This window comes from Mycobacterium sp. NPDC004974, from assembly GCF_053600815.1.
Genome location: NZ_JBSGAQ010000005.1, coordinates 171,838 through 284,237, shown reverse-complemented (window position 1 = coordinate 284,237; position 112,400 = coordinate 171,838). Strand labels below are relative to the sequence as shown.

At 67.2% G+C, this 112,400-nt stretch carries 106 protein-coding genes, 1 tRNA gene and 3 pseudogenes (2 of these 110 only partly in view); 69 read left to right on the top strand and 41 right to left on the bottom strand.

Annotated features, from left to right (window positions below; translation table 11 throughout):
- The 4 genes in view from qcrB to ctaE are tightly spaced (at most 11 nt apart) and all read right to left on the bottom strand, a layout consistent with a single transcriptional unit that may run on beyond the window.
- Window positions 1–1,624, bottom strand: partial view of a cytochrome bc1 complex cytochrome b subunit gene (gene qcrB, locus ACWEFV_RS14710; protein WP_135455765.1) — the 5' portion only. Its footprint begins 14 nt before the window's first position; 1,624 of the gene's 1,638 nt are visible here — the first part of the coding sequence; its start codon is at window positions 1,622–1,624; the stop codon falls past the left edge of the window.
- On the bottom strand, window positions 1,621–2,787 hold the full coding sequence (gene qcrA, locus ACWEFV_RS14705; protein WP_167857881.1) for a cytochrome bc1 complex Rieske iron-sulfur subunit: 1,167 nt from the start codon (window positions 2,785–2,787) through the stop codon (window positions 1,621–1,623). The genes qcrB and qcrA overlap by 4 nt, the downstream gene beginning before the upstream one ends.
- Entirely contained in the window at window positions 2,784–3,617 is an 834-nt protein-coding gene (gene qcrC / locus ACWEFV_RS14700) for a cytochrome bc1 complex diheme cytochrome c subunit (RefSeq protein ID WP_450070794.1), read from the bottom strand. Before qcrC ends, qcrA begins: the two co-directional genes overlap by 4 nt.
- 11 nt (window positions 3,618–3,628) lie before the next feature.
- A complete protein-coding gene (gene ctaE / locus ACWEFV_RS14695) occupies window positions 3,629–4,240 on the bottom strand; it encodes an aa3-type cytochrome oxidase subunit III (RefSeq protein ID WP_135460124.1) in 612 nt (203 codons plus the stop codon).
- Between the two features lie 135 nt (window positions 4,241–4,375).
- Here ctaE and trpD point away from each other — a divergent pair, with 135 nt between their 5' ends.
- Window positions 4,376–5,470, top strand: coding sequence for an anthranilate phosphoribosyltransferase (gene trpD, locus ACWEFV_RS14690; RefSeq protein ID WP_286175062.1), 1,095 nt, complete (start codon window positions 4,376–4,378; stop codon window positions 5,468–5,470).
- On the opposite strand, the pseudogene ACWEFV_RS14685 reads toward trpD, so the two are convergent.
- Together ACWEFV_RS14685 and ACWEFV_RS14680 are read right to left on the bottom strand one after the other, a co-directional pair.
- Window positions 5,408–7,225: pseudogene (locus ACWEFV_RS14685) on the bottom strand (DEDD exonuclease domain-containing protein); the annotation flags it as partial. The gene trpD and the pseudogene ACWEFV_RS14685 overlap by 63 nt on opposite strands.
- A 32-nt stretch (window positions 7,226–7,257) precedes the next feature.
- The gene (locus tag ACWEFV_RS14680; protein ID WP_167857645.1) at window positions 7,258–7,488 is read right to left on the bottom strand and encodes a hypothetical protein; all 231 of its coding nucleotides are present in this window, start codon (window positions 7,486–7,488) and stop codon (window positions 7,258–7,260) included.
- On the opposite strand from ACWEFV_RS14680, the gene ACWEFV_RS14675 reads away from it, so the two are divergent.
- From ACWEFV_RS14675 to pimB, 4 genes are all read left to right on the top strand, one after another.
- The gene (locus ACWEFV_RS14675) at window positions 7,409–7,675 is read left to right on the top strand and encodes a hypothetical protein (protein ID WP_286175061.1); all 267 of its coding nucleotides are present in this window, start codon (window positions 7,409–7,411) and stop codon (window positions 7,673–7,675) included. The genes ACWEFV_RS14680 and ACWEFV_RS14675 overlap by 80 nt on opposite strands.
- A 152-nt stretch (window positions 7,676–7,827) precedes the next feature.
- Window positions 7,828–8,961 carry a peptidoglycan hydrolase RipC gene (gene ripC / locus ACWEFV_RS14670; RefSeq protein WP_450070664.1) on the top strand — a complete coding sequence of 378 codons (1,134 nt, stop codon included), beginning with the start codon at window positions 7,828–7,830 and terminating at the stop codon, window positions 8,959–8,961.
- A complete protein-coding gene (locus ACWEFV_RS14665; protein ID WP_450070663.1) occupies window positions 8,930–9,805 on the top strand; it encodes a peptidase in 876 nt (291 codons plus the stop codon). The genes ripC and ACWEFV_RS14665 overlap by 32 nt, the downstream gene beginning before the upstream one ends.
- Window positions 9,806–9,865: 60 nt before the next feature.
- Window positions 9,866–10,999: a GDP-mannose-dependent alpha-(1-6)-phosphatidylinositol monomannoside mannosyltransferase gene (gene pimB / locus ACWEFV_RS14660; RefSeq protein ID WP_450070662.1), complete on the top strand. Its 1,134-nt coding sequence runs from the start codon at window positions 9,866–9,868 to the stop codon at window positions 10,997–10,999.
- 10 nt (window positions 11,000–11,009) lie between these two features.
- Here pimB and ACWEFV_RS14655 read toward each other — a convergent pair whose 3' ends face one another.
- On the bottom strand, window positions 11,010–12,806 hold the full coding sequence (locus tag ACWEFV_RS14655) for an AMP-dependent synthetase/ligase (RefSeq protein ID WP_450070661.1): 1,797 nt from the start codon (window positions 12,804–12,806) through the stop codon (window positions 11,010–11,012).
- A 241-nt stretch (window positions 12,807–13,047) separates the two neighbouring features.
- Here ACWEFV_RS14655 and ACWEFV_RS14650 point away from each other — a divergent pair, with 241 nt between their 5' ends.
- The 5 genes from ACWEFV_RS14650 (at window position 13,048) to ACWEFV_RS14630 (ending at window position 16,511) form a co-directional block, all read left to right on the top strand.
- On the top strand, window positions 13,048–13,437 hold the full coding sequence (locus tag ACWEFV_RS14650; protein ID WP_135455749.1) for a polyketide cyclase / dehydrase and lipid transport: 390 nt from the start codon (window positions 13,048–13,050) through the stop codon (window positions 13,435–13,437).
- Between the two features lie 103 nt (window positions 13,438–13,540).
- Window positions 13,541–13,978 (top strand): SRPBCC family protein, encoded by a 438-nt coding sequence (locus ACWEFV_RS14645; RefSeq protein WP_135455747.1) that lies wholly within the window; start codon window positions 13,541–13,543, stop codon window positions 13,976–13,978.
- On the top strand, window positions 13,975–15,249 hold the full coding sequence (locus ACWEFV_RS14640; RefSeq protein ID WP_135455745.1) for an ArsA family ATPase: 1,275 nt from the start codon (window positions 13,975–13,977) through the stop codon (window positions 15,247–15,249). The genes ACWEFV_RS14645 and ACWEFV_RS14640 overlap by 4 nt, the downstream gene beginning before the upstream one ends.
- Window positions 15,246–15,659 carry a hypothetical protein gene (locus ACWEFV_RS14635; RefSeq protein WP_135455742.1) on the top strand — a complete coding sequence of 138 codons (414 nt, stop codon included), beginning with the start codon at window positions 15,246–15,248 and terminating at the stop codon, window positions 15,657–15,659. Before ACWEFV_RS14640 ends, ACWEFV_RS14635 begins: the two co-directional genes overlap by 4 nt.
- Window positions 15,660–15,767: 108 nt before the next feature.
- A complete protein-coding gene (locus ACWEFV_RS14630; protein ID WP_135455740.1) occupies window positions 15,768–16,511 on the top strand; it encodes a lysophospholipid acyltransferase family protein in 744 nt (247 codons plus the stop codon).
- Here the strand turns inward: ACWEFV_RS14630 and ACWEFV_RS14625 are convergent.
- Window positions 16,508–17,821 carry a glycosyltransferase family 87 protein gene (locus ACWEFV_RS14625; protein WP_450070660.1) on the bottom strand — a complete coding sequence of 438 codons (1,314 nt, stop codon included), beginning with the start codon at window positions 17,819–17,821 and terminating at the stop codon, window positions 16,508–16,510. The two genes, ACWEFV_RS14630 and ACWEFV_RS14625, sit on opposite strands and share 4 nt — an antisense overlap.
- 83 nt (window positions 17,822–17,904) lie before the next feature.
- On the opposite strand from ACWEFV_RS14625, the gene ACWEFV_RS14620 reads away from it, so the two are divergent.
- From ACWEFV_RS14620 to ACWEFV_RS14610, 3 genes are read left to right on the top strand one after another with little or no spacing between them, the layout of a single operon-like run.
- Window positions 17,905–18,780, top strand: coding sequence for a hypothetical protein (locus tag ACWEFV_RS14620; RefSeq protein WP_135455736.1), 876 nt, complete (start codon window positions 17,905–17,907; stop codon window positions 18,778–18,780).
- Window positions 18,780–19,328, top strand: coding sequence for a polyadenylate-specific 3'-exoribonuclease AS (locus ACWEFV_RS14615; RefSeq protein ID WP_135455734.1), 549 nt, complete (start codon window positions 18,780–18,782; stop codon window positions 19,326–19,328). The genes ACWEFV_RS14620 and ACWEFV_RS14615 overlap by 1 nt, the downstream gene beginning before the upstream one ends.
- A 4-nt stretch (window positions 19,329–19,332) precedes the next feature.
- A complete protein-coding gene (locus ACWEFV_RS14610) occupies window positions 19,333–20,730 on the top strand; it encodes a class II 3-deoxy-7-phosphoheptulonate synthase (RefSeq protein ID WP_135455732.1) in 1,398 nt (465 codons plus the stop codon).
- On the opposite strand, the gene ACWEFV_RS14605 is transcribed toward ACWEFV_RS14610, so the two are convergent.
- Window positions 20,727–21,998, bottom strand: coding sequence for a protein kinase domain-containing protein (locus ACWEFV_RS14605; RefSeq protein WP_450070659.1), 1,272 nt, complete (start codon window positions 21,996–21,998; stop codon window positions 20,727–20,729). The two genes, ACWEFV_RS14610 and ACWEFV_RS14605, sit on opposite strands and share 4 nt — an antisense overlap.
- 36 nt (window positions 21,999–22,034) lie before the next feature.
- Between ACWEFV_RS14605 and ACWEFV_RS14600 the strand changes: the two genes are divergently transcribed.
- A complete protein-coding gene (locus tag ACWEFV_RS14600; RefSeq protein ID WP_450070658.1) occupies window positions 22,035–22,439 on the top strand; it encodes an Rv2175c family DNA-binding protein in 405 nt (134 codons plus the stop codon).
- Here ACWEFV_RS14600 and ACWEFV_RS14595 read toward each other — a convergent pair.
- The 4 genes from ACWEFV_RS14595 to ACWEFV_RS14580 form a co-directional block, all read right to left on the bottom strand.
- Entirely contained in the window at window positions 22,428–23,954 is a 1,527-nt protein-coding gene (locus tag ACWEFV_RS14595; protein ID WP_450070657.1) for an alpha-(1->6)-mannopyranosyltransferase A, read from the bottom strand. The two genes, ACWEFV_RS14600 and ACWEFV_RS14595, sit on opposite strands and share 12 nt — an antisense overlap.
- Before the next feature lie 31 nt (window positions 23,955–23,985).
- Window positions 23,986–25,074 carry a bifunctional (2E,6E)-farnesyl/geranyl diphosphate synthase gene (gene idsA2, locus ACWEFV_RS14590; RefSeq protein ID WP_135455725.1) on the bottom strand — a complete coding sequence of 363 codons (1,089 nt, stop codon included), beginning with the start codon at window positions 25,072–25,074 and terminating at the stop codon, window positions 23,986–23,988.
- A 122-nt stretch (window positions 25,075–25,196) separates the two neighbouring features.
- A complete protein-coding gene (locus tag ACWEFV_RS14585) occupies window positions 25,197–25,913 on the bottom strand; it encodes an LppM family (lipo)protein (RefSeq protein WP_135455723.1) in 717 nt (238 codons plus the stop codon).
- A gap of 11 nt (window positions 25,914–25,924) precedes the next feature.
- Window positions 25,925–26,521: a GNAT family N-acetyltransferase gene (locus ACWEFV_RS14580; RefSeq protein WP_167857880.1), complete on the bottom strand. Its 597-nt coding sequence runs from the start codon at window positions 26,519–26,521 to the stop codon at window positions 25,925–25,927.
- Window positions 26,522–26,749: 228 nt separating this feature from the next.
- Between ACWEFV_RS14580 and ACWEFV_RS14575 the strand changes: the two genes are divergently transcribed.
- From ACWEFV_RS14575 to ACWEFV_RS14480, 20 genes are all read left to right on the top strand, one after another.
- Window positions 26,750–27,151 carry a DUF3040 domain-containing protein gene (locus tag ACWEFV_RS14575; RefSeq protein WP_135455721.1) on the top strand — a complete coding sequence of 134 codons (402 nt, stop codon included), beginning with the start codon at window positions 26,750–26,752 and terminating at the stop codon, window positions 27,149–27,151.
- Window positions 27,152–27,571: 420 nt separating this feature from the next.
- Window positions 27,572–28,003 (top strand): division/cell wall cluster transcriptional repressor MraZ, encoded by a 432-nt coding sequence (gene mraZ / locus ACWEFV_RS14570; RefSeq protein ID WP_135455719.1) that lies wholly within the window; start codon window positions 27,572–27,574, stop codon window positions 28,001–28,003.
- A complete protein-coding gene (rsmH, locus tag ACWEFV_RS14565; RefSeq protein WP_450070656.1) occupies window positions 27,978–29,156 on the top strand; it encodes a 16S rRNA (cytosine(1402)-N(4))-methyltransferase RsmH in 1,179 nt (392 codons plus the stop codon). The genes mraZ and rsmH overlap by 26 nt, the downstream gene beginning before the upstream one ends.
- Complete coding sequence (locus ACWEFV_RS14560; RefSeq protein WP_450070655.1) at window positions 29,153–30,295, top strand: hypothetical protein; 1,143 nt, start codon at window positions 29,153–29,155, stop codon at window positions 30,293–30,295. The genes rsmH and ACWEFV_RS14560 overlap by 4 nt, the downstream gene beginning before the upstream one ends.
- The gene (locus tag ACWEFV_RS14555; RefSeq protein WP_450070654.1) at window positions 30,292–32,220 is read left to right on the top strand and encodes a peptidoglycan D,D-transpeptidase FtsI family protein; all 1,929 of its coding nucleotides are present in this window, start codon (window positions 30,292–30,294) and stop codon (window positions 32,218–32,220) included. Before ACWEFV_RS14560 ends, ACWEFV_RS14555 begins: the two co-directional genes overlap by 4 nt.
- 52 nt (window positions 32,221–32,272) lie before the next feature.
- Entirely contained in the window at window positions 32,273–33,814 is a 1,542-nt protein-coding gene (locus ACWEFV_RS14550) for a UDP-N-acetylmuramoyl-L-alanyl-D-glutamate--2,6-diaminopimelate ligase (RefSeq protein ID WP_450070653.1), read from the top strand.
- Complete coding sequence (locus ACWEFV_RS14545; RefSeq protein ID WP_135455710.1) at window positions 33,811–35,373, top strand: UDP-N-acetylmuramoyl-tripeptide--D-alanyl-D-alanine ligase; 1,563 nt, start codon at window positions 33,811–33,813, stop codon at window positions 35,371–35,373. The genes ACWEFV_RS14550 and ACWEFV_RS14545 overlap by 4 nt, the downstream gene beginning before the upstream one ends.
- Window positions 35,370–36,449 carry a phospho-N-acetylmuramoyl-pentapeptide-transferase gene (gene mraY, locus ACWEFV_RS14540; RefSeq protein WP_135455708.1) on the top strand — a complete coding sequence of 360 codons (1,080 nt, stop codon included), beginning with the start codon at window positions 35,370–35,372 and terminating at the stop codon, window positions 36,447–36,449. Before ACWEFV_RS14545 ends, mraY begins: the two co-directional genes overlap by 4 nt.
- 1 nt (window position 36,450) lies before the next feature.
- Window positions 36,451–37,992, top strand: coding sequence for a UDP-N-acetylmuramoyl-L-alanine--D-glutamate ligase (gene murD, locus ACWEFV_RS14535; RefSeq protein WP_450070652.1), 1,542 nt, complete (start codon window positions 36,451–36,453; stop codon window positions 37,990–37,992).
- Window positions 37,993–38,006: 14 nt separating this feature from the next.
- Entirely contained in the window at window positions 38,007–39,626 is a 1,620-nt protein-coding gene (gene ftsW, locus ACWEFV_RS14530) for a putative lipid II flippase FtsW (protein WP_450070793.1), read from the top strand.
- 23 nt (window positions 39,627–39,649) lie between these two features.
- Entirely contained in the window at window positions 39,650–40,852 is a 1,203-nt protein-coding gene (murG, locus tag ACWEFV_RS14525; RefSeq protein ID WP_450070792.1) for an undecaprenyldiphospho-muramoylpentapeptide beta-N-acetylglucosaminyltransferase, read from the top strand.
- Window positions 40,853–40,890: 38 nt separating this feature from the next.
- The gene (gene murC, locus ACWEFV_RS14520) at window positions 40,891–42,309 is read left to right on the top strand and encodes a UDP-N-acetylmuramate--L-alanine ligase (RefSeq protein WP_450070791.1); all 1,419 of its coding nucleotides are present in this window, start codon (window positions 40,891–40,893) and stop codon (window positions 42,307–42,309) included.
- A complete protein-coding gene (locus tag ACWEFV_RS14515; RefSeq protein WP_450070651.1) occupies window positions 42,306–43,265 on the top strand; it encodes a cell division protein FtsQ/DivIB in 960 nt (319 codons plus the stop codon). Before murC ends, ACWEFV_RS14515 begins: the two co-directional genes overlap by 4 nt.
- Before the next feature lie 180 nt (window positions 43,266–43,445).
- Window positions 43,446–44,606: a cell division protein FtsZ gene (gene ftsZ, locus ACWEFV_RS14510; protein ID WP_039321525.1), complete on the top strand. Its 1,161-nt coding sequence runs from the start codon at window positions 43,446–43,448 to the stop codon at window positions 44,604–44,606.
- A 34-nt stretch (window positions 44,607–44,640) separates the two neighbouring features.
- Window positions 44,641–45,351: a peptidoglycan editing factor PgeF gene (pgeF, locus tag ACWEFV_RS14505; RefSeq protein ID WP_135455702.1), complete on the top strand. Its 711-nt coding sequence runs from the start codon at window positions 44,641–44,643 to the stop codon at window positions 45,349–45,351.
- A gap of 33 nt (window positions 45,352–45,384) precedes the next feature.
- Entirely contained in the window at window positions 45,385–46,218 is an 834-nt protein-coding gene (locus tag ACWEFV_RS14500) for a YggS family pyridoxal phosphate-dependent enzyme (protein WP_135455700.1), read from the top strand.
- Window positions 46,215–46,856, top strand: coding sequence for a cell division protein SepF (locus tag ACWEFV_RS14495; RefSeq protein ID WP_450070650.1), 642 nt, complete (start codon window positions 46,215–46,217; stop codon window positions 46,854–46,856). The genes ACWEFV_RS14500 and ACWEFV_RS14495 overlap by 4 nt, the downstream gene beginning before the upstream one ends.
- A 178-nt stretch (window positions 46,857–47,034) precedes the next feature.
- Window positions 47,035–47,325: a YggT family protein gene (locus ACWEFV_RS14490; RefSeq protein ID WP_036449468.1), complete on the top strand. Its 291-nt coding sequence runs from the start codon at window positions 47,035–47,037 to the stop codon at window positions 47,323–47,325.
- A gap of 207 nt (window positions 47,326–47,532) precedes the next feature.
- A complete protein-coding gene (gene wag31, locus ACWEFV_RS14485; RefSeq protein WP_450070649.1) occupies window positions 47,533–48,354 on the top strand; it encodes a DivIVA-like cell division protein Wag31 in 822 nt (273 codons plus the stop codon).
- Window positions 48,355–48,426: 72 nt separating this feature from the next.
- Window positions 48,427–48,792, top strand: a complete 366-nt coding sequence (locus ACWEFV_RS14480; RefSeq protein WP_450070648.1) for a hypothetical protein — start codon at window positions 48,427–48,429, stop codon at window positions 48,790–48,792.
- On the opposite strand, the pseudogene ACWEFV_RS14475 reads toward ACWEFV_RS14480, so the two are convergent.
- Window positions 48,789–49,355, bottom strand: a pseudogene (locus ACWEFV_RS14475) (phosphoribosyltransferase); the annotation flags it as partial. The gene ACWEFV_RS14480 and the pseudogene ACWEFV_RS14475 sit on opposite strands and share 4 nt — an antisense overlap.
- Between ACWEFV_RS14475 and ACWEFV_RS14470 the strand changes: the two are divergent.
- Window positions 49,331–49,432, top strand: a pseudogene (locus ACWEFV_RS14470) (hypothetical protein); the annotation flags it as partial. The pseudogenes ACWEFV_RS14475 and ACWEFV_RS14470 overlap by 25 nt on opposite strands.
- An 84-nt stretch (window positions 49,433–49,516) precedes the next feature.
- Here ACWEFV_RS14470 and ACWEFV_RS14465 read toward each other — a convergent pair.
- From ACWEFV_RS14465 to ACWEFV_RS14450, 4 genes are all read right to left on the bottom strand, one after another.
- Window positions 49,517–50,239, bottom strand: coding sequence for a type 1 glutamine amidotransferase (locus ACWEFV_RS14465; protein ID WP_450070647.1), 723 nt, complete (start codon window positions 50,237–50,239; stop codon window positions 49,517–49,519).
- A 58-nt stretch (window positions 50,240–50,297) separates the two neighbouring features.
- Window positions 50,298–51,506, bottom strand: a complete 1,209-nt coding sequence (locus ACWEFV_RS14460) for a cytochrome P450 (RefSeq protein WP_450070646.1) — start codon at window positions 51,504–51,506, stop codon at window positions 50,298–50,300.
- A 107-nt stretch (window positions 51,507–51,613) separates the two neighbouring features.
- Entirely contained in the window at window positions 51,614–52,264 is a 651-nt protein-coding gene (locus ACWEFV_RS14455; RefSeq protein WP_450070645.1) for a response regulator, read from the bottom strand.
- Window positions 52,257–53,879: an ATP-binding protein gene (locus ACWEFV_RS14450; protein ID WP_450070644.1), complete on the bottom strand. Its 1,623-nt coding sequence runs from the start codon at window positions 53,877–53,879 to the stop codon at window positions 52,257–52,259. The genes ACWEFV_RS14455 and ACWEFV_RS14450 overlap by 8 nt, the downstream gene beginning before the upstream one ends.
- Window positions 53,880–53,946: 67 nt before the next feature.
- On the opposite strand from ACWEFV_RS14450, the gene ACWEFV_RS14445 reads away from it, so the two are divergent.
- The 5 genes from ACWEFV_RS14445 (at window position 53,947) to ACWEFV_RS14425 (ending at window position 61,559) form a co-directional block, all read left to right on the top strand.
- Window positions 53,947–54,930 (top strand): Bug family tripartite tricarboxylate transporter substrate binding protein, encoded by a 984-nt coding sequence (locus ACWEFV_RS14445; protein ID WP_450070643.1) that lies wholly within the window; start codon window positions 53,947–53,949, stop codon window positions 54,928–54,930.
- A complete protein-coding gene (locus ACWEFV_RS14440; RefSeq protein WP_450070642.1) occupies window positions 54,927–55,412 on the top strand; it encodes a tripartite tricarboxylate transporter TctB family protein in 486 nt (161 codons plus the stop codon). Before ACWEFV_RS14445 ends, ACWEFV_RS14440 begins: the two co-directional genes overlap by 4 nt.
- Window positions 55,413–56,954, top strand: a complete 1,542-nt coding sequence (locus ACWEFV_RS14435) for a tripartite tricarboxylate transporter permease (protein WP_450070641.1) — start codon at window positions 55,413–55,415, stop codon at window positions 56,952–56,954.
- Between the two features lie 31 nt (window positions 56,955–56,985).
- The gene (locus tag ACWEFV_RS14430) at window positions 56,986–57,378 is read left to right on the top strand and encodes a universal stress protein (RefSeq protein ID WP_135455675.1); all 393 of its coding nucleotides are present in this window, start codon (window positions 56,986–56,988) and stop codon (window positions 57,376–57,378) included.
- Between the two features lie 119 nt (window positions 57,379–57,497).
- Window positions 57,498–61,559, top strand: coding sequence for a molybdopterin-dependent oxidoreductase (locus ACWEFV_RS14425; RefSeq protein ID WP_450070640.1), 4,062 nt, complete (start codon window positions 57,498–57,500; stop codon window positions 61,557–61,559).
- A 21-nt stretch (window positions 61,560–61,580) separates the two neighbouring features.
- Here ACWEFV_RS14425 and ACWEFV_RS14420 read toward each other — a convergent pair whose 3' ends face one another.
- The 3 genes from ACWEFV_RS14420 to ACWEFV_RS14410 form a co-directional block, all read right to left on the bottom strand.
- On the bottom strand, window positions 61,581–64,181 hold the full coding sequence (locus ACWEFV_RS14420; protein ID WP_450070639.1) for a LuxR C-terminal-related transcriptional regulator: 2,601 nt from the start codon (window positions 64,179–64,181) through the stop codon (window positions 61,581–61,583).
- A 122-nt stretch (window positions 64,182–64,303) separates the two neighbouring features.
- The gene (locus tag ACWEFV_RS14415) at window positions 64,304–65,410 is read right to left on the bottom strand and encodes a catalase family protein (RefSeq protein ID WP_450070790.1); all 1,107 of its coding nucleotides are present in this window, start codon (window positions 65,408–65,410) and stop codon (window positions 64,304–64,306) included.
- Between the two features lie 8 nt (window positions 65,411–65,418).
- The gene (locus tag ACWEFV_RS14410) at window positions 65,419–67,281 is read right to left on the bottom strand and encodes a peroxidase family protein (protein ID WP_450070638.1); all 1,863 of its coding nucleotides are present in this window, start codon (window positions 67,279–67,281) and stop codon (window positions 65,419–65,421) included.
- 212 nt (window positions 67,282–67,493) lie between these two features.
- On the opposite strand from ACWEFV_RS14410, the gene ACWEFV_RS14405 reads away from it, so the two are divergent.
- Together ACWEFV_RS14405 and ACWEFV_RS14400 are read left to right on the top strand one after the other, a co-directional pair.
- Complete coding sequence (locus ACWEFV_RS14405) at window positions 67,494–69,332, top strand: S8 family serine peptidase (RefSeq protein WP_450070637.1); 1,839 nt, start codon at window positions 67,494–67,496, stop codon at window positions 69,330–69,332.
- 15 nt (window positions 69,333–69,347) lie between these two features.
- Window positions 69,348–70,697, top strand: coding sequence for a serine-threonine protein kinase (locus tag ACWEFV_RS14400; protein WP_450070636.1), 1,350 nt, complete (start codon window positions 69,348–69,350; stop codon window positions 70,695–70,697).
- Between the two features lie 76 nt (window positions 70,698–70,773).
- Here ACWEFV_RS14400 and ACWEFV_RS14395 read toward each other — a convergent pair.
- Window positions 70,774–70,859: transfer RNA gene (locus ACWEFV_RS14395), tRNA-Leu, on the bottom strand.
- 88 nt (window positions 70,860–70,947) lie between these two features.
- Between ACWEFV_RS14395 and ACWEFV_RS14390 the strand changes: the two genes are divergently transcribed.
- Together ACWEFV_RS14390 and ACWEFV_RS14385 are read left to right on the top strand one after the other, a co-directional pair.
- Window positions 70,948–72,291, top strand: a complete 1,344-nt coding sequence (locus ACWEFV_RS14390; protein WP_450070635.1) for a M20/M25/M40 family metallo-hydrolase — start codon at window positions 70,948–70,950, stop codon at window positions 72,289–72,291.
- A gap of 40 nt (window positions 72,292–72,331) precedes the next feature.
- Window positions 72,332–72,856, top strand: a complete 525-nt coding sequence (locus tag ACWEFV_RS14385) for a YbhB/YbcL family Raf kinase inhibitor-like protein (protein ID WP_135455663.1) — start codon at window positions 72,332–72,334, stop codon at window positions 72,854–72,856.
- An 18-nt stretch (window positions 72,857–72,874) separates the two neighbouring features.
- Here ACWEFV_RS14385 and ACWEFV_RS14380 read toward each other — a convergent pair whose 3' ends face one another.
- From ACWEFV_RS14380 to ACWEFV_RS14370, 3 genes are read right to left on the bottom strand one after another with little or no spacing between them, the layout of a single operon-like run.
- A complete protein-coding gene (locus ACWEFV_RS14380) occupies window positions 72,875–73,936 on the bottom strand; it encodes a quinone-dependent dihydroorotate dehydrogenase (RefSeq protein ID WP_450070789.1) in 1,062 nt (353 codons plus the stop codon).
- Window positions 73,936–74,205, bottom strand: coding sequence for a DUF5703 family protein (locus tag ACWEFV_RS14375; RefSeq protein ID WP_077741092.1), 270 nt, complete (start codon window positions 74,203–74,205; stop codon window positions 73,936–73,938). The genes ACWEFV_RS14380 and ACWEFV_RS14375 overlap by 1 nt, the downstream gene beginning before the upstream one ends.
- Entirely contained in the window at window positions 74,202–75,230 is a 1,029-nt protein-coding gene (locus tag ACWEFV_RS14370) for a YncE family protein (protein WP_450070634.1), read from the bottom strand. The genes ACWEFV_RS14375 and ACWEFV_RS14370 overlap by 4 nt, the downstream gene beginning before the upstream one ends.
- A gap of 123 nt (window positions 75,231–75,353) precedes the next feature.
- On the opposite strand from ACWEFV_RS14370, the gene ACWEFV_RS14365 reads away from it, so the two are divergent.
- The 5 genes from ACWEFV_RS14365 to ACWEFV_RS14345 are packed head-to-tail and all read left to right on the top strand — an operon-like array spanning window position 75,354 to window position 78,721.
- On the top strand, window positions 75,354–75,665 hold the full coding sequence (locus ACWEFV_RS14365) for a hypothetical protein (RefSeq protein ID WP_135455657.1): 312 nt from the start codon (window positions 75,354–75,356) through the stop codon (window positions 75,663–75,665).
- Between the two features lie 55 nt (window positions 75,666–75,720).
- Window positions 75,721–76,551, top strand: a complete 831-nt coding sequence (locus ACWEFV_RS14360; RefSeq protein ID WP_135460115.1) for an undecaprenyl-diphosphate phosphatase — start codon at window positions 75,721–75,723, stop codon at window positions 76,549–76,551.
- Between the two features lie 55 nt (window positions 76,552–76,606).
- A complete protein-coding gene (locus tag ACWEFV_RS14355) occupies window positions 76,607–77,278 on the top strand; it encodes a histidine phosphatase family protein (protein ID WP_135455655.1) in 672 nt (223 codons plus the stop codon).
- 35 nt (window positions 77,279–77,313) lie between these two features.
- Complete coding sequence (locus ACWEFV_RS14350) at window positions 77,314–77,901, top strand: DUF3090 domain-containing protein (RefSeq protein ID WP_135455653.1); 588 nt, start codon at window positions 77,314–77,316, stop codon at window positions 77,899–77,901.
- Window positions 77,885–78,721 (top strand): SCO1664 family protein, encoded by an 837-nt coding sequence (locus tag ACWEFV_RS14345; protein ID WP_450070633.1) that lies wholly within the window; start codon window positions 77,885–77,887, stop codon window positions 78,719–78,721. The genes ACWEFV_RS14350 and ACWEFV_RS14345 overlap by 17 nt, the downstream gene beginning before the upstream one ends.
- A gap of 126 nt (window positions 78,722–78,847) precedes the next feature.
- Here ACWEFV_RS14345 and ACWEFV_RS14340 read toward each other — a convergent pair whose 3' ends face one another.
- Window positions 78,848–79,879: an alpha/beta fold hydrolase gene (locus tag ACWEFV_RS14340; RefSeq protein ID WP_450070632.1), complete on the bottom strand. Its 1,032-nt coding sequence runs from the start codon at window positions 79,877–79,879 to the stop codon at window positions 78,848–78,850.
- A gap of 78 nt (window positions 79,880–79,957) precedes the next feature.
- On the opposite strand from ACWEFV_RS14340, the gene ACWEFV_RS14335 reads away from it, so the two are divergent.
- The 3 genes from ACWEFV_RS14335 (at window position 79,958) to ACWEFV_RS14325 (ending at window position 82,997) form a co-directional block, all read left to right on the top strand.
- The gene (locus tag ACWEFV_RS14335) at window positions 79,958–80,719 is read left to right on the top strand and encodes a 3'(2'),5'-bisphosphate nucleotidase CysQ (protein ID WP_450070631.1); all 762 of its coding nucleotides are present in this window, start codon (window positions 79,958–79,960) and stop codon (window positions 80,717–80,719) included.
- A gap of 116 nt (window positions 80,720–80,835) precedes the next feature.
- Window positions 80,836–82,074 (top strand): cysteine--1-D-myo-inosityl 2-amino-2-deoxy-alpha-D-glucopyranoside ligase, encoded by a 1,239-nt coding sequence (gene mshC, locus ACWEFV_RS14330; protein ID WP_450070630.1) that lies wholly within the window; start codon window positions 80,836–80,838, stop codon window positions 82,072–82,074.
- Between the two features lie 38 nt (window positions 82,075–82,112).
- Complete coding sequence (locus tag ACWEFV_RS14325) at window positions 82,113–82,997, top strand: SDR family oxidoreductase (protein ID WP_450070629.1); 885 nt, start codon at window positions 82,113–82,115, stop codon at window positions 82,995–82,997.
- Window positions 82,998–83,082: 85 nt separating this feature from the next.
- Here ACWEFV_RS14325 and ACWEFV_RS14320 read toward each other — a convergent pair whose 3' ends face one another.
- Window positions 83,083–83,961 carry a PAC2 family protein gene (locus tag ACWEFV_RS14320; protein ID WP_135455640.1) on the bottom strand — a complete coding sequence of 293 codons (879 nt, stop codon included), beginning with the start codon at window positions 83,959–83,961 and terminating at the stop codon, window positions 83,083–83,085.
- Between the two features lie 432 nt (window positions 83,962–84,393).
- Here ACWEFV_RS14320 and metH point away from each other — a divergent pair, with 432 nt between their 5' ends.
- Window positions 84,394–88,149, top strand: a complete 3,756-nt coding sequence (metH, locus tag ACWEFV_RS14315) for a methionine synthase (protein WP_450070628.1) — start codon at window positions 84,394–84,396, stop codon at window positions 88,147–88,149.
- Window positions 88,150–88,203: 54 nt separating this feature from the next.
- Here metH and ACWEFV_RS14310 read toward each other — a convergent pair whose 3' ends face one another.
- Window positions 88,204–89,001, bottom strand: coding sequence for an SDR family oxidoreductase (locus ACWEFV_RS14310; RefSeq protein WP_450070627.1), 798 nt, complete (start codon window positions 88,999–89,001; stop codon window positions 88,204–88,206).
- A gap of 45 nt (window positions 89,002–89,046) precedes the next feature.
- On the opposite strand from ACWEFV_RS14310, the gene ACWEFV_RS14305 reads away from it, so the two are divergent.
- Window positions 89,047–89,730 (top strand): HAD family hydrolase, encoded by a 684-nt coding sequence (locus ACWEFV_RS14305; RefSeq protein WP_135460113.1) that lies wholly within the window; start codon window positions 89,047–89,049, stop codon window positions 89,728–89,730.
- A 98-nt stretch (window positions 89,731–89,828) separates the two neighbouring features.
- Window positions 89,829–91,304: a sugar porter family MFS transporter gene (locus ACWEFV_RS14300; protein ID WP_167857877.1), complete on the top strand. Its 1,476-nt coding sequence runs from the start codon at window positions 89,829–89,831 to the stop codon at window positions 91,302–91,304.
- Here the strand turns inward: ACWEFV_RS14300 and ACWEFV_RS14295 are convergent.
- Window positions 91,301–91,777 (bottom strand): hypothetical protein, encoded by a 477-nt coding sequence (locus ACWEFV_RS14295; RefSeq protein WP_450070626.1) that lies wholly within the window; start codon window positions 91,775–91,777, stop codon window positions 91,301–91,303. The two genes, ACWEFV_RS14300 and ACWEFV_RS14295, sit on opposite strands and share 4 nt — an antisense overlap.
- 37 nt (window positions 91,778–91,814) lie before the next feature.
- Here ACWEFV_RS14295 and ACWEFV_RS14290 point away from each other — a divergent pair, with 37 nt between their 5' ends.
- From ACWEFV_RS14290 to ACWEFV_RS14275, 4 genes are all read left to right on the top strand, one after another.
- The gene (locus ACWEFV_RS14290; protein WP_070188706.1) at window positions 91,815–92,096 is read left to right on the top strand and encodes a phosphoribosyl-ATP diphosphatase; all 282 of its coding nucleotides are present in this window, start codon (window positions 91,815–91,817) and stop codon (window positions 92,094–92,096) included.
- A gap of 15 nt (window positions 92,097–92,111) precedes the next feature.
- Window positions 92,112–92,966 (top strand): ATP phosphoribosyltransferase, encoded by an 855-nt coding sequence (gene hisG / locus ACWEFV_RS14285; protein WP_450070788.1) that lies wholly within the window; start codon window positions 92,112–92,114, stop codon window positions 92,964–92,966.
- 89 nt (window positions 92,967–93,055) lie between these two features.
- Window positions 93,056–93,538, top strand: a complete 483-nt coding sequence (locus ACWEFV_RS14280; protein WP_450070625.1) for a DUF4126 family protein — start codon at window positions 93,056–93,058, stop codon at window positions 93,536–93,538.
- A 3-nt stretch (window positions 93,539–93,541) separates the two neighbouring features.
- Window positions 93,542–94,918 (top strand): FAD-containing oxidoreductase, encoded by a 1,377-nt coding sequence (locus ACWEFV_RS14275; RefSeq protein ID WP_450070624.1) that lies wholly within the window; start codon window positions 93,542–93,544, stop codon window positions 94,916–94,918.
- Here the strand turns inward: ACWEFV_RS14275 and ACWEFV_RS14270 are convergent.
- From ACWEFV_RS14270 to ACWEFV_RS14255, 4 genes are all read right to left on the bottom strand, one after another.
- Entirely contained in the window at window positions 94,884–95,516 is a 633-nt protein-coding gene (locus ACWEFV_RS14270) for a flavodoxin family protein (protein ID WP_450070623.1), read from the bottom strand. The genes ACWEFV_RS14275 and ACWEFV_RS14270 overlap by 35 nt on opposite strands.
- A complete protein-coding gene (locus ACWEFV_RS14265) occupies window positions 95,497–96,045 on the bottom strand; it encodes an SRPBCC family protein (protein WP_450070622.1) in 549 nt (182 codons plus the stop codon). Before ACWEFV_RS14265 ends, ACWEFV_RS14270 begins: the two co-directional genes overlap by 20 nt.
- Entirely contained in the window at window positions 96,042–96,359 is a 318-nt protein-coding gene (locus ACWEFV_RS14260; RefSeq protein WP_054602559.1) for an ArsR/SmtB family transcription factor, read from the bottom strand. The genes ACWEFV_RS14265 and ACWEFV_RS14260 overlap by 4 nt, the downstream gene beginning before the upstream one ends.
- Before the next feature lie 124 nt (window positions 96,360–96,483).
- Entirely contained in the window at window positions 96,484–97,074 is a 591-nt protein-coding gene (locus ACWEFV_RS14255) for a TetR/AcrR family transcriptional regulator (protein ID WP_450070621.1), read from the bottom strand.
- A 97-nt stretch (window positions 97,075–97,171) separates the two neighbouring features.
- Here ACWEFV_RS14255 and ACWEFV_RS14250 point away from each other — a divergent pair, with 97 nt between their 5' ends.
- The 3 genes from ACWEFV_RS14250 to ACWEFV_RS14240 all read left to right on the top strand — a co-directional run bounded on the left by ACWEFV_RS14250 (window position 97,172) and on the right by ACWEFV_RS14240 (window position 99,432).
- Window positions 97,172–98,008, top strand: a complete 837-nt coding sequence (locus tag ACWEFV_RS14250; protein ID WP_450070620.1) for a class I SAM-dependent methyltransferase — start codon at window positions 97,172–97,174, stop codon at window positions 98,006–98,008.
- 513 nt (window positions 98,009–98,521) lie between these two features.
- A complete protein-coding gene (locus ACWEFV_RS14245; protein WP_135455621.1) occupies window positions 98,522–98,770 on the top strand; it encodes a DUF3297 family protein in 249 nt (82 codons plus the stop codon).
- Between the two features lie 416 nt (window positions 98,771–99,186).
- On the top strand, window positions 99,187–99,432 hold the full coding sequence (locus ACWEFV_RS14240) for a hypothetical protein (protein ID WP_450070619.1): 246 nt from the start codon (window positions 99,187–99,189) through the stop codon (window positions 99,430–99,432).
- Here ACWEFV_RS14240 and ACWEFV_RS14235 read toward each other — a convergent pair.
- Genes ACWEFV_RS14235 through ACWEFV_RS14225 form a run of 3 tightly spaced genes read right to left on the bottom strand, consistent with a single transcriptional unit; the run spans window position 99,429 to window position 101,565 of the window.
- Entirely contained in the window at window positions 99,429–99,947 is a 519-nt protein-coding gene (locus ACWEFV_RS14235) for a DinB family protein (RefSeq protein ID WP_450070618.1), read from the bottom strand. The genes ACWEFV_RS14240 and ACWEFV_RS14235 overlap by 4 nt on opposite strands.
- A complete protein-coding gene (locus ACWEFV_RS14230; RefSeq protein WP_135455614.1) occupies window positions 99,944–100,741 on the bottom strand; it encodes a thioesterase family protein in 798 nt (265 codons plus the stop codon). The genes ACWEFV_RS14235 and ACWEFV_RS14230 overlap by 4 nt, the downstream gene beginning before the upstream one ends.
- The gene (locus tag ACWEFV_RS14225) at window positions 100,738–101,565 is read right to left on the bottom strand and encodes a RecB family exonuclease (protein ID WP_450070617.1); all 828 of its coding nucleotides are present in this window, start codon (window positions 101,563–101,565) and stop codon (window positions 100,738–100,740) included. The genes ACWEFV_RS14230 and ACWEFV_RS14225 overlap by 4 nt, the downstream gene beginning before the upstream one ends.
- A gap of 85 nt (window positions 101,566–101,650) precedes the next feature.
- Between ACWEFV_RS14225 and ACWEFV_RS14220 the strand changes: the two genes are divergently transcribed.
- The gene (locus ACWEFV_RS14220) at window positions 101,651–102,523 is read left to right on the top strand and encodes a tRNA (adenine-N1)-methyltransferase (RefSeq protein WP_135455608.1); all 873 of its coding nucleotides are present in this window, start codon (window positions 101,651–101,653) and stop codon (window positions 102,521–102,523) included.
- Between the two features lie 88 nt (window positions 102,524–102,611).
- Here ACWEFV_RS14220 and ACWEFV_RS14215 read toward each other — a convergent pair whose 3' ends face one another.
- Genes ACWEFV_RS14215 through ACWEFV_RS14205 form a run of 3 tightly spaced genes read right to left on the bottom strand, consistent with a single transcriptional unit; the run spans window position 102,612 to window position 103,966 of the window.
- Window positions 102,612–102,905: a DUF503 domain-containing protein gene (locus tag ACWEFV_RS14215; RefSeq protein ID WP_135455606.1), complete on the bottom strand. Its 294-nt coding sequence runs from the start codon at window positions 102,903–102,905 to the stop codon at window positions 102,612–102,614.
- Window positions 102,906–102,911: 6 nt separating this feature from the next.
- On the bottom strand, window positions 102,912–103,454 hold the full coding sequence (locus tag ACWEFV_RS14210) for a hypothetical protein (RefSeq protein ID WP_450070616.1): 543 nt from the start codon (window positions 103,452–103,454) through the stop codon (window positions 102,912–102,914).
- 8 nt (window positions 103,455–103,462) lie between these two features.
- On the bottom strand, window positions 103,463–103,966 hold the full coding sequence (locus ACWEFV_RS14205; RefSeq protein WP_135455602.1) for a hypothetical protein: 504 nt from the start codon (window positions 103,964–103,966) through the stop codon (window positions 103,463–103,465).
- Window positions 103,967–104,111: 145 nt separating this feature from the next.
- On the opposite strand from ACWEFV_RS14205, the gene arc reads away from it, so the two are divergent.
- Window positions 104,112–105,953 carry a proteasome ATPase gene (gene arc, locus ACWEFV_RS14200; protein WP_135455600.1) on the top strand — a complete coding sequence of 614 codons (1,842 nt, stop codon included), beginning with the start codon at window positions 104,112–104,114 and terminating at the stop codon, window positions 105,951–105,953.
- Window positions 105,954–106,006: 53 nt separating this feature from the next.
- The gene (locus ACWEFV_RS14195; RefSeq protein WP_450070615.1) at window positions 106,007–106,504 is read left to right on the top strand and encodes an adenosine-specific kinase; all 498 of its coding nucleotides are present in this window, start codon (window positions 106,007–106,009) and stop codon (window positions 106,502–106,504) included.
- 4 nt (window positions 106,505–106,508) lie between these two features.
- On the opposite strand, the gene ACWEFV_RS14190 is transcribed toward ACWEFV_RS14195, so the two are convergent.
- Window positions 106,509–107,657: a hypothetical protein gene (locus tag ACWEFV_RS14190; RefSeq protein WP_450070614.1), complete on the bottom strand. Its 1,149-nt coding sequence runs from the start codon at window positions 107,655–107,657 to the stop codon at window positions 106,509–106,511.
- Between the two features lie 151 nt (window positions 107,658–107,808).
- A complete protein-coding gene (locus ACWEFV_RS14185) occupies window positions 107,809–108,711 on the bottom strand; it encodes a LysR family transcriptional regulator (RefSeq protein WP_450070613.1) in 903 nt (300 codons plus the stop codon).
- Window positions 108,712–108,784: 73 nt separating this feature from the next.
- Here ACWEFV_RS14185 and ACWEFV_RS14180 point away from each other — a divergent pair, with 73 nt between their 5' ends.
- From ACWEFV_RS14180 to ACWEFV_RS14165, 4 genes are all read left to right on the top strand, one after another.
- Window positions 108,785–109,735 carry a DMT family transporter gene (locus ACWEFV_RS14180; protein ID WP_450070612.1) on the top strand — a complete coding sequence of 317 codons (951 nt, stop codon included), beginning with the start codon at window positions 108,785–108,787 and terminating at the stop codon, window positions 109,733–109,735.
- 516 nt (window positions 109,736–110,251) lie between these two features.
- Window positions 110,252–110,797 (top strand): diaminobutyrate acetyltransferase, encoded by a 546-nt coding sequence (gene ectA, locus ACWEFV_RS14175; RefSeq protein WP_135455587.1) that lies wholly within the window; start codon window positions 110,252–110,254, stop codon window positions 110,795–110,797.
- A gap of 47 nt (window positions 110,798–110,844) precedes the next feature.
- A complete protein-coding gene (gene ectB, locus ACWEFV_RS14170; RefSeq protein WP_135455584.1) occupies window positions 110,845–112,131 on the top strand; it encodes a diaminobutyrate--2-oxoglutarate transaminase in 1,287 nt (428 codons plus the stop codon).
- A gap of 13 nt (window positions 112,132–112,144) precedes the next feature.
- A protein-coding gene (locus ACWEFV_RS14165) for an ectoine synthase (protein WP_450070611.1) crosses the window boundary here: on the top strand, window positions 112,145–112,400 show its 5' portion. It continues 137 nt past the right edge of the window; 256 of the gene's 393 nt are visible here — the first part of the coding sequence; the start codon lies at window positions 112,145–112,147; the stop codon falls past the right edge of the window.

The following is a 112,400-nucleotide window of genomic DNA, read 5'->3' as shown; positions in this document are numbered from 1 at the left end:
TGGTCTCCCCGTTGCCATTTCGCTCCTGCTGTTCGCGCAGAGCGGTCAGGGCCTTGTGCTCGGAGGCGTGTGCAGCCTCGGTGAGCGCGTCGTGCTCGACCGCCGGATCGGCGAACAAGAAGCTGCCGGTGCCGGGTGAGCCGGCCGAACCGAGCTTGTTCATCCGTTTCGGCAGGGCGGCACCCTGGTACTCCAGCGGGATCGGGTGACCATGGTCGTCGACCGGTCCCAGCGGCTGGTGCAGCTCGACGTAGGCACCGTGCGGCAGGCGCTTGATGATGCCGGTCTCGATGCCGTGCTCCAGAACCGCACGGTCGCTGCGCTGCAACGAGATTGCCCACCGGTAAGCGATGAAGTACACGATGCCCGGCAGCACCACCATGCCGATACGGCCGATCCACGTGGTCGCGTTCAGCGAGATGTGGAACTTGAGCGCGATGATGTCGTTCATCGCGGCCAGGGTCAGCACCATGTAGAACGCGATCGCCATGGAACCGATCGCGGTACGTACCGGCACGTCGCGCGGACGCTGCAACAGGTTGTGGTGTGCGTCGTCGCCGGTGACCTTCCTCTCGATGAAGGGGTAGGCGATCAGCAGACCGAAGACACCGCCCATGATCAACGCGACCCAGACCACCGCGGGGATGGTGTGGCCGAAGGGGTAGAACTCCCAGGCCGGCCAGATACGCGCCAGGCCTTCGGTCCACATCATGTAGAAGTCGGGCTGGCTACCCGCCGAGATCTGAGACGGCTTGTACGGGCCCAGATTCCAGATCGGGTTGATCGTCAGCAGTCCGCCCATGAGGCCGAGCACACCGGTGATCATCGCGAAGAACGCGCCGGACTTCACCGCGAACACCGGCATGACGCGCACGCCGACCACGTTGTGCTCGGTGCGGCCAGGGCCGGGGAACTGGGTGTGCTTCTGGAACCACACCAGCGCCATGTGTGCGCCGATGAGGGCCAGGATGATGCCCGGGATCAGCAGGATGTGCAGTGCGTACAGACGCGGGATCAGGATCTCGCCGGGGAAGTCCCCACCGAACAGCGCCCAGTGCAGCCAGGTTCCGATGATCGGCATGCCCAGGGTGATCGAGGACAGCGCGGCGCGCAGGCCGATGCCGGACAGCAGGTCGTCGGGCAGCGAGTAGCCGAAGTAACCCTCGAACATCGCCAGGATGAGCAGCAGCGAGCCGATCACCCAGTTGGCCTCACGCGGGCGGCGGAACGCACCGGTGAAGAAGATGCGCGCCATGTGCACCATGATCGACGCGGCGAACATCAGTGCGGCCCAGTGGTGGATCTGGCGGACGAACAACCCGCCGCGCACCTCGAAGCTGATCTGCAGCGCGGACTCGTAGGCCCGCGACATCTGAACGCCCCGAAGCGGTTGGTACACACCGTCGTAGGTGACGTGTGCCATCGACGGATCGAAGAACAACGTCAACCAGACACCGGTGATCAGCAGCACGATGAAGCTGTACAGCGCGATCTCACCCAGCAGGAAGGACCAGTGGGTGGGGAACACCTTGTTCAGCTGGCGGCGTACCGCGGCCGAGGGGTGGTAACGGGAATCGATCGCATCGCCTTGTGCCGCTGCGATCTTGGCAAGGTCAGGGCTCATGATTTGCGCTCCCAGAATGCCGGTCCGACGGGCTCTACGAAGTCGCCGTTGGCGACCAGGTAGCCGTCTTTGTCGATGGTGATGGGCAGCTGCGCCAACGCGCGCGCAGCCGGACCGAATATGGGCTTTGCGAAGTGCAACGCGTCGAACTGCGACTGGTGGCACGGGCAAAGGATGCGGTAGGTCTGCTGCTCGTACAGCGACGAGGGGCAGCCCAGGTGCGAGCAGACCTTGGTGTAGGCGAACAGCTCACCAAAGTTGAAGCTCTCCTGGCCCTTCCGCTTGACCACGCGGGGCATGTCGGCCGGCTTGATGCGGATCAACATGACCGGGTTGCGGACACCCATCGAGATCGTGGTCAGGTGATGCTCGGACTCGACGGTGGTGCCGTCGCCGTCCGACTCCCGCCATGGGAAGACGGTTTCCATGCCACCGGCGTCGAGATCCTCGGGCCGCATCTTCACGAACGGAGATGAGCCGGGCCGACCGGTCGCGCGGGCCAGGTAGATGGTCTCGCCGTGGAACCGGGGCGTCCACCCCGAGGTCCACAACACGGCCTTCTTGCCGTCGGCGGTGGGCACCACGGGCTTCCACGGGTTCTTGATCAACCCGCCGATGAAGGCCACCAGGGTGCCGGCCCCGAAGGCGCCGAGGCCGATGCCCAGCGACAAGCCGATCAGCTTGCGGCGCTTGACGGTCGAGCCTTCGAGAGCGTCGGTCAGGTTGGCTGCGATGGTCTTGCGGTGCAGCTCGGGGGAGCGCCCGTCATGGCGGTCCTGGACCGAGATCTCCTCGGGGATGAACTTCTTCTGGAACAGCACCGCGCCGATGCCGATCGCCAGGATCGACAGGCCGAAGGTGAGGCCGTACAGCGGGGTGGCCAGCGAGTAGAGGAACTCGCCCTCCGAACCGAAGGGCTGGTACTCCCACGGCCAGAACAGGAAGACCAGCAGCAGCGCCAGGCCCGAGAGCCCGCCGAGGAGGAGCCAGTACGCGACCAGCCGCTCGGTGCGCTTCTCGGCCTTGGTGCCGGGGACCGGCCAGCGCGGCTCCTTGAAGATGGTCTCGACGCCGTCGATCTTGCCGCCGAGCTCAACGAGGTCCTCACGCGACATCGAAGCCAGCTCGTCATCGCTGGGAATCTTCGGTGCGTTGTCGGTCATGCTCGTGCCCCGATCCACATTGCCACGCCGATAGCGGCGACCATTCCGATTATCCACATCGCCATGCCCTCGGGAGCGGGGCCGAAGCCGCCGAGCCCGTAGCCGCCGTAGCTGGGAGTCTCAGCCGACTCGCGGACGTAGGCGACGATGTCGCGCTTCTCTTCCGGCGACAGCTGACGGTCCGAGAACTTGGGCATGTTCTGCGGGCCGGTCTGCATCGCGGTGTAGATCTGGGCCGGCTTGGTTTCACCGAGGTCCGGCGCGTACTTACCGGAGGACAGGGCGCCGCCCTTGCCGGTGAAGTTGTGGCAGGACGCGCAGTTCAGCCGGAACAGGTCGGCGCCGCGGGCCACGTCGGACCCGATCAGCGACTCCTGGGCAATGGCGCCGTTCTCGTCGCGGATCACCGTCGGGCCGCCGCCGTTGGCCTGAACGAACGCGCCGAGCGCGTCGATCTGGTTCTCGTCGAAGTGCTCGGGCTTGGACGGTGCCTGGGCCTCACCGCGCATCGCGGGCATGCGACCGGTCGAGACCTGGAAGTACACCGCGGCCTCGCCGGTGCCGATCAGGCTGGGCCCGCGGTCGGGCACACCCTGCAGGTTGGCGCCGTGGCATGACACGCACGACGTCTCGAACAGTTGCTTACCCGTGCGCAGCAGTGCCGACTGAGATTCGTCGGCGACTGCGACCTGCGGTGTGGGTGTCAGCGTGGCCGCAACACCACCTGCGACTGACAGGCCGACCAACAGCAGGAGACCTGCTGACAGTCGTCGGCGCAGTCGTCGGCGCGACTTGCTGGTCATCGAACCCCTTCTCATCGAGTCGATCATCGGCCAGCCGATCATCGGACAAAGTAGATGGTGGCGAACAGCGCAATCCAGACGATGTCGACGAAGTGCCAGTAGTACGAGACGACGATCGCTGCGGTGGCCTGCGCGGGCGTGAACTTACTCATCTTGGTGCGGGCCAGCAGCAAGATGAACGCAACTAGTCCGCCGATCACGTGCAGGCCGTGGAAACCGGTCGTCAGATAGAAGACCGATCCGTAGGCACTGCCCGGGATGGTGGTGCCCTCCTTCACCAGGTGGATGTACTCGTACCCCTGGCCCATTACGAAGAACAGGCCCATCAGGAACGTGATCACATACCACCGGCGCAAGCCGAACACGTCGCCGCGCTCGGCGGCGAACACGCCCATCTGGCAGGTGAAGGATGACGCGATCAGAACCAGCGTCACCGGAACAGCAAGGGCCAAATTGAGTTCGGTCGGCTCGGGCGGCCAGTTGCCACCGGCTTGCGCGCGCGCGGTGAAATACATCGCGAAGAGTCCAGCAAAGAACATGAGTTCACTGGAAAGCCACACGATGGTGCCGACACTGACCATATTTGGTCTGTTCAGCGAATGAACGCGCGACGTGATTGCCGTTCCCGAGGTACCTACAGCGCTCGTCACATCCGCAAGTATGACGCTTTGTAGTTGTCGAACTCCACCCGGGTCGAGCAATTGATCTTCAAACGCGTCGCCCTCGGGTCGGCTGCACGGCGCCGGGGCGCCGGTGTCATGGCCGCGCAGCGATAACATTCGGCGGTGGCTCCTGCATCTTCTTCTCAGTTCTCATCCGCGTCCGCCTCGGTGGCGGCGCCGTCGTGGCCGCTCATTCTCGGGCGCCTGACCACTGAGCAGAGCCTGCCCAACGGCTACGCGGGATGGGCCATGGACCAGATCATGACCGGCGTGGCGACCCCGGCTCAGATCGCCGGCTTCGCGGTGGCGATGAAGATGAAACGGCCGACCTCGACCGAAGTTGGGGAGCTGGCCGACATCATGCTGTCGCACGCCCGCCGGGTGCCCACCGATCAGATCGGTCACGAGACCGTCGACATCGTCGGTACCGGCGGCGACGGGGCCAACACGGTGAACCTGTCGACCATGGCGGCCATCGTGGTGGCGGCCTGCGGAGTCCCGGTGATCAAGCACGGCAACCGCGCGGCGTCGTCGCTGTCGGGCGGTGCGGACACCCTGGAGGCGCTCGGGGTGCGGATCGACCTGGGTCCCGACGAGGTGGCCCGCAGTGTCGCCGAGGTCGGCATCGGGTTCGCCTTCGCTCCGCAGTTCCACCCGTCGTACCGGCACGCCTCGGTGGTGCGTCGGGAGATCGGGGTTCCCACGGTCTTCAATCTGCTTGGACCGCTGACCAATCCGGCCGCACCCCGGGCCGGCCTGATCGGCTGTGCGTTCGACGACCTGGCCGAGGTGATGGCCGGGGTGTACGCCGCCCGCGGTTCCAGCGTGTTGGTCGTGCACGGCGACGACGGACTCGACGAACTCACCACCACGACCACCAGCACCATCTGGCGAGTGCAGGCCGGCACGGTGGACCGGTTGAAGTTCGACCCCGCAGCCTTCGGCTTCAAGCGTGCCGACATCAGTGAGTTGGTCGGCGGTGACGCCACGGCCAACGCGGCATCGGCGCGCGCCGTGCTGGGCGGGGCCAAGGGGCCGGTGCGGGACGCGGTGGTGCTCAACGCGGCAGGCGCGATGGTGGCCCATGCCGGTCTAGCCAGCGACGCCAAGTGGGTGCCGGCGTGGGAGGCCGGTCTGGCGCGGGCCACCGAGGCCATCGACTCTGGTGCGGCCGAACAACTGCTCGCGCGTTGGGTGCGGTTCAGCCTGCAGTTCTGAGTTCTGCTGCTGGGCTGCGGCCAATCGGGCCGAGCGGGCCGTGGCCGCCCACTGTGCGTAGCGGCCTGCCGCCCCGATCGGTGTCGTGTATCCGCCGTCGGCGCGCACGATGCGCACTCCGGGTGCTGCCAGCCAGCGGGCGATGAGCGCGGTCTCCTCCACCAGTGCGCCGCCCAATGGTGTTGCGGTGGGCAGGATTACCTGCGCGGCCGCGCAGATCGCCTCGACCACCGGCATCGGCGGCACGCCGCGCCGGGCGGTGCCTGCCCCGGCCAATTGGCCGTAGCGGACCACCGCGAAATGCCAGCCGCCGTTACCGTCGCCGCGTGCGGCCACGAGTTCGGGCAGATCGGCCAGGGCGCGTAACCGCTGGCCCCGCCACAGCGCCTCGATGGCCACCGCGGTGTGATCGCGCAACCGGGCGGCGGTCTCGTACCGGCGGGCCGCGGCAAGTTCTCCGATGTGGGCCAGTGTCGCCGCCAGCGCGGTGTGGTCGGTGCCGTTGATCAGCGCGGTGGCACGTTGGACCGCGGCCGCGTACTGTCCGGCATCGACGTCTTGGGGGGCCGGGCACGGTGAGAGTTCGACTTCGGGGCAGTGGTGGGTCGCCGCCGCGCCGAAGCGGGCCGTGCAGGTGCGCACCCCGGTGAACCGGGCCAGCAGGATTGCCGACTGCACGGCGTCGGACCGGGCCGAGAACGGCCCGAAAGCGGTGCGGCGCCCGGGGTTTCGCACCGCCGACAACCTCGGGAAGGCCTCCTCGGTCAGGGCCACCCACCACCATCGTTGCGGGAACTTGGAACGCCGGTTGTACGGCGGTGCGTGGGCCGCGAGCAGTCGCAGCTCGCGCACCCCGGCCTCCAGATCGTGGGCGCATTCGACATGGTCGACAACCCGCGCCAGCGAGGCCATCTCCTTCATCCGGGCCCGCGGATCGGCGCCGGTGAAGTACTGCCGGACCCGCCGCCGCAGATCGACCGCGGTGCCCACATAGAGCACTTCGTCAGAGGGGCCGCGGAACAGGTAGACGCCAGGGCTGTTGGGCAGCCGGTCGGCCAGTGAGCGGTTGCGGCGCTGGGCGGGCGTGACGTCGGGCAGGTAGTTCTTGAGGTCGGCGAAGGTGTGGATGCCCTGGTTGCCGACTCGCTCGATCAGTCCGTGTAGGACGTCGACCGTGGCGCGGGCGTCGTCGAGGGCACGGTGGGTGGGCGTGGTGGACGCACCGAACAGCCGGGCCAGTGCCGACAGCTTCACGCTGGGCGCCTCGTCCCGGGTCAGTACGCGGCGCGCGAGTTTCACCGTGCACAGCACCGGGGGCCGCGGCCAGCCGAGCTCCGCCCGCTGAGCGGCCGCGCGCAGGAAGCCGATGTCGAACCCGGCGTTGTGGGCGACGAGCACCGCGCCCCGACAGAACTCCAGGAATGCCGGCAGCACCGACTCGATACGCGGCGCGTCGCGCACCATCGCCGTGGTGATCCCGGTGAGCTCGACGATCTGCGGTGGGATGGCGCGGCCCGGATCGACGAGGGTGGCCAATTCGCCGAGCACTTCGCCGCCACGGATCTTCACCGCACCGATCTCGGTGATGGCGTCGTAACCGTCGCCGGGTGCCTTCGCGGTGGCTCGCCCCCCGGTGGTCTCCAGGTCCACCACGACGAAGGTGGTCTCGGCGAGGGAGAGGGCGACATCGGGGTCGACGCCTGTGCCCAAGCTCAAGGCCAGCTGCCCGGCGTCGGGGATGTTGCGCTGGCCCATGGTGATGACGGTAGGCACTGCCACTGACAACATCAGGCAAGCTCGCCGCCGCTGCGCCCGGGTTTGTCGGGTCGTCGCTCCAATCCACTGCGCTCCTTGTCGGGTCGTCGCTCCAATCCGCTGCGCTCCTTGTCGGTGCCCGGCGTTACGGTGCGCGCAACACCGATCGAGAGGACGGTCAAGATGAGCGGAGTGCGGCAGGACACCTGGTCCTGGGCCGACGAGCCTTGCCCCGACCAGCCGGACACCGGCAGCGTGACCATCGACTGCGACGATTGCGCGGTACGCGGGCCCGGATGTCAGGACTGTGTAGTGAGTGTGTTGCTCGGGGTTCCCGAAACTTTGCTGGATGACGAGCGTCAGGCATTGGAAGTGCTCGCTGACGTGGGCCTTGCGCCGCGGCTGCGACTCGTTCCGATTCACCGGGACGGTAGATCGGGAGTCGCCTGACGACACGCAGCGGTTCGTGCACAGGAAAATATTCAGGGACGGCTGTTAAATTTGCAGCTTCCGTTGGACAAGCCCGATGCCGTTTCGTAACCTATCTGAGACCTAAGAGCAGTTCGAGGCGGCTCGCCATCGCCAGTTGTGAGGACGAATACTTGAGGCACGACCGCGCGCACCGGCCCACAAGTCGTGTCAAGCGACCCATTGCAGGTGCAATAGCGGGCTTGACCTTGATATCCGGACTCCTGGCTACGAGTTCGCACGCCGATCCCGGTGATGATGCCCTGGCAAAGCTCAATGAGCTGTCCCGTCAGGCTGAGCAGACCACCGAGGCGATGCACTCCGCGCAGCTCGACCTGAACAATAAGCTTGTCGCACAGGAGACTGCGGAAAAGAAGCATGCCGACGACACCGCGGCGATCGATCAGGCCAAGTCGCAGCTGGCAATCTTTCAGACTTCGGTCAACAAGGTAGCTGCGGCCCAGTACATGGGGGGCCGCACCTCCGGTGTCGACGCGATCCTGACGGCCAGCTCGCCGCAGCAGTTGATCGAACAACTCGCGGTGCAGCGGGTGATGGCGACCGAGATGTCGGCACAGATGAAGAGCTTCCGCTCGGTGGGCGAGAAGGCTGCTCGGGCTGAGCAGGAGTCGGCGAAATCGGCCGCCGAAGCCAAGACCGCCGCCGAGCAGGCCGCCGCGGTGCGCGCCGATCTGCAATCCAAGCAAAGTCAGCTTCAGGTGCAGATTGCGGTCGTCAAGTCGCAGTACCAGGCCCTGAGCCCGGCCCAGCGGGAAGCGATGACGGCCCTGCCCCCGACGCCGCCGGTGCCTGCGCCCGAGGCGTTGCCGCCGCAGGATCCCGCCGTATTGGCCGACCCGCCGAACGGGATTCCGCCCGGTGATGTCGCCCCGCCGGAAGGCGCCCTCGCGGGTGGGGGCAGCGGCCACTCCGGCGCTGTCATCCAGGCGGCGCTGAGCCGCATCGGCTCGCCCTACTCCTGGGGCGCGGCAGGCCCCAGCTCCTTCGACTGCTCGGGCCTGGTGATGTGGGCGTTCCAGCAGGCGGGCATCTCGCTGCCGCATTCGAGCCAGGCGCTGGCCCGCGGTGGTCAGCCGGTCTCTTCGGATTCGATGCAGCCGGGTGATCTGGTGACCTACTACTCCGACGCCTCCCATGTGGGCATCTATATCGGTGACGGAATGATGGTGCACGCGTCGACCTACGGCACCCCGGTTCGGGTCGCCCCGGTCAACAATGCGCCGATCTACAACGTCCGTCGGTACTGAGCGTCCCGATAGGGCGGCCAGTTTCACGCTGACCGCCGGCCGGCGGCTGCTGACAGCGGTCTTGCTGGTCGAACTGATTCTGGCGGCGGCCCTGTTGTGGAAGTCGCCGCCGACCCCACCTCCGGATGCGTCGTCCGGCGCCACCGTCGCCTCGACGCTGCGCAAACCCGAACCCGTCACCACGATGGTGTTGCCGGACGGGCGCACCGCCCGGCTGCTGGCCCTGGGTGGATCGCAGTCGCAGGCCCTGTTGGGCCGCCTGGGATCCGAACTCGGTGCGGCGGCCGCCACGGTGACCGCATTCTGGGGTCCGGACTGGCCGAGAGACATCGAGATCGCGGTCGCGGGGTCCGATCAGCAGTTCCGGGTACTGGCCGGCGGAGCCCCCGACATTGCCGCGACCACCACCGCGGCGCGGATCATGTTCGCTCTGGGCGCCGCCGACATGAGTCCTGCCGCGTTACGAATCGTGCTGCGCCACGAGCTGTTCCATTACGCGGCCCGGTCGGCGACCGCGGCCGATGCACCGCGTTGGCTGACCGAGGGCGTGGCCGACTATGTCGGTCGGCCGCCCACCGCGGCACCGGCGCAGGCGGCGGAGCTGGCCCAGCTGCCCACCGATGCGGACCTCGACACACCCGGCGCCGCCCGCAGTCTGGCCTATGACCGGGCGTGGTGGTTCAGCCGCTACGTTGCCGACGCCTACGGGGTTCCGAAGCTGCGTGAGCTGTACCTGCGCGCATGTGGCCCCGGTCATCCGGATGTGGCCACTGCAGTGCGGGAGACGCTGGGCGCCGACCTCGACGGCGTGGTTGCCGGTTGGCGCCGCTGGCTGACCGGATAGCCTGTCGCCGATGGGGAGCAGACGGAGCGCAGACGGGTCGCGCCAGAGCGGTCAACCGCGATGACGCGGGTTTTGTTGGTCACCAACGACTTTCCGCCGCGCCGCGGCGGTATCCAGTCGTACCTGGAGGCGTTCGTCGGTGAGTTGGTGCGCGACGGCTCGCACGAGCTCACGGTGTATGCACCGAAATGGAAGGGCAGCGCAGACTTCGACGACGCGGCCGGGTACCGCGTCGTGCGGCATCCCACCACGCTGATGGTGCCGGAGCCGACCGTGGCGTCCCGCATGCAGCGGTTGATCGCCGAGAACGACATCGAGACGGTGTGGTTCGGGGCGGCCGCGCCGCTGGCGCTGCTGGGCCCGCTGGCCCGGCGAGCCGGAGCCAGGCGGGTGGTGGCGAGCACCCACGGCCACGAGGTCGGCTGGTCGATGCTGCCGGTGGCACGGAGCGCACTGCGCCGCATCGGAGACGACGCCGACGTCGTGACGTTCATCAGCCGCTACACCCGCGGCAGGTTCGCCTCGGCGTTCGGTCCCCGTGCGGCGCTGGAACATCTGCCGCCCGGCGTCGACACCGACCGCTTCGTGCCCGACTCGGTGGCCCGGGCGGAGTTGCGGGCCCGCTACGGGCTGGGGCAGCGCCCGGTGGTGGTGTGCCTGTCCCGACTGGTGCCGCGCAAGGGGCAGGACATGCTCATCCGGGCGTGGCCGGCCATCCGGCGCCGCGTCCCCGATGCGGCGTTGGTCATCGTCGGTGGGGGACCGTATCTGCAGAGCTTGCAACAACTCGCACACACCCACGATGTGGCCGCCGACGTCCACTTCACAGGTGCGGTGCCGGGTGCGGAACTGCCCGCCCACCATGCGATGGCCGACGTGTTCGCCATGCCGTGCCGTACCCGGGGGGCGGGCCTGGATGTCGAGGGACTGGGCATCGTCTACCTGGAGGCGTCGGCCTGCGGCGTACCTGTGATCGCCGGAACCTCTGGCGGGGCACCGGAAACCGTGCTCGACGGTCAGACCGGCACCGTGGTGGACGGCACCGATGTGGCTGCGGTCGCGACGGCCGTGGGCGACGTGCTGGCCGATCCCGGCCGCGCTGCCGCGATGGGCGTGGCAGGACGGCACTGGGCGGTCGACAACTGGCAGTGGCGCTCTCAGGGCGCCCGGCTGACCGGGCTGCTCTCCGGCTGAGCCCGCGGGATCAGCCGTACAGCGCCGCGATGTCGGTGGCGAACTTCTCGGCCACCACCTTGCGCTTGACCTTCAGCGTCGGGGTGAGTTCACCGGTGTCCTCGGTGAAGTCGACGGGCAGGATCCGGAACTTGCGGATCGACTCAGCATGCGACACAGCCTGATTGGCCTCCTTGACCGCCAGGTCGATCTCGGTCAGCAGGTCCGGGTCGTCGGCCAGATCAGCCACCGAGGCGCCCGCGTCCTTCCCGTTGCGCTGCTTCCATCCCGGGAACGCCTCGGGGTCGATGGTGATGAGCGCGGCGATGAACGGCTGCTTATCGCCGACGGCCATCGCCTGGCTGATCAACGGGTGGGCCCGCAGCCGATCCTCGAGCAGTGCGGGTGCGACGTTCTTGCCGCCCGCGGTCACGATGATCTCTTTCTTGCGGCCGACGATGGTCAGGAAGCCGTCGTCGTCGATGGCGCCCAGATCGCCGGTGTGGAACCAGTCGTCGGTGAAGACCGCGTTGGTCTCGGTCTCATTGCCCCAGTAGCCGCTGAACACCACGCCGCCCTTGACGAGCAACTCGCCGTCCTCGGCGAGGCGCATGCTGTTGCCGGGCATCAGCTTGCCGACCGAGCCGACCTTGAGGTCGTTGACCCGGTTCACGGTGATCGCCGCGCTGGTCTCGGTGAGGCCGTAGCCCTCGTAGATGCTCAGTCCCACACCGCGATAGAAGTGGCCGAGCCGCGCGCCCAGTGGTGCGCCGCCGGAGATTGCCGCCCGGCATTCACCGCCCAGGGCCGCCCGGAGCTTGCCGTAGACCAGCTTGTCGAACAGCGCATGCTTGGCCCGCAGCAGCAGCCCGGCGCCGCCCGTGTCCTGGGCCTTGCTCCACTCGATCGCGGTGTCGGCGGCGATCGCGAAGATCTTGCCCTTGCCGTCGTTTCGGGCGTTCTGCTCGGCGGTGTTGTAGACCTTCTCGAACACGCGGGGCACCGAGACCACCAGGGTCGGCTTGAACACGCCGAAGGTCGGGACCAGGCTCTTGATGTCGCTGGTGAAGCCGAGGGTGACCTTGTTGGTGAAGGCGGCGATGGTGATGGCCCGGGCCAGCACGTGGGCCAGCGGCAGGAACACCAGCATCCGTTCGCCCGCGGCCAGCTCAGTGGGGAAGCAGGCCTTGGCTCCCCGGATCTCGTAGAGCAGGTTCGAGTGGGTCAGCTGGCAGCCCTTGGGCTGTCCGGTGGTTCCGGAGGTGTAGATCAGGGTGGCCGGGTCGGCCGAACGGATCCCGGCCAGGCGCGTGTCGATCTCGGCGGCGTCGACCGCTTTACCGGCTTCGGCCATGGCCTCCAGCGCGGGTGTGCCGGTGCCTTCGATCCGCAGCACCTTCTGCAATTCGGGCAACTGGCCGCGGAGCTGTTCCACGGTCTCGGCGTGCGTGTCGGTCTCGGCGAAGACGATCCGCGCCGCGGAGTTGTCGAGGACAAACCGCACCTGTTCGGCCGAGGAGGTCTCGTAGATCGGCACGGTCACCGCGCCGACCGACAGGATCGCGAAGTCGATGATCGGCCACTCGTAGCGGGTGGCCGACAGGATCGCCACGCGGTCACCGGGCTGGATGCCCTCGGCGATCAGGCCCAGGGCGACCGCACGAATCTGGTCGGCTGCTTCGGCGCAGGTCACGTCGGTCCAGGTGCCGTTGACCAGGCGCCGGAAGATGACGTGGTCAGGGCTCTCGGCCGCGTGCGCGGCTACCGAACTGACGATGTTGTCGTGCTCGTCGACGGTGAACGACGCGGCAACACTGAACTCACGCACGATCTTGCCCTCCCAGGCTTGTGGTACCGACTTTGCGGGTCAGCCTAGTCCGCGTCAGGCGCTCACCCAGAGCACGGGTTTGGATTCTGTCGTCGTCGATCCGGCCACACCGCCCGGTGCGGTAGCACCCTGATGGCCGGCGCAGCGGCCACGAGCGGGGTGGCCGTGCGAGGGGTGATGGTCATCGTTGCTTCTCCCGGCTGTGTGCGGTGGTCATCACACATATGTGAAGCTAGTCCGCATGAACAGCATTCAGATCGCAGACGAGACATTCGTCTGCGCCGATCCTGTCGCGGTCGGCGCCGCGGTTGCCGATCCCGCCAGCTGGCGGCGGTGGTGGCCCGACCTGGTGCTCAACGTCGTCGAGGACCGCGCCGAGAAGGGCCACCGCTGGAACGTGACCGGTGCGTTGACCGGCACGATGGAGGTCTGGCTCGAGGAGGTGATGGACGGTGTGGTGCTGCACTACTTCCTGCATGCCGAACCGTCCGGCGCCACGGCCAAACAGTTGGCCGAGATGGATCTGGCAAAAATGAACCACCAACGCCGCGTGGCGGGCAAGGTGATGTCCTTCGGGATCAAGCAGCGGTTGGAGTCGGCTCGCCCGGTCGGGGTGTCTCGACTGGCCTGACCACGTTTGTTCACGGGAGGGTAGATTTCTCGGCGAGAGCCAGGGCATCCCCGCGGGGCAGGGGAGCACGGCAGCCCCGTGGGGCGGGGAGAAGGGCGACGCGGTGGCCGACAAGACGACACAGACCATCTATATCGACGCTGATCCGGTGACGGTGATGGATGTCATCGCCGATATCGGCTCGTACCCGCAGTGGGTCGCCGAATACAAGGAAGCCGAGGTCCTCGAGACCGACGCGCAGGGCAATCCCAAGACCGCCAGGATGGTGCTCGACGCCGCGGTGCTCAAGGACACCATGGTGCTGACCTACGTGTGGCCCGCCGATCGCACCTCGGTGACCTGGTCATTGGTATCCAGTTCGCTGCTGCGGTCGCTGGAGGGGGCATACCGCTTGGCGCCCAAGGGATCCGGTACCGAGGTGACCTATGAGCTGTCGGTCGATCTCATCATCCCGATGATCGGTCTGCTCAAGCGGAAGGCTGAGCGGCGGCTGACTGACACCGCGCTCAAAGACCTGAAGAAGCGAGCAGAGGCTGAGTGACTTCGCCGGACGGGAGCGCACGGACCCCTGCGAGGATCAGCCTGTTCGTCGGCAAGGGCGGCGTAGGTAAGTCGACGCTGGCGACGGCCACCGCGGTTCGTGACGCCGCGTCCGGTCAGCGGGTGCTGATCGTGTCCACCGATCAGGCTCATTCCACGGGCGATGTTCTCGGGATCGCGCTCGCCCCAACCGGTCAACGTGCCCCCACCCGGGTGCTCAGCGATCTGGACGCCGGACTGACGGAAGCGGGCGGGGTGCTGGACGCCCTCGCGCTCGACACGCTGGCCCTACTCGGTGCGCGCTGGGTCGAGACGGCCGGGCCGCTGGCGGCCCGCTTCCCCGAATCGGATCTGGGAGACGTTGCCCCCGAAGAACTTTCGGCGCTTCCGGGGATCCAGGAAGTGCTCGGGCTGCACGAGGTCGGGGAGCTCGCCGATTCCGGACGCTGGGATCACGTGGTGGTGGACTGTGCCTCGACCGCCGATGCCTTGCGGATGCTCACGCTGCCCGAGACCTTCGGCCTGTATCTGGAGCGGGCCTGGCCACGGCACCGCAGGCTGTCGGGCTCACCGGATGCGGTCAGCGCGGCCATCGTCGCCCTGATCGAACGCGTGGATTCGGGCATCCGCAGGCTGGGGACCTTGCTCACCGACGGGTCCCGGGTGAGCGCCCATCTGGTGCTCACCCCCGAACGGGTGGTGGCGGCCGAAGCCTCGCGGACGCTGGGATCGCTTGCCCTGATGGGCGTCGAGGTGACCGAGATCATCGTGAATCAGATTTTGGTGCAGGATGATTCGTTCGAGTACCACAACCTTCCGGCCCATCCCGCGTTCGACTGGTACACGGAGCGGATCGCCGAGCAGCAGTCGGTGCTCGACGATCTCGATGCCACCATCGGCGATGTGCAGCTGGTGCTCGTACCGCACGTGCCGGGGGAGCCGATCGGCGCCAAGGCGCTGGGGGAGCTGATCGACAGCGCGCGACGCCGTGACGGGTCGCCGCCACCGGGCCCATTGCGGCCCGTCGTCGACCGGGAGTCGGGATCTGGACTCGAAGCCGTGTACCGGTTGAGGTTAGAGTTACCGCAGATCGATTCGGCCGGCCTCACGCTGGGGCGTGTCGATGACGACTTGATCATCGGTGTCGCGGGTATGCGGCGCCGGGTGCGGTTGGCCTCTGTCCTGCGTCGGTGCACCGTGGCAGATGCGCAATTGCGGGGTAGCGAACTGACGGTACGTTTTCGTCCGAATCCGGAGGTGTGGCCGGCATGACGGGGTCTCATCCCGAGTTGGGTTCGGAGTTGCGGCAGTTGGCGCAGGAAATCCTGGACCGGCTGGATCCGGCGGTGCGGTTGGTAGCGGCCAATTTCGCGGCGTCGGCCGATGACAGCCCGGGTAAGTGCCAGCAGGTGTGGTGCCCGGTGTGTGCGTTGGCCGCGGTCGTCAACGGTGAGCAGCATCCGCTGTTGTCGGTGATCGCCGAGCACAGTGTGGCCCTGCTGACGGTGATTCGCGCGATCCTCGATGAGGGGGCCGATGGGTCCGGCGGTGGTGGGGATAGCGGTCCCGGCGGAGGTAGCCCGACGCCGGACGGGGGACCGGATGCACCGCCGCCCGACGATTACCCGCCCCCGCCGCCTCCGGGGCGCTACCAGCACATCCCGGTCACGGTCGAAGACTGAGGCATTGCTGAGACTCAGCAGGCATCCAGGGCTTGCTGTGGTAGCCACAACATGGCCTGGGTACAGTTGTCGCAGAGCATTGCGCGGTGCGCACAAGGTGGAGGGTCCATGTGGTATTGGCTGTTCAAGTACGTCCTGTTGGGCCCCTTGCTGGCCGTCCTCGGCCGGCCCAAAATCACTGGGCTGGAACATCTTCCGACCGACGGTCCGGCCATCCTGGCCAGTAATCACCTGGCGGTGATGGACAGCTTCTACCTGCCGCTGGCGGTCAGCCGCCGAATCACGTTCCTGGCCAAACAGGAATACTTCACCGGTACCGGGATCAAGGGCCGGTTCCTGGCCTGGTTCTACACCGTCGTCGGACAGGTGCCGATCGACCGCACCGATGCGGATTCGGCGCAGGCCGCTCTGACCACCGCCAAGCGCATCCTGGGTGAGGGCAAGCTGCTCGGTATGTATCCCGAGGGCACCCGATCCCCGGACGGCCGCCTCTACAAGGGCAAGACCGGGTTGGCCAGGTTGGCCCTGGAGACCGGTGTGCCGGTGATCCCGGTGGCCATGGTCGGCACCGATGTGGTCAACCCGCCGGGGTCGAAGGGGCTGCGGTTCGGCCGGGTCGAGGTCAGGTTCGGCAAGCCCATGGACTTCAGCCGGTTCGACGGTCTGGCCGGTAACCGCTTCATCGAGCGCGCGGTGATCGACGAGGTGATGTACGACCTGATGGACCTGTCCGGTCAGGAGTACGTCGACATCTATGCCGCCGCCATCAAGGAGAGCGCGCAGCAGACCAACGGCCAGCCGGTCGACGCGAGCAAGCCCGCGTCCCGGCTGCCGCACGCCGCAGCGGGCTAGGACGTTTCGCCGCCGGTCAACCGGACCAGTGGGGCGGCGGGCTCAGCGGTGGTCTGACCCGCCCGGGCGGCGCACGCGAAGCCGATGACCGCGATGACTGCGAGTCCCCACCACAGGTAGGCGTCACCGGCCAGCTGCCGCATCAGCGACGCGGCGGTCTCGTGGTGGGGCGTCAACAATGCGATGGGCGTCCACACCATCAGGGCGAGTCCGATCAGGGTCACCAGGGCCAGCGACAGCGCGGCCAGGGGGATCTTGCGCATCCGGTAGGCGAGCACACCGGTCACCACCAGGGTCGGCAGGGTCCAGACCCAGTGATGTGACCACGACACCGGTGACACCACCAGGCCGAACATCGCCACACAGATCAGTGCGACCACAGGGGCCTCATCGGTGCCGGAGCGCAGGGCCCGCCGGGCTGCCCAAACCGTGAGGGCCAGCACCGCGAAGCAGAGGGCCACCCACAACAGGAACCGCGGCCCCTCGGACAGGCCGAGCCGGGCCAGCGTGCCCGCGATGTTCTGGTTGGTGTTGAGCGTGGCCGTACCGATCCGGTCGGTGTTGCGCACCGTCTCGGTCCAGTACTCGATCGAATCCGTCCAGGCCAGCACGAATCCGGCGATCGTCGCCACCACTGCGGCCGCGGCGGTCCGTAGCAGGGTGCGGACGTCGGGGCGCAGCAGGAAATACAGAAGGAAGACCGCGGGAGTCAGCTTGAGGGCGATCGCCAGGCCCAGCAGCACACCGCGTGGCCACGGCGTCCGGCGCGGTACGCAATCGGCGACCACCAGCGTCATCAGCACCACGTTGATCTGGCCGAACTCGAAGTTCGACCGGATCGGCTCCAGCCAGAAGACCGCAGGCACCACCAGCGCGGTCGCCAGCCAGCAGCGGCGCAGCCAGACCGGCTCCGAGGTGATCGTGGTCTCCGGCCAGACGTTCAGCCGGGTGAGCACGATGACCAGCGAGACGATCAGGAGCACCAGAGTGGTGGCGGTGATCGCCACACTGGCCGCAGGCAGAGAGAGCCAGGCGAACGGCGCGAACATGATCGCCGCGAGCGGCGGATACGTGAACGGGAGGTCGAGGCCGCCCTGGGTGTGGAAGATGGCGCCGTCGGCGTACAGCGGTTGGTTGTCCAACCAGGCCCGTCCGCCCATCCGGTACACGTCGATGTCGATGCGATAGGGCACGTGGCCCAGCAGCCGCCAGCCGACCAGGATCAACCCGGCCACTGTGAGCAACTGAAAAAGCCGCCACCCGATCGTCGGTGCCCAACCAACTCCGCCGGGCGACTGCCGCTTACTCATGTTCTCAACAGACTATCGGGGGTAACCCGCCGACGGCGCATCCGCTCTCGCGCCGCGCGCCGGTCGGCGTAAGTTCTCTGTGCGTGCACGCGACCGTTCATCTCGATTTCCTCACCCAGGATCGTCTGCCTTTGCTGTGCTGCCTGGTGGCGTTCATTCTCACGTTCTTCGTGACCCGCATCGTGGTGCGTTACATCCGCCGGAATGCCGACAGCGAACGCCCGCCCAAGTGGTGGCAGCCCCGCAACATGGGACACGGTTCCGTGCACATTCACCACATGGTGATCGGGGTCGTGCTCGTGATGGTGTCGGGCGTGACGATGGTGACGTTGGCAGTCAACGGCGGTGTAGCGGAGTTCACCGTTGCCGCGGTGTTCTTCGGCATCGGTGCGGCCCTGGTGCTCGACGAGTTCGCGCTGATCCTGCACCTTTCGGATGTGTACTGGGCCGAGGACGGCCGCACCTCGGTGGACGCGGTGTTCGCGGCCGTGGCGGTCGCGGGGCTGTTGATCCTGGGTTTCAACCCGCTGTCATTCTTTGATATCGGTATCTGGCGCGAGGACCAGTCGTTGGCCATCCGCGTACTCGTGGTCATGGTGGCGGTACTGACCCTGCTGCTGGCGGTGGTGGTCCTGCTCAAAGGCAAGGTGTGGACTGGATTGGTGGGCATGTTCATAACCCCGTTGTTGTTCGTCGGGGCGGTTCGGCTGTCGCGGCCGCACGCACCGTGGGCACGCTGGCGCTACACGAGTCGTCCCCGCAAGATGCACCGCGCGCTGGAACGGGAGCGCTGGCTGCGCCGGCCCGTGGTGCAGGCCAAACTGTGGTTGCAGGACGCGATCACCGGCATGCCGAAGTTCCCCGACGACGCCGCCGTCGACGCGGAGCTCGATCGGGAGATCCACGCGGCCCCCGCCCCGGTCACAGTGCCGGACACGAAGACGGAGCAGATCGCCTGATGCGCTATTTCTACGACACCGAGTTCATCGACGACGGTCGCACCATCGAGTTGATCTCGATCGGCGTGGCCGCCGAGGACGGACGCGAGTACTACGCGATCTCGACCGAGTTCAATCCGGACCGCGCGGGTCGGTGGGTACGCAAGCACGTGCTGCCCAAGCTGCCGTCCCCGTCCTCGCAACTCTGGCGGTCGCGGCGGCAGATCCGGTCGGAACTGGAGGATTTCTTCGACATCGACGGTGACGAGCCGATCGAGTTGTGGGCCTGGGTGGGCGCCTATGACCACGTCGTGCTCTGCCAGCTGTGGGGCCCGATGACCGATCTGCCTCCGGCGATGCCGCGATTCACCCGCGAGCTGCGGCAGTTCTGGGAGGACCGCGGATCACCGCGGATGCCACCGCGGCCGACCGAAGCGCATGACGCGCTGGTCGACGCACGGCACAACCTGCACCGGTTCCAGCTGATGACGGGCCTTGGGCCGGCGCCGGCGCGGGAATCCGACACCACGCAACCGGCGAAAACGGCCGTTCACCGGCGGCTACCATGAATGGGTGAACTGGACCGTTGACATCCCCATCGACGAGCTGCCGCCGCTACCTCCGCTGAGCGACGAGCTGCGTCAGCGGCTCGAGTCAGCGCTGGCCAAGCCGGCCGTGCAGCAGCCCAGCTGGGACGCGGACGAGGCGAAAGCCATGCGCACCGTGCTGGAGAGCGTGCCGCCGGTCACCGTGCCGTCGGAAATCGAGAAGCTCAAGAGCCTGCTGGCCGACGTCGCGCGGGGCGAGGCGTTCCTGCTGCAGGGTGGCGACTGCGCCGAGACGTTCGTCGACAACACCGAGCCGCACATCCGGGCCAACATCCGCACCCTGCTGCAGATGGCGGTCGTGCTGACCTACGGCGCGAGCATGCCGGTGGTCAAGGTGGCCCGGATCGCGGGCCAGTACGCGAAGCCGCGGTCGGCCGATCTGGATTCGCTGGGCCTGAAGTCCTACCGCGGTGACATGATCAACGGGTTCGCCCCGGATGCTGCTGTGCGCGACCATGATCCGTCGCGGCTGGTGCGGGCCTACGCGAATGCCAGCGCCGCCATGAACCTGGTGCGCGCGCTGACCTCGTCAGGGCTGGCGTCGTTGCACCTGGTGCACGACTGGAACCGCGAGTTCGTCCGGACCTCGCCCGCCGGGGCCCGCTACGAGGCGTTGGCCGGGGAGATCGACCGCGGCCTGAAGTTCATGTCCGCCTGCGGGGTGGCCGACCGCAATCTGCAGACCGCCGATATCTTCGCCAGCCACGAAGCGCTGGTCATCGACTATGAACGCGCGATGCTGCGCCTGTCCGACCCGGCGGAGAACCCGGACGGACCACCCAAGCTGTACGACCAGTCCGCGCACTACCTGTGGATCGGTGAGCGCACGCGTCAGCTCGACGGTGCCCACGTCGCGCTGGCCGAGGTGATCGCCAACCCGATCGGGATCAAGCTGGGGCCGACCACGACCCCGGAGCAGGCGGTCGAATATGTCGAGCGGCTGGACCCGAACAACGAGCCCGGCCGGCTGACCCTGGTGACGCGGATGGGCAACAACAAGGTGCGCGATCTGCTGCCTGCGATCATCCAGAAGGTCGAGGCCACTGGCCACAAGGTGATCTGGCAGTGCGACCCGATGCACGGCAACACCCACGAGTCGTCGACGGGCTACAAGACCCGGCACTTCGACCGCATCGTCGACGAGGTGCAGGGGTTCTTCGAGGTGCACAACGCTCTGGGCACCCACCCCGGTGGCATCCATGTCGAGATCACCGGCGAGAACGTGACCGAATGTCTCGGTGGGGCACAGGACATCTCGGATTCGGACCTGTCCGGCCGCTACGAGACCGCCTGCGATCCACGGCTCAACACCCAGCAGAGCCTGGAGTTGGCGTTCCTCGTCGCCGAGATGCTGCGCAGCTAGAGCAAAGCGCCGACGTTGCTGCCGATCGTCCAGGCCGCGGCGGCGACAAGGCCGGTCAGCGTGATGATCGCGATCAACCAGAACGCGAGTACCCGTTTGGCGCGGTGGCGGGCCCAGTAGAACTCACTCATCTCGATACCGGCGAATTGTCCTGCGCCGAAAGAGTATTCACTGGTGTCGGGATCAGCCGGGATCGGCGCCCAGTCATGTCGGTCCCGGGTGATCTCGCGGGTGGGCTGGCGCGGCGCGGGTGCCGGGGGCGGGGGCGGCGGTGCGGCTGTCACGACGGTGGTGGCCCCGACGCGGGGATCGTCGGGCTCGGCGAGATCATGGACGCGGGTCGCGGCCAGGTGCTGTGCTGACTGCTGCGGAGCGGGCACCCGGAACGCCGGCAGGCCGAGGTCGTCGACGATCGCGTGGAGTTCGGCCCGCATGTCATCGGCGTCGGCGAATCGCTGCGCGGCGTCGCGGGCGGTGGCCCGGCGCACGAACTGGTCGAATTGTGTTGGTACCCCTGCGATTACCGCGCTGGGTGCGGGCACGTCATTGTCCATCCGCTGGTAGGCGACCGTGAGTGCGGAGTCTCCGGTGAACGGTGTGACGCCGGTGAGAAGTTCGTAGGTGAGGATGCCGACCGCGTACACATCGCTGCGCGGGTCGGCGTCACCGGTGCTGACCTGCTCGGGGGACAGGTAGGCCGCGGTGCCCAGGATCACGCTGGTCGATGTGATCTTGGCCTCGGCCACGGCACGTACCAGACCGAAGTCGGCGATCTTGACCTCGCCGTCGTCGGAGATCAGCACGTTCTCGGGCTTGATGTCGCGGTGTACGAGTCCGGCGCGGTGTGCCACCGCCAGCCCGCCGAGCACCGGCTCCAGCACCGCGGCGACCGCATGCGGCGGCATCGGACCACGTTCGGCCAGTAGTTCGCGCAGCGTTCCGCCCTCGACCAGTTCCATCACCAGGAAGGGTGGCTGCCCGTCTGGGCCTTTTCCTGAGCCTCCGCCGCCCTGGTCGTACACCGCGACCAACCCGGGATCCTTCAGCCGGGCCACGGCCTTGGCCTCACGGCCGAACCTGGTCAGGAAATGGCTGTCGCCGCTGTAGCGGGAGTCCATCACCTTCAGGGCCACAGGACGGTCCAGGCGGACGTCAAGGCCGCGGTAGACCGTGGACATGCCGCCGGTGGCGATGGGCGTGTCCACGCGATAACGCCCGTCGAGCATCGTGCCGACGAGTGGATCCGATTGCTGCCCCACCGGACACATGTTACGAGTTTCGGACGAGGTCCTAGAATCGATGCGGTGAGCAGCATTCCAGCGGCCGATGACGTTCTGGCCCCCGACGAGGCCGTCTATGACCTACCCACAGTGTCGGATTTGCTCGGCATCCCGGTCACCAAGGTGCACCAACAGTTGCGTGACGGGCAGCTGATCGCCGTGCGCCGCAACCGCGCCCTGGTGGTGCCGAAGATCTTCTTCGACGGCGACGGTCACGTGGTCAAGCACCTGCCCGGTCTGCTGGTCGTGCTGCGCGATGGCGGCTACCGCGACACCGAGATCGTGCGCTGGTTGTTCACCCCGGACGAGTCGCTGACGATCACCGCCGACGGCCGCACCGAGCAGGTGTCCAATGCCCGCCCGGTCGACGCGCTGCATTCCCACCAGGCACGCGAGGTCCTGCGCCGCGCGCAGGCGCTAGGTTACTGACGGCTGGCCCTGCGCCTCGGGCGTCGTCTCGGGTGTGCGGTAGAGCGAGTACCACGCCACCACTGCGCATGCCGTGGTCAGCAGGACATGTGCCCACGAGTACATGCCGTGTGCCCCATCGGGTTTCCACATCACCATGATCCAGGTGGAGAATCCGGCGACCGCGGCGATGGCGGGCCGGGTCTGGATCAGGGCGGCAGCCACCGCCAGCGGCCAGGTGTAGTACCAGGGCAGGGCGGCCGGAACGAACAGCACGACGACCACCATGGCCAGGGCGATGCCGGTGAGGGCTTCGCGGTCGGTGTGGCGGTAGCGCCACCACAACAGTGGCAGGGCGATCACGATGGTGAGGATGCCGATGATCCGGGCGACCTCGAGCACTGCGTAGAAATTGACCGGAAAGATCAGGCCGCCAATGGCATTGATCAGGTTGGCGGCCGCCGTGGGCACGGTGAGCCAGTTGATGATCTTGACCGACCCGGCCAGCGCCGTCAGCCAGCCGAGGCCGACGCCGGCCAACAACGACGTCACCGCGAACACCGCCACGAAGATCAGCACCGAGGCGGCCGTGGCGAGGGCGAACGCCCGCAGGGCGGGCATGCTTCGCTTGTCCCGCAGTTGGCGCATCCATACCCAGACCAGGAACGGCAACGCAAGCCCGGCGGTCGCTTTGACCGCGACGGCGATCGCGATGAGGCTGACCCCGATCACCGGCCGGCCCGCGAAGGTCAGTGCGATCGCCGCCATCATCAGGCCGACCATCAGCATCTCGTTGTGTACGCCGCCCATCAGGTGCACGATCACCAGCGGATTGAGCACGCAGATCCACAGCGACGCAGCCCCGTTGGCACCGACGTGGCGGGCCACCCGTGGCGCCGCCCAGATCAGCAACAGGAGGCCGGGCAGCATGCACAACCGCAGCAGCATGGTGCCGGCCACCACGTCGTCGCCCACCAGGATCGTGACGAACTTCGCGACCAGGATGAACGCCGGTCCGTACGGTGCGGTGGTCGTCGTCCAGATCGGACTCACGTTGTCCAGCAACGAGTTCGGATTCTCGACCGGGCCCACCACATAGGGGTCGAAGCCGTCGCGCAGCAGGGCGCCCTGGGCGAGGTATGAGTACGTGTCGCGGCTGAACAGCGGCACGCTCAGCAGCAGCGGAGCCAACCAGAACCCGGTGGTGGCCACCATGGTGTATTCGGTGGCGGTGCCGTCGATCACGCGCCGGCCCAGCCACAGCCAGGCGATCAACATCACAGCGACGCCGACCCACAGCAGGATCGAGGACAGCACCAGACCGTGCCCGAACCGCAACCACGACAGGTGCAGGGACTCCAGCAACGGGTCGTGCAGTCGGGTGCTGCCCGCGCCCAGACCACCGATCGTCAGCAGGGCTGCGCCCAGGCACCCCAGCCGGGCCGGCCGGGCCTCGGCGGACACCGCGAATGCGGCAAAGCGCGAGATATGTTGTGCGACCCCGGTGCTCGGGGTCTCGGTAGGCAAGGGCGTCATGAGGGAGCTGTCATGTCGTGGTGACGGCGTTCTACGCCGACCGGTTCGCCGCGAACCGGGCGATTTCGGCCAGGCCGGTCTTCGCCTGGTCGTGGATCGGTGCGGCCGCCAGCGTATCCAGGGCGCGGTGGGTGAGCAGTTCGATGTGCGCTTCGACCGCGGCCAGCGCGCCGACCGATTCGATGGCCCGGCACAGGTCGCCGACCTGTTCATCGGACAGCTCCGTGCCCACCGAGGTGCGCAGCAGCTCGGCGGCGCCGGGATCGGATTTGTCGGCCAGCTCGAGTGCCTCGGCCAGCAACACGGTGCGCTTGCCGGATCGCAGATCGTCACCGGACGGCTTGCCGGTCACCGCCGGGTCTCCGAACACCCCGAGGACGTCGTCGCGAAGCTGGAAGGCGACGCCGAGATCGTTACCGACCTGGTGGAAGATCTGCTGCACGTCGGGCCGGTCGGCGGCGGCCGCCGCGCCCAGCTGTAGTGGCCGGGCAACCGTGTAGGACGCGGTCTTGTAGGTGTTGACGTTCATCGCCGAGGCCACCGATTCGGCACCGCTGGCTTCGGCGACGATGTCGAGGTACTGGCCACCGAGCACCTCGGTGCGGATGTGCCGCCAGACCTGCTGGACGCGGCGCTGCGCGTCAGCCGGGATGTCGGCCGCGGCGACGATGTCGTCGGCCCAGGACAGGGCCAGGTCGCCGGCCAGGATGGCCGCCGACAGGCCGAACTGCTTGGACGAGCCGTGCCAGTTGCGGTCGCGGTGCCGGTCGGCGAACAGCCGGTGCACGGTGGGCAGGCCACGCCGGGTGGCTGAATCGTCGATGACGTCGTCGTGAACCAGGGCGCAGGCCTGCAGCATTTCCAGCGCGGCGAACAGCCTCAGCACGTCGGGACCGGCCGGGCGGTCGGCCGGATCGATCACCGCGCGCCAGCCCCAGTAGGCGAAGGCCGGGCGCATCCGCTTGCCGCCACGGAGCACGAACTCCTCGAGGGCCTCGGTCAGCTCGGCGTAGTCGGTTCCGATGTATTCGCAGTCGCGGCGGCGCTCACGCAGGTAGTCGCGCAATTGGTCGGTGACGGCTCCCGCCAGCTCGACGGTTGACGGAGCCGATGTTTGCACGCTCAGCGCCCGCCCCTTTCTGTGTCAACGATGTGTCCCCGAGTGCACTCAGCGTAGAGCGTGCCACGCGTTTTGTACCAAGCGAGTGCGGCGTAGCTGTGAGCTCGGCCGGGACGGTCCGCTCAGTCGCTGCCGGCGACGGGGTCACCCGGCTTGGGCGAGGTGTCGCGGCTCATCCAGGCCAGGGCACCGATCACTCCGGCCACCAGGAACGCGCCGATGACGAGCCAGATGGTCGCGGTGGTGAACGACCGGGCACTCGGGTCGGTGTAGCGCGCCTGGGCGTTCATCGTGCTGACGACGCCCGGCCGCAGTTTCCATTCCACGATCGAGGAGCTCACCTGATCGCCGTTGGTCGAGGTCACTTCGCCGGGGAACGACACGGTCAGCAGGACATCGGCTTGTGGATCGGACAGTGAGGTGAGGTCGACCCGGCCCTCCAGGATCACCAGGTCACCGGCGCGGCGCAGGGAGATGTCGACTCCGGCGGCGTCGCGGCTCATGCCGGCCAGCTGGGGCAGCTCGGCGAAGGTGAGGTCGGAGAACACCGCCTGGGAGCCGACGAAATCGTCGCGGCTGTATTCCGAGACCGCGACCTTCGTGGCGAACGGGAGGTTGTTCAGCAGCTGGGGGCCCTTGTCGTCGGCGTCCCGGGGTTTTGCCGCGGCGATGATCTGGCCGGACACCCGGTCGTCGGGGGACACCGTGATCGAGGTGCGGACCCGGACACAGCCCACCGCCATGGGCAGGATCAGCAGCAACATCACCAGGGTGAGGACGCGGGTCCGTCGGCTACGTCTGGGAAGGCGGCTCGGTGGTCGGACGTGCACGCTGGTCATCGTGCCAGATGTCACAGCGGCAGTGGGCGACCGAGGATGGCGAATGGCCGGGGATCACCGGCGAAGTGGTATCCGCGGATCACGTCGGTGAAGCCGAGTCGCCGGTACAACCGCCACGCGCGATTGGCCTCGCCGTTGATCTCAGGGGTCGACAACAACACGTGAGATTCGGCGCGTCCGGCCAACAGTCGCCTGGTCAGGGCCTCGCCGAGGCCCTGACCCTGTGCGCCGGGCGCGATGTGCAGCTCGGTGAGTTCGAAGTAGCTGGCCATCAGGTCGGCGATGTGTCCGGGGCTGGCGCCCACCCGCTGGAGGCCGGAGATGACCTGCTGTTGCCACCACTGATCGGGCGCCCCGCTGTAGCCGTAGGCGATTCCCTGCAGCGGAGCGTCGTTCACGTCGGCGCTGTCGGGCGCGGCCGCCGGGTCGGCGACCTCGACGGCGGCCACGCATTTCCAGCCTGCGCGGCGGGTGTGTTCGAGCCAGAGCGCGGCGCGCTGTTCCTCGGTTCCGCGTGGGTAGCGCATCGCGTCGACGTACACGCGCAGCGCCTCGGGGAGCCGGCGCTTCATGTCGTCCGGCGACAGATCGATGAGATACGTCGCCAATGCCCTCGCCTTTCGCCCGCCCGGTGTCTGCCGAGCTCATTATCTTCAGCATTATCCGGCTGTGAGGCGGTCGGTCCCCTCGACCGGGGTGATCTCGGAACGACCTACAATCGAGGGCGAACAAGGTGGTACGGCTCGGATCGACCTCGTATCATTAGGGTTAGGTGCCCGTGATTGCGGGCATGTGAAATTTTGAAAAGCGACGGCGGCGTCGGCAAGGAGGGACGAATGCCACTCTCCGATCATGAGCAGCGCATGCTCGATCAGATCGAGAGCGCGCTCTATGCCGAGGATCCCAAGTTCGCCTCGAGCGTTCGTGGTGGGACCTTGCGCGCGCCATCGGCTCGGCGCAGGCTGCAGGGCGCGTTTTTGTTCGTACTCGGTTTGGCGTTGTTGGTTGTCGGTGTCGCGGTGAAGTCGCTGTGGCTCGGTGGTTTCCCGGTTCTGTCGGTGTTCGGCTTCGTGGCGATGTTCGCCGGCGTGGTGTTCGCCGTCACAGGCCCGCGTGTCACCGGTGCTCGCGACCGTGCGGCCCAGGGTTCCGGCAACGCGCCGCGTCAGCGTCGTCAGCGCGGCGGCTCGTTCACCACTCGCATGGAAGATCGGTTCCGTCGCCGGTTCGACGACTGAGCCGGTCGACGGTTTCAAGGGGTAGCCCGTAACGGGCTGCCCCTTTTTTTTGCGCTTTCCCAGGCCCGGCGTCGGGGTGCCCAGCGACACGCCGAGTAGTTCCTTCGCGCAGCTGCGTGGGGCGGTGTGGGGGAAGGCATCAGATTCTCAGGGATTTTTGCCCCACAACGCCCCACCTTCTCGCTGCGGGGTTCTACCTGCGCTTTTCCGTTTTCCGCTGCCCGGCAGCGGCGTTTTGGTGCGCGCTGCGAGCCGTTCTGGGGGGCGCGGGTGGGGAGAAAACCCAAACTGGACGGACTAAATGGAGCAAAGTGGGGGATCGTGGGGTAAAGTGGCGGCCAACGGGGAAATCGGAGCCCCGTTCGGAGGGCAGAAGGCGAAGCGACCCGGGATCCGAACCGGGTGGCGGGAGGTGTCCAGATGTTTCTGGGTACCTACACGCCCAAGCTCGACGACAAGGGGCGGCTCACGCTGCCCGCCAAGTTCCGCGACGCACTGGCAGGAGGGTTGATGGTCACCAAGGGCCAAGATCACAGCCTTGCCGTGTATCCGCGCGACGAGTTCGAAAAGGTGGCCCGGCGCGCTGCTGACGCATCGCGAAGGAACCCCGACGCTCGGGCGTTCCTGCGTAACTTGGCGGCCGCCACCGATGAGCAGCATCCCGACGCGCAGGGCCGGATCACCCTGTCGGCGGATCACCGTCGCTACGCGAGCCTGTCCAAGGAGTGCGTGGTGATCGGGTCGGTCGACTACCTGGAGATCTGGGACGCCGAAGCATGGGAGTCCTACCAGCAGTCCCACGAAGAGAACTTCTCCGCGGCCACCGATGAAGCTCTACGCGACATCCTCTGATGCGGCCCATCAACCGGCGGCTGGCCTGGACCTAGCCCGTGCAACGAGGCCTCTGCCCGAATTGGCCCTGGCGTACTTCCCCAACGCCAGGTCCGTTAATTCGGACAGAGACCCCGGTGCAGGGGCCATTCCGAGCGGAGGTGTTTCAGCGGTGCCAGATTCCCCAGATCACTCAGACTCCCAGGACCACGGTCATATCCCGGTGCTGCTCGACCGCTGCGTCGAGCTGCTGGCCCCCGCACTGACCCGCCGTCATGACGACGGAACCGGTGCGGTTCTGGTGGATGCCACCCTCGGTGCCGGCGGCCACTCCGAACGCTTTCTGACCGACTTTCCCGGCCTGCAGGTTATCGGCCTGGACCGGGACCCCAATGCGCTCGGCATCGCCGGTGCCCGTCTGGCTCCGTTCGGCGACCGGATGCGGTTCGTGCGGACCCGCTATGACGGAATTGCCGGGGCCATCGCCGAATCCGGCTTCCGCCAGATCGACGGTGCGCTGTTCGACCTCGGGGTGTCGTCGATGCAGCTGGATCAGACCGATCGCGGCTTCTCCTACTCCGCGGACGCACCGCTGGACATGCGGATGGATCCCGATGCGCCGCTGACCGCCGCGGACATCCTCAACACCTACGACGCCAAGTCGATCGCCCGGATCCTGCGCGATTTCGGCGAGGAGCGCTTCGCCAGCCGAATCGCCGACAAGGTCGTCAAACGGCGTGTGCAGCAACCGTTTTCCACCACCGGAGAGCTGGTGGAGCTGCTCTACGAGGCAATCCCGGCGCCGGCGCGGCGCACCGGTGGGCATCCGGGCAAGCGGACATTCCAGGCACTGCGGGTGGCGGTCAACAGCGAACTGGATTCGCTGCGTGCGGCGCTGCCCGCCGCCCTCGCAGCTTTGGTCGACGGTGGACGGATCGTGGTGATGTCCTATCAGTCGCTCGAAGACCGGATCGTCAAGCAGGCGTTTACCGCGGCTACCGCATCGCGGACACCGCCCGGCCTGCCCATCGAGTTGCCCGGCCACGAACCCGAATTCGTCACGCTGACCCGCGGCGCCGAGAAGGCCCGCCAGGCAGAAATCGATCGAAATCCGCGTAGCGCACCGGTGCGGCTGCGGGCACTGGAAAAGGTGGGGGAAGGGGGCAACTCATGAAGGTGAAGCGACCCGAACAGCTGCGTGAGGCAGATCGCAGGCGTCCGGTGCGTCAACCCGCGCGAGGTGGCGGGCGGCGCGCCGAGCAGGCTCCGCCGCGCAAGCGTCGGCCGGGCGCCGAGCAGCGCCCCGCGCGGACCGCACCGAGTGCCGGACCGATTCAGCGTCCGGGCACCCGGCCGGCCCGGCCCAAGAGCACCAGCCAGGCGAAGGCCCGGGCGAAGGCGCGTAAGGCCAAGGCTCCCAAGGTTGTCCGCCCGCCACTGCGGGTCCGGCTGCGGGAACGTCTTCTGGTCCGGCTGGCCTCGATCGAGCTCAATCCGCGGGTGCTGATCTCTCGGGTCCCGTTCGTCGTTCTGGTGATCGCGGCGCTGGGCGTCGGACTGGCGGTCACCCTGTGGCTGTCCACGGGTTCGGCCGAGCGGTCTTACCAGCTGGGCCACGCTCGCCAGGTGAATCAGGGCCTGCTGCAACAGAAAGAGGCGCTGGAACGCGATGTGCTCGAGGCGCAGGCCGCTCCGGCGCTGGCTGAGTCTGCCCGCAACCTGGGGATGATCCCGTCGCGCGACACCGCACATCTGGTGCAGGATGCGGCCGGTAACTGGACCGTCGTCGGGACCCCCAAGCCTGCCGAAGGCGTGCCGCCGCCTCCGCTGAACACGCCGCTGCCGGAGGAGGCCCCGCCGGCCCCGCCTGCACCTCCGGCGCCGCGGGTGCTCGATCCACGCGAGCTGACAGTACGGACGCCCCGTGCGGGTTCCCCTGCGCTACCGGGTATTCCGGTTCCTCAGGCCGACGCGCCCCACGGGGTGCCGGGTGCCGTGCCGCCGGTGCCCGGGCCCGTCCCGGTGGGCCCGTCGGCCGGTCCCGCACCGGATGTGCTCGCGGCTCCTGCGCCGGCTCCGCTGGCAGCCCCCGCGCCGGGGCCTGTTCCCGCTGACCCGGCGCAGCTCGCACCGCAGGTGGTGACCGATCCGACGCATCTGCCCGCCGCCGGTGTACCGATCCTGCCCGGACCGGCCGCGCCGGCACCGGCCGCACCGGGACCCGCGGTCCCGCTGGAACAGTTCAGCCCGCCGGCGGCGCCGGCGGTGCATGCCCCGGCCGTCGCCGTCAGCGCCCCGGCGCCCGCCGCATGAACCGCCGCCCGGGCCGCCAGGGCCAGTCGCCGAAGCCGCAGCGGGCCAAGAAGGCCTCGCCCGGGCCGGGGCATGAGGCCGGGGTTCGCCGCACCCGGGTTGCCGCACCCGAAACAGGTTTGCGCAGTTCGTCTTTCGTGTTCCGGCACCGTACCGGCAACCTGGTCATGCTTGCGGTGTTGGTGATCGCGGCCGCGCAGTTGTTCAGCCTTCAGGTGCCCAGGGCGGCGGGTCTGCGCGCCGAGGCGGCCAGCCAGCTCAAGGTCACCGATGTGAACCCGGCCATGCGGGGGAGCATCGTCGATCGCAACGATGACAAGCTGGCATTCACCATCGAGGCCAAGGCGCTGACCTTCCAGCCGGTCCGGGTTCGCAAGCAACTCGCCGAGGCCAAGGCCAAATCGAGTGAGGCACCCGATCCGGATCACCGGCTCACCGAGATCGCCAAGGAGATCGCCACCCGGCTGGACAACCGGCCCGATTTCAAGACCGTGCTCAAGAAACTCAGGAGCAACGAAACCTTCGTCTATCTGGCCCGCGCGGTCGATCCCTCGATCGCCGGCGCGATCATGGACAAGTTTCCCGAGGTCGGTGCCGAGCGTCAGGATCTTCGGCAGTACCCGGGCGGTTCGCTGGCTGCCAACATCGTCGGTGGGATCGACTGGGATGGCCACGGTCTGCTCGGGTTGGAGGATTCGCTCGACGCGGTGTTGGCCGGCTCCGACGGTTCGGTCACCTACGACCGCGGTTCGGACGGCGTGGTGATCCCGGGCAGCTACCGCAACCGGCACGACGCGGTCAACGGATCCACGGTGCAGCTGACACTCGACGACGACATCCAGTACTACGTCCAGCAGCAGGTGCAGCAGGCCAAGGACGCCTCCGGGGCGAAGAATGTCTCCGCGGTGGTGCTGGATGCGAAATCCGGTGAGGTGCTGGCGATATCGAACGACAACACGTTCGACCCGAGCCAGGATCTGGGTCGGCAGGAGAGCCGGCAGATGGGCAACCTGCCGGTGTCCTCGCCGTTCGAGCCCGGTTCGGTGAACAAGATCATCACCGCCTCCGCGGCGATCGAGTACGGGCTGGCCAATCCGGACGAGGTCCTGCAGGTGCCCGGCTCGATCGACATGGGCGGCGTCACGGTCCGCGACGCGTGGAACCACGGCGTGATGCCGTACACGATGACCGGGGTGTTCGGGAAGTCGTCGAACGTCGGCACCCTGATGCTGGCCCAGCGGGTCGGCCCCGATCGGTTCTACGACATGGTCCGCCGGTTCGGGCTCGGTCAGCGCACCGGTGTCGGTCTGCCCGGTGAGAGCTCGGGCCTGGTACCGCCCATCGACCAGTGGTCGGGCAGCTCATTCTCCAACCTGCCGATCGGGCAGGGTCTTTCGATGACGCTGCTGCAGATGACCGGGATGTATCAAGCCATCGCCAATGACGGGGTGCGGATACCGCCGCGGATCATCAAGTCCACCATCGCGCCGGATGGCACCCGCACCGATGAGGCGCGCCCGGAAGGGGTCCGGGTGGTGACACCTGAGACGGCCCGAACGGTGCGGAACATGTTCCGCGCCATCGTGCAGCGCGACCCGATGGGCTTTCAGCAGGGCACCGGCCCGCAGGCCGCAGTCGAGGGTTACCAGATCGCCGGCAAGACGGGTACCGCCCAGCAGATCAATCCGGCGTGCGGCTGCTACTACGACGACGTCTACTGGATCACCTTCGCCGGCATGGCGCCTGCGGACGATCCGCGCTACGTCGTCGGCATCATGATGGACGCGCCGCACCGCGCGGCGGACGGCTCGCCGGGATCCTCGGCGGCGCCGCTGTTCCACAACATCGCCTCGTGGCTGCTGCAACGTCACAACGTTCCGTTGTCGGCCGATCCGGGGCCGCGGTTGACCCTGCAGGCGACCTGACCGGGATAGTCGTGGGTGGTGCGGTCGGCGGACCGCAGATGGGTACTGTGGCATGGCCATGAAGCTGCGTCCCAGCCGTCCCGCCGGCCAATACCTCGTGCCGCTCGCCGAACAGGTTCAAGCGGTAGCCGCTACCGGAAATCCCCTACCGGAACTTCGGGTTACAGGAGTGACCCTGCGGGGTCAGGACGCCCAGCCGGGGGATCTTTTCGCCGCGCTGCCAGGTGCGGCGGTGCACGGCGCACGCTATGCGGCCGACGCGGTCACCGCCGGCGCGGTGGCGGTGCTCACCGACGCTGCCGGCGCCGCTGAACTTGGTGGGCTCGACGTCCCGGTCATGATTCACCCCGACCCTCGTTCGGTGCTCGGTGAGGTGGCGGCGGAGGTGTACGGGCGTCCTTCCGAGCGGTTGACGGTCATCGGGGTCACCGGAACCTCGGGAAAGACCACCACGACCTATCTGGTCGAGGCCGGGCTGCGGGCCGCGGGCCGGGTGGCCGGACTGATCGGCACGGTGGGGGTGCGCATCGCCGGACGCGATCTGCCGAGCGCGCTGACCACCCCGGAGGCGCCGGATCTGCAGGCGCTGTTGGCCGTGATGGTCGAAAGCGGCGTCGACACCGTGGTGATGGAAGTGTCGAGCCACGCGCTGACGCTGGGCCGCGTCGACGGGATCGTATTTGCGCTCGGCGGGTTCACGAACCTCTCGCGCGATCACCTGGATTTCCATCCGACGATGCAGGACTACTTCGAGGCCAAGGCCCGGCTGTTCGATGCCGGTTCGCGCAACCACGCCGCGGCGGCGGTGGTCTGTGTCGACGACGACGCGGGCGCGGCGATGGCCCGCCGGGCCGAGAAGGTGACAACCGTCAGCGCCACGGGCGCCGCGGCTGACTGGCAGGCCCGGGACATCACGGCGGTCGGCGTCGGATCTCAGGAGTTCACCCTCGTCGACCCCGCCGGCGTGTCCCACGAGCTTCGGATCGGGCTGACCGGCGGATACAACATCGCCAACGCGGCCCTGGCGGTCGCACTGCTGGACGGGGCCGGGGTGTCGCCCGAACAGGCGGCTCCGGGACTGGGTACGGCGACCGTGCCGGGCCGGCTGCAGCCGATCGACCGTGGGCAGCCCTTCCTGGCTCTGGTCGACTACGCGCACAAACCCGGCGCACTGCAGGCAGTGCTGGAGACCCTCCGGGGATCGGGCCCGCGGCGCATCGCGGTGGTGTTCGGGGCCGGGGGCAACCGGGATACCGGCAAGCGCGCGCCGATGGGGCGGGTCGCGGCCGAACTCGCGGATCTCGTCGTCGTCACCGACGACAATCCCCGGGACGAGGACCCCGCACTGATTCGAGCGGCGATCGTGGCCGGAGCGGCCGAAGCAACCGCCGGTGCCGAGATCGTGGAGGTCGGTGACCGGCGCGCGGCGATCGAGCATGCGGTGGCCTGGGCCGGTCCCGGCGACATCGTGCTGATCGCCGGAAAGGGCCACGAGAGCGGGCAGACCGGTGGCGGCCACACCCGGCCGTTCGATGACCGAGACGAGTTGGCGGCGGCGTTGGAGGCACTCAAGTCAGGGGAGTCGGGCACGTGATCGAGATGACCATCGCCAGGATCGCCGAGATCGTCGGCGGCGAGTTGGCCGACATCACTGCCGAAGAGGCCGCTGCGACCCGCATCACCGGCACCGTCGAATTCGACTCCCGCGCGATCGGCCCGGGCGGATTGTTCCTGGCGTTGCCCGGCGCACGCTCCGACGGCCATGACTTCGCCGCCTCGGCGGTGGCGTCCGGGGCCGCTGCGGTGCTTGCCGCACGCCCGGTCGGGGTGCCTGCCATCATCGTGAAGAAGCCCAGCGGCTCCGCCGGGGGCGTCGATGTTTCTTCGGGCGCTTTGGAATTCGATACCGACGGTTCCGGTGCCGCGGTGCTGGCTGCGCTGGCCAAGCTCGCGGCGGCGGTGGCCGCCGAGCTCGTCGCCGGCGGCCTGACGATCATCGGGGTGACCGGATCCTCCGGCAAGACCTCGACCAAGGATCTACTGGCCGCGGTGCTGGAGCCGCTCGGGCAGGTCATTGCGCCGCCGGGCTCGTTCAACAACGAGCTGGGGCATCCGTGGACGGTGCTGCGCGCCACGCCCGAGACCGATTACCTGATCCTGGAGATGTCGGCCCGGCACCCGGGCAATATCGCCGCCCTGGCCGCGATCGCTCCGCCGCAGATCGCGGTGGTGCTCAACGTGGGCACCGCCCACCTCGGCGAGTTCGGCTCGCGTGAGGCCATTGCGAACACCAAAGCCGAGTTGCCGCAAGCTGTTCCGGCCTCTGGCGTGGTGATCCTCAACGTCGACGACACCGCCGTCGCGGCGATGGCCGGTAAGACCGCGGCCCGCGTGGTGCGGGTGTCGCGTGAGCCCGGCTCCGAGGTCGACGTGTGGGCCGGCCCGGTCGCCCTCGATGCTCTTGCGCGTCCGCGGTTCACCCTGCACGCCGGCGGCGAACAGACCGAAGTGGCACTGGCGGTGCACGGCGATCACCAGGTCGGCAATGCGCTGTGCGCGGCGGCGGTCGCGCTGCAGTGCGGCGCCGGCCTGGATCAGGTGGCCACGGCGCTGGGCGGCGCCGGCCCGGTCTCGCGGCACCGGATGCAGGTCGCCACCCGTGCCGACGGTGTGACGGTGATCAACGATGCCTACAACGCCAACCCGGATTCGATGCGCGCCGGTTTGAAGGCACTGGCGTGGATGGCGCGCCGGCCCGCCGGAGATGCAGCAGGCGAACTCGCCGGTGAGGCGGGTGGGAAGCGCCGCAGCTGGGCAGTGTTGGGCGAGATGGCTGAACTCGGCGACGACGCCATAACCGAGCACGACGCCATCGGACGGTTCGCGGTGCGCTTAGATGTGTCTCGGTTAATCGTCGTCGGAACCGGGAGGACTATGAACGCCATGCACCATGGCGCGGTGATGGAGGGTTCGTGGGGATCTGAGTCCACGATGGTCGACGACGCCGATGCCGCGCTAGCCCTGTTGCAGGCTGAACTGCAGCCGGGGGACGTGGTGCTGGTGAAGGCATCCAACTCGGTGGGATTGGGTGCCCTCGCAGACTCGCTGGTTGCCGCGGCCGGTCCGGACGCAGACGGGGATGCCGCCCTATGAAGCTCATTCTGATTGCCGTCGGCATCGCTCTGACGGTCTCGATCCTGCTGACTCCCGCGTTGATCCGGCTGTTCACCAAGCGTGGGCTCGGCCATGAGATCCGCGAGGACGGTCCCGCCAGTCACGCCAAGAAGCGCGGGACGCCGTCGATGGGTGGCGTGGCCATCGTGGCCGGCATCTGGGCGGGATACCTGGGCACCCATCTGGTCGGGGTGGCGCTGGGCGGCGACGGCCCGTCGGCATCGGGGCTGCTGGTGCTGGGGCTGGCCACGATGCTCGGCCTGGTGGGTTTTGTCGACGACCTGATCAAGCTCCGGCGCTCGCGCAATCTGGGTCTGAACAAGACCGCCAAAACCGTCGGGCAGCTGACCGCGGCGGTGTTGTTCGGCGTGCTGGTCCTGCAGTTCCGCAACGGGAACGGGCTCACCCCGGGCAGCCCGGAACTGTCGTATGTCCGTGAGATCGCCACGGTGACGTTGGCGTCGTGGGTGTTCGTGCTGTTCTGCGTGGTGATCGTCAGTGCCTGGTCCAACGCGGTGAACTTCACCGACGGCCTGGACGGACTGGCGGCGGGCGCGATGGCGATGGTCACGGCGGCCTACGTGTTGATCACGTTCTGGCAGTACCGCAACGCCTGCGCGACGGCGCCGGGCCTGGGCTGCTACAACGTGCGCGATCCGCTGGACCTGGCGATCATCGCGGCTGCGACGGCGGGCGCGTGTATCGGCTTCCTGTGGTGGAATGCCGCGCCGGCCAAGATCTTCATGGGCGACACCGGCTCGCTGGCTCTTGGTGGCATCATCGCCGGGCTGTCGGTGACGAGCCGCACCGAGATCCTCGCGGTGGTCCTGGGTGCACTGTTCGTCGCCGAGGTGACCTCGGTGGTGGTGCAGATCCTGACGTTCCGCACCACGGGCCGCCGGGTGTTCCGGATGGCGCCGTTCCATCACCATTTCGAATTGGTGGGTTGGGCCGAGACCACGGTCATCATCCGGTTCTGGCTGCTGACGGCGATCGCCTGCGGTCTGGGTGTGGCCCTGTTCTACAGCGAGTGGCTCACCGCAGTCGGGGCCTGACATGGCCGGCCCGATGGACGGTGACGACCAGGGGCTTCCCGCACGCGAGGAGGAAGAGGGGTTTCCCGCACGCGAGGAGGAAGAGGGGTTGTTGTCGCTGCTGACCCCTGGGGCTCCGGTGTTGGTCGCCGGTGCGGGGGTTACCGGACGCGCCGTATTGACCGCGCTGGCACCGCTGGGGGTCGCTGCGACGCTGTGCGATGACCGTCCCGAGGCCCTGCAGGTGTACGCCGAGCAGGGCACCGCGGTCACTGATCCGGCCGGGGCCATCGCCGGTATCGCCGACTACGCACTCGTGGTGACCAGCCCGGGTTTCCCGCCTACCGCTGCTGTCCTGGCCGCCGCGGCCGAGGCCGGTGTCCCGATCTGGGGCGACGTCGAGCTGGCCTGGCGGTTGGACGCCGCAGGCCGCTACGGTCCGCCCCGGCGCTGGTTGGTGGTCACCGGCACCAACGGCAAGACCACCACCACCTCGATGCTGCACGAGATGCTGCTGGCCGATGGACGACGAAGCCTGTTGTGCGGCAACATCGGTGATCCCGTTCTGGCGGTGCTGGATCAGCCCGCGGAGTTGCTGGCCGTCGAGTTGTCGAGTTTCCAGTTGCACTGGGCGCCCTCGCTGCGCCCGGATGCCGGTGTGGTGCTGAACGTGGCCGAGGACCACCTGGACTGGCACGGTTCGATGGCTGCCTATGCCGCCGACAAGGCCAGGGCGCTTACCGGCCGGGTGGCTGTGGTGGGTCTCGATGATCCGGTGGCGGCCGGACTGCTGCCCACCGCGACGGCCGCGGTTCGGGTCGGATTCCGCCTGGGCGAGCCCGCCGACGGCGAGCTCGGCGTCCGCGCCGGCAAGCTCGTCGACCGCGCTTTCGGTGTCGATGTCGAGTTGGCTGATGCCGCGTCGATCAGCGTGGCCGGGCCGGTCGGCGTGCTCGATGCGCTGGCGGCCGCGGCGCTGGCCCGTGCCGTCGGGGTGGCTCCGGAATCGATTGCCGCCGCGCTGGCGTCGTTCCAGGTCGGCAGGCACCGCGCCGAGTTGGTCGGGGAGGCCGACGGGGTGCGCTACGTCGACGATTCCAAGGCCACCAATCCGCACGCCGCGCAGGCCTCGATCGCCGCGTTCGACCGGGTGGTCTGGATCGCTGGGGGCTTGCTGAAGGGTGCTTCCGTCGATGAGTTGGTGCGCCAGGTGGCGAATCGGCTGGTTGCGGTCGTGCTGATCGGGCGGGATCGGCAAATGGTTGCCGATGCGTTATCGCGACACGCCCCGGATGTCCCCGTCGTCGAGGTTGTGACGGGGGAGGATTCTGGGGTGCTTGAGACAAATGAGTCTATTGGTGATCATGTGACTCGTGTGATCGAAGTCGCAGACCGTCCGGTCTCCGACGCGGTCATGACGGCGGTCGTCGATGTCGCCCGCGGCCTGGCCGCCTCGGGCGACACCGTGTTGCTGGCCCCGGCAGGCGCGTCCTTCGATCAGTTCAGCGGCTACGGCCAGCGCGGCGATGCGTTCGCCGGCGCCGTCCGCGCCGCAATCGGGTAGTCGAGGTGGCCAGCATCCTGGCCCGGTTGCGCCGCCGTGGCGATGACGCAACCGGCGATACCTCCGCTGCCGAGGGCGGATCGGCCGAGGCGAGTTCCACGTCGACGGCCACCGCTCCGCGCACCCGGTTCGGCGCCTGGCTGGGCCGGCCGATGACATCGTTCCACCTGATCATCGCGGTCACCGCGTTGCTCACCACGCTGGGACTGATCATGGTCCTCTCGGCGTCGGGGGTGTACTCCTACGACTTCGACGGGTCACCCTGGGCGGTGTTCGGCCGCCAGGTGATGTGGACGGTTGTCGGACTGATCGCGTTCTACCTGGCCCTGCGGATATCGGTGCGCACCCTGCGCCGGCTGGCGTTCCCTGGGTTCGCCTTCACCATCGTGCTGCTGGTCCTGGTGCTCATCCCCGGAATCGGCAAGGTGGCCAACGGTTCCCGCGGCTGGTTCGTCGTCGCCGGGTTCTCGATGCAGCCCTCGGAGCTGGCCAAGATCGCCTTCGCCATCTGGGGTGCGCACCTGCTGGCGGCCCGGCGCTTGGAGCGGGCCTCGCTGCGCGAGATGTTGATCCCGCTGGTGCCCGCCGCGGTGATCGCGCTGGCGTTGATCGTCGCCCAGCCCGACCTCGGCCAGACCGTCTCGCTGAGCATCATCCTGCTCGGCCTGCTCTGGTACGCGGGCCTGCCGCTGCGGGTGTTCCTGTCCTCCCTGCTGGCGGCGGTGTTGGCGGCCGCGGTGCTGGCGGTCTCCGCGGGCTACCGGTCGGATCGGGTGCAGTCCTGGCTGGACCCGGCGGCCGATGGTCAGGGGATCGGTTATCAGTCCCGGCAGGCCCGGTTCGCCCTGGCCAACGGCGGCATCTTCGGTGACGGGCTCGGCCAGGGCACCGCCAAGTGGAACTATCTGCCCAACGCGCACAACGACTTCATCTTCGCCATCATCGGCGAGGAGCTGGGGTTCGTCGGCGCCCTGGGGCTGCTGGCGCTGTTCGGGCTGTTCGCTTACACGGGAATGCGCATCGCCCGGCGTTCGGCAGACCCGTTCCTGCGCCTGCTCACTGCGACCACCACGCTGTGGATCGTCGGTCAGATGTTCATCAACGTCGGCTATGTGGTGGGTCTGCTGCCGGTCACCGGGCTGCAGTTGCCGCTGATCTCTGCCGGTGGATCTGCGCAAGCTACAACACTTCTGATGATGGGGCTGATCACCAACGCGGCCCGGCACGAGCCGGAGGCGGTGGCGGCGCTGCGCGCCGGGCGCGACGACCGGATGACCCGGCTCCTGCGGCTGCCACTGCCCGAGCCGTACGTCCCGACCCGGTTGGAAGCCGCCCGCAACCGGCTGCACGACCGCCGGAAGTCGCCCTCGGGCAGCGCGGGCAAGCCCAACGGCAAGGCCGGTGCGAAGCCGGCCGGCAAGCAGGCGGGCAAGCAGGCCAGAGCCAAACAAACGGGCGCCAGACAGGCGGCCACGCGCCGCTCGCCGCACGGCGCCGACCGGCCGGTGCGCCGGTCGGGTCGCGCTGCCGGTCAGCAGCCGGCCGGGGGCGGGAGGTCCTCGGTCCGATATCCTGCAGGCCAGCGGAAACAGGGTCAACGGACCCGGACTTTGGAAGGTCAGCGTTACGGGTGAGCGACGGTAAGACGGACCGGTGGATATCTGGTCCTCGGGGGCAGGAGCGTGGCGAGCGCGGGATATCTGGTCCTCGGGGGCAGGAAAGTAGCGACCGGGGGATATCCATCGTTCTCGCCGGTGGCGGCACGGCGGGTCACGTCGAGCCGGCCATGGCGGTGGCCGATGCACTCCGTGAACTCGATCCGCAGGTGCGGATCACCGCACTCGGAACCGCCCGCGGGTTGGAAACCCGGCTGGTGCCACAGCGCGGCTATGACCTCGAGCTGATCACCCCGGTGCCGCTTCCGCGCAAGCCGTCGGGAGACCTCGTGCGGTTGCCGCTGCGCGTGCGCACCGCAATCCGGCAGACCCGTTCGGTCCTGGCCGGTGTCGAGGCCGACGTGGTGATCGGGTTCGGCGGCTACGTCGCGCTGCCGGCGTACCTCGCCGCCCGTGGCGGCTTCGGCCTGCACGGTCGTCGTCGTGCCATCCCGGTGGTGGTCCACGAGGCCAACGCCAGCGCCGGCCTGGCCAACCGCGTCGGCGCGGTATCGGCACGACGTGTGCTCTCGGCGGTGCCCGAGCCCGGACTGCGCAAGGTCGAGGTGGTCGGAGTGCCCGTGCGCGCGGCGATCACCTCACTGGACCGGGCCGCCTTGCGGGCCGAGGCCAGGGCATTCTTCGGATTCGCCCCCGACGCCAAGGTGCTGTTGGTGTTCGGTGGGTCGCAGGGGGCGCAGTCGATCAACCGTGCGGTGTCGTCGGCTGCCGAAGCCCTTGGTGCGGCGGGAGTTTCGGTTCTGCATGCGCACGGGCCGAAGAACACGCTCGACCTGCCGCCGGCTGCGGCGGGCGCACCGGCTTATGTCGCGGTGCCGTACCTGGACCGGATGGACCTGGCGTATGCCGCGGCAGATCTGGCGATCTGCCGTTCCGGAGCGATGACGGTGGCCGAGGTGACCGCCGTCGGACTGCCCGCGGTGTACGTCCCGCTGCCGATCGGCAACGGTGAGCAGCGGCTCAACGCGCTACCGGTGGTGTCGGCGGGTGGCGGCATCGTCGTCGACGATGCCCAGCTCACCGGCGGATTCGTGGCCGATACGGTGGCAAGCCTGATGACCGACGACGCGCGGTTGGCGGCGATGACGGCCGCTGCCTCGTTGTCGGGTCATCCCGACGCCGCGAGGCGGGTGGCGCAGGTCGCCCTCGATATCGCCCGTGCTCAACGAAAGAAGCTGCAGTGAACGGTAATTCACTTCCGGCTGAATTGCAGCGGGTGCACATGGTCGGGATCGGGGGAGCTGGGATGTCGGGTGTGGCCCGCATCCTGCTGGACCGGGGTGGCCTGGTGTCCGGCTCGGACGCCAAGGAGTCGCGTGGCGTGGTGGCCCTGCGGGCCCGCGGTGCCGAGATCAGGATCGGCCACGACGCGTCGTCGCTGGATCTGTTGCCCGGCGGGCCGACCGCGGTCGTCACCACCCACGCCGCGATCCCCAAGACCAACCCGGAACTGGTCGAGGCCCGGCGCCGCGGAATCCCGGTGATCCTGCGCCCGGTGGTGCTGGCCAAGCTCATGGCCGGTTACACCACGTTGATGGTGACGGGCACCCACGGTAAGACCACCACCACGTCGATGCTCATCGTGGCGTTGCAGCACAGCGGTTTCGACCCGTCCTTCGCCGTGGGCGGTGAACTGGGCGAGGCAGGCACAAATGCCCATCACGGCAGCGGGAAGTGCTTTGTCGCCGAGGCTGACGAGAGTGACGGCTCGCTGCTGGAGTACACCCCGAATGTCGCGGTGGTCACCAACATCGAGGCCGACCACCTGGATTTCTTCGGCAGCGAGGAGGCCTACACCGCGGTGTTCTCCGCGTTCGTCGACCGTATCGCGCCGGGCGGTGCCCTCGTGGTGTGTACCGATGATCCGGGAGCCGCTGCCCTCGCCGAACACACTGCCTCACTGGGTATCCGGGTGTTGCGGTACGGCAGCACGCCCGCCGACGATCTGGCCGGCACCTTATTGAGCTGGGAGCAGCAGGGGACCGGGGCGGTGGCCCACATCCAGCTCACCGGTGAGCCGCACCCGCGCGCGATCCGGCTCGCGGTGCCCGGCCGGCACATGGCGCTCAACGCACTCGGTGCGCTGCTGGCTGCCATCGAGGTGGGCGCACCCGCGGAGGCCGTTCTCGACGGACTGGCCGGATTCGAGGGTGTGCGGCGGCGTTTCGAGCTGGTGGGCTCACTCGGCGGTGTCCGGGTCTTTGACGACTATGCGCACCATCCCACCGAGGTGCGGGCCACTCTCGAGGCGGCCCGGACCGTGGTGGACCAGACCGGCGGCCGCGTCCTCGTCGCCTTCCAGCCGCATTTGTACTCGCGCACAGCGACTTTCGCGACCGAGTTCGGATCGGCGCTGAGCGCTGCCGACGAGGTCTTCGTGCTCGACGTCTACGGCGCGCGTGAGCAGCCACTGCCCGGCATCAGCGGCGCCACCGTCGCCGAGCATGTCAGCTCGGCAGTCACCTATGTTCCGGATTTCTCGGCGGTCGCCGCCGCGGTGGCGGCTTCCGCGCGCCCCGGTGACGTGGTGCTCACCATGGGTGCCGGCGACGTGACCATGCTGGGCAAGGAGATCCTGACCGAACTCGGCATCAAGGAGAACCGCAGTGCCCCGGGCCGTCCCCCGATGGGTGCGCCGTGACCGAGACGGGTTCTGACGGTCCCGAGGAGGCGACCGACGTTCCCGGCGAGGCTTCGACCGAGGCTTCCGCATCCGGCCCGGCTGGGTCCGATGTGCCGCCCGCGACTGAGACCGATACGCCGCCCGAGGCGGAAGGCGATTTCGAAGGCCCGCGCCGGCGTGCCCGGCGCGAGCGCGCGGAGCGACGAGCCGCGCGGGACCGGGCAGTGGCGATCGAACATGCCCGCCGTGAGGCCAAGCGCAAGGTGGTCGGGCAGTCTGCAGACGCTCCGAATGCTGTGACCCGCAGCACTATTCGTGGCCTGAAGGTGTTGCTGTGGTCTGCGCTGGCGAGTGTGGTCGCGGTGGCGTTGGGTCTGGTTCTGTACTTCACGCCGGTGATGTCGGCGCGGAATGTCGAGGTCAGTGGTACGGCCGCGGTGCCGCAGGAGCAGGTGCTGGCCGCTGCCGCGGTGGCACCGGGCACGCCGCTGTTGCAGGTCAATACGGACGCGGTCGCCGAGCGGGTGGCCACGATCCGCCGCGTCGCCACGGCACGGGTCCAGCGTGAGTATCCCTCGACGCTGAGGATCACGGTCGTCGAGCGGGTTCCGGTGGTGGTCAAGGACTATCCCGACGGTCCTCATCTGTTCGACCGCGACGGTGTGGATTTCGCCACCGAGCCGCCACCGCCGACGCTGCCGTACCTGGACGCCGACAATCCGGGCCCGACGGATCCGGCGACCAAGGCCGCGCTCGAGGTGATGTTGGCTCTGCCGCCCGATGTCGTGGCGCAGGTGGGCCGGATTGCCGCGCCGTCGGTGGCCTCGATCGCGCTGACGCTCGCCGACGGCCGAGTGGTGGTGTGGGGGACCAACGATCGGACCGACGAGAAGGCGCTGAAGCTGGCGGCCCTGTTGACCCAGCCGGGTCATACGTATGACGTGTCCAGCCCGGATCTGCCGACTGTCAAGTAGATCCGCGGAAAATTGCCGCGCGGCGCGTCGGCGCGCCTGCCGCGATCACCGGCGTCGGCCCCCTACCGTTCTGTTTGCGCGGAACTACTTGACATAACTCTAAGCCTATGGTTGAGGTTGAGGGTTTGCAGGAGGAGAGTTCGGCGGCCATGAACACCCGACCTGGGAGGAAGACGATCCATGACCCCCCCGCATAACTACCTAGCGGTAATCAAGGTGGTTGGTATCGGCGGCGGCGGTGTCAACGCCGTCAACCGGATGATCGAACAGGGCCTCAAGGGCGTCGAGTTCATCGCCATCAATACCGACGCACAGGCACTGCTCATGAGCGACGCTGACGTCAAGCTCGACGTCGGCCGCGATTCCACCCGCGGACTCGGCGCCGGGGCGGACCCCGAGGTGGGCCGCAAGGCCGCCGAGGACGCCAAGGACGACATCGAGGAGCTGTTGCGCGGCGCCGACATGGTTTTCGTCACCGCGGGCGAGGGTGGCGGCACCGGAACCGGTGGCGCACCCGTCGTCGCATCGATCGCGCGCAAGCTCGGCGCGCTGACCGTCGGTGTCGTGACGCGGCCGTTCTCGTTCGAGGGCAAGCGGCGAAGCAACCAGGCCGAGAACGGGATTCAGTCGTTGCGCGAGAGCTGCGACACCCTCATCGTCATCCCGAACGATCGGCTGCTCCAGATGGGCGATGCCGCGGTGTCGTTGATGGACGCGTTCCGCAGCGCTGATGAGGTGCTGCTCAACGGTGTTCAGGGCATCACCGACCTGATCACCACACCCGGCCTGATCAACGTCGACTTCGCCGACGTCAAGGGTGTGATGAGCGGGGCGGGCACGGCGTTGATGGGTATCGGCTCGGCACGCGGCGACGGCCGTGCGCTCAAGGCGGCCGAGATTGCGATCAACTCGCCGCTGCTGGAAGCGTCGATGGAAGGTGCGCAGGGCGTGCTGCTGTCGGTGGCCGGCGGTAGCGACCTGGGTCTGTTCGAGATCAACGAGGCCGCCTCGCTGGTGCAGGATGCGGCCCATCCCGAGGCCAACATCATCTTCGGCACGGTGATCGACGATTCGCTCGGCGACGAGGTTCGGGTCACGGTCATCGCGGCCGGCTTCGACAGTGCCGGCCCCAGTCGGAAGCCGGTGGTCAGCCCGAGCGCGGCACAGACGCAGCCGATCGCCTCGGCACGGGCGGGCAAGGTGACCACGTCGTTGTTCGAGCCGACGGACGCGGTGAGCGTCCCGGCACACACGAATGGCGCCACCGTGAGTGTCGGTGGCGACGGAGACGGCGGGATCGCCGACGACGATGTCGACGTGCCGCCCTTCATGCGGCACTGAGCCGGGCCCGGCGGCGGGTTCGGATACTGGGATTGTGAGTGTTCGTATTCGGCGGGTGACGACAACCCGCGCCGGCGGCGTCTCGGCACCGCCCTTCGATTCCTTCAACCTCGGCGACCACGTCGGCGACGATCCGAGGGCGGTGGCCCAGAACCGGCGACGGCTGGCCGCCGCAGTCGGGGCCGATGCGCTGGTCTGGATGAATCAGGTACACAGTGACCACGTCGTCACCGTGGACGGCCCGCGCGACACGGCGGTCGATAATGCCGACGCATTGGTGACGACGACGCCGCGTTTGGCATTGGTCGTGGTGACCGCCGATTGCGTCCCGGTATTAATGGGCGACGCGCGCGCCGGGGTCATCGCAGCTGTCCATGCCGGGCGGGTCGGCGCCCAGAAGGGCATCGTCGCCCGGACCCTGGAGGCGATGGTGGCCGCCGGTGCGCATCTCGGTGATATCTCGGTGCTGCTCGGCCCTGCGGTCAGCGGCGCCAATTACGAGGTGCCCGAACAGATGGCGGCCGAGGTGGAGGCCGTCCTGCCCGGCTCGCGCACCACCACCTCGCGGGGTACGCCCGGTTTGGACCTCAGAGCCGGAATTGCCCGGCAATTAACGGCTTTGGGTGTCACTGCGATTGGTGTGGACCCGCGGTGTACGGTCGCCGACCGCGCACTGTTCAGCCATCGCCGGGACGCACCGACCGGACGTCTGGCGAGTGTGGTGTGGATGGAGCAGTCCCGATGAACGATCCCAGAATGAGTCTGGAGTGAGGGTGAGATGAGCACCGTGCAGCGCGGGCGTGACGCGGATCGGACGGCCGAGTTGACCGCCGCGCTCGGTGCGGCGCGGGCGCGCCTGGCGCGTGCCGCAGAATCGGTCGGGCGAAATGTCAATGAAATTGAATTACTTCCGATTACGAAATACTTTCCGGCCTCCGATGTCATTATTCTCAATCAATTAGGGTGCCTCGCTTTTGGTGAATCCCGCGAACAAGAGGCCGCAGATAAAGTCGGTTCTGTTCGCGCCGAATTGCCGGACGTGCCGATTCGCTGGCACATGGTGGGGCGCATCCAGCGCAAGAAGGCGCGGGCCGTCGCGGGGTGGGCGCACACCGCGCACTCGGTCGACAGCATGCGTCTGTTGACCGCGCTGGACCGGGCCGCAGGGGAGGCGCTGGCTGCCGGTGGGCGGGCGCAGCCGCTGCGGGTCTACATCCAGATCAGTCTCGACGGGGACACCGAGCGGGGTGGTGTCGATGTGAATGCCCCCGATCTCGTCGACGAAATCTGTGGTTCAGCGAACGCCGCCGAGGGGTTGGAGTTCGCCGGTCTGATGGGAATCCCGCCACTGGAATGGGATGCCGACGACGCGTTCGCGCGGCTGGCCGCCGAGCGGGAGCGGGTACAGCGCGACTACCAGCACCGGCTCGAACTGTCGGCGGGGATGTCCGGAGATCTCGAAAGTGCGGTCAAACACGGATCGACGTGTGTGCGTGTCGGTACCGCGCTCATGGGGCAACGCCCGCTAACGTCACCCGCAGTAGTCACTCCAGTCACATCTTCATCACAGACACCACCACCCCCACAGTCCGCAGAAGGGTCGCCGAGATGAGCACACTGCACAAGGTCAAGGCCTACTTCGGCATGGCGCCGATGGAGGACTACGACGACGAGTATTACGAGGACGACGACCGTGGAGCTGCGCGCAGCTACGCCCGGCGCCCCCGTGACGAGCGCTTTGAAGAGGACGGCTACGGCTACGAGGCCCCCGAGTACGACGAGGGCCCGGCCTATCGGGGCGGCTACCCGGGTGGTGGTTTCGCCGACGAGCAGCGGTTCGACGCGCGGATGCGCGCCCCCCGCGAATTCGACCGTGCCGCACCGCGTCTCGGTGCACTGTCCGGATCTACCCGCGGTGCGCTGGCAATGGACCCCCGCCGGATGGCGGAGCTGTTCGAAGCGGGCAGCCCGCTGGCGAAGATCACCACGCTGCGGCCCAAGGACTACAGCGAGGCGCGCACCATCGGCGAACGGTTCCGCGACGGCACCCCGGTGATCATGGACCTGGTCTCGATGGACAACGCCGACGCCAAGCGGCTGGTCGACTTCGCCGCCGGTCTGGCGTTCGCGCTGCGCGGCTCCTTCGACAAGGTGGCCACGAAGGTCTTCCTGTTGTCGCCCGCAGACGTCGACGTCAGCGCTGAGCAGCGACGTCGGATCGCCGAGGCCGGCTTCTACGCGTATCAGTAGCGCGGCGACGTCCGTCGCGGCACCGTGACGCCGCTGCGCGTACCGGACGCCCAGATGGGGCCCGGGTAGGCTGGCGACGTCGCAATATCGGTTGACCACGTCATCTGTGTGAGATGTGTCCGGCCTACGGCGACCTGTATCCAATGTCACACATCCTGCTGTAGTGAGGTCGGCTCAGTTGTCGCTGTTCTTCGAAATTCTCGGTTTCGCGCTGTTCATCTTCTGGCTGCTGCTCATCGCGCGCGTCGTCGTCGAGTTCATCCGGTCCTTCAGCCGCGACTGGCACCCCAAGGGGCTGACCGTCGTGGTGCTGGAGCTCATCATGACCGTGACCGACCCGCCTGTGAAACTTCTGCGGCGGCTCATTCCCCAGCTCACGATAGGCGCCGTGCGGTTCGACCTGTCGATCATGGTGCTGCTTCTCGCGGCGTTCATCGGGATGCAGCTGGCGTTCAACGCGGCGATGTAGACCTTCGATGTACGCGGGTTGGGCAGACGCGATCTCGGCGTTTGCCGAATGGTCCACAATTGCGTAAGAAGATTGAAATTCGTTCTTAAAAATAGGCCTCCACTGCAACCGCCGGGTCTGGTGTGACAGGATGGACTCCAGTTGCGATCAAGCAAGGCTTTACACTTTGAGATCGGTTGACGGTCCAAGACTTCAAGGGGGCAGACAATGCCGCTCACACCAGCGGACGTCCATAACGTCGCGTTCAGCAAGCCGCCCATCGGCAAACGTGGCTACAACGAGGACGAGGTCGATGCCTTTCTCGATCTGGTTGAGAACGAGCTGACTCGGCTCATCGAGGAAAACGCCGACCTCCGGCAGCGGGTGTCCGAGCTCGATCAGGAGCTGGCATCGGCGCGGGCCGGCGGTGGTGCTCAGTCCACCCAGTCCATCCCGCTCTACGAGCCGGAGCCCGAGCCGACCCCGGCGCCCCAGCCGGTGTACGAGGCCCCGCCGGTGCCGGTCGCCCCTGCCGCGCCGCCGAGCGAAGACACCGCCGTACGTGCCGCCCGGGTGCTCAGCCTGGCGCAGGACACCGCCGACCGTCTGACCTCCACGGCCAAGGCCGAGTCGGACAAGCTGCTCTCGGATGCCCGCGCCCAGGCCGACGCCATGGTCAGCGATGCCCGCAAGACCGCCGAGACCACGGTCTCGGAGGCGCGCACGCGTGCCGACGCCATGCTGGCCGACGCGCAGACCCGCTCGGAGACCCAGCTGCGTCAGGCTCAGGAGAAGGCCGATGCCCTGCAGGCCGACGCCGAGCGTAAGCACTCGGAGATCATGGGCACGATCAATCAGCAGCGCACGGTCCTCGAGGGCCGCCTGGAGCAGCTGCGCACGTTCGAGCGTGAGTACCGGACGCGTCTGAAGACCTACCTGGAGTCTCAGCTGGAAGAGCTGGGCCAGCGCGGTTCGGCCGCGCCGGTTGATTCCAGTGCCAACAACGACTCGGCTGGTGGTTTCAGCCAGTTCAACCGCGGCAATAATTAACCAGCAAGACTGACGTCCTCGCACTGTCGTGAACCGGCCCGATCTCGGGCCCACCACACTTAGGGTTGAACGATGTTGATCATTGCGCTCGTGCTTGCCGTCATCGGCCTGGCCGCGCTGGTGACCGCTGTGGTCACCAGCAATGAGCTGATCGCCTGGGTCTGTATCGGTGCCAGCGTGATCGGTGTGCTGCTGCTGATCATCGACGCATTGCGGGAACGCTCGCGCGGAACGAAGACCGGTGACGACGAAGACGCGGTCGCGGCCGCTGATGAGCCCGACGCCACCGAGACGACCGAGACCTTCGACGCGGTGGATGCGCCGGTGGATTATCCCGATGACCTGGTCGCCGAGCCTGAGTCAGATGTCGCCGTGGAGCCCGACGCCGCTGATGTGGACGTCGAGGCCGACGAGTCCGCCGAGAAGCACAAGAACTAACTCTCGCCTGGTCCCGTGGTGGACTCGGCCAGCAGGCGGCGCACCTCGTCGTCGCTGACCTGGTGGAAATCCACGAACGCTTGACCCACCGCTTCGAACATGGGCGGGGTACTCAAGCACACCACGTCGTCGGCCTCATCCCGTAGCTGATTGCTCAGGGTCGGTGGGCCGACCGGTACCGCCACCACGACCCGCCGGGCCGCCCGCACAGCGCGGACCGCGGCCAGCATGGTGGCCCCGGTGGCGATGCCGTCGTCGACCAGGATCACCGTCCTGCCGGGAAGTTCGGGCGCCGGACGTCCTCCGCGATAGGCCTGTTCCCGCCGTTCGATTTCGGCGGTCTCGCGCCGGATGGTCTCGACGATGGTGTCTTCATCGATACCGAGGCGATCCACCAGTCCGTCGTTGATCACCAGACCGCCGCCGGAAGCCACCGCACCCATGGCGAGCTCCGGCCATTGGGGCACGCCCAGCTTGCGGACCACGAAGATGTCCAGCGGCGCGTGGAGGTGGGCGGCGACTTCTGCGGCGATCGGGACTCCGCCCCGGGCCAGGCCCAGGACGAGTACGTCGGGTCGGTCCCGATACGACACCAGCTGTTCGGCCAGGACCCGGCCCGCTTCGTGGCGGTCCTGGTAGATGCGATCTCTGCCGGTTCGCAGACTCCAGGCGTTCATCAGCGCTGTTGCCGGCTCTCGAAAAATTCTGCCGGCTAGATGCCAGCCTACGTCGACGGCTGCGCCCGGACCACCCGGTTCAGGAAGCCGCGGACCAGCGTGCGCAGCCGGGCGGCCGCGTCGTCGGTGAATTCCTTTGTTTGCAAGCGCAATTCATCGTGGCTGCGGCCGATGTCGGCTGCCGAACCGTCGCGGTCGTGGGCCAACCAGACTTCCAACAGCTCCGAATCGAGTTCGGGGTGGAACTGCAGCGCCAGCGCCGTGCCCAGGATGAACGCCTGTGAGGCGTCGGGTGTCCGGGCGATCTCGGTGGCCCCGGGCGGAAGGGTCCAGCGGTCGAAATGCCACTGGAACCACGGGCCACCCGGAACCACCTGATCGTCGTCGCTGGCCACGTCGTACCAGCCGACCTCGGGCGCGGGGGACCTGCTGACCGAACCGCCGAAGGCCTGCGCGATGAGCTGTCCACCGAAGCACACCCCGAGCACTCCGACGCCGGACTCGACCGCGCGGCGCACCATGGCCATCTGGGCTCCCACCCAGGTGTCGACCAGGGATTCGTCGTAGACCGACCAGCGCGCACCCAGCGGAACGATCACGTCGTAGCGGGTCGGGTCGGGGAGGGTCACCTCGCCGGCGGGGTCGTCGTCCCGCTCGGGGGCCACGACATCGAACGTGTCGATGTCGAATCCGCATTCGGCGAAGACACCGGCCAGCATGGCCTCGGTGGCCGTGCGGTCGTTGCGCAGAAACAGAACCTTCGATGTCACTCCGTCATTATCTCGGTACCCCGCCGGCGATCGTATTTCAGGTCCAGTTTTTGGACCTTCAGGCCGCCTCGAAGGTCACGGGCAGTGAGGCGGGCCCTGTGATCCCGGTCATCGGCTTCCATCGGGCTCGGCCAACGCAGCGTGGGTTGTGCAGCTTTCGGGTCAGCACGCGCAATGCCTCGGTGAGTTCGACCCTGGCAAGATGAACGCCCAGGCAGTAGTGCAGCCCGCCGCCGAACGTCATCATGGCCGGCGGGCCGATCCGGTTGACGTCGAACCGGTCGGGGTCGTCGTACACCTGTGGATCGCGGTTGGCCGCAGCGAAGTTCACGGCCACGTGGGTTCCGGCCGGGAAGATCAGGCCGGCCAGTTCGACATCCTCGCGGGTGGTCCGCACACTACTCAGGGCTATGGGGGTGTGCCGAAGGAGTTCGTCGACGAAAGTTGGTGCTATGTCGGGATTCTCGGCCAGTAGGAGCCACTGGTCGGGATAGTCGCACAGCACCTGGACGGCTGCCGCGAGTTGATTGCGGGTGGTATCGGTGCCGGCCAGCAGGACGCCACCGGCCAGCATCTGCAGCTCGGAGTGGGTCAGCCGGTCTCCGTCGACCTCTGCCCGGATCAGGTCGGACAGCAGATCGTCGGTGAGGGTGGTGCTTCGGCGGGTCACCATGGCGTCGACGTAATCGTCGAGTTGCAGCCAGGCCGCTTCGACCGTGTGGGCGTGGTCGCCGAGGTTCCAGCTGAACATCTTGAAGATGTCATCGGCCCATCGGGAGAACAGATGCCAGTCCCGGCGCGGTGCGCCGAGCAGCGCGCAGATCACCGGGATCGGATATTGCATGGCGATGTCGGTCACCACGTCGCACCGCCCCTCGGACAGACAGGGGTCGGTGAGCTCGGTGACGATGTCGATGCAGGCCTCCCGCAGCTTCTCGGCACTGCGGGGGGCGAACGCCTTGGCCACCAGTCGGCGCAGCCGAGTGTGTGATTCGCCGTCGATGCCCAGAAGGCTGCTGTTGGCGCGGTCCCACAGCGGGCCCGAGGTGATTCCCTGGGCGGCCAGGAACATGCCTCTGGGCACCTCGAAGCGTGCGTCGCGCAGCGCGGTGCGCACGAGGTCGTAGGTCAGCAGTTCCGGGCCGTGCGGTCCCATCGCGATCGGGGCGTGGGCGCGGGCCGCTGCGATCAGCCGGTGCACTTCCTCGGGGTCGGTCTCGTGTTCGTAGTCGAGCGTGGGAAGGGCGGCGTTGGTTACCAGGGTCATGACAGCCTCCGCGTGATCGGGCCAGGACCTGCTGATGTTGATGCTGGTCTGTCGGCTGCCGCGGGTCGTGAGTAGCGCGCTACGTCAGTTCTGCGGTTCGGATGCGGTCACCTTGCCCGGTAGCGCCGCTCGGGGCGGCCGGCACCGTACTGCAACCGCAGCTCGAGTGCGCCGGTGCTCAGGTAGTACTCCAGGTAGCGGCGCGCGCTGACCCTTGAAATACCCACCAGTTCAGCACATTCGGCGGCTGATACCTCGCCCGCGCCGCGAACCGCATCCATCACCAGCCGGCCGGTCTCGGATCCGAGCCCCTTGGGCAGGACGGCTGCCGGGCCACCGAACAGGGCGTCGATGGTCGATTGATCCGCGCCGCCCTCAGCCGCCAGCGCCTCGGCACGCGCGGCGAAGGCCACCAGTTTCGCCTGCAGCTGATCGAAGTCGAACGGTTTGATCAGGTAGTCGGCGGCCCCGCCGTCCAACGCACCGCGCACCGTGTCGAGTTCGCGGGCTGCGGTAACCATGATGACGCCGACGCGGTTGCCCTCGGCGCGCAGCCGTCGCAGCACCTCCAACCCGGTCATGTCCGGCAGGTAGACGTCGAGCAGGATCAGGTCGGGACCAAGTTCGGCCGAGACCGCGAGGGCCTCGGTTCCGTTGTGTGCCACCGACACCGCGCGGTATCCGTCGACACGGTCGACGAAGCGGCGATGTATCTCGGCGACCATGAAGTCGTCGTCGACGACAAGTACGTCACGCATGGAGCCGCACCACGAACAGCGCGCCGCCGCCGGGGGCGTCGGTCACTTCGACGTCTCCGCCGTGCTGGGCGGCCACCAGGCGTACCAGGGCCAGCCCGATGCCCCTGCCCCCTGGGACGTCGGCCTTGGATGTGACTCCGCGGGAGAAGATGGTCTCCCGAAGATCCTCGGGCACACCGGGTCCCGAATCCGACACGGCCAGCAGCAGCTCGGCCGAGTCGTCGATGCGCACGGTCACCTGTGCTGTTGTCGAGCCGACGGATACGTCGACGGCGTTGTCGATCAGATTGCCCAGCAGTGTGATCACGTCGGTCGCCAGGGCCGGGTCGAGCGGGCTGAGGTGACTGTCGCCGGTCAGGGCGAGGGCAACCCCGCTCTCGGCGGCCAGCGACGTCTTGGCGATCAGCAGTGCGGCCACCGCGGGATCGGAAACGTGTTGGGTGACAGCCTCGTTGATCTCGGCACGGCGCCGGGTCAGGGTGCCCACCAGGTCTCGTACCGCGTCGAATTCGGCCAGTTGCACCAGTCCGGAGATGGTGTGCAGCTGATTGGAGAACTCGTGGGTCTGAGCCCGCAGGGTGTCCGTCACGCTTCGGTGTGAGGACAGTTGTGCCTGCAGTGCGGCGAGCTCGGTGCTGTCGCGCATGGTGGTCACGGTACCGATGGTCCTGCCCTGACTGCGGGCCGCGCGGCGGTTGAGCGCCAGCACCCGGGTCCGGGTGGTGATCACCACGTCCGAATCGTCGGCGCGAGTTCCTCCACCGGACAACAGGAATGACACCACGGCAGGTTCCAGACCGACCTCGTCGGCACGGCGGCCAACCGCGTCTGCGCCGATGCCCAGTAGGTCGGATGCGCTGTCGTTGATCACCGTGACGACTCCCTCGTTGTTCACTGCGACCACGCCCTCACGGATGCTGTGCAACAGGGCTTCCCGGTGATCGGCCAGGCTGGCGATCTCGGCGATGTCCAGACCACGGGTGTGGCGGTTGATGCGACGCGACAACAGCCACGACGCAAGCATCCCGAGCGTCGCGCCCAGTCCGAGGTAGATCAGCAGCCGTTCGCCGGCCCCGCCCAACAACTCCCACATCGACGGGTAGCGCTCGCTGACCGAGACGATCGCCAGCACCGCACCGTCGGCACCCAGTACCGGCACCTGGCCCACCAGTCGATGCGTGCCGCTGACGTCGGTGTCTCCGGACCAGGCGCGGCCCTCATCGGCGCGGGTGGTGCTCAGGTCGAGTCGTTGCCCGACGCGCGCCGGATCGGACGACACGCGCACATTTCCGGCTGGATCGGCGATCTCGGCCAGCTCGGCGCCCGACAGCGCCACCGCGCGGTCGACCTCGGGTGCCAGCACCTGGGCGGCGAACGGGTCGTCATACCGGTCCCGGACGATCGGTGTGGACGCCATGTTCTCGGCGACCGCGATCATCCGCTGCCCGCGGACATCCCGGAACTCCCGGGTGGACTGCGCCACCGACACCGCGGCCACCGCAATCAGTACCACCGCGACGACCAGCAGTTGGAACACCAGGAAGCGCCCGGCCAGGCTGCCGCCCCGCAACAACCGTGACCGCGCGACTGGTGAACGCCCGACCGGTGAACTCAACGACCAAAACTTCCTTTGCGTCCGAATGGGTGACCTGCGTCACGTCAGGGGTCCAGTATTGCTGACCATGAGGTTCCGACGTCTAGGTGCCGCGCTGATGGTGGCCGTGGTCGCAGTGATGCTGGTGACGGCGTGCGGCGTCACTCGCGGTGACCAATCCCGCGGCCTGCACCGGCTGCGCATGATGGTGCCCAACAGCCCGGGCGGCGGCTATGACCTGACCGCGCGCACCGCGGTGAAGATCATGGAAGACACCGATATCACCGGGCGCATCGAGGTATTCAACGTCATCGGGGCCGGCGGCACCGTGGCCATGGCCCGGCTGATGAACGAAAAGGGCAACGACGACCTCATGATGATGATGGGGCTGGGAGTGGTGGGAGCCGTGTACACGAACGGCTCCTCGGCGCGCGCATCGGACGCCACTGCACTGGCCAAGATGGTCGAGGAGCAGGAAGGCATTCTGGTGCCAGGGGATTCGCCGTTCCGCACCATCGGCGAGCTGGTCGCGGCGTGGAAGGCCGATCCCGCGAAGGTCACGATCGGCGGCGGATCCTCGCCCGGCGGACCGGATCACCTGTTCCCGATGGAAACCGCACGCGCCGTCGGAGTCGACCCCCGCAAGGTCAACTACATCACCTATGACGGCGGCGGTGACCTGCTGACGGCCCTGCTGGGCAAGAAGATCGCGGCCGGCACCACCGGACTCGGCGAGTTCGTCGACCAGATCGAGGCCGGGCAGGTCCGGGTGCTGGCGGTGTCGGGGGCCAGACGCGTCGAGGGGATCGATGCGCCCACCCTGACCGAGGCCGGCATCGACCTCACGTTCACCAACTGGCGCGGAATACTCGCGGCGCCAGGGATTTCCGGTGAGGCCAGGGACGCGATGGTGCGCGCCCTGACTGATCTGCACGGCACCCAGCAGTGGCGCGACGCGCTGGTCAAGAACGGCTGGAGTGACGCGTTCAGCACCGGCGCGGACTTCGAACAATTCCTGCGTGATCAGGACAAGCGCGTCTCGACGACGCTGACCGAATTGGGGTTGTTGTGAAGGTCGACAAGGCCCAGTATCTGGTGTGCGCGGTCCTGGTGGCCGTCGGCGGATTCCTGATTTATGACGCGCTCACCTTGACCGGCGGGTTCGCCAAGGTCGACCCCGTTGGGCCGCGGGCATTTCCGCTGGGGATCGGGATCGTCCTGATCGTGCTCGCCGTCGTCCTGGCGATCGTGATCCCGCGCGGATCGGTCGGTGAGGCGGACGCCGGTGAGGATGTCGACCCGAACATGCCGGGGGACTGGCGCACGGTGGGTCTCCTGGTCGGATTGTTCGTGCTGGTGATCGTTCTGGTCAAGCCGTTGGGTTGGGCGATCATGGGCGCACTGCTGTTCGCCGGGGCGGCAACGATTCTCGGCAATCGCCACTACCTCCGCAACCTCGCGATCGGCACGGTGCTGTCGGTGGCGAGCTTCTACGCGTTCTACTCCGGGCTCGGAATTCCGCTGCCCGCAGGCATTCTGGACGGGATTCTGTGAATGGGTAACTTCGAATGGTTGCTTCAGGGGTTCGCCGAGGCCGCGACCCCGATGAACCTGTTGTACGCCGTGATCGGCGTGCTGTTGGGTACCGCGGTCGGTGTGCTGCCGGGCATCGGCCCGGCCATGACGGTGGCCCTGCTGCTGCCGGTGACCTACAACGTCAGCCCCAGCGCGGCCTTCATCATGTTCGCCGGGATCTTCTACGGCGGGATGTACGGCGGGTCGACCACCTCGATCCTGCTGAACACCCCGGGTGAATCCTCGTCGGTGATCACCGCGATCGAGGGCAACAAGATGGCCAAGGCCGGCCGGGCCGCGCAGGCGCTGGCCACCGCCGCGATCGGCTCCTTCGTGGCGGGCGCGATCGGCACCGCGCTACTGGCCGCCTTCGCGCCGCCGATCTCGCGGTTCGCGGTGACCCTCGGCGCGCCGTCCTACCTGGCGATCATGCTGTTCGCCCTGGTCGCGGTCACCGCCGTGCTCGGCTCCTCCAAGTTGCGCGGTGCGATCTCGCTGTTCCTCGGGCTGGCGATCGGGGTGGTCGGCATCGACTTCCTCACCGGCCAGCCGCGCGCCACCTTCGGCTTGCCGCAGTTGTCCGACGGTATCGACATCGTGGTGATCGCGGTGGCGATCTTCGCACTCGGCGAGGCGCTGTGGGTGGCGGCGCATCTGCGCCGCCGGCCGGCCGACGTGATCCCGGTGGGCCGGCCGTGGATGAGCCGTGAGGACTTCGGCCGGTCGTGGAAGCCGTGGCTGCGTGGCACCGCCTACGGGTTCCCGTTCGGCGCGCTGCCGGCCGGCGGCGCCGAGTTGCCGACGTTCCTGTCCTACATCACGGAGAAGCGGCTGTCGGCGCACCCTGAAGAGTTCGGCAAGGGCGCCATCGAGGGCGTGGCCGGACCCGAGGCGGCCAACAACGCCTCGGCGGCGGGCACCCTGGTGCCGATGCTGTCGCTGGGGCTGCCCACCAACGCCACCGCCGCGGTGATGCTGACGGCGTTCGTGTCCTATGGGATTCAGCCCGGGCCAACGCTTTTCGAGAAGGAACCGCTGCTGATCTGGACCCTGATCGCCAGCTTGTTCATCGGTAACTTCCTGCTGCTGGTGCTCAACCTGCCGCTGGCGCCGCTGTGGGCCAAGCTGCTGCGCACGCCGCGGCCGTACCTGTACGCGGGCATCCTGTTCTTCGCGACGTTGGGGGCGTTCGCGGTCAACGTGCAAACCCTGGATCTGGTCCTGCTGCTGGTGTTCGGGCTGCTCGGTTTGATGATGCGGCGATTCGGATTGCCGGTACTGCCGTTGATCATCGGGGTGATCCTGGGCCCGCGCATCGAACGGCAACTGCGTCAGAGCCTGCAGCTCGGCGGCGGCGAGTGGACCAGTCTGTTCACCGAGCCCGTCGCGATCGTCACCTATGTGCTCATGGCCATCCTGTTGTTGATGCCGTTGGTGCTCAAGCTGATGCACCGCAGTGAGGAGACGCTGTTGATCGTCGAGGATGATGCGGATCAGCAGGAGAAGGCGACCCAGGCATGACAACCGACGAGCGCTTGCGCGAGGAGAATTCATGATCGTCGTCGGCTACACCGCGGACGCCTTCGGTATTGCCGCCGTCGAGCACGGTATCGCCGAGGCCGCCCTGCGGGGCACCAGCCTGCTGGTGATCAACGCGACCTCGGGCGAGGCCTATGTGGATTCCCGGTTCGCCCGCTCCGGTCAGGTTCACGATGTCGAGGAACGGTTGCGGGAGAGTGGCGTGCCGTTCGAGTTGCGCCAACCCGTGGGGGTCGACGCGGCCACCGAATTACTCGATGCGATGGAGGCCGCCGACGCTGAGTTGCTGGTGATCGGCATCCGGCACCGCAGCCCGGTGGGCAAGTTGTTGCTGGGCAGCGTGTCGCAACAACTGCTGCTGGAATGCCCGAAACCGGTGCTGGCGGTCAAGCCCACACATCACTGATGCACTCTGACCTGGGATGTTTCCCCTCACACGGGGCATCTACGGGTGGTGAGCATCAGTTTTCGTGGCGATAACGTCGCCGGAAAGATCCGACAACACCCTCACCAGATGATGGGGGCATGGCGGACGGCGCGGCCCCGGGTTCGGTCCCGGACAAGACACACCGGACGGCGTGTTCGTACTGTGGCGTCGGATGCGGCATCGAGGTCACTACCAGGGTCGATGACGGCCGCACGGTGATTGCCCGGGTCAGCGGCGACAAGCTGCATCCCACGAATTTCGGCCGGCTGTGCACCAAGGGGGCGATGCACGCCGAGATGATGGCCGCTGACGAAGATCGGCTCCAGTCCGCTTTGCTGCGGCCCACGCGTGCGGATGAACTGCTGCCGACACCGGTGGACGACGCGGCAGCCGAGGCGGGACGCCGGCTGCGGGCCATCGTCGACGAGCACGGACCGGATGCCGTCGCGCTCTATGTGTCCGGCCAGATGACTCTGGAGGCGCAGTACCTGGCCACCAAGCTCGCCAAGGGATTCCTGCGGACCGTTCACATCGAATCGAATTCCCGGTTGTGCATGGCCAGTGCGGGAACCGGCTTCAAACAGTCGCTCGGCTCCGACGGGCCGCCGGGTTCCTACACCGACTTCGACCGGGCCGACCTGTTCTTCGTCTCCGGTGCGAACATGGCCGACTGTCATCCGATTCTGTTCCTGCGCATGGCTGATCGGCTCAAGGCCGGAGCCAAGCTGATCGTCGTGGACCCGCGCCGGACGGCGACCGCCGAACGCGCCGACCTGTTCCTGCAGATCAAGCCGGGAACCGATCTGGCGCTGCTCAATGGCCTGCTGCACCTGCTGGTCGAACGAGGCGACATCGATCATGAGTTCATCGCCGAACACACCACGGGTTGGGACGCGATGCCGGAATTCCTGGCCGGCTACCCACCGGCCCGGGTTGCCGAGATCACCGGAATCCCCGAAGCTGACATCCGCACCGCCGCAGCGATGATCGCCGAGGCCGGGGAGTGGATGAGTTGCTGGACCATGGGTCTCAACCAGAGCACACACGGAACCTGGAACACCAACGCCATCTGCAACCTGCATCTGGCCACCGGCGCGATCTGCCGCCCCGGCAGCGGTCCGATGTCGTTGACCGGTCAGCCCAACGCCATGGGCGGCCGGGAAATGGGTTACATGGGACCGGGTCTGCCCGGCCAGCGGTCAGTGCTCGCGGCCGATGACCGCGCATTCGTCGAGACCCGGTGGGGTGTCGAACCCGGCACCATCCGCTCCGAGGTGGGCCCGGGCACCATCGGTATGTTCGAACAGATGGAGCAGGGCAAGATCAAGGCCTGCTGGATCATCTGCACGAATCCCGTTGCCACCGTGGCCAACCGGAAGACCGTGATCAACGGCTTGGAGGCCGCCGAGCTGGTCGTCGTCCAGGATGCCTACCGGTCCACGGCGACCAATCACTACGCCGACGTCCTGCTGCCCGCTGCGTTGTGGGCGGAATCCGAAGGCGTCATGGTCAATTCGGAGCGCAACCTGACCCTGCTGTCCCCGTCGGTCGCCCCACTGGGGCAGGCCCGACCGGACTGGCAGCTGATCTGCCAGGTGGCCGCGCATCTCGGGTTCGCCGAACACTTCGCTTACCGGTCCGCGGAAGAGGTCTTCTCGGAGATCCGCGGGTTCGCCAACCCGAAGACCGGATATGACCTGCGCGGCGCCGACTATGAGCGGCTGCGCGAGACCCCGTTGCAGTGGCCGGTCCCACCGGTCGACGGCCCCGGTGGGGAGGACGACCGGCACCCCATCCGCTACCTCAACGACGGCGTGAGCCAGGACCTGTTCGTCGACGCCGACGGTAACCGGCCCCGGCTGGCCTTCCCGACGCCGTCGCGGCGGGCTGTCTTTTTCGCCCGGCCGCACATGGATGCCGCGGAACTGCCCGATGACGATTATCCGATGGTGCTCAACACCGGTCGGCTGCAACATCAATGGCACACCATGACCAAGACCGGCAAGGTGGACAAACTCAACAAGCTCAATCCCGCTCCGTTCGTCGAAATCCACCCGCTGGACGCCCTGGAGCTCGACATCGTGGAGGGGCAGCCGGTCGAGCTGACGTCCCGGCGTGGGCGCGCAGTGCTCCCCGCGGTGTTGTCGGACCGGGTGCGGCCGGGCAACTGCTTTGCGCCGTTTCACTGGAACGACGAACACGGCGAGTACCTGACCGTCAATGCCGTGACCAACGATGCTGTCGACCCGGACTCGTTGCAGCCGGAGTTCAAGGTGTGCGCAGTCAGCCTGCGTCCGGTCCTGACGGTCGACGGGACCCCGGCGCTGCATCCGCTGGCGGCCGAGATGGGGTTGAGCGCCGCACACAAGCCGTCTCTGAGTCAGAACGAAAAGATCTATCTGGCCGGATTCTTCACCGGTCTGCCGGACGCCCCCGTGGGCGTGCCGGTAGTTCCGGCGGCAGCGCCGCTCAGTGCCAAGGTGCGGCTGTGGGTGGACGGGATGCTGGCCGGACGCTATTCGCGGGCCGGCGGCGGTGCGCCGGGCGAGAGGTCGGTGCCCGGCGGGCCGCTGGTGTTGTGGGCCTCGCAGACCGGCACCGCCGAGGAATTCGCGGCTGGGCTGGCGGGCCGCATCGACGGGGCTTCGTTGGTCAACATGGACGACCTCGCGCTGGCCGACCTTGCCGCCGCACGCGACATCCTGGTGGTCACCAGTACGTTCGGTGACGGGGGCCCACCGGACAACGGCGCCGACTTCTGGAGCCGGCTTCAGGCCCCGGATGCCCCGCAGCTGCACGGTGTCCGCTATGCGGTACTCGGCATCGGTGACAAGTCCTACGACAACTTCTGCGGGCACGCCAAATCCCTGGACCAGCGGCTGGCCGATCTCGGTGCCACCAAGCTGCTCGAGCGCGCCGACTGCGAGGCCTACGATGACGAGCCGTTGCGGCGCTGGGCCGATTCGGTTACCACGGCGCTCGCCGGTGCCACGCCCGTCCCGGCCATCGCCGGCGGAGGTCCCGGCACCGTCATCCGCACCGAGTTTGACGAATTCACCAGGGCCAAGCCGATTCTGGCCGTACTGGCGCGCAACGAGCTGCTGACGACGTCGACCGCGGCCAAGGAGGTCCGTCAGTTCGGCTTCGACATCTCCGAGTACGACGTGAGTTATTCGGTCGGTGACTCACTGGGCGTCTATGCCAGCAACGATCCGGCCGTGGTCGACTCCTGGCTGGCGGCCACCGCACTCAACCCGGACTCGGTGATCGAGGTCGACGGTGTGGAGCAGTCGCTGCGCGATGCCCTCATCTCGTCATACGACATCTGTAGGGTGACGCCGGACCTGTTGCGGTTCGTCGCGGAGTCCTGCACGGACAAGTCCGCGGCCAAGATCCTGCGCAATTCCGGTGAGCGGCGCAGCAATTGGATGCGCAACCGCAACGGCCTCGACGTCGTGAGCGAGTTCGCGGTGCGCGCGGAGCCCGAACAGTGGCAAGAGGTTCTGGTCCGGCTGACCCCGCGCAACTACTCGATCTCGTCGAGCCCGCTGGTCAGTCCGCACGAGGTCCAGCTGACGGTGTCGGTGGTGCGCTACCGCGGTGCCGGCGGCTCGGCCCGGGGCGGAGTGTGTTCCACCTTCCTGGCCGACCGCGCCGCGGCCGCGCCGGTGTTCCTGCAGCGGTCACCGCATTTCCGGCCGCCCGAGGACGCTGGCACGCCGATGATCATGGTCGGCCCGGGTACCGGCGTGGCGCCCTTCCGGGGATTCCTGCAGGAGCGCCGGGCGCTGGGGCACGGCGGTCGAAACTGGTTGTTCTTCGGCGATCAGCACCGCCGCGAGAACTTCTACTATCGCGACGACCTCGAGGACATGGTCGAGGACGGCTTTCTGAGCCGGCTGGATCTGGCGTTCTCCCGCGATCAGGCCGACCGGGTGTACGTGCAACACAAGATGCTCGACCGTGGGGCCGAGGTATGGCGCTGGCTCGACGACGGTGCCCACTTCTACGTCTGCGGTGACGCCTCCCGGATGGCCAAGGATGTCGACACCACGCTGACCACGATCCTGCGCACCCACGGTGCGATGTCCGAAGACGCCGCGCGCGACTACAAGCGGGAACTGGTCGCCCAGAAGAGGTACGTGCGAGACGTGTATTGAGCTCGCGTCATTGAACTCCAGTTACTGGCCCAGGTCGTTCCAGACGATCTTGGCGAGTTCATCACGGTCGGCCACGCCGAGCTTGATGCAGGCCCGGTAGATGTGCCCCTCCACGGTGCGGACCGAGACGGTGAGCCGTTCGGCGATGTCGCGGTTCGACAATCCCTGGGCCACCAGTCCGGCCACCTCGCGTTCGCGCGCGGTGACCGGCAGCGGGCGCGCGGCCGATCGGATCGCCGGGGTGGCGGCGCCGCCGCACTTGGACGCCAATTGCAGTGCGTGCGCGGCGGATTCGGTGCTGTTGCGGCGATGCCCGGCCTTGTCGTGCAGGGGCACCGCCTGAGCGGCGGCGTCAGCCGCCGACAGCAGCAGACCGACCTCCTCGAACGCGCCGGCCACCTTGTCCAGTTCGTTCGGGTCGGCGGCGGTCACGGCCGCGGCGTGTCGTGCGTAGAGGGCGGGCAACGGTCCCTCCGTCCGGTCGACCAGGTCCTGCAGGCGGCGGGTCACGCTGCGGTCGCCGAAGCGTGCCGCGCTGTGCAGGGCCTCGGCCTCGACCGCGAACTGGCCGGACGAGTGCGCCGCATCGGCGGCCGCCCGGGCCATGTCGATCGCCGAGCGGTGTCCGCCCTTGGCTGCGGCCAGCCAGGCCTTGGCGATCATCCGGAGGGGCTCGTGCAGTGCCATGAACTCGCCCGAGTGTTCCTTGGCATCCTCGAGCACCCGCTCGGCCTCGGCGGGGTTGCCCACCCCGGCGTATGCGCGGGCCAGTAGCAACCGGCCGGGCAGTTGCCAGGGCAGGGAGCTCTCGGCGTTCAGCGCGGCCAGGGCCTGTTCGATCGCCAGGATGGCGTCGCGGAACCGGCCGCTGTGCGTGGCCGCCACGCCTTCCATGATCTTGGCGATGGCCCAGCCGGCGAACTGGCCGGCCGAGGAGAACTCGGCGTACTCGGTGGCGCGCTGCTGGGCCAGATCCAACCGGCCGGTGTACGCCAGAGCCAGCACCTCACCGTAGAACACCATGATCCGGACCATGCCGTCGGTGGTCTTGCGCTCGGTGCGGCACCGCGATGCGATCGGCAGGAAATCGTTGCCGCGACCGATCAACGGCATCGACAGGCCGGCCGCGAACGCCGCGAAATCCACCGCCTGCCGGGGCGCCTCAGGGTTTGCCAGCACCCGTTCGGCGATCTCCAGTCCCTCGGGAATCTTGTTCCGGTGAACGGCCATGCCCGCGCCGGTCGCATCGACGATCAGTCGGAGGGTCGGATGGGTGACCCGCTCCCGCAGGAGAGCCAGCACCTGATCCGCGCGCACCACATCGCCCATTGACCAGAAGAGGTTGGACAGTCGGGGAATGCCCCACTGCACGAGCTCCATCTCGTTGAGGTCGGCAGGGGAGAACTGCTCGAGGATGGCGTCGGCCTGTACCGGGTGGCCCTGCCACAACAGCGCGCGGGACAGTAGTGCGGCTGCGCTCAGGCCACCGCCGTGGGCGAAGGCCGCACGGGCCAGTTTCTCGCCGAGCGGAAGGTTGGACAGGAACACCGCGTCCTTGGCGGCCGTGATCAGCAGTTCGATGTCGGTGCCCTGGTCGCTCTCGATGGCCAACTCGGCCAACTTGATTCGGCTGGCGGGCGAATCGAGGTTGCGTTCGTGCAGGATCTTGGCGATCCGGCCCCGCAGCTTGCGGGCCGACGCGGTGCCGACCCGGCGGCGCACCGCCTCGCCGAACAATGGGTGGCTGAACCGAACGTTGATCTGACCGTCGTCGGCGACGATCCGGATCAGGCCGCGCATCTCGGCCGTATCCACCGCTTCCTCCCCGGCCAATTCGGCCAGGGCATCGATGTCCAGGGGTTCGCACAGGGCCAGCAGTTTCAGTGCGTGCAGCACATCCTCACCGGCGTGCGCCAGCCGCTCGTCGAGCAGTTCGACCAGCCCGGACGGGATGACGGTGGGGCCGCGAAACTGCCACACCCCGTTGACCTTGGTCAACGTGCCCGCGTCGACGGCGCCCTCGACCATGTTGCGCAGGAACAGCGGGTTGCCGCCCGAGGTCTCCCACATCACGTCGGCGCTGAGCCCTTCGAGGGTTCCGCCGAGCACGGTTTCGATGAGAGCGATGCTCTGCTGCTTGGTGAACGGGCTGAGTTCGAAGCGCTGGAGGTAACCGTCCTTCCACAGTGACGTGACGGCGTCGGGTACCGGCTCGCCGGTGCGGACCGTGGCCACCACGTGGCCGGAGCGCTCGACCGCGATCTGGTGCAGCAGCGTCGCCGACAGCTGGTCCAGCAGGTGGGCATCGTCGATTCCGACGATGGTGTCAGCGTCGGCCACAAGGGATTCGCGTGCCGATCCGATGAGCGCGATGGGGTCTCGCGATCCCGACGACGACACCCAGTGGGCGAACGCGCCGAGCGGGATGCTGCGCGACGATTCGGTGCATGCGGTCCAGTGCACCTTCCGGCTCAATGATGCGGTGACGGTGCGCGCCAACGTGGTTTTGCCGACTCCGGCAGCTCCGACGAGGACGACTCCGCAGCTGTCCGTCCCGCTGAGGGCGGCCCGAATGGCCTCGTGCTCGGCGGGCCGGTCCAAAAGCTGCCACTGACCAGGCATGAATCCTGAGTCTAGGGGTACCGAGGCCGGATCGCTGCCGAACAAGGGGTCGACGGGGCGGTGTGTGTCGGCGGTGGAGGCGAATGTTCTTCCCATTGCAAGCATTTCCCGTTCGCTGAGGGTCAATCCGGAAGTTCGGCAATGTTGGCGGGCTCGTGCCGGTCGATGTGATTCATCTGGTGCCGGAAGTCGCTCGATGCCTCGTACACCTTGCGCTTCAACCGATTGATGGATCCCAGAGGCCGGTGTGCCTCGAGGCCGCGCCACGAGTTGAAGGACAGCACGTCGTCGCCGTACGCGCGGCGCAATGCGCTGTAGGGGTTCTGCTCGGGGAACACCACCTTGGCGACCGGTAGGTACGGGGATTTCCAGGGCTTCGTGGCGTCCTCGATCGGCATCTCCTTGGTGTCGAGACACAGCTGCACGCTGAATGTGTATTCCGCGGAGTGCTTTTCGAAGAACGCCATGATCAGATCGCGGTGCTCATCCTGGCCGGGATTACGCGGAAGGGTCTGGTCGGCAAGCGCTTTCACCTCCGGTGAGGTGGGCTCGTATTTGAATCGCGCCACATAGTCGCCATAGCGGATCGGGGCGGAGGAGTAGAACGTCTCGCCCAGGATCGGACGGTTGGGCGCGACGAACACGGCCAGATTGGGCGGTATCGGCAGACCGATCTTCTGGAGCGCGCCGAGCAGTTCACTGCCTGCCCACAGCGCGCCGTCGGACAACCGGGCCAGCAAGGTGGCGCTCAGCATCCCCAGCGTCCGGTAGGCATGGGCATCGGCGAACAGGAATTCCTCGTGGGTGACGAGCACGAAGTCCTGCGTGACATTCGGTTCATCGTCCATCGCGCGCTCGCCGTGCACGCCGATGGCTTTGATGCCGAGTCCGCGCACGCCGCGGTTCTTGTCGCTGCGCAGTACCCCCGAGGTGGTTGAGATGCGGGCGATCACCGGGAAGCTGCGCGCTTCGGCGAACATTCCCTGGGCGAGCACCTCGGGCAGATCCGGATTGACGATGAGCTCGCCGCGCAGGATGGCGTGACTCTTGGCATGCGCGTCCCGCAGCCCGTGCTTGAACTTCTTGTACGCCCGCTCGTTGTTCTTGTGCAAGGCCTTGATGATCTTCTCGATGTCCTTGGCTTCGCCGGCCTTGGGTTGCTCGAGACTGTCGCGGTAGCGAACCGGGTCGAGGCTCTCTGCGAGGCGACGTACGTCGGCGGGGGCCATGGCTTCGGTCATGCGGATGCCTTTCTGGTGGGGGAGACGGGGTTCCAGGGGGCGAACGGGTTGGCGACCCCGGCCAGGGCCGGGGATAGTTCGGGAAAGTGGCGCAACAACACCGAGCGCATGTCGTTGTCGCGCACCCAGTTCATGCCGGCGACGGTGTAGGTCTCGTCACGGAAGTCGCTGGTGAAGAAGCGGTCGCTTTCCAGCCGACGGGTGGCCATCAGGATGAACACCCGGAACGCGGTGTCGCTGAAGCCGAATCCGGGCGGTTTGGGCTCGGCGTAGAGGCCGATCATCAGGTCGACGAGGTCCACGTCGTCGTCGTAGACCTCGCGCAGCTCGGCGGCCAGCACCGTCTCACCGGTCAGCTCCTCGAAAGTCTTCACCGGCCTGAGCCGGAACAACTCCCGGAACTGGTTGTAGCGCGGCACACCTCGTTCCCGGGACCGGATCAGGTCGATCGTGGCCAGATCCATCAGGGTGCCGTCGACGCGATGCATGTGCTGCAGGTGCCGCGGGAAGTTGTGCAGCGACAACGCCCCGGGGTGGGCGCGACCGAAGGAGTAGAACAGGTCGGCCATCGGGCTTTCGGACAGCCGGGCACGCACATTGAGCACCGACAGTTCAGGAAGCTCGTGCTGAGCGGTGACGTGGTCGTCGGCCAGCGAGCGGAAGGTGAACTCGTCGGGGATCAGCGGGTGCATCCGGTACACCGCGACGAACTCCTCGGTCAACGAATACGGCACGCCGTGATGTGTGGTGGGTGAGCCGGGGATGCCGTGCAGCAGCGGACTGATGCTGATCCGACCGATGCTGTGTCGGAACCGGCGGCCCAACCGCTCGCCCAGCAGCCCGAACCAGTTGACGCGCATGGCCGTCACCGTCGTCGGGTGCGCGATGATGGCCGGCGTCCAGTCCACGGTGTGGATCTTGGCCATCAATGCGGAATTGACCAGGCGGGCCTTGTCGTAGAGCTGTTGGCCGGTGAGATAGGGGTACGCCTGGGCCAGGTGGTCGCAGATGGCGTTGTGCTCGCGCATGAACAGTGAGTGCAGCAGGGCCAGACCCACCCAGAAGTTCCCCGCGGTGCCGGTCAGGTCGGCCGTCGCCTCGACCTCGGGCGGCGGCAGACCCGCGTCGTCGATACGCAGCTTGCCCTTATCGGGTGCGCGCAGGGCACGGGCGAATGCCGGTGTGGTCCCGTAGATCTGGGAGGCGTCCCACCAATGCGACTCCTGCGTGACGAAGGTTGGCGGCCCGACGGGACTGGGGTGGGGATCGGGCGGCGTGCGTTCGACCCGCATCGGTCGCTGGGGCCACGGGTCGTCATCGTGCAACGGGACCACCCAGGGCTGGGTGGGGACCGAGCCGTGCGCGAACCAGTCGTGGACCTCGAACTGAATCCACGCCGCGGCCAGGAGATTCAATGTGGTCGCGGGCTGAAAACTGTCGCGGGTCAGCAGGGTGCGGCTGATCAGCCGCGGGTTGGGTTCGAGGAGTTGCTGGGCGGATTCCGGATAGGAGTATTCGGGTGGGACGTTCCGGCCGAACCGGCAACCCACCGCACCCATCCTCGGGTCGCTGAGGTCGTTGTAGGAACCGTCACGGGTGCGGGCGCCCAGGTAATTGCCGATGTCGACGGGTCCGCTCGGTGGGATCGGGGCAGGTTCGGCGGCATACAGATTCGACGCCCGCAGCTGGTGCCGCAGTCCGATCAGTACGGCCAGACCGACGATCTTGGGAAGGCGTGCCCAGCCCACCGACTGGTCGATGCCCTGAGCGATCCGTGCCGCGAGTGTGACCGTCACCGATCGGGACTGGGACCAGACCGCGGCGATGAACGCAGGAGCCTGTCTCGCCGTGGTCACCATTCGTTGTTTCCCTCCGGTGAGGATGTGCTGCCTCCCCAAACACGATTGTTGTTCACCGGGACGGGAATGACATGAGTAGTGGGCTACTCGATCCGACCTTGCTGATCGGTGTGCGTTTCGAGTAGTCGAATACGCGTGTATGTGCGGCTCGGCTGAGCGACGATCAATCGACGCAGGAAAACCTGGGGTGGCTGAGTATGCCGAGGAGCGCGGTGAGTTCAACGGGGGAAATCTGGGCAGATCGGGTGCTCAGTGCGCTGGGAGATCTGGAGGCGTCCGGCACCACCGCGGACATGCCGTTGTTGACCGAGACGGTCGCCGCCAAATTCGCTTCGAGATTCACCGAGCGTGACCGCCAGTACGAGAACGACAAACCGTACTGGCACAACCGTGTTCATGATGCCGTCGCGGCACTGCGGAGGCGGAAGCTGATCGCGCCCAAGGCAGGGAAAAGCGCGGCGGTGCAATTGACCGAAGCCGGTCGAGGAGCCGTAGCCGATGCCCGCGAACGGGCCGAGGCTGTACCCGGGCCGGCGGTGCGGGCCGCGGCTCCTTCGGACGAACGCGCCCCCGCACCACAGGTCGGGACTCCCGAACCCCCCAAACGCGACCCGGTTCTGGCCGGCGTCGTGACACCGCCGCTGCGCACGGCGATGGCGCGGGAGAGCAACGACACCCCGATACCGATCATGATCGAGCTCAACTTGACCTTCCAGCCATCGGTGGCCGCCGCGATCGAAAGGGTAGAGGGGCTCTGGAAGCTGGTCGGCGGGGCGGGGATGCCCGTGCCGCTGGCCGATCAGTTCATGGCCGGGGATCTCACGTCCGACCAGATCAAGTCGATCGTGTCGGCCGATGCCGTCCCGCAGGTCTGGCCGCAGCGCGCGGTCTACCGGATCTGGCCGGACTTCGAAGTGCACCCGCAGATCGATGCCTCCTCGACCACCATCAAAGCCATCGCCGCTCAGCGATCGTTCGACAGCTTCGGTGAGGGAATCGTCTGGGCGGTGGTCGATTCCGGTATCGATGAGAAACACGCCCACTTCGCGGCGTACCACAACCTGAGTGATCCCGCGGTGGCCGATCTGCACCAAGACTTCACCGGCGGCAACGCCCCGCTGACCGACACCGACGGACACGGCACGCACGTGGCCGGGATCATCGCCGGTGGTTTGGTGGACCGTAAGCCCGAGGACATCGTGGTGGTCGAGAAGCGGCTCAACGACCCTGAGTTCGGCGGTGATCCGATCACCGCGCCGCGCACGGTGGCCGATCCGTCGCGGCTGGCGGGTATGGCGCCGAAGGCCAAGCTGGTGAGCCTCAAGGTGCTCGGGCCCGGGGATGACGCGTCGCGGGTGAGCCGGGTGATGCAGGCCCTGGCCTACGTCCGGAAGCTCAACGCCGGCAGCGAGCGGGTGCCCCGGATACATGGCGTGAACCTCAGCCTCGGCTACGAATTCGACGCCGAGTGGTATGCCTGCGGGCAGAGCCCGATGTGCATCGAGGTCGACAAGACCGTGCGCTCGGGAGTGGTGGTGGTCGTGGCCGCGGGCAATTCCGGCTACGTGTCACTGAATACGGCGTTCAGCAAGGATTCGGTGAAGTTCACCGCCGACATGACGATCAACGATCCGGGTAACACCGAGAGCGCGATCACCGTCGGCTCCACACACCGGAGTTCGCCGCACACCTTCGGCGTCTCGTACTTCTCCTCCCGCGGCCCCACCGGGGACGGGCGGCGCAAACCCGACCTCGTCGCACCCGGCGAGCGCATCACCTCGGCAGCGGCCGGAAGCTTCCGGGACGCCGTGACCAATCAGATCGACGTCGGACCCGACGTGCCGGTGTATGTCGAGGAGAGCGGCACCAGCATGGCGGCGCCGCATGTGTCCGGCGCGATCGCGGCGTTCCTGTCGGTTCAACGCGAATTCGTCAGTGAGCCGGAGGCGATCAAACGCATCTTCGTCGACTCGGCCATCACGCTGAACCGCGACCCGGCGTTCCAGGGCAGCGGCATGGTGGACCTGATGCGGGCTATGCAATCCGTTTGACCTGAAAGGAATCCGATGACCAACGATGTGGCAGAACGGATCTGGCGACTGGTGTTCGACGCCGACGGCGACCCGGATCCGGACGTGCTGGCCGATCTGAAGAGCCGGATCGGTGCGGCGGGGTTGACCGATCTGATCATCTTCTCCCACGGCTGGAACAACGACGAAGCGGCAGCGACGTCACTGTACAACCGATGGTTCGGGCTATTGGCTCCGCAACTCGATCCGGCTCACACAGTCGGGTTCGTCGGGCTGCGGTGGCCGTCCGAGCTGTGGCGTGACGAGCCGATCCCCGATTTCCCCGGGCCGGCGGCGCGCGACGCCGGGGGTGCGGCCGCGCTGGGCGACGACGTGGAGGTACCGGCCGGACCGGTGACGATCGATCCGGCTCAACTGGCCGACCTCAAGGACATGTTTCCCGACGGCAAAGAGCAGTTGGACACCATCGCCGGCCTGTTGGCCGCCCCGCCGAGTAACGAACGCCTGCCGGAACTGCTCGATGCATTGCGCGCGTTCAGCGCCGCCACCCAGACCGGGTTCAGCGATGGCGAGGCCGATAGCCCGGAGGCCGGTCCGGGAATGATCGCGCCGGACCAGGACCCGGAGAAGCTGTTCACCACCTTCGCTGACGAATTGGCGGCTGCCGGTGTGGAATTCGACGACGAAGGCGGGGGAGCAGCCGGCCTGGGCGATATCGCGGGCCGATTGTGGCAGGGCGCCAAGGAGGCGCTGCGCCAGCTCAGCTACTGGAAGATGAAGAACCGCGCCGGCGTGGTGGGCCGGCGCGGGCTGGGGCCGGTCATCGACCAGCTCCACGCTGACTTCCCCGACCTGCGGATCCACCTGGTGGGACACAGTTTCGGGGCCCGGGTGGTGTCCTATGCGCTCGCCGGGATGACCGATGTCCAACCCTCACCGGTCAAGGCGGTGACCCTGCTGCAGGGTGCGTACTCCCGGTTCAGCTTCACCGAGCGGCTGCCGTTCCGGAAGGGGGCGGGGGAGCTGGCGGGCATGCTCAATCGCATCGACGGCCCGTTGACGGTCTGCTTCTCCAGCCATGACCGGGCATTGGGGACGTTCTATCCGCTGGCCTCGGCCGCCGCGGGCGACGATGCGGCCGGAGTGGAGGATCCGTTGTTCCGCTGGCGGGCCATGGGCTCGAACGGGGCATACCAGTCGCAGACCCAGAGCCTGGGCGCCACGGGAGCGATTTACCCATTCCAGCCCGGGCAGATCCTGAACCTGGATTCTTCGGGTGTGGTGGCCAAGGATGACGGCCCGTCGGGCGCGCACAGCGACATCTTCCACGAAGAGCTGACCTGGGTTGCCGCCACCGCTGGGAAGTTGAACCCGGCCCGGGTGTGATGGCGGCTTCGCCGGCCATCACACTGCATCGGCTCAGAAATGAAGGCGAGCGTTCATTTCGCTCGCCTTCGTTGTGTGTCCGAGGGGGGACTTGAACCCCCACGCCCGTTAATAGGGCACTAGCACCTCAAGCTAGCGCGTCTGCCATTCCGCCACTCGGACTCGCCAGCCTCGCGGGCTGGGCGCTTAAGGCTAACGGATTGGGTGCCGAAGACCCAAACCGGCGTCCCGGAGCGAATCGGTGGTACCAATGGACTCTGTGACGGTCCCCGCCTCCAGCGCGGACGAGGTAGTCGATCTCGTCAGTGCGCTCATCCGATTCGACACCTCCAACACCGGTGATCCGGCCACCCTGAAGCCTGAAGCGGACTGTGCGGAATGGGTAGCCGACCGGCTCCGGGAGGTCGGCTACACGACTGAATACGTCGAGGCGGGGGCTCCGGGGCGGGGCAACGTCTTCGCCCGGCTGCCCGGCGCCGACCCGTCCCGCGGCGCGCTGATGATCCACGGGCACCTCGACGTGGTCCCGGCCGAGCCCGCCGATTGGAGCGTGCACCCGTTCTCCGGTGCGATCAAGGACGGCTACGTCTGGGGCCGCGGCGCGGTGGACATGAAGGACATGGTCGGGATGACCATCGCGGTGGCCCGGCATTTCAAACGGGCCGGCATCGTCCCTCCCCGCGACCTGGTGTTCGCATTTCTCTCCGACGAGGAGCACGGCGGCACGTACGGGGCCAACTGGCTGGTGGACAACCGGCCCGACCTGTTCGACGGCGTCACCGAGGCGATCGGTGAGGTGGGCGGGTTCTCCCTGACCGTGCCCCGCAAGGATGGCGGGGAGCGTCGGCTCTACCTGATCGAGACCGCCGAAAAGGGGCTGTCGTGGATGCGGCTGACCGCGCGGGGCCGGGCGGGGCACGGCTCGATGGTGCACGACGACAACGCCGTGACGGCCATCGCCGGTGCCGTTGACCGGCTGGGCCGTCACCAGTTCCCGTTGGTCCTCAATCCGGCCGTGGAACAGTTCCTCACGGCGGTCGCCGAGGAGACCGGCTACGACTTCGACGTGAATTCGCCGGACCTCGACGGCACCATCGCCAAACTCGGCGGCGTGGCCCGGATCGTGTCGGCCACCCTGCGCGACACGGCCAACCCGACCATGCTCAATGCCGGTTACAAGGCCAACGTGATTCCCGCATCGGCGGAGGCCGTGATCGACTGCCGGGTGCTGCCGGGCCGTAAGGAGGCCTTCGAGCGCGAGGTCGACGAGTTGATCGGGCCCGATGTAACCCGCAGCTGGGAGCGGGATCTGCCGTCCTACGAGACGACGTTCGACGGTGATCTGGTGGACGCCATGAATGCGGCGATCCTGGCGCTCGATCCGGAAGCCCGCACCGTGCCCTACATGATGTCGGGCGGAACCGACGCGAAGTCGTTCCAGCGGTTGGGGATTCGATGCTTCGGATTCGCGCCGCTGCGGTTGCCGCCGGAACTGGACTTCGCGGCGCTGTTCCATGGTGTCGACGAGCGGGTGCCGGTGGACGCGCTGCAGTTCGGTGCGGGGGTTCTGGAACACTTTCTGCGGAACTGCTGACCGCACGAGCCGGTTACACGAGCCACGACGAGAGGGAACCATGAGCACATCTCCGTACGACAGCCTGCCGAAGCTGCCGACGTTCACCCTGACCTCCGAATCGGTCACCGACGGGCAGCCGCTGGCCAATGATCAGGTCAGCGGGATCATGGGGGCCGGCGGTTCGGACGTCTCGCCGCAGCTGAGCTGGTCGGGCTTCCCGGCCGAGACCAAGAGCTTCGCGGTCACGGTGTACGACCCCGATGCCCCGACCGCCTCGGGTTTCTGGCACTGGGCGGTGGCTGACCTGCCCGCGACGGTGACCGAACTGCCCGCCGGTGCCGGTGACGGTGGCGACCTGCCCGGTGGGGCGGTCACGCTGACCAACGACGCGAGCCTGAAGCGCTACCTCGGTGCGGCCCCGCCGGCCGGTCACGGCCCGCACCGCTACTACATCGCAGTGCACGCCCTGCCGGTCGAGTCGTTGGGGCTGCCCGAGGGTGCCACCCCGGCCTACCTGGGCTTCAACCTCTTCGGCCAGGCCATCGCCCGCGCCGTCATCCACGGCACCTACGAGCAGAACTAGTTCGCGGCGCGCGGTGGGTCAGCGTGCAGCTGAACCCACCGCGTCGGTCAGCGAGGCGAACCCGCCGGCGTGCAGCCGTTCGGCGATGCCGTCGTGAATCTGTTTGGCCCACAACCCGCCGCCGTAGATGAACCCCGTGTAGCCCTGCAGCAGCGTGGCCCCGGAGACGATTCGCTCCCATGCGTCGTCGGCGGTTTCGATGCCGCCGACGCTGATCAGCACGAGCTTGTCGCCCACGCGGCGGTACAACCGGCGCAGCACCTGCAGGGACCGGTGTGCCACCGGGCGCCCCGAGATCCCACCGGTGCCCAGGTCTGCGACACCGGGGGTGGCCAGCCCGTCACGCGAGATGGTGGTGTTGGTGGCGACGATCCCCGCCAGCCCCAATTCGACTGCCAGGTCCGCGATTTCGTCGATATCGGTATCGGAGAGATCGGGGGCGATCTTGACCAGTACGGGCTTGTCGGTCTCGGCCTTGACCGCGGCCAGGATCGGCCGTAGCGATTCGACGGCCTGCAGATCCCGCAACCCGGGGGTGTTGGGTGAGCTCACGTTGACGACGACGTAGGCGGCCAGCGCGCTCACCAACCGGGTGCTCTCGGCGTAGTCGGCTACCGCGTCCTCGGGCGGGGTGAGCTTGGTCTTGCCGATGTTCACCCCGATCGGCACATCGGGGGTGTGCCGGGCCAACCGGATGGCCAGCGCCCCCGCGCCCTCGTTGTTGAACCCCATCCGGTTGAGCAGCGCGTGGTCTTCGGGCAGCCGGAACAGCCGCGGCTCGGGGTTACCCGGCTGTGGCTGCGCCGTGACGGTGCCCACCTCGGCGAACCCGAAGCCGAGTGCACCCCAGGTACCCAGGCCGCGGCCGTCCTTGTCGAAACCCGCGGCCAGGCCCATCGGGCCGGCGAACCGCATCCCGAACACCGTGCTGGCCAACGCCGGATCGGTCGGAGCCAGCCGTCGCGCCAGTGCGCGCCGCAGGATCGCGGGGCCGGTGACCGCGCGCAGCAGGGCGAACACCCACAGGTGAATCCGTTCCGGGGGCACCAGGAACAGCGCCCGCCGCAGAGCCGCGTAGATCACAGCGAAGGCGCCTGGGGTGTGCCCGGCATGGATGACGCGGTCTTCTTGCGGCGCAACAGCACCCGTCGGCTCCCATCTGTATAGGCCCGCACCCGGGTCAGTTCCCAGCCGCGGTACTCGGCCTCGATCGACAAGCGGATCGAGGCGCTGATCCTGGTGACATCCGGCGGTAGCCGCAGCGGTATCCAGTCGTATTCCTCGGAACGATCCTCGGCGACGACCTTGTCCCATCCGGGAGGCATGCGGCCCTGCTGGATAGTGGTCATCGGCGGCCCGACGCGGTGCGGATCACCTGCACACCGGCTCCCGAGCCCGACACCACGTAGAGGGTGTCGGTCTTGTCGTCGTAGGCCAGGGAGTTCGGTTGCTGCACGGTTCGATAACGCACCTTTTCCACCGGTATGCCGGTGGAGAGATCGTAACCAATCACGGTGTTGGCCGCGGTCTGCGACACCCACGCCAGCTCGGCGGATCCGGCCAGGCCGTAGGGGGCGGCGGGTACCGGGTAGCGCTGGCGCATGATCAACGGCTCGGTGCCGAACACCAATAGCTCGTCGCCGCGGGTATCGGCGACCAGGACCCGTCCGCGCGCATCGGCGGCCATGGTGGTGGCACCATCACCGGCCCGCAATGCCTGGGCGGCTTTGGTCCCGCTGGGGTTGACGGCTGTCACCGAGGTTTGCCCGCGGTCCAGAACCACCGCGGTGTTTCCTTGTGTGACAAGAGAATCCACTCGGGCGAAGATCTTGAGGTGGGCGGCTACGGTGTGGTCGCTGCCCAAGGTGTAGACCGCTCCGTCGGAGGTGCCCAGCACCGGATTGCCGTCGGCGCGCAGTGCGATCGCGGTGAACTCCACACCCTGGGCGCCGTCCACGTCGATTTTGCTGGCCTTGGCCGCGGCCACGTCGACCCGGAAGTATCCACCCCGGGTGGATGCCAGGATGTCGCCCTTGCCGTCGACGCCGAGCGCCGTGGCCGCGGGCAGCAGCGTCACGTCGCGCCGCGGCTGGTTTCCGGTCAGCAGGCTCAGTGTCGACTGGCCTTCTGGGCCGGGGGTCAGAACGGCCAGCGTGCCGGTTGCTGGGTCGAATAGGGCGCTCGCGGCGTGCCCGCGTAGTTCCCGGACTTCCCCGTCTGGTTTCGCCGCCACTGGGGGTGAAACGGCGGCCTGAGCGGGCTCGATGGTCGGAGGCGGGGCATCGGCGGGGTTGGAGGAGCAGCCCGCGGTGAGCAGCAGGGCCAGCGCAACGAGGCCGGCGCGAACTGGCTGACCTGCAAGGATTGGGCGCAACGGATCGCTCTCGATCGGAAATGGATGGTCGGTGACGTGCAGGAATCCAGTTTAGGCATGGCCATTGGACCGAAATGGTCGCGTCTGCAACCAACGCGGCATAAGTCGAGGTATGGTTCGACCATGACCCTCGCCGCAGACCGGGAATTGGGTAACCGAGAGTTTGCTATGGAGGATATTTCCACTGGTGTACACGCCAGTGGGTTTGGCCAAGTTGGCGATGGCCGGAGTTTTTCTTTCCACATCGAACGTCAGCAGCTCATGATCGAGGTCTACCGCCCGCGGCTGTCGGGCCCGGTTCCGGTCGACGACGACGTAGTGGCCGTGGCCACCCGCAAACTGACCGATATCGACCTGACTGATGAACGCAGTCTGTCGGCAACGGTGCGCGACGCGGTCGCCGGCGCGCAGCCGGTTTCGCGTACCGCTCGCTGACGCATCTCGGCCCGCTCGCCACGGTACGGTCATCGTCGTGACTGACGTCGGTGCCATGTCCTGGCTGCAAGTTGTCGTGCTGTCGATTGTCCAGGGGCTCACCGAGTTTCTGCCGGTCTCGTCCTCGGGACACCTCGCGATCACCTCGCGGGTGTTCTTCGACGACGACGCTGGCGCCTCGTTCACAGCGGTGACTCAGCTGGGGACCGAGCTTGCCGTGCTGGTGTACTTCGCCCGGGACATCGGGCGCATCATCAAGGCCTGGTTCAGTGGACTGTTCAACGCGGCGCACCGGTCGGCCGACTACTGGCTGGGCTGGTGGGTGATCATCGGCAGCATTCCGATCGGCGTGTTCGGGCTGCTGTTCAAGGACGAAATCCGTACCGGCGCACGCAATCTGTGGCTGGTGGCCTCGGCGCTCATCGTGTTCTCGGCGGTGATCGCAGCGGCCGAGTACTACGGCAGGCAGGTTCGCCGCGTCGAGCAGCTGACCTGGCGCGACAGCATCATCGTCGGCCTGGCCCAGTGTCTGGCCCTGGTGCCGGGGGTCTCCCGCTCGGGCGCGACCATCAGCGCCGGGCTCTTCCTGGGCATGGAGCGCGAGCTGGCTGCCCGGTTCGGCTTCCTGCTGGCGATCCCCGCGGTGTTCGCCTCGGGCATCTTCTCCCTGCCCGATGCCTTTCACCCGGTCGGGGAGGGGATGAGCGCCAGCGGGGCCCAACTGCTGGTGGCCACCGTGATCGCGTTCGTCGTGGGCTTGGCCGCCATCGCCTGGTTCCTGAAATTCCTGGTGTCGCACAGCATGTACTGGTTCGTCGGCTACCGGGTGGTGCTGGGCGTGGTGGTGCTGGCGCTACTGGGTACCGGGGTAGTCGCCGCGCAATGATCCAGACCGGGAGGGCATGGCCGATGACCGACGAGCGCTCGCACGAGGAGTCGAAATGACCGTGATCCTGCTGCGCCACGGCCGTTCGACGTCGAACACCGCGCATACCCTCGCCGGCCGCAGTGAGGGTGTCGAACTCGACGAGCGCGGCGCCGAACAGGCTGCAGGCCTGGTCGCGCGAATCGGGGAATTACCGGTGACCGCGATCGTGCACTCGCCGCTGTTGCGCTGCGAGCGCACGGTGGCGCCGCTGGCCGAGGCGCTCGCGTTGCAGCCGATCGTCGATGACCGGCTCACCGAGGTGGATTACGGCAGCTGGACCGGCCGTGCCATCGGCGAGCTGGTCAAGGAACCGCTGTGGGCGGTCGTGCAGCAGCAGCCCAGCGCGGCGGTGTTCCCCGACGGTGAGGGATTGGCCCAGGTGCAGGCTCGTGCCGTCGCCGCGGTGCGGGAACGCGACCGCGCGTTGGCCGAACAGCATGGTGCCGACGTGCTTTGGGTCGCCTGCACCCACGGTGACGTGATCAAGGCGGTGCTGGCCGATGCCTTGGGCGTGCATCTGGATGGATTCCAGCGCATCACCGCCGATCCCGCGTCGATGAGCGTGATCCGCTACACCGACCTCCGCCCATTTGTGATGCACATCAACCACACTGGCGCGCAGTTGAGCGCCGGGCTGGCGGCCAAACCCGCCACCGACGCCGTGGTGGGTGGGTCCACCAACTGACCCGCGGTATTGCTACCGGTATTTTGGAAGGTGCCATGGCCCGCGCAATTCATGTTTTCCGTACTCCCGACCGCTTTGTGGCCGGGACTGTCGGCCAACCCGGTAACCGCACCTTCTACCTGCAAGCTGTCCATGACAAGCGAGTGATCTCGGTGATCCTGGAAAAGCAGCAGGTCGCCGTGCTGGCCGAGCGGATCGCCGCCCTGTTGACCGAGATCAACCGCCGCTTCGGCACACCGATCCCGCCGGAAACCGGCGAGGTGAGTGACCTGCTGCCCCTGGTCACCCCGGTCGACGCCGAGTTTCGCGTCGGGACGATGGGCCTGGGCTGGGATTCGGAAGCGCAGACCGTCGTGGTGGAACTGCTTGCGGTCTCCGAAGGCGAGTTCGACGCGTCGGTGGTCCTCGACGATGCCGAGGACGGCCCCGACGCCGTGCGGGTGTTCCTCACCCCGGAGTCGGCACGGGAGTTCGCCACCCGGTCCAACCGGGTGATCTCGGCCGGACGCCCGCCGTGTCCGCTGTGTGATGAGCCGCTGGATCCCGACGGTCACATCTGTGTGCGTACCAACGGCTATCGGCGCGGTGAGGTGGCCGGGTCCGAAGATGACGCAGAATCCTAGCCCCGATCCGGATCCCGACCCCGACGATGATGCGGTGCTGGCCGACGGCGAACTGACGGTGATCGGCCGGATCCGGTCAGCCAGCAACGCCACCTTCCTGTGTGAGGCGACCTCCGGTGAGCGGCAGGTCCATTGCGTGTACAAGCCGATCCGGGGCGAGGCGCCGCTGTGGGATTTCCCCGACGGCACATTGGCGGGCCGCGAGCTGAGTGCATATCTGGTGTCGGCCGCTTTGGGCTGGAACATCGTGCCCCACACCATTATTCGTGACGGGCCGGCCGGGCCGGGCATGCTGCAGCTGTGGGTGGAACAGCCCGGGGATCAGGTGGGCGACGAGCCCGACTCCGGCCCCGATCTGGTGGACCTGGTGCCGGCCGGGAACCTTCCGCCGGGTTTCCTGCCGATCCTGCAGGCCTACGACTACGCCGGCGACGAGGTGACGCTGGTGCACGCCGACGATCGCCGGCTGTTCCGCATGGCGGTGTTCGACGTGCTGATCAACAACGCCGACCGCAAGGGCGGGCACATTCTGGCCGGGCTCGACGGGGGCGTGTACGGCGTGGACCACGGGGTGAGCCTGCATGTCGAGGACAAGCTGCGGACCGTGCTGTGGGGCTGGGCAGGAAAACCCGTCGACGACGAGACCCTGGCCGACGTCGCGGCGCTGCGCGACGGGTTCGGCGGTCTGGCCGAGCAGTTGTGCATACACATCACCGAGGCGGAGATCGCCGCGTTGCGGTCCAGAATCGTTGGGTTACTGCACAATCCGGTGATGCCGACGCCCGATCGGCACCGGCCGATCCCGTGGCCGGCCTTCTAGCTCGGATTCGAGCTGGGCGAAGGTGTACTGCAACCGGCCGTAGTCGCCCGTGTCGGCCCAGATGGCCTGCTCGGCCAGGCACTGGCACAACCGACCCCGTCAGCGCAACAATCGGGCCCGGCCCGGCTACCGCGTCGACGTGGCATTCCGTGCGCGTACCTGCGACACCACCGTGCGGATCGCATCGACGACTGCGTCAGGCCTCTCCAGCTGAATGACATGACTGGAATCGTCGAGCTTGCGATGCGTGCTCCGGGTCGACCAGCTCGCCTCCTCCACCTGCATTTCCCACCACGCCTGTTGCATTCGGTCGAACTGGTCACGGGACAGGCCGGTGCCCGCCCGCTCGGATTCGCTGTAGGCGCTCCAAGGCTTGCCCCGGGAGAGGACGGACAGGGGCCGGTCGCCCAGTTCGCGGAAGGTTCCCGCCTCCCGCAACGTGCTCTCCATCGCTTCGGCTTCGTCGAATGAGGCGGCCAGTGAGACGGGCTGATAGGCACCGATTGCGCGCACGACGTCAGGCGGTAGTTCCTTCACGGTCGGCCCGGGGATGAGCAGCCGCGGCAAGCCCGTCCAAGCCAGATACCGCAGGACTTTGAACACCGCAGGGATGCCGTCTTCCGGGCGTCCGGTCGCGGCCGCCAACCGGTCGGTCTGATCCGGGTGGGCAGCGTCGACGAAGACCAGGCCGGCTACTTCGCTCCCGTAGTACTTGGTGAAGATCATCGTGAAGGGGCCGCCGAGCGATGCCCCGACCATGACGTAGGGCGGCGATTCGTTTGCCGCCCGCAGCGTTTGCTGAAGATCTGCGACAACCGCGACGGGGTCACGTGGCCTGTCGCCGGCAGACTCGCTCCACATGAGTCCGGCGCGATCGTACGAACACACCCGGGTGAAGGTGGCCACTTGTCGATGCACCGGGAACCACAACGCGGAACCGCTCGTGTCGGCACCGGATTCGAGCACCACTGTTGGCGAGCCTTGGCCGCGACAGTCGAGATGAACGGTGCGGCCGCCGATATCGATCATCTTGCCCGGGGCTGGAAACTCCGCGGCGGCGCGGTTTCGTTCGATCTGTTCCCATGCCGCGCCCGACCCGATCACTACGACCACAGTCGCCAGGACGCACAGCGGGATCACTTTGACCAGTCGCCTCACGCTGCCAAGTTACCGGCGCGCCAGCGCAACCCGGGCCCCGATCCGACACCGGATGTTCGGGCCACCGATACTGGCTTGGTGCACTCGACTGACGCCGACCTGGCCGCCGCAGTGGCCAAGGAGGCCGGTGAGTTGTTGCTGGCCGTACGCGAGGAGGTCGGTTTCTACGACCCGTACTACCTCGGTGACGAGGGCGACCGGCGATCCAACGCGCTGATCCTGGATCGCCTGGCCCAAGCCCGCCCCGGCGATTCGGTGCTGAGCGAGGAGGCGGTCGACGACCTGGCCCGTGTCGAGGCCGACCGGGTCTGGATCGTCGATCCGGTGGACGGCACCCACGAATTCTCGTTGCCCGGTCGGGAGGACTGGGCCGTACACATCGCCCTGTGGCAGCGCTCGGTGGGCGTCGACGGGGGCCTGTCGGATGCGGTGGTGGCCCTGCCCGCCCGCGGTGAGGTGTACCGCAGCGATACGGTCACCCCGCCCGGGCCGCGGCGCGACGGGCCGCTGTTGATCACCGCGAGTTCGAATCGGCCCCCGGCGGTGCTGTGGCGGATGCGCGAGCAGCTCGATTTCCGGATGGTGCGCATCGGTTCGGCCGGGGCCAAGGCGATGGCCGTGGTGCGCGGCGACGTCGACGCGTACATCCATGCCGGCGGGCAATGGGAGTGGGATTCGGCCGCACCTGCGGGGGTGGTGCTGGCCGCGGGTCTGCACGCCTCCCGGCTGGACGGCTCGGAGCTGCGCTACAACCGCGCCGACCCGTACCTGCCGGACTTCGTGATGTGCCGCAAAGAGCTGGCGCCGATCCTGCTGGAGGCGATCGGGGTGGCCCGGTGAGCGATCTCCGCAGCGTTCCGGGAATGGAATCGTCGGCGGCGTTGTCTGACTTGGGAGAACTGTGCGGGACCGACCGGCGGGAGGCCGTCCTGAGCGAGCACCTTAGAGTCGAAGCCATGCAATCGTGGTCGGCACCGTCAATTCCGGTGTTGGAAGGGCGTGGTCCGCAACTGCGGCTGTACGACAGCGCCGACCGGCAGGTACGTCCGGTCACGCCGGGACCGACGGCCACCATGTACGTGTGCGGCATCACCCCCTATGACGCCACCCATCTGGGCCACGCCGCGACCTACCTGACGTTCGACCTGGTGCACCGGCTGTGGCTGGACGCCGGGCACACCGTGCACTACGTGCAGAACGTCACCGATGTGGATGATCCGCTGTTCGAGCGGGCCGACCGCGACGGCATCGACTGGCGGGACCTCGGTGACCGCGAAACCCAACTGTTCCGCGAGGACATGATGGCCCTGCGGGTGCTGCCCCCGCAGGACTACGTGGCCGCCACCGAGACCATCTCCGAGGTGGTCGAGTTGGTGGAGAAGATGCTTGCCTCGGGTGCGGCCTACGTCGTCGACGACGCCCAATACCCCGACGTGTACTACCGCGCCGATGCCACCCCGCAGTTCGGCTACGAGTCGGGCTATGACCGCGACACCATGCTGCGGCTGTTCGGCGAGCGAGGCGGTGACCCGGACCGCGCCGGCAAGGGTGACGAACTCGACGCCCTGCTGTGGCGGGCTCAGCGACCCGGTGAGCCCAGCTGGCCCTCGCCCTTCGGCGCAGGCCGGCCCGGCTGGCATGTCGAGTGCTCGGCGATCGCGCTGACCCGCATCGGCTCGGGCCTGGACATCCAGGGCGGCGGCAGCGATCTGATCTTCCCGCACCACGAATTCTCCGCCGCGCACGCCGAATCCGTCACGGGGGAGCGGCGATTCGCCCGCCATTACGTGCACGCAGGCATGATCGGGTGGGACGGACACAAGATGAGCAAGAGCCGGGGCAACCTGGTGCTGGTGTCGAGGCTGCGCGCACAGGGTGTGGATCCGTCGGCCGTGCGGCTCGGACTGTTTGCCGGGCACTACCGTAGCGACCGGTTCTGGAGCGATGCCGTGCTCGAAGAGGCCAACGCTCGGCTGAAGCACTGGCGCAGCGCCACCGCGCTGCCCGCCGCGCCGGACGCCACCGATGTGGTGGCCCGGGTGCGCCAATACCTCGCCGACGACCTGGACACCCCGAAAGCCCTTGCCGCGCTGGATGGTTGGTGTACCGACGCACTGGCCTACGGCGGGCATGACACGGCCGCGCCACGGCAGGTGGCCGACACGGTGGATGCGCTGCTGGGGGTTGAGCTCTAGACCTCGTCGGCTGCGCCCCGGTGGGGTACGTTGCGGCCATGGGTTCTGTGAACGGGAAAGTCGTCTTCATCACCGGCGGTGCGCGCGGCGTCGGTGCCGAGGTTGCCCGCAGGTTGCGGCGCAGGGGCGCCAAACTGGTGCTGACCGACCTCGATGAGGCGCCGTTGAGCGCGCTGGCCGCCGAACTCGGCGAGGAGTACGTGCTGACGGCGCTGGCCGACGTGCGTGATCTGGCCGCCATGCAGAAGGCCGCCGACGCCGCGGTCGAGCGATTCGGCGGCATCGACATCGTGATGGCCAATGCGGGCATCGCCAGCTTCGGTTCGGTCATGCAGGTAGATCCTGAGGCGTTCAAACGGGTCGTCGACATCAACGTCGTCGGGGTGTTCAACACCGTGCGCGCCACCCTGCCCGCAGTCGTCAAGCGTCGCGGGTACGTGCTGGTGGTGTCCTCACTCGCCGCGTTCACCTCGGCACCCGGGCTGGCCGCCTACCACGCCTCCAAGGCCGGCGCCGAGTACTTCGCCAACACGCTGCGCCTGGAGGTGGCGCACCTCGGCGTCGACGTCGGCTCGGCCCACATGAGCTGGATCGACACGCCGCTTGTGCAGGACGCCAAGTCGGACCTGTCGGCGTTCCGGGAGATGCTGTCCAAGCTGCCGCCGCCGCTGAACCGGACCACCACGGTCGACGCCTGTGGCGCCGCGTTCGTCAAGGGCATCGAGGGACGCAAGAAGCGCATCTACAGCCCGGAGTGGGTCGGGGTGTTCCGCTGGATCCGGCCGTTCGTCACCACGCCGCTGGCGGAGCGCGACATCCTCAAGTTCACCCCGACACTGCTGCCGAAACTCGACGCGGAGGCAGCCGCACTCGGCCGCTCGACGAGTGCCCGCATCGAGGCGCTGGAGAAGCCGGAGACTTAGCGGTTTCAACGCCGAGCGGCCAGTTATGACACGTGATCCGGAAGTTTCCGTGCACTAGGTGGCCACTCGGCGTGAGCCGGGAAGTTCAGCGGCCTCTGCGCCGCAGATAGCGCTCGAACTCGGCCGCCAGCGCGTCGCCGTCGATCTTGCCGAGCACCTCGTGCATGTCGACCTCGGCGTCGCCGCGCTGTTCCAACGAGGCGACGTACTCCGCGATCTCCTCGTCTTCGGCGGTCATCTCGGTGACGGCCTGTTCCCATTCCTCGGCGGCGGCGGGCAGGTCGGCTAGTGGCACCTCGACGTCCAGCACGTCCTCGACCCGGCGCAGCAGGGCCACGGTCGCCTTGGGGCTGGGCGGCTGCGACACGTAGTGCGGCACCGCGGCCCAGAAGGTCACGGCCGGGATACCGGCCTGCACGCAGGCGTCCTGGAACACCCCGGCGATCCCGGTCGGGCCTTCGTAGCGGGTCTCTTCCAGGCCGAAGAATTTCGCCGACTCGGCTGAATACGCCGAGCCGGACACCGGCACGGGCCGGGTGTGCGGGGTGTCGGCCAGTAACGCGCCCAGGATCACCACGGTCTGCACGTTGAGCTTGTCGGCGATGGCCAGCAACTCGGCGCAGAAGGTGCGCCAGCGCATGTTGGGCTCGACGCCGTGCATCAACACCACGTCATGGTTGCTGCCCGGGGGACGGCAGTGCGAGATCCGCATCGACGGCCAGACCAGCTCCCGCGTGACGCCGTCGACCTGGCGGATCACCGGTCGGTTCACCTGATAGTCGTAGTACGACTCGTCGTCGATCTCGACGATCGGCTGGGCCTCCCAGATCGCATCCAGGTGGTCCAGCGCGTCACTGGCCGCGTCGCCGGCGTCATTCCAGCCCTCGAAGGCGGCCACGATCGTGGCGTCCTTCAGTTCGGGCAGGTTCAAACTCCGGCCGGCGTTCGGATACGACGGTGTCACACATAGAGGGTAAGCCTTGTCGGGTGCCGATGAGCCCGTTGTGCACGTGGGCCGCCGCCGCGCCGAACAGCGGTGTTTGATAGACCGACTACCCTGTTCATGTGACTGTCGCTGACAAATCTGCCTACGGCACCGACCTGCTCGACACCCTGTCGAAGCGCGTAGTGGCAGGCCGCGGCGCGGTCGAGGCGAAATACGTTCGGCTGCAATCTGGTTAACCCTGGTGCCTACGACATTGCTGACAAGATCGGTGAGCTGTCACTCAAGGGCACCGCGATCGCCACGCGGGTGGGGGTCGATCGTGGCGACGGGTTGGGCGTCCACAAGTCTGTCGGATGACGACGTAGACTCTTCTGGTCGAGAGGCGTTGCAACGGTTCCGGGTTCCTGCCCGTATCCGCCACGCTCGGCAGAGTCAAGGACGCCTTCCGTTATGGAAGGAGTGCACGTGACCGCTGTTGAGTCGACGACCTTTACGCCGAACATCCGCCCCGACTGCACCGACAAACTGACGGCGGCCATGCGCGAGCGGATCATCGTGATCGACGGCGCGATGGGCACCGCGATTCAGCGCGACCGGCCCGACGAGGCCGGCTACCGCGGCGACCGGTTCACAGAGTGGCCAACCGCTCTTCAGGGCAACAACGACCTGCTCAACCTGACGCAGCCGCAGATCATCGAGGGCATCCACCGCGAGTACCTCGAGGCGGGCGCCGACATCCTGGAGACCAACACGTTCAACGCGAACGCGGTCTCGCTCGCCGACTACGACATGGCGGACCTCAGCTACGAGCTGAACTACGCCGGCGCCGCCCTGGCCCGTAAGGCCGCCGACGAGTTCAGCACCCCCGAGAAGCCCCGCTACGTCGCCGGTGCCATCGGGCCGACGACGCGGACCGCGTCGATCTCGCCCGATGTCAACGACCCCGGAGCCCGCAACGTCTCCTACGACCAGCTGGTCGCCGCCTACCTCGAAGCCGCCAACGGCCTGGTCGACGGTGGTGCCGACCTCCTCATCATCGAGACGATCTTCGACTCGCTGAACGCCAAGGCGGCGGTGTTCGCCGTCGAGACGCTGTTCGAGGAGCGCGGCCGCCGGTGGCCGGTGATCATCTCGGGCACCATCACCGATGCTTCCGGCCGGACGTTGTCCGGTCAGGTCACCGAGGCGTTCTGGAATTCGATCAGGCACGCGAAGCCGATCGCCGTTGGCCTCAACTGCGCCCTGGGCGCCCCGGAGATGCGGCCCTACATCGCCGAGATGGCGCGGATCGCGGACACCTACGTCTCCTGCTACCCGAACGCCGGCCTGCCGAACGCCTTCGGCGAGTACGACGAGTCCCCGGAGCATCAGGCCGGCTACATCGCCGAGTTCGCCGAGGCCGGCCTGGTCAACCTGGTCGGTGGTTGCTGCGGAACGGCGCCGGCGCACATCGCCGAGATCGCCAAGGTCGTCGAGGGTAAGCCGCCGCGCGAGCTGCCGGATATCGAGGTGGCCACCCGGCTCGCGGGTCTGGAGCCGCTCAACATCACCGACGACTCCCTGTTCGTGAACATCGGTGAGCGCACCAACATCACCGGCTCCGCCCGGTTCCGCAACCTGATCAAGGCCGAGGACTACGACACCGCGCTGTCGGTCGCGTTGCAGCAGGTCGAGGTCGGGGCGCAGGTCATCGACATCAACATGGACGAGGGCATGATCGACGGCGTCGCCGCGATGGACCGGTTCACCAAGTTGATCGCGGCCGAGCCGGACATCAGCCGCGTCCCGGTGATGATCGACTCCTCCAAATGGGAGGTCATCCAGGCGGGCCTGAAGAACGTGCAGGGCAAGCCGATCGTCAACTCGATCTCCATGAAGGAGGGCGAGGAGAAGTTCATCCGTGAGGCACGGCTGTGCCGCAAGTACGGCGCCGCCGTCGTCGTGATGGCCTTCGACGAGCAGGGCCAGGCGGACAACCTGGAGCGCCGCAAAGAGATCTGCGGGCGCGCCTACCGGATCCTGACCGAAGAGGTCGGCTTCCCGGCCGAGGACATCATCTTCGACCCGAACTGCTTCGCGCTGGCGACCGGTATCGAGGAGCACGCGACGTACGGGATCGACTTCATCGAGGCCTGCGCCTGGATCAAGGAGAACCTGCCCGGGGTGCACATCTCCGGCGGCATCTCGAACGTGTCGTTCTCGTTCCGGGGCAACAACCCCGTCCGCGAGGCGATCCACTCGGTGTTCCTGTTCCACGCCATCAAGGCCGGTCTGGACATGGGCATCGTCAACGCCGGTGCGCTGGTGCCCTATGACTCGATCGACCCCGAATTGCGGGACCGGATCGAGGACGTCGTCCTGAACCGTCGCGAGGACGCGGCGGAGCGGCTCCTGGAGATCGCGGAACGGTTCAACAGCAAGGACAAGGCCGAGGATCCCGCGGCAGCCGAGTGGCGCAGCCTCCCGGTGCGTGAGCGGATCACCCACGCCCTGGTCAAGGGCATCGACGCCCACGTCGACTCCGACACCGAGGAGTTGCGGTCCGACATCGCCGCGGCAGGTGGCCGCCCGATCGAGGTGATCGAGGGCCCGCTGATGGACGGCATGAACGTCGTCGGTGACCTGTTCGGCGCGGGCAAGATGTTCCTGCCCCAGGTGGTGAAGTCGGCCCGGGTGATGAAGAAGGCTGTTGCGTACCTGCTGCCGTACATCGAGGCGGAGAAGCAGCCGGGCGACGCCGACACCACCAACGGCACGATCGTGATGGCCACCGTCAAGGGCGACGTCCACGACATCGGCAAGAACATCGTCGGGGTCGTCTTGCAGTGCAACAACTACACCGTGATCGACCTCGGTGTGATGGTGCCCGCTCAGAAGATCCTGGACGCGGCCAGGGAGCACAACGCCGACATCATCGGGCTGTCCGGCCTGATCACCCCGTCCCTGGACGAGATGGTCAACTTCGCCGTCGAGATGGAACGCGAGGGGCTTCAGATTCCGCTGCTCATCGGTGGAGCGACCACCTCGCGCGCCCACACGGCCGTGAAGGTGGCACCGCGTCGCAGTGGTCCGGTGGTGTGGGTCAAGGACGCTTCCCGTTCGGTGCCGGTCGCTGCCGCGCTTCTGGACGACAAGCAGCGGCCGGCCCTGTTGGAGGCCACCGCGACCGACTACGCCGCCCTTCGCGAACGGCACGCCCAGAAGAACGAGCGGCCGATGCTGACGCTGGAGAAGGCCCGCGCCAACCGGACGCCGATCGAGTGGGACGGCTACACGCCGCCGGTGCCCGCCCAAGGCCTCGGCGTGCGGGAGTTCCATGAGTACGACCTCGCCGAGCTGCGGGAGTACATCGACTGGCAGCCGTTCTTCAACGCCTGGGAGATGAAGGGCCGGTTCCCTGACATCCTCAACAACCCGGTCTCGGGCGAGGCCGCCCGCAAGCTGTACGACGATGCCCAGCAGATGCTCGACACCCTGATCAAAGAGAAGTGGCTCAAGGCCAACGGGGTGATCGGGTTCTTCCCGGCGAACGCGGTCGGCGACGACATCGAGGTCTACACCGACGAGACCAGGACCGAGGTGCTGACCACGTTGCACAACCTGCGCCAGCAGGGCGAGCACCGGGACGGCATCCCGAACCGGTCACTGGGTGACTTCATCGCGCCCAGAGAAACCGGGGTCGCGGACTACGTCGGCGCCTTCGCCGTCACCGCGGGCCTCGGCAGCCAGGACAAGATCGTGGAGTTCAAGGCGGCCCTCGACGACTACAGCGCCATCCTGCTGGAGTCGCTCGCCGACCGGCTGGCAGAGGCTTTCGCCGAACGGATGCACCAACGGGTCCGCGAGGAGTTCTGGGGATATCAGCCTGACGAGCAGCTGGACAACGACGCACTCATCGGGGAGAAGTACGTCGGCATCCGCCCCGCCCCCGGCTACCCGGCCTGCCCGGAGCACACCGAGAAGGCGACGCTCTGGGAGCTGATGGACGTCCAGAATCGGACCGGGATCGAGCTGACCGAGTCGATGGCGATGTGGCCCGGTGCTGCCGTCAGTGGCTGGTACTTCTCGCACCCGCAGTCGCAGTACTTCGTGGTCGGCCGGATGGCTCAGGACCAGGTCGCCGACTACGCGAGGCGCAAGGGCTGGACCCTGGCCGAAGCCGAGCGCTGGCTCGCCCCCAACCTCGGGTACAACCCGGAGGACTGAGCACGCCGAAACCGGGTGCGCCCGAACGGTTCACGGACGCACCCGGTCTGGCGGCTAGCCGAACAGGTCCCGATTCCGGGCCGCCCACTGCGCCATCGATTCGGCCGGTGTGCCCGTGAGCCGTTCGACGTTGTCGTTGGCGGCCTGGGGTTGCGGATCGTCCTCGAAAAGGTCGAGGTACCACTGCGCGCCGTCGCCCATGACAGGGCGCAGCAATTCTTCGGCCTCGGCCCGGCCGCACCGCTGCGCCTCGACTGATTGGCCGAGCCCCGCTCCGATCTGGCGGGCGATGTCGCCGCGGCACAATGCGACCGGACCGGTGAGTTCGTACATCGCGCCGGGATGGGCGTCCGCCGGTGCCGTCAACAGATGCGCCGCGACCCGGGCGATGTCGTCCATGGATACCGGTGATTCGACGTAATCCGGATTGATGTCACGGACCGTACCGGTCTTGATCTGCGGGGCCCACATCGCGAAGTTCTCGCAGAACTCGCCGGGCCCGAGCTGGGTGTGCGCCAGTCCCGAGGCGGCGACCGCATCGGCGTGTTCGGCCCAGTGTGCACCGCCGGACAGTGCCACCACGTGTTGCACACCCGCCCGCACCATCAGCTCGAGTGTGGGCCCGACGGTGGCCGGGAACGGGGCCAGGTAAACGCGTTCCACGCCTTCGAAGGCAGCCGGCAGCGTCTCCGGCCTACCCAGGAAGCCGGTGATTGCTGTCACAGATTCCGGCAGCGCCGCCTTCGCCGGATTTGTGGTCAGTGCGCGGATGTCGTGGGCGCCCAACGTGATCAGATGATCCACGACGCGCCTGCCGATGTTCCCTGTGGCTCCCGTCACCAATATCGTCATGCTCCCACGCTATCGACGGGGTCGGACAATGTCAGAATGGCTGTCATGCAGGCGGTGCTGTGGGACATGGACGGCACGCTCGTCGACTCCGAAAAGCTGTGGGACATCGCCATGCAGGCCCTGTATGCGCGGATGGGCGGGGTGCTGACCGCGGAGGTACGGGAATCGACGGTCGGCGGCTCTGCCGAGAGCGTGATGCGAATCGTCTATGACGATCTGGGGCTGGAACCTGACCCTGGCGCCATGGCCGAATCGGCCGATTGGTTGCACGACTACACCGGCGAGTTGTTCGAGCAGGGCCTGCCGTGGCGGCCGGGTGCCCAGGAGATGCTCGACGCTCTCACCGCGGCCCGGGTCCCCATGGCGCTGGTCACCAACACCCGCCGGGATCTCGCCGAACGCGCGTTGAACAGCATTGGCCGCCACTACTTTTCGGTGACCGTCTGCGGTGATGAGGTCGCGAGCGGCAAGCCGTCGCCCGACCCGTATCTGCGGGCGGCGGATCTTCTCGGCGTCTCCGCCGCATCCTGTCTGGCGGTCGAGGATTCAGTCACCGGGACAACATCGGCAGAGGCCGCGGGCTGCCCGGTGCTGGTGGTGCCCAACGATGTCGAGGTTCCCGCGGGCGCTGGGCGCCGGCATGTCCAAACGCTCGGCGCGCTCGATGTCTCCGACCTGCGGACAATCCACGCCGAACTGGCTGCCGGGCCGGGCGTGCGCGGCGCCTGAGGCGCATCGAATTCAGCTGCCGGATATGGCCCTAGCTGCGGGCTCTCTGTGTCAAGGTGATGATGTTCGGTCACGCAATGGCGCGGAGAGGACACGGCATGTCACACGGTCCGGTGAGTGACGGCACACCTTCGGTCCACGACGACGACTACTACTCGTCCGGACGCAGTGCCGTCCGTATCGCCGCGGTCGCCGCACTGGGCGGGTTGTTGTTCGGCTATGACAGCGCGGTGATCAATGGCGCGGTGGACGCCGTGCAGAAGCATTTCGTCATCGACAACAAGATCCTGGGCTTCGCGGTGGCCTCGGCGCTGCTGGGGGCGGCCGTCGGTGCGCTGTCGGCGGGCCGGATCGCCGACCGGATCGGCCGGATCGCGGTGATGAAGATCGCCGCGGTGTTCTTCTTCATCAGTGCCATCGGCACCGGGCTGGCGCCCAGCGTCTGGGTAGTGGTGTTCTTTCGTATCGTCGGCGGAATCGGTGTCGGTATCGCCTCGGTCATCGCCCCGGCCTACATCGCCGAAACCTCGCCGCCGGGGATCCGCGGCCGGCTGGGGTCCCTTCAGCAGTTGGCGATCGTCACCGGCATCTTCCTGTCCCTGAGCATCGACGCGCTGCTGGCGCACATCGCCGGGGACGCCACCAAGGAACTGTGGCTGGGCATGGAGGCGTGGCGATGGATGTTCCTGTTGATGACGGTTCCCGCCGTCGTGTACGGCCTGCTGACTTTCACGATTCCCGAATCACCCCGGTATCTGGTTGCCACACACCGCATTCCCGAGGCCCGCAAGGTGCTCTCGCGGCTGCTGGGGGAGAAGAACCTGGAGATCACCCTGGGCCGCATCCAGGACACCCTCCAACAGGAGAAGCCGCCGGCCTGGCGTGATCTGCGTAAGCCGGCGGGCGGCGTCTACGGCATCGTGTGGGTGGGCCTCGGGCTGTCGGTCTTTCAGCAGTTCGTCGGCATCAACGTGATCTTCTACTACTCGAATGTGTTGTGGCAGGCCGTCGGATTCGACGAGAGCGCGTCGTTCATCATCACCGTGATCACCTCGGTGACCAACATCCTGACGACGTTGATCGCCATCGCCTTGATCGACCGGGTCGGCCGCAAGCCGCTGCTGCTGATCGGCTCGGTGGGTATGGCGCTGACCTTGGGCACCATGGCCGTGATCTTCGGTACCGCCAAAACGCACGAGGTGCTCAACACTTCGACCGGTCTGATGGAGTCGCAGCCGTTCCTCGGCGGGATCACCGGCCCGGTCGCCCTGGTCGCGGCGAACTTGTTCGTGGTGGCCTTCGGCATGTCGTGGGGCCCGGTGGTGTGGGTCCTGCTCGGCGAGATGTTCCCCAACCGCATCCGGGCGGCCGCGCTGGGCCTGGCCGCCGCCGGCCAGTGGGCGGCGAACTGGCTGATCACCGTGACGTTCCCGGAACTGCGCAATGTGTTGGGCGCGGCGTATGGGTTCTATGCGCTGTGTGCGGTGCTGTCGTTCGTGTTCGTTTGGCGCTGGGTCGAGGAGACCAAGGGCAAGAACCTCGAGGACATGCACGCAAACGCGTTGAGCGCCTAGCGGTGGTCCGGCGGAGGCCGGTAGTCGTCGGCATACGGCGCGCAGCCGACGCTGCGGGCGATCTCGACGGCCGCCTCGACCAGCTTCTCCGGCGAGATGTCCCGGTGGGCCAGATAGACCTCGCAGCGCCCAACGACCACCCACACGCTGGACAATTGCACCTGTACCAGGGCGAACTCGTCGGGTGCGGCGCGTTGCACCTCGAATGTTCCCCGGGCGGGGTCGGCGCCGTAGCGCAACTGGTCGACCTCGGCGGCAAAGTCGTCGATCGGGTGGACCGACACGGTGAGAATCGGGGACGCGGCCACATCAGCGCCCCAGGATGCGGACAGGCAATCGAGCGGGAGGATGGGGTTGGCGAGGCGATTGTTCTGGACCAGGCCGTCCACCGTCAGGTATCTGGACAGGATCGCGCGGATCGCCGTGACCCGGGCGGTGTAGGTCCGCAGCTCGTCGCCGACAGGTTCGCTCACCCTTCTATTGCACCCCACAAATCGACCCCCGCCGAGCATGAAACAATTCATGCCTGTGAAGACCTTCGAGGCCCTGTTTGCCGAACTCAGCGACAAAGCGCGCACCAGACCTGCCGGTAGCGGCACGGTCGCCGCACTTGACGCCGGCGTCCATGGGCTCGGCAAGAAGATCCTGGAGGAGGCCGGCGAGGTGTGGCTGGCCGCCGAGCACGAGAGCGACGAGTCGCTCGCCGAGGAGGTCAGCCAGTTGCTGTACTGGACCCAGGTGCTGCTGATCTCCCGGGGCCTGACCCTCGACGACGTCTACCGGAAGTTGTGAGCCGTGGCCGATCAGATGTTGCGCGTCGCGGTGCCCAACAAGGGCTCGCTCAGCGAAGCGGCCGGCGAGATCCTCGCCGAGGCCGGGTATCGGCGCCGTCGTGACCCCAAGGATCTGACGGTCGTCGATCCGGTCAACAACGTCGAGTTCTTCTTTCTGCGGCCCAAGGACATCGCGATCTACGTGGGTTCGGGTCAGCTCGACCTGGGCATCACCGGACGGGACCTGGCCGCCGATTCCGACGCCCCGGTGCGGGAGCGCCTGTCGCTGGGCTTCGGTGGCTCCACCTTCCGTTACGCCGCTCCGGCCGGCCGGGAGTGGAGCCCGAAGGATCTGGCGGGCAAACGGATCGCCACGTCGTTTCCGAACCTGGTTCGCAAGGACCTTGCGGCGCAGGGCATCGAGGCTTCGGTGATCCGGCTCGACGGCGCGGTCGAGATCTCGATCCAGCTCGGGGTCGCCGACGTGATCGCCGACGTGGTCGGCTCGGGTCGCACTCTGGGGCTGCACGGCCTGGTGGCATTCGGTGCGCCGCTGTGCGAGTCGGAGGCCGTGCTGATCGAACGCGACGGGGCCGAGGGGAATGGCAGTACGTCCGCGCGGGATCAGCTGACGGCGCGCGTGCAGGGCGTGGTGTTCGGCCAGCAGTACCTGATGCTGGATTACGACTGCCCGCGTACGGTTTTGGACCAGGCCACCGCGGTGACGCCGGGACTGGAGTCACCGACCATCGCGCCGCTGGCGGATCCCGATTGGGTGGCGGTGCGGGCTTTGGTACCGCGCCGCGACGTCAACGCCATCATGGATGAGATCGCCGCGATCGGTGCCAAAGCGATACTCGCATCGGATATTCGGTTCTGCCGTTTCTGACGGACGGACACCGCCCTGTCTGATCGGCGCGTGCAGCGCCGCATTGCGTGTTAGCGTCCGGGTGACAATTCCAGGCCTCGGAGGTCGCCGTGACGCATTTTCTGGTTCTGTTGTTGGCTCTTCTCATCGGTGTGGTGGCCGGACTGCGGGCATTCACCGCTCCGGCCGCGGTGGCGTGGGCCGCCGCACTGAACTGGATCAACCTCGACGGCACCTGGGCCCAGTGGTTGGCCCACCCGGTCACGGTCACCGTGCTGACCGTTCTTGCTGTGGTGGAGTTGGTCACCGATCAGCTGCCGCGCACGCCCAGCCGTAAGACCCCGGTGCAGTTCATCGCCCGGCTGATCACCGGGGCGTTCGCCGGTGCGGTGATCGGCACCGCGTGGGGCTACACGTACACCGCGCTCGGTGCGGCCCTCGTGGGTGCGGTGATCGGCACCCTCGGCGGATACGAGGCGCGAAAGCGCTTGGTCAGCCGCAATGATGGCCATGATCTGCCGGTCGCGCTGTTCGAGGACGCGGTCGCCGTACTCGGCGGCTTCGCGATCGCGGCTCTGACCTCCGTCCTCTAGTTCATGGTGCCCGCGCGAAGTTTCGACGCAATCGTCATCGGCGCGGGCCAGGCGGGGCCGCCGCTGGCGGGCCGGTTGACCGCAGCGGGGCAGACCGTCGCGGTGATCGAACGCAAACTGGTCGGCGGCACCTGCGTCAACTATGGCTGCATCCCCACCAAAACCCTTGTGGCCAGCGCGCATGCCGCCCATCTCGCGCGGCGCGGCGCTGATTTCGGCGTCGGCACAGGCGAAATCGACATCGACATGGCCAAGGTCAAGGCCCGCAAGGATGCGATCATGCTGGCCGACCGCCACGGGGTGGAGGATTGGCTTGAGGCGATGAACGGCGCGGTGCTGATCCGTGGCCACGCCCGTTTCGTCGACCCGCACACCGTCGACGTCGACGGCGAATTGCTGCGGGCCGATCGGATCTTCCTCAATGTCGGTGGCCGCGCGGTGGTTCCGGAATTTCCCGGCCTGGACGGTATCGACTACCTCACCAACGTCGGCATCCTGGACCTGGACCTTGTTCCCGAGCATCTGGTGATCGTGGGCGGCAGCTACATCGCGCTGGAGTTCGCGCAGATGTACCGCCGGTTCGGTGCCCGGGTGACGGTAGTCGAGAAGGGGCCACGGCTGACCTCGCGTGAGGACGAGGACGTATCCGCCACCATCGCCGAGATCCTCCGGGCCGAGGGGATCGACGTGGTGCTCAATGCCACCGGCATCCGGTTTGCCAAGCGGGACGGCGGTTTCGAGGTGACGCCTCGCGACGGTGCCGATCCGATTGCCGGAACGCACCTGCTGCTCGCGGTGGGGCGGGCGCCCAACACCGACGATCTCGGGTTGGAGAACGCCGGCGTGGACGTCGACGGACGTGGCTATGTCGTGGTCGACGATCAGCTGCGCACCACGGCCGAGCACATCTGGGCGATGGGGGACTGCAACGGCAAGGGCGCCTTCACCCACACGTCCTACAACGACTTCGAGATCGTCGCCGCCAATCTGCTCGACGATGATCCGCGTCGCGTGAGCGATCGCATCACCACCTACGCGCTCTACATCGATCCGCCCCTGGGACGGGCCGGGATGACGGTCGATCAGGTCCGGAAGTCCGGCCGAAAAGCGTTGGTGGGCAAGCGTCCGATGACCAGGGTAGGCCGTGCGGTGGAGAAGGGTGAGACACAGGGCTTCATGAAGGTGGTGGTGGATGCCGAGACCGAGGAGATTCTGGGGGCGTCGATCCTCGGTGTCGGCGGCGACGAGGTGGTGCACTCGATCCTCGACGTCATGACGGCGAAACTGCCCTACACCGCGATTTCACGCACGATGCACATCCACCCCACCGTCAGCGAGCTGGTGCCTACGATGCTGCAGGAGCTGAAGCCGCTGGACTGAGCGTGCGGCCGATGTTGAGCTGACGCGTCACCAGCGCGACACGATGCCCGAGGTGGCGGCAGGTCTGGAGATCCGCCGGGTGCATCTGGTCGGGCCCAGCGTCGACATCGGTGGCTGCCGCGGCACCCAGCCAGAACCCGAGTCGGTTCAGGTCATGCTCGCTGCCGCCCGCGCTGTTCCAGCCGGCTCCCAAACCCAGGTTCACCCAATGCATGTGGTGCTGGGCGGCGAAGATCGCAAGGGAGTTCAACGTGGCGAGTTTGTCTCCGCTCTTGGCTCCGGAGTTCGTGAACCCGGCCGCGATCTTGTCGCGCCACCTGCCTTCCATGCACCGCCGGCCGGTCTTCTCGGCAAAGGTCTGAAATCCTGCTGACACGTTGCCCATGTAGGTGGGGCTGCCGAAGATCATGGCGTCGATACCGTCCAGCACGTCCCAATCCTGGTCGGTCACGGCCTCGACGCGCATGACGGTGACGTCGGCTCCGGCGTCAGCGGCTCCGGCCGCGACCGCATCGGCCAGGGTCGACGTGTGACCGAACCCGGAGTGGTAGACCACCGCGACGGTGGGTGCGGCGACGTCAGTTCCGTTGCGATGCATGGTCGTTTCCTGTCTCCGGGGTCCATTGGGTTCCGAGTGTTTGAGCGACTTCCTGATAACGCTGGGCCCAGTCGGGCAAGGGTTGCCCGCCGAGATAGGCCTCCAGTCGGTCCAGATAGGCGTGGGTGCCGGGGTGGAATCCCTGACCGTCGGAGACCGTCAGGCCGCGGTGCGTGAATCGGAGCAGGGTGCCCTCGCCATCCGGGATGAGTTCGTAACGCACGACGCCGGATTCGGGGGCGGACAGGACGGGCTGGTTCCACTCGTGTTCGAAAACCCGTGGCGGGTCCCACACCCGGATCCGTCCGGTCATCTTCTTCTGTTGCGCCGGGATGGGCGGAGAGTCCGGAATCATCTCGATCGCGCCGCCTTCGCGGGCGTCGATCATCGTTTCGCCCATCCATTGGTCGCGTTGTGCGGGATCGGTGATGGCGGCCCACACCGCCTCGACCGGATAAGGCAGGCGCCGCTCGAAGTTCAGGGCGGCCCGGTCGCCCTCGACGGTGAGTTTGCCTTCACGGCTGGTCATTTCGTCTCCTTGTGGGTCGCTTTGAGATGACGTTCCAGGGCGTCCAGGTGATCCGACCAGTAGCGGCGGTACCGCTCGATCCACTCGTCGATCTGCACCAGGCCGTCGGCGCGTAAGGCGTAGATGCGGCGCTGTGCGTCGGGTCGCACCTCGACCAGACCGACCTCCCGCAACACCCGCAGGTGCCGTGACACCGTCGGCTGGGTCAGCCCCGGCAGGGTGGCCACCAACTCGCCTGCGGTGCGTTCACCGTCGACGAGGGCGTCGAGCAATGCGCGTCGGCTGGGTTCGGCGACTGCTTCGAACACGTCCATGCGTTGAGTATTGCAGTATAGCTATATAGATGCAAGCAAATATAAAGGGGCTGGAGGTGGCGAGGTGTTGGACGGAGTGCGGTGCGCGGAGGTATCCGCCTGCCAATCGCTCAGCCGCGGCCGCTTAGCGATCTGTCGGTAGCGAGTTCACGTGGAGTTGCAAGATCTTGGTGATGGTGGCCGTGGACCTGGGGCCGTGTGCTGTCACGGCGTCGAGGGCGAGGCCGGACAGAAGTGACGCGAGACGCTGAGCTTCCAGGCTGGGCTTTGGTACCGCCATGTTCTTGAGGGCTTTGACCAGAACATCGTGCAGGTCGGTAGCCATCTGCGCTGTCGTTGGGCGGAAAGCTGCGGTGGTGCGGGAGGCCGCGATGACCTCCATGAGGATCACGGCCTCGCTGTGACGTTCGTCGTCCAGGGGGACCAGTTCCTTCAGGAGTGCCAGGAGGTGTTGTCGGTGTTCTGTGACGTCGCGTGATTCGGGTGGTGTGTGCTTTATCAGCCGCTGGCCCATGCGGTTGCCGGCTTCGGTGACCACTGCGACGACGAGAGATTCGTGATCGGCGAAATAGTGACGGACTGATCCGATGTTCAGCTGTGATTCTGCTGCGACGCGGCGGAATGTAGCGGCGGCCAGCCCCTCCTTCACCACCAGACGTAACGCGGCTTCGACGATATGACCTCGACGTTTCACGGGGTCGATACGGGCTGGCATGGTCACAGTGTAGCGGGATCCAACGATATGTATCACGACTGTGATAAAAAGAAGGTAACGCCGGCGGAGTCGCCGAGCGGAGACATAGGGGATCTTGATGAAACATGTTGATGCGCTTGCTCGTAACAAGGAGAACTGGGATGAACGCGCAGACATCCATGCCCGGTCACAGATGTATGACGTGGAGGGATTCCTGGCTGACCGGTCGATGATCTCGTCGGTGGTCCGAAACGACCTGTCAGTAATGCAACCGCACCTACCCTCCTCGGGGGTGACCGGTCGGTCACTGCTGCATCTGCAGTGTCACATCGGCACCGACACCGTGTCGTGGGCACGGCTCGGCGCGGTCAACGTCACCGGCTTGGATTTATCGCCCAATTCCCTGCGCCATGCCCAACGCATCGCCGAAACGGACTGCCAGACAATCACGTGGGTGCAGGGCGATGCTCGGTTCGCCTCCTCGCTTATTGATGAGCAGTTCGATATCGTTGTCACCAGCGCCGGAACCATCGTGTGGCTGCCTGAGTTGTCGGCGTGGGCTCAATCGATCCACGACCTGCTCACGCCCGACGGAGTTTTCGTGATCCGAGACGACCATCCGATATTGGCGGCGATGGAGTTCCAGCCTTGGACTATCAGTGACGACTACCTCTCGGGCGGCGGTGCCAGGACCTACGACGACGCCAGCACGTACACAGAGAACACCGATGTGGCAATCCGCCAGACAACAAATTACGAGTGGCGGCACGATCTCAGTGAAGTCATCACCGCACTCCTGGAAGCCAATCTGCGCATCGAGGCCGTTCGCGAGCTTCCCTACATGGATTGGCGAGCTTTCCCGGCTCTGATTCCTGATTCGCACGGCTGGGCACTGCCCGCAGGTGTTCCGCGCATTCCGTTGAATTTCGCAATCGTAGCCCGGAGGATCGGCTGACTCCGACACTGGCACAGCGACTTTCGAGAGCTACAGGTGGAGCTATCGCATTGGGTCCGTCACGTCGTCGGAGCTGCGGCGTCACCGATGATGCGTTGGGGAGGTGCCGAAATGACAGTGACGTCGAACCGCTGAAGCCTGACGTCCATGCCTGGTCGGGTCGGCATCGATCTCAGCGGCTCACCGGTGCGGTGGCGTTCGGGCTCAGGCGCGGACGGCCCGCCAGATCAACCTGCGAGCCTCTGGTTCGGCTGACTTTCCGGTATGGCACGAAACTGGTATTGCTCTCGCATGGCTTTCGAAAGGCCCAGCTCTAACTGATGGGATGTGTCACTGGAATTGGGAACCTGCAGCACACATGGGTATCGAGTGGTTGAAGCCACCCCCTGGGGCCGGCGTTCGTAATCCTCAAGGCGGCCCGCCAAGACCTACGCGCAACCCGCTACTGCACGGTCGCGTAGATTCTCTGAGGATCAATCCGAGCACCTAACGCAGCATTCAACGAAGGCCATCATGTCCGAGGACCAGAACGTAGACGTTCCACCGAATCATCTCTCCATCGACCCGCGCAGCCCCTTCTATAGCGAAGAGGTGCTCCGCCGCGACGTGGGTATTCGCTTTAATGGCGTCGAGAAAACCAATGTTCACGAATACAACGTGGCCGAGGGTTGGGTGCGTGTTGAAGTCCCTACCGCGAAGGATCGCCGCGGAAATCCTATGGTCGTCAAGATCAGTGGCACGGTTGAACCTTATTTTCGCTGAGCAAAAGAGCGGACGCGCTTGGACTTCCGGCGCGGCTGTCGAACGGCCCCGGCGGTCGGCCTGTAGCTCGAGTGGCAGCCATCAGCTACAACGAGTACTGGTTCGCAAAGGCCCAGCGGCTCTTTAGCGCATCCGCGCGAGCCAGGCGAGAATTGAACCAGCCGACGGCCGGTGAGCGGCGAGTCAAGATCTGGACGACCGTGTGGTTCTAGGATCCGTCACCGAAAGCGGAATCTGGTGTCCGCCATCATGAGCGGAATTTCGGAAAGTCTCAGGAAGCGGCAATGGGATCCGCCATCTGAAATCGGCACACGCAGCGTGCGGCGGACCCGGAGCGAGCCGTGCGGCCATGCCCTGTGGGACTACAGTGGGCAGGGGACGGGGTTACTTGCTCGAGGCTATGCCGGAGGTGGGGTGTGATCCGTTTGAAGAATCTTGGAAAGTTGGCCGTCGGCCTTGGCGTAGTGGCGGTGCCGATCGGGGTCGCGTTTGCCGGGGCGGGGTCGGCATCGGCCGATCCGGGCCTGTGTGTGAGTGGTCCATATGGTTTCGCGCATGCCTGCGTGGACACGCCCGGCTGGTACAACGGTTGGTACGACGGTCCGCGTTGGCGCGGTGATTGGCATGGCGGTGACGGCAACAGCCAGGGCGAGGACGATTAGTCGCCGGTTCGGCTCACCGCTCGCAGCAGGCGCAACTGGCCGATCTCCGCGGCGTTCTTCGTCAGCTCGACGTTCAACCAGAGGACTGTGTCGGCCAGCGAACGGCCGCTATCCGGCCCCCACGGAAACGTCGCGGGGGCAACAAGATCGGTGTCGGTCAACGAGTCCAGCAGGCCGCTCCAGCGTGCGCTGAGCACCCTGATCCGCTGCACCGCGGCCGCGGGGCCGGGCCAGTCGATCTCGGAGCGCGGTGGTGGCGGCCGTCCGTCGACGTGCGCCAGCGCGCTCGTCCACCAGAAGATCATGTGCCAGGTCAGCCAGCCGATGGTCGGAACGGGAATCGGGTCGGGCTCGGTGTCCGCCCAGTCCGGCCACCACCGGCCCGACGGATCCTCGTGCACGGTCCACACCAGCGGACCCGGCTCCCAGAGGTGATCCTCGTCGGCCAGCGCCGACAGGTGCAGGTCGGTCAGCGCCCAGGCCAGGTCGAACTGGCGACGCAATTCGACGATCACGGCACCCGCATCACCAGCAGGGTCTGGGCCGAGGTCCCGATAAACCCTTGGCGGTCAAAGATTTCCGCCGTCGTCACGCCGATACCGTCCGGTCCGATCGAACCACGGGCTCGCACCGCGAAGTCCGACCCCTCCGGAAGCCGGTGCAGATGCACCGCGGTATCGGTGTTCATGAACACGAACTTCTCCGGATCGAGCGCCGCGCCGATGCCGTTCGCCGAATCCACCACCAGCGCCAGGCGCTGCAGGGCCGTCGTCTCCTCGTCGTCGACCACCGGCGTCAACGGACTCATCCAGGCCACCGCCGACTCACCGTCGGTCGCGTTCTGCCGACGCCACGACACGCTTTCCAGATAGCCCGGTGCGCCTTCCCAGTTGTGCGCCACGTCGGCCGCCTCGCCCTCCACCAATGGCGGGAAGCGGTCGGTGACCACGTCGCTGGTGTCGCTGGGAGCCAGCAGCCAGGCGGTGACCCGCGCCACCGCGCGCCAGGTGCCGTCGGGTCGAGCGGCCTCCATCTCGGAGACGACCATCGAGATCCGTGACCCCGGCCGGTCCACCCAGGCCCGAACCCGCACCGGCGCAACGGGAATCGCGCCCAGGATGTCGAGCGTCAGCCGCCCGATCCGCAGGTCTGAGTCGGCGGCCAACTCCTCGATCGCCTTGGTCAACAGCGCCAGCGGCGGCGAGCCGTGCTGGATCGCCGGATCCCAGTTGCTCCGGGTATCGGCGGTGGATTCGAACAGCTGGTACTCACCATCGGAACCAAGCCGATGGTAGTGACACCCGATCATGCAGCTCCTGATTCTGGCCACCCGGGATACGGCGGCGGGGTGCCGCCGAACGCCGGACACAAACTCTGATGTGCGCACCACGAGCACAACTTCGACGGGTTGGGCCGGAAGTCGCCGGTGGCCCCGGCCACCTGGATGGCCTTCCAGATCGCCATCAGCGTGCGCTCGAACCGCAGTAGCTCGTCGTGCTCGGGGGAGTAGTCGAGCACCTGACCGTCGGCCAGATACAACAACCGCAGCCGCGACGGCATCACCCCACGCGAGCGCAGCAACGCCACCGCGTAGAACTTCATCTGGAACATCGCCTTGAACTCGGCCTGCGCCCGCGCCTCGGGCGGGGCCTTGCCCGTCTTGTAATCGACGACGCGTAACTCGCCGGACGGTGCGACATCGATCCGGTCGACGAATCCGCGCAGCAGCGTGCCGTCGGTCAGTTCGACCTCGAGCCGGTGCTCGCAGCACTGCGGATCGAACCGGGTCGGATCCTCCAGGCGGTAGTAGCCGGACAACAGCGCCCGGGCCTCGGCGAGCAGCGTGGCCGGATATTCGGTATCGGCCAGCTCGGGCTCGGCGGCGACGACCTGCTCCCAGGCCGGCTCGACCAGCGTCAGCGCGGTGTCATGCACCCGCTCGGCCGCAGGCAGGCCGTAGAGCTGCTCCAACGCGGCATGCACCAGCGATCCACGCAGCTGGGCGGTGGACCGGGGCTCGGGGAGCCGGTCGATGGCGCGGAACCGGTACAGCAGCGGGCACTGTTTGAAATCGCCGGCCCGCGACGGCGACAGCGCCGGGCGGCGCGGCGTCGGGGTCGGTTCTTCGCTCACACCCGTAAGCCTAGGACGGAGCCCCGACAAACTTGCGGAACCCCGGGCACCCGGCCCGGTGGGGCTACTGGCAGGCTGGACGTCCGTGGCAGGGAAGAGACCGACCGGACCGTTTGCCGTTGGCGACCGGGTGCAACTCACCGACGCCAAGGGCCGGCGCTACACGATGGTGCTCAACCCCGGCGGTGAGTTCCACACCCATCGCGGCATCATCGCCTTCGACAACGTGATCGGGCTGCCGGAGGGCAGCGTGGTCAAATCCACCAACGGCGATCAGTTCCTGGTGCTGCGACCGCTGCTGGTCGACTACGTGATGTCGATGCCCCGCGGTGCGCAGGTGATCTATCCCAAGGACGCCGCGCAGATCGTCCACGAGGGTGACATCTTCCCGGGCGCCCGGGTGTTGGAGGCCGGTGCCGGATCCGGTGCGCTGACCTGCTCGCTGTTGCGGGCGGTCGGCCCCGAGGGCCGGGTGACGTCGTACGAGATCCGCGACGATCACGCGCCGACCGCGGAGAAGAACGTGATCACGTTCTTCGGTGAGCGGCCCGACAACTGGGACCTGGTGATCGCGGACCTCGCGGACTACGACGGTCCGGAGATGGACCGCGTGGTCCTGGACATGCTGGCGCCCTGGGAGGTGCTGCCCGCGGTCTCCAAGGCGCTGGTCGCCGGCGGCGTGCTGATGGTCTACGTCGCCACCGTCACACAGCTGTCGCGGGTCGTGGAGGCGCTTCGCGAGCAGCAGTGCTGGACCGAGCCGCGGGCCTGGGAGAGCATGCAGCGCGGTTGGCACGTGGTGGGCCTGGCGGTACGCCCGGAACACAACATGCGCGGACACACCGCATTTCTGGTCAGTGCGCGCAAATTGGCGCCGGGCGCGGTGGCGCCGGTCCCGCTGCGCAAGAAACGTCATCTGGCCGTCGAGTCCGCCGTCGAGTCTCAGCCGGGCGCCTGACGGCTCAGTCGTCGGCGTTTTCTACCGCACGCCTGCTCGCCGGCGAGGACTACCGCCCTCCGGTAGAAACCGGTGCGTCCGAGTCGGCCTAGTCGTCGCTGTGGTGCAGGCCCCTGCGGGTGGAGAGCAGTTCGAGCTCCGGGTGGCCCGCAACCATCCGTTCGGCGGCATCGAGCACGTCCACCACGTGAGCCCGGTCAGCGGCGACCAGGGCGACGCCGATGCCGGTGCGACGGTGCAGATCCTGGGTCGCGGTCTCGGCTGCCGACACCGCGAGCTTGCGGTGCAGTTCGGCGATCACCGGCCGGATAACCGAACGCTTCTGCTTGAGCGAGTGCACATCACCGAGCAGCACGTCGAACTCCAACCAGCCGATCCACATGGCGGATCAGCGGGGCGGTGTGGGAGCGTTCGAGGAACCCGCCGCCGATCCCATGACCAGCAGCAGATCGGCGGTGTGCCGGGTCAGCTGCCAGCCGTCGCCGTGCGGGGTGAATTCCATCGGAAAGCTGAAGTCGCGGGCCGAATTCTCGCCGCCCGCGGTGACCTTGACGTTCGCCACCACGTTGTTCGGCTCGGTTTGAGACCAGGCCAGATCGGTGGCCTCGAAGGTCAGCGGGGTGAATCCGTTGTCGGCCAAGGCCCGGCCGAACTTGTCCAGCGCGGCGGCGTCATCGGCGGTGCCCTGTTCGACCAGGACAACCTTGTCGGCACCGGGCACGTTGACGTCGGCCAGCTGGTCCAGCACGCCGGTCAGAGCTTCGGGGGCCGGTAGCGGTGCGGTGGGCGGTGCGGCCGGTGTCGTGGTGGTCAGCACGCTCGTGGTCGGGTGCGAGCGGTTCGCCGGACGATCTCCGCTGCTGCACCCACAGAGCCCAAGTGCCGCCACGATCGTGGCGGCACTCAGGACTGCGATTCGGGTGCGGTTCAATTACCTACTCAGCCGACAGAGGACAGCAGGGCCATGGCCGATCCCTTGGAGATCTGCCAGCCGGTCGGGCTCGGGCCGGCCACGAACTGGATGTTCTGGGTGGCGGTGCCGCCGGTGGCCGAGGTGGCGGTGACATCGGCAAACGCCACGCCGCCCTGGTCATCGATGTTGGCGATGTTGAAGGTCAGCGGGAACTTCCCTTCAGCGGCGGCCTTGCTGTAGGCGCGGTCGGCGGCGATGCTCTCGATACGGCCGATGCCGCCCTGGATGTAGGGGGCCTTGCCGCTGAACGAGCCACCGTTGGCGAGTGCCTGCAGGGTCTGCACCAGTGGCGACGCCAGGTCCGGTGCCGGCGTGGCCGGCAAAGGCGCGCCGAAGACCACCGGCTGGATGGCCGGCGAGGTCGACATGCCGCTGGATGCAATAGAAGTCACACCCGCCGCTGCTCCGCCCACCACGGCGGCGGCTGCAGCTGCGGTGATAAAGCCGGTAACGAGGGTTTTCAAGGCCACGATTGTCCTTTCGATCGGACCAACTGAACTAAGAGGCTAACAGTGGTGCTGGTGTGTCTCGTTCCTAGAGCGCACACAATGGCTGAATCGCCGGTAGCGTTGAAGTTGTTACTGCACCAACTTGCGGTGCGGGAGGGAGCGCAATATGTCTGAGTCAGAGCGTTCGGAGGGCCACGCCGAGAGCTTCTCGGCGGGCTTCTCGCAGCCCATGTCCAGCGATGATGCCGCCGAGTTGGAATCGCTGCGCCGTGAGGCCGCGGTTCTGCGTGAGCAGCTGGAGAATGCAGTAGGGCCTCAGAGCGGATTGCGCAGTGCCCGAGACGTGCACCAGCTGGAGGCGCGGATCGACTCGCTCGCCTCGCGCAACGCCAAGCTCATGGACACCCTGAAGGAAGCACGTCAGCAACTCCTCGCCCTGCGCGAGGAGGTCGACCGGCTGGGGCAGCCGCCCAGCGGGTACGGCGTGCTACTGGGTACCCATGAGGACGACACCGTCGACGTGTTCACCTCGGGCCGCAAGATGCGACTCACCTGCTCCCCGAACATCGAGACCGCGTTGCTCAAGCAGGGCCAGACGGTTCGGCTCAACGAGGCGCTCACAGTGGTCGAGGCCGGCAACTTCGAGGCGGTCGGCGAGATCAGCACGCTGCGCGAAATCCTGGCCGACGGCCACCGGGCACTGGTGGTCGGGCATGCCGACGAGGAGCGCATCGTCTGGCTGGCCGAGCCACTGGTCGCCGTCGAGGATCTGCCGGAGGATTCCGAAGCCGCTCTCGACGACGACCGTCCGCGCAAACTGCGGCCCGGCGATTCGCTGCTGGTCGACACCAAGGCCGGGTACGCCTTCGAGCGCATCCCCAAGGCCGAGGTCGAGGACTTGGTGCTCGAAGAGGTGCCCGACGTCAGCTACAACGACATCGGTGGATTGGGCCGCCAGATCGAGCAGATACGCGACGCCGTGGAGCTGCCCTTCCTGCACAAGGAGCTCTACCGCGAGTACTCACTGCGGCCGCCCAAGGGTGTGCTGCTCTACGGCCCGCCCGGTTGCGGTAAGACGCTGATCGCCAAGGCGGTGGCGAACTCGCTGGCCAAGAAGATGGCTGAGGTTCGTGGCGACGACGCCCGCGAGGCGAAGAGCTACTTCCTCAACATCAAGGGCCCCGAGCTGCTGAACAAGTTCGTCGGTGAGACCGAACGTCACATCCGGCTGATCTTCCAGCGGGCCCGTGAGAAGGCCTCCGAGGGCACCCCGGTGATCGTGTTCTTCGACGAGATGGACTCGATCTTCCGTACCCGCGGCACCGGTGTCAGCTCCGATGTCGAGACAACCGTTGTGCCGCAGCTGCTTTCGGAGATCGACGGCGTGGAGGGGCTGGAGAACGTCATCGTCATCGGCGCGTCCAACCGCGAGGACATGATCGACCCGGCGATCCTGCGGCCCGGCCGCCTGGACGTCAAGATCAAGATCGAGCGGCCCGACGCCGAGTCGGCACAGGACATCTTCTCGAAGTACCTGACCGAGGCTCTGCCGGTGCACGCCGACGATCTGGCCGAGTTCGGCGGTGACCGGACCCTGACGATCAAGACGATGATCGAAAAGGTCGTGGACCGGATGTACGCCGAGATCGACGACAACCGGTTCCTGGAGGTTACTTACGCGAACGGTGACAAGGAAGTCATGTACTTCAAGGACTTCAACTCCGGCGCCATGATCCAGAATGTCGTCGACCGGGCGAAGAAGAACGCGATCAAGGCCGTGCTGGAGACCGGGCAGCCCGGTTTGCGTATCCAGCACCTGCTGGATTCGATCGTCGACGAGTTCGCCGAGAACGAGGACCTGCCCAACACCACCAATCCTGATGACTGGGCGCGGATCTCGGGCAAGAAGGGCGAGCGGATCGTCTACATCCGCACCCTGGTCACCGGGAAGAGTTCGTCGGCCAGCCGCGCGATTGACACCGAATCGAACCTGGGGCAGTACCTGTAGGCCCTTGGTCGAATCGGCACCCGTCCGGGCGGCGTCGGTGGCAGCATGAAGCTGTGACCACACCGGCGCTGTCCTGGGACGTGGTGTCCGTCGACAAGCCCGACGACCTCAACGTCGTCATCGGGCAGGCGCACTTCATCAAGACGGCGGACGACCTGCACGAGGCGATGGTGGGAGTCAGCCCGTCGTTGCGGTTCGGGCTGGCTTTCTGCGAGGCATCGGGTCCGAGGTTGGTGCGCCGCAGCGGTAACGATCCCGACCTGGTCGAGTTGGCCGTTCGCAATGCGCTGGCGATCGGCGCAGGGCATGTTTTCGTCATCTTCCTGCGGGACGGGTTCCCGGTGAACGTCCTCAACCCGATCAAAGCGGTCCCCGAGGTCTGCTCGATCTACTGCGCCACTGCCAATCCGGTCGACATCGTGGTCGCCGTCACTCAACTTGGCCGCGGCATCGCGGGCGTGATCGACGGGCAGCCGCCGCTGGGCGTCGAATCCGACGATGACGTCACGGCCCGCCGGGATCTGTTGCGCGCGATCGGCTACAAGCTCTGACGCGTCAGGATTCCGCCGTGTGGGTGCGGTAGCGGTCGCGGGCCACCAGTGTGAGTCGCAGATCATCGAGCAGCGGGTCGAGGAACCGGGTCCGCTGCTCGGGGTCGGATACCGCCCGGGCGCTGAGGTACATGAACGTCAGCGCCGCCAGGAACATGGTGGTCTGGATCAGCGCCTGGGGTACCGGGAACGTCATTCCCAGCAGCTGGCCGTCGGGTGATCCATTACGGGTCCAGGCGGCCAGAAGCTCGGGACTGAGCACGATCAGTCCCAGGACGAAGAAGATCAGCGCGGTCACGATCGCCACGGTGAGCACCTGGACGATCTGCGAGAGCACGAGCGCAAACACCACGTTGAGCCGTTCCGGCTTCGACAGCCGGACCCGCCGTGGCCGGTCGGGCATGTCGGCGAACGGCGTACCGGAAAGACGCCCGTCGTCCTCGGGTTCCTTGGCGCCGGGCCGCAGAATCGGCCGCACCCGCTCCAGCGTGCTGGAGACCAGGAACACCGTGGCGACCGCGAAGAGGAACATCAAAGCCAGCCAGAGACGGGTGCGGCTCAAGGTGGATGCCATCAGCCAGACGTAGGTGTTGAAGAACACCAGCACGGTCAGCAGAACTACCGGCAGCGCCCGGACGAAGAGGCTGCCGACCGACGCCAGATTGGAGGTCGTGACTTGGGCTGCAAAACCCAGGATCGATCCGATTCCTGTTGCGGTGCAGACTAATACAGCCGCGATGACGAGCAGTTCGATGATCAGGTTCACGCCGTCCCGGGCAGTCAGTCCGCCGTAGAATCCGCTCACCACGATCACCAGGCAGGCCACCGCCGACGCCGCATCGGCCGCGCGTCCGGTCGGGAGTAGCGAGACCGCCCACCCGACCAGAGCGGCAGTCGGCAGCACCAGAAGCAGTACCGCCAGCACGAACCACTCGGTGCGCGTCGGGGTGCCGTCGATGGCGATGGTGTGCTTGCCGGTCAGGCCGACCACCAGCACCGAACTCAACATCACCCATGCGTAGGCGGCCAGAGCCGGCGCCGACCGCGCCCACACCGAACGGACCAGCGCTCCCGGGCGCAACACCGCGGGCAGCCCGTTGGCCAGGAACCAGCGTTCGGCCTCGATGCGGTCAGGGGATCGTGAACTCGCCACGGTTCCTCACCGCCACACCGGTGCCGCGACCAGCGTTGCGTTGCGCCTCACGAGGTTCGTCATCACGACTACTGCACCAAGCAATCACCGGTACGGCAAGCACCGGGCGTAGTTACCGGGGCAGCGTGTCGTGGCGCACCGCGCGCGGATGTCACGTGAGCGCCGAACTGACCTCCGCGGCGATCGCCCTCAGCTCGTCGAGTACGACGGCCACCGCGGGCCGCGCGGTCGCGCCCGAGCGGGTGACCGCCTCCACCCGCCGGGCCACCGAGATGTCGATGATCGGCAATCGCACCAACTTGCGCGCGAGCCTCACGTAGCGGGGCATCAGGGCAATGCCGGTGCCCGCGTGGACCAGCTCCTCGACCACGCGGAAGTCGTTGATCCGCTGGATTATTCGCGGCTGGACGCCGGACAGTATCGTGATCGAGTTCAGCACGTCGTCGACCATCAATCCGCCTTCGACACCGAGCCAGGGTTCGTCGGCCAGGTCGGCCAGCCGCACTTGAGCGCGGCCGGCGAGGCGATGCCCGGGCGGCAGGACGACATCCAGGGGCTCCCGCAACAGTTCGGTGGATTCGAATCGCGGACCCCACGAGGACGCGTCGCGTTCGTCGCGGTGAACTACCACGACGTCGAAGTCGGCGAGTTGGGCCGGTGCCCGGGACGCAGGCACGTCGATGTCACGCCCGAGCACCTGGACTCCGTGTTCGGCTGCCCGGATGATCAACGGGGCCAGCAACATTGCCGCCCCGGAGGGGAAGAAGGACACGCTGACCGTGCCGCGGGGTGTGCTGCGGTAGGCGTCCATCTCGGCCCGGGCGCAGTCCAGTGCCGCCAGCACGGCATCGGCGTGGCCGACCAGCACCTGTCCGGCATCGGTGAGGCGCACCCGCCTGCCGTCGGGTTCGATCAATGTCACACCGGCTTCGCGTTGCAGGATCTTCAGCTGCTGGGAGACGGCCGAGGGTGTCATGGACAGCACCTCAGCCACTGCGGCGACCGTGCCGTGGTCGGCGAGTTCACGCAACATCCGCAGGCGACCCGCATCCATGAAGTAATTCTACATATATAGTGAAAAAAGATTAGCTTGACTGCACTATTGGGTGGGCAACACGCTGGTGGGTATGGCCCAACGATCCACCGACCTCTGTCTGCTTGCCGTCGCTGTGGTGTGGGGATCGAGCTATCTGGCCACCAAAGAGATCGCCGCGCCCGACACGGTTTTCGCCCTTCTGGCGGTGCGGTTCGCCCTCGCCACAGTGGTGCTGGCCGCCGTCCTGTGCCGGCGGCTGACGGGATTGACCCGCGCCGAGGGGACTTCGGGTGTGGTCGGCGGGATCCTTCTGGCCGCGGTCTGTGTTGCCGAAACCTACGGCGTGACCATGACATCGGCATCGAATGCGGGACTGATCATGGCGTTGACCATCGTGGCCACACCCATGATCCAGCGCCATCGGGTGGCGCCCCGCTTCTATTCCGCGGCGGCGCTCGCGGTGGTCGGCTGCGTGTTGCTGACCCAGTCCGGCGGCCTGACCGCCCCGCGGGCGGGGGACATCGTGATCGTGATCGCCGCGCTACTGCGCGCGGTGCACGTCACCGTCATGGCGCGGATGTCAGAGAAAAGTGAGATCGACTCGGCCCGAACCACTTTGGTCCAGCTGGTCACCGTCGCCGGTGTGGCGCTCGCCCTCTGCGGGCCGTCCGGGCAATCCGTGGTGGCGACGACCGCGGCCTACGGGGTGGCGGACTGGGCCGTCATCGGGTATCTGGTGTTGGCCTGCACGGTGTTTGCCTTCCTGGTGCAGTTGCGGGCGCTGAACACAACCAGTCCGGCCCGGGTCAGCCTACTGGTGGGTACCGAACCGCTGTGGGCCGCCATCATCGGCATCGCCATGGCCGGCGATCGCGTCACCGGCGCCGGAATCGCCGGAGCCGCACTGGTGATCGCCGGAACCACCTGGGGGCGCATGGTGCTGACGCCGCCGGCGTCAGCGTCGCTCCAACTCCAGGTAGGCGTCTCGCCCGGCCAGGCTGACCGCGACGTCCGCGACCACGTTGACCTGTTCGGCGTGTGACAGCGGGGTGCGCCGCGGATGGTGCCCGTCTGGTTTCGGCAGCGGTCGAATCCTGGCTACGGATCGCGTGGTGTTGCCCGTACCGCGATACGGCTGGCTTGCTGGATGGGTTGATTCACGGAAACCCTCCGAGCATATTCGACCGCCTAATGGGGTTGAAACCCGGCCGCGATTATTAGATTTTGATTTGAATTTCTGGGCGCGGAGTTTCGGCGGATAAACCAGTGTATGGGGGCGTTCGGCATGCCGAGACAACTGTGGCGGCGGGATAGCTAGTGACTCCGAGGGTGGTACCCGCGCACCAATGTAACGATTGGATAACGGCGCTAACACTTTCCTGAGATTGACGATTGGCGGAGTTATTGCAGGTCAAGTGGGGTGATCGGAGACGAATTGTCGCTCCTCGGGCGGTGTCGGAGCTTGATCCGGGCAGAGCGGTGTGCTTACGTCGAGGGCACCGATGGCCTGAAACTGACGATGTTCGCTGAGAAGTTCGGTGGTGACTTTTAACTCGATATGCGTGTTTTAGAAAGCGTTCCGGGACGCCATTCCCGGGAAGAATTCCTGCGCCCTCCGCGGGGTACCGATGCGATTGGCATCCGCGGCCTTGTGGAAGCCACTGGGGTGCTCGATCTGAATTCCACCTACGCCTATCTGTTGCTGGCAACCGATTTTGCTGCCACGTCAATCGTGGCCGAACGTGACGGTGACCTGCACGGATTCATCACGGGTTACCACCCGCCGCCACGACCGGACGTCCTGTTTGTGTGGCAGGTCGCCGTGGCGCCGTCGGCGCAGGGCGGAGGGTTGGCCAGCACGATGCTCGACGCCCTCGTTCACCGGGTGCGGACGCAGCGCGGCGGGCGCCCGGTCACCGTGGAGGCCACGGTCTCACCCGGCAACACCGCCTCACGCGCATTCTTCGGTGCGTTCGCCCGCCGGCACGGTGTCCCGCTCGTCGAGGACCCACATTTCGGTTGCGATCTCCTCGACGCCGACGGAGCGCACGAGGACGAGCCGATTCTGCGGATGGGGCCCATCGCCACACCGCTTTCTCGCTGAAATCAGTTATCTGATAACCATTTTGAATTGATTGGAAGGATTATCCCTTGCTGCTCGCTACGACAGCGCCGTTGTCCGAATCTGACCTTCCCGACGTGTTCAGCTCGGTCGAGTCAGAGGTCCGTAGCTATTGCCGCGGCTGGCCCACCGTCATGAACAGCGCCGCTGGCTCCTGGGTGACCGACACCTCGGGGCGTACCTACATCGACTTCTTCGCCGGAGCGGGGGCGCTGAACTACGGCCACAACAACGCCGCTCTGAAGGAACCGTTGCTGGAATACCTTGTCTCCGACGGGATCGTGCACTCGCTGGACATGGCCACCGCGGCCAAACAACGGTTCCTGGAGAGCTTCGAGCGGCTGATCCTGCGGCCGCGCGGGCTCGACTACAAGGTGCAGTTCCCCGGGCCGACCGGGGCCAACTCGGTGGAGTCGGCCCTGAAACTGGCCAGGAAGGTCACCGGACGCGAGTCGGTTATCAGCTTTACCAACGCATTTCACGGCATGACACTGGGCGCGCTGTCGGTCACCGGCAACTCGATGAAGCGGGCCGGGGCAGGCATCCCGCTGGTGCACGCCACGCCGATGCCCTATGACAACTATTTCGGCGGGGTCACCGAGGACTTCCACTGGTTCGAGCGCGTGCTCGACGATTCGGGCAGCGGACTCAACCGGCCGGCCGCGGTGATCGTCGAAACCGTCCAGGGCGAAGGCGGTCTCAACGTCGCGCGGATCGAATGGCTGCAGGCCCTGGCCGAGTTGTGCCGCAAACGCGACATCCTGTTGATCGTCGACGATGTCCAGATGGGGTGTGGCCGCACCGGGCCGTTCTTCAGCTTCGAGGCCGCCGGCATCGTGCCCGATATCGTGACGATCTCGAAGTCGGTCAGTGGTTACGGCCTGCCGATGGCGCTCACACTGTTCCGCCGCGAGCTCGACATGTGGACGCCGGGGGAGCACAACGGCACCTTCCGCGGTCACAATCCGGCCTTCATCACCGCCACGGCCGCGATCGAGACATATTGGGAGAATGACCAATTCAGCGTCGACACCGCCGCCAAGGGTGAGCTGATCCGGGCGCGTCTGGAGGAGATCGCCGCTGCCCACGACGGGCTGAGCGCTCGTGGCCGCGGAATGGCCCAGGGGATCAAGTTCGACGAGCCTGACCTGGCCGGAAAGGTCTGCCGGGCCGCCTTCGACCGCGGTGCGCTGATGGAAACCAGCGGACCGTCCGACGAAGTGGTCAAACTGCTGCCGCCGCTGACCACTCTTCCGACCGAATTGTCCGAGGGACTCGACATTCTCGCCGAGTCCGTCGCAGTCACGCTGGCCTGAGGAGGCTTGAAACATGATTGTTCGCACCACAGCTGAGATCACCGGTACGGACCGTGACGTCGCCGACGGCAGCTGGCGATCCAAGCGCATCATCCTTGCCGGCGACGGTGTCGGTTTCTCGTTCCACGAGACCACCATCGAGGCGGGGTCGGTCAACGAGTTCCACTATCAGCATCACGTCGAGGCGGTCTGGGTGATCGAGGGGACCGGCACGCTGACGGATCTGGAGACCGGGCAGCAGTACCCGCTCGCTGACGGCAGCATGTATC

What these genes read in the sequence shown, in the direction of transcription:
- qcrA (WP_167857881.1), bottom strand. Translation starts at nt 2,787, where the DNA reads ATGACCGACAACGCACCGAAGATTCCCAGCGATGACGAGCTGGCTTCG.
- qcrC (WP_450070794.1), bottom strand. Translation starts at nt 3,617, where the DNA reads ATGATCGACTCGATGAGAAGGGGTTCGATGACCAGCAAGTCGCGCCGA.
- ACWEFV_RS14675 (WP_286175061.1), top strand. Translation starts at nt 7,409, where the DNA reads ATGAGCGGAGTGCGGCAGGACACCTGGTCCTGGGCCGACGAGCCTTGC.
- ACWEFV_RS14680 (WP_167857645.1), bottom strand. Translation starts at nt 7,488, where the DNA reads ATGGTCACGCTGCCGGTGTCCGGCTGGTCGGGGCAAGGCTCGTCGGCC.
- ACWEFV_RS14665 (WP_450070663.1), top strand. Translation starts at nt 8,930, where the DNA reads ATGCGCCGATCTACAACGTCCGTCGGTACTGAGCGTCCCGATAGGGCG.
- pimB (WP_450070662.1), top strand. Translation starts at nt 9,866, where the DNA reads ATGACGCGGGTTTTGTTGGTCACCAACGACTTTCCGCCGCGCCGCGGC.
- ACWEFV_RS14650 (WP_135455749.1), top strand. Translation starts at nt 13,048, where the DNA reads ATGAACAGCATTCAGATCGCAGACGAGACATTCGTCTGCGCCGATCCT.
- ACWEFV_RS14635 (WP_135455742.1), top strand. Translation starts at nt 15,246, where the DNA reads ATGACGGGGTCTCATCCCGAGTTGGGTTCGGAGTTGCGGCAGTTGGCG.
- ACWEFV_RS14630 (WP_135455740.1), top strand. Translation starts at nt 15,768, where the DNA reads ATGTGGTATTGGCTGTTCAAGTACGTCCTGTTGGGCCCCTTGCTGGCC.
- ACWEFV_RS14625 (WP_450070660.1), bottom strand. Translation starts at nt 17,821, where the DNA reads ATGAGTAAGCGGCAGTCGCCCGGCGGAGTTGGTTGGGCACCGACGATC.
- ACWEFV_RS14615 (WP_135455734.1), top strand. Translation starts at nt 18,780, where the DNA reads ATGCGCTATTTCTACGACACCGAGTTCATCGACGACGGTCGCACCATC.
- ACWEFV_RS14605 (WP_450070659.1), bottom strand. Translation starts at nt 21,998, where the DNA reads ATGTGTCCGGTGGGGCAGCAATCGGATCCACTCGTCGGCACGATGCTC.
- ACWEFV_RS14595 (WP_450070657.1), bottom strand. Translation starts at nt 23,954, where the DNA reads ATGACGCCCTTGCCTACCGAGACCCCGAGCACCGGGGTCGCACAACAT.
- ACWEFV_RS14585 (WP_135455723.1), bottom strand. Translation starts at nt 25,913, where the DNA reads ATGACCAGCGTGCACGTCCGACCACCGAGCCGCCTTCCCAGACGTAGC.
- ACWEFV_RS14575 (WP_135455721.1), top strand. Translation starts at nt 26,750, where the DNA reads ATGCCACTCTCCGATCATGAGCAGCGCATGCTCGATCAGATCGAGAGC.
- mraZ (WP_135455719.1), top strand. Translation starts at nt 27,572, where the DNA reads ATGTTTCTGGGTACCTACACGCCCAAGCTCGACGACAAGGGGCGGCTC.
- rsmH (WP_450070656.1), top strand. Translation starts at nt 27,978, where the DNA reads ATGAAGCTCTACGCGACATCCTCTGATGCGGCCCATCAACCGGCGGCT.
- ACWEFV_RS14560 (WP_450070655.1), top strand. Translation starts at nt 29,153, where the DNA reads ATGAAGGTGAAGCGACCCGAACAGCTGCGTGAGGCAGATCGCAGGCGT.
- ACWEFV_RS14555 (WP_450070654.1), top strand. Translation starts at nt 30,292, where the DNA reads ATGAACCGCCGCCCGGGCCGCCAGGGCCAGTCGCCGAAGCCGCAGCGG.
- ACWEFV_RS14550 (WP_450070653.1), top strand. Translation starts at nt 32,273, where the DNA reads ATGGCCATGAAGCTGCGTCCCAGCCGTCCCGCCGGCCAATACCTCGTG.
- mraY (WP_135455708.1), top strand. Translation starts at nt 35,370, where the DNA reads ATGAAGCTCATTCTGATTGCCGTCGGCATCGCTCTGACGGTCTCGATC.
- murD (WP_450070652.1), top strand. Translation starts at nt 36,451, where the DNA reads ATGGCCGGCCCGATGGACGGTGACGACCAGGGGCTTCCCGCACGCGAG.
- murC (WP_450070791.1), top strand. Translation starts at nt 40,891, where the DNA reads ATGGTCGGGATCGGGGGAGCTGGGATGTCGGGTGTGGCCCGCATCCTG.
- ftsZ (WP_039321525.1), top strand. Translation starts at nt 43,446, where the DNA reads ATGACCCCCCCGCATAACTACCTAGCGGTAATCAAGGTGGTTGGTATC.
- ACWEFV_RS14500 (WP_135455700.1), top strand. Translation starts at nt 45,385, where the DNA reads ATGAGCACCGTGCAGCGCGGGCGTGACGCGGATCGGACGGCCGAGTTG.
- ACWEFV_RS14495 (WP_450070650.1), top strand. Translation starts at nt 46,215, where the DNA reads ATGAGCACACTGCACAAGGTCAAGGCCTACTTCGGCATGGCGCCGATG.
- wag31 (WP_450070649.1), top strand. Translation starts at nt 47,533, where the DNA reads ATGCCGCTCACACCAGCGGACGTCCATAACGTCGCGTTCAGCAAGCCG.
- ACWEFV_RS14480 (WP_450070648.1), top strand. Translation starts at nt 48,427, where the DNA reads ATGTTGATCATTGCGCTCGTGCTTGCCGTCATCGGCCTGGCCGCGCTG.
- ACWEFV_RS14460 (WP_450070646.1), bottom strand. Translation starts at nt 51,506, where the DNA reads ATGACCCTGGTAACCAACGCCGCCCTTCCCACGCTCGACTACGAACAC.
- ACWEFV_RS14455 (WP_450070645.1), bottom strand. Translation starts at nt 52,264, where the DNA reads ATGCGTGACGTACTTGTCGTCGACGACGACTTCATGGTCGCCGAGATA.
- ACWEFV_RS14445 (WP_450070643.1), top strand. Translation starts at nt 53,947, where the DNA reads ATGAGGTTCCGACGTCTAGGTGCCGCGCTGATGGTGGCCGTGGTCGCA.
- ACWEFV_RS14435 (WP_450070641.1), top strand. Translation starts at nt 55,413, where the DNA reads ATGGGTAACTTCGAATGGTTGCTTCAGGGGTTCGCCGAGGCCGCGACC.
- ACWEFV_RS14430 (WP_135455675.1), top strand. Translation starts at nt 56,986, where the DNA reads ATGATCGTCGTCGGCTACACCGCGGACGCCTTCGGTATTGCCGCCGTC.
- ACWEFV_RS14425 (WP_450070640.1), top strand. Translation starts at nt 57,498, where the DNA reads ATGGCGGACGGCGCGGCCCCGGGTTCGGTCCCGGACAAGACACACCGG.
- ACWEFV_RS14420 (WP_450070639.1), bottom strand. Translation starts at nt 64,181, where the DNA reads ATGCCTGGTCAGTGGCAGCTTTTGGACCGGCCCGCCGAGCACGAGGCC.
- ACWEFV_RS14415 (WP_450070790.1), bottom strand. Translation starts at nt 65,410, where the DNA reads ATGGCCCCCGCCGACGTACGTCGCCTCGCAGAGAGCCTCGACCCGGTT.
- ACWEFV_RS14410 (WP_450070638.1), bottom strand. Translation starts at nt 67,281, where the DNA reads ATGGTGACCACGGCGAGACAGGCTCCTGCGTTCATCGCCGCGGTCTGG.
- ACWEFV_RS14400 (WP_450070636.1), top strand. Translation starts at nt 69,348, where the DNA reads ATGACCAACGATGTGGCAGAACGGATCTGGCGACTGGTGTTCGACGCC.
- ACWEFV_RS14390 (WP_450070635.1), top strand. Translation starts at nt 70,948, where the DNA reads ATGGACTCTGTGACGGTCCCCGCCTCCAGCGCGGACGAGGTAGTCGAT.
- ACWEFV_RS14385 (WP_135455663.1), top strand. Translation starts at nt 72,332, where the DNA reads ATGAGCACATCTCCGTACGACAGCCTGCCGAAGCTGCCGACGTTCACC.
- ACWEFV_RS14375 (WP_077741092.1), bottom strand. Translation starts at nt 74,205, where the DNA reads ATGACCACTATCCAGCAGGGCCGCATGCCTCCCGGATGGGACAAGGTC.
- ACWEFV_RS14365 (WP_135455657.1), top strand. Translation starts at nt 75,354, where the DNA reads ATGACCCTCGCCGCAGACCGGGAATTGGGTAACCGAGAGTTTGCTATG.
- ACWEFV_RS14360 (WP_135460115.1), top strand. Translation starts at nt 75,721, where the DNA reads ATGTCCTGGCTGCAAGTTGTCGTGCTGTCGATTGTCCAGGGGCTCACC.
- ACWEFV_RS14355 (WP_135455655.1), top strand. Translation starts at nt 76,607, where the DNA reads ATGACCGTGATCCTGCTGCGCCACGGCCGTTCGACGTCGAACACCGCG.
- ACWEFV_RS14350 (WP_135455653.1), top strand. Translation starts at nt 77,314, where the DNA reads ATGGCCCGCGCAATTCATGTTTTCCGTACTCCCGACCGCTTTGTGGCC.
- ACWEFV_RS14345 (WP_450070633.1), top strand. Translation starts at nt 77,885, where the DNA reads ATGACGCAGAATCCTAGCCCCGATCCGGATCCCGACCCCGACGATGAT.
- mshC (WP_450070630.1), top strand. Translation starts at nt 80,836, where the DNA reads ATGCAATCGTGGTCGGCACCGTCAATTCCGGTGTTGGAAGGGCGTGGT.
- ACWEFV_RS14325 (WP_450070629.1), top strand. Translation starts at nt 82,113, where the DNA reads ATGGGTTCTGTGAACGGGAAAGTCGTCTTCATCACCGGCGGTGCGCGC.
- metH (WP_450070628.1), top strand. Translation starts at nt 84,394, where the DNA reads ATGGAAGGAGTGCACGTGACCGCTGTTGAGTCGACGACCTTTACGCCG.
- ACWEFV_RS14310 (WP_450070627.1), bottom strand. Translation starts at nt 89,001, where the DNA reads ATGACGATATTGGTGACGGGAGCCACAGGGAACATCGGCAGGCGCGTC.
- ACWEFV_RS14305 (WP_135460113.1), top strand. Translation starts at nt 89,047, where the DNA reads ATGCAGGCGGTGCTGTGGGACATGGACGGCACGCTCGTCGACTCCGAA.
- ACWEFV_RS14300 (WP_167857877.1), top strand. Translation starts at nt 89,829, where the DNA reads ATGTCACACGGTCCGGTGAGTGACGGCACACCTTCGGTCCACGACGAC.
- ACWEFV_RS14290 (WP_070188706.1), top strand. Translation starts at nt 91,815, where the DNA reads ATGAAACAATTCATGCCTGTGAAGACCTTCGAGGCCCTGTTTGCCGAA.
- hisG (WP_450070788.1), top strand. Translation starts at nt 92,112, where the DNA reads ATGTTGCGCGTCGCGGTGCCCAACAAGGGCTCGCTCAGCGAAGCGGCC.
- ACWEFV_RS14275 (WP_450070624.1), top strand. Translation starts at nt 93,542, where the DNA reads ATGGTGCCCGCGCGAAGTTTCGACGCAATCGTCATCGGCGCGGGCCAG.
- ACWEFV_RS14270 (WP_450070623.1), bottom strand. Translation starts at nt 95,516, where the DNA reads ATGCATCGCAACGGAACTGACGTCGCCGCACCCACCGTCGCGGTGGTC.
- ACWEFV_RS14265 (WP_450070622.1), bottom strand. Translation starts at nt 96,045, where the DNA reads ATGACCAGCCGTGAAGGCAAACTCACCGTCGAGGGCGACCGGGCCGCC.
- ACWEFV_RS14260 (WP_054602559.1), bottom strand. Translation starts at nt 96,359, where the DNA reads ATGGACGTGTTCGAAGCAGTCGCCGAACCCAGCCGACGCGCATTGCTC.
- ACWEFV_RS14255 (WP_450070621.1), bottom strand. Translation starts at nt 97,074, where the DNA reads ATGCCAGCCCGTATCGACCCCGTGAAACGTCGAGGTCATATCGTCGAA.
- ACWEFV_RS14250 (WP_450070620.1), top strand. Translation starts at nt 97,172, where the DNA reads ATGAAACATGTTGATGCGCTTGCTCGTAACAAGGAGAACTGGGATGAA.
- ACWEFV_RS14245 (WP_135455621.1), top strand. Translation starts at nt 98,522, where the DNA reads ATGTCCGAGGACCAGAACGTAGACGTTCCACCGAATCATCTCTCCATC.
- ACWEFV_RS14230 (WP_135455614.1), bottom strand. Translation starts at nt 100,741, where the DNA reads ATGATCGGGTGTCACTACCATCGGCTTGGTTCCGATGGTGAGTACCAG.
- ACWEFV_RS14215 (WP_135455606.1), bottom strand. Translation starts at nt 102,905, where the DNA reads ATGTGGATCGGCTGGTTGGAGTTCGACGTGCTGCTCGGTGATGTGCAC.
- arc (WP_135455600.1), top strand. Translation starts at nt 104,112, where the DNA reads ATGTCTGAGTCAGAGCGTTCGGAGGGCCACGCCGAGAGCTTCTCGGCG.
- ACWEFV_RS14185 (WP_450070613.1), bottom strand. Translation starts at nt 108,711, where the DNA reads ATGGATGCGGGTCGCCTGCGGATGTTGCGTGAACTCGCCGACCACGGC.
- ACWEFV_RS14180 (WP_450070612.1), top strand. Translation starts at nt 108,785, where the DNA reads ATGGCCCAACGATCCACCGACCTCTGTCTGCTTGCCGTCGCTGTGGTG.
- ectA (WP_135455587.1), top strand. Translation starts at nt 110,252, where the DNA reads ATGCGTGTTTTAGAAAGCGTTCCGGGACGCCATTCCCGGGAAGAATTC.